The sequence below is a fragment of the Mycobacterium ulcerans subsp. shinshuense genome, from assembly GCF_002355775.1.
Classification (GTDB): domain Bacteria; phylum Actinomycetota; class Actinomycetes; order Mycobacteriales; family Mycobacteriaceae; genus Mycobacterium; species Mycobacterium marinum.
On the sequence record NZ_AP017624.1, the window covers coordinates 114,638 to 229,980 of the forward strand.

Annotated in this window: 98 protein-coding genes, 1 tRNA gene, 1 other RNA gene and 10 pseudogenes (2 of these 110 running past the window's edge); 54 read left to right on the plus strand and 56 right to left on the minus strand. The window is 65.5% G+C overall.

Features of this window, described 5'->3' with window-relative positions; genetic code table 11:
* On the plus strand, nucleotides 1–380 hold the 3' portion of the coding sequence (locus SHTP_RS00520) for a haloalkane dehalogenase (protein WP_036427044.1). It extends 502 nt beyond the left edge of the window; the window shows 380 of its 882 coding nt (coding positions 503–882); its start codon lies off the left edge, out of view; it ends in the stop codon at nucleotides 378–380.
* Nucleotides 381–1,219: 839 nt separating this feature from the next.
* Here SHTP_RS00520 and SHTP_RS30055 read toward each other — a convergent pair.
* The 4 genes and pseudogenes from SHTP_RS30055 to SHTP_RS00540 all read right to left on the minus strand — a co-directional run bounded on the left by SHTP_RS30055 (nucleotide 1,220) and on the right by SHTP_RS00540 (nucleotide 3,898).
* The gene (locus SHTP_RS30055; protein ID WP_012392117.1) at nucleotides 1,220–1,480 is read right to left on the minus strand and encodes a hypothetical protein; all 261 of its coding nucleotides are present in this window, start codon (nucleotides 1,478–1,480) and stop codon (nucleotides 1,220–1,222) included.
* A pseudogene (locus tag SHTP_RS00530) lies at nucleotides 1,477–2,506 on the minus strand (hypothetical protein). Before SHTP_RS00530 ends, SHTP_RS30055 begins: the two are co-directional and overlap by 4 nt.
* On the minus strand, nucleotides 2,507–2,806 hold the full coding sequence (locus SHTP_RS00535; RefSeq protein WP_020785386.1) for a hypothetical protein: 300 nt from the start codon (nucleotides 2,804–2,806) through the stop codon (nucleotides 2,507–2,509).
* A 516-nt stretch (nucleotides 2,807–3,322) separates the two neighbouring features.
* Nucleotides 3,323–3,898: a TetR/AcrR family transcriptional regulator gene (locus SHTP_RS00540; protein WP_012392120.1), complete on the minus strand. Its 576-nt coding sequence runs from the start codon at nucleotides 3,896–3,898 to the stop codon at nucleotides 3,323–3,325.
* Between the two features lie 185 nt (nucleotides 3,899–4,083).
* On the opposite strand from SHTP_RS00540, the gene SHTP_RS00545 reads away from it, so the two are divergent.
* Nucleotides 4,084–5,472 carry an ATP-binding protein gene (locus tag SHTP_RS00545; RefSeq protein ID WP_096369465.1) on the plus strand — a complete coding sequence of 463 codons (1,389 nt, stop codon included), beginning with the start codon at nucleotides 4,084–4,086 and terminating at the stop codon, nucleotides 5,470–5,472.
* A gap of 161 nt (nucleotides 5,473–5,633) precedes the next feature.
* Nucleotides 5,634–7,955: pseudogene (locus tag SHTP_RS00550) on the plus strand (FdhF/YdeP family oxidoreductase); the annotation flags it as partial.
* A 39-nt stretch (nucleotides 7,956–7,994) separates the two neighbouring features.
* Here the strand turns inward: SHTP_RS00550 and SHTP_RS00555 are convergent.
* Nucleotides 7,995–9,233, minus strand: a complete 1,239-nt coding sequence (locus SHTP_RS00555) for a cytochrome P450 (RefSeq protein ID WP_096369466.1) — start codon at nucleotides 9,231–9,233, stop codon at nucleotides 7,995–7,997.
* 162 nt (nucleotides 9,234–9,395) lie between these two features.
* Here SHTP_RS00555 and SHTP_RS00560 point away from each other — a divergent pair, with 162 nt between their 5' ends.
* Nucleotides 9,396–12,731: a LuxR family transcriptional regulator gene (locus SHTP_RS00560; protein WP_096369467.1), complete on the plus strand. Its 3,336-nt coding sequence runs from the start codon at nucleotides 9,396–9,398 to the stop codon at nucleotides 12,729–12,731.
* Nucleotides 12,732–12,786: 55 nt separating this feature from the next.
* On the opposite strand, the gene SHTP_RS00565 is transcribed toward SHTP_RS00560, so the two are convergent.
* On the minus strand, nucleotides 12,787–13,719 hold the full coding sequence (locus SHTP_RS00565; RefSeq protein WP_096372244.1) for a quinone oxidoreductase family protein: 933 nt from the start codon (nucleotides 13,717–13,719) through the stop codon (nucleotides 12,787–12,789).
* 133 nt (nucleotides 13,720–13,852) lie between these two features.
* On the opposite strand from SHTP_RS00565, the gene SHTP_RS00570 reads away from it, so the two are divergent.
* Nucleotides 13,853–14,287, plus strand: a complete 435-nt coding sequence (locus SHTP_RS00570) for a MarR family winged helix-turn-helix transcriptional regulator (RefSeq protein WP_096372245.1) — start codon at nucleotides 13,853–13,855, stop codon at nucleotides 14,285–14,287.
* Nucleotides 14,288–14,318: 31 nt separating this feature from the next.
* Here SHTP_RS00570 and SHTP_RS00575 read toward each other — a convergent pair whose 3' ends face one another.
* From SHTP_RS00575 to SHTP_RS00605, 6 genes are all read right to left on the minus strand, one after another.
* Nucleotides 14,319–15,077, minus strand: a complete 759-nt coding sequence (locus tag SHTP_RS00575; RefSeq protein WP_096369468.1) for an SCO6745 family protein — start codon at nucleotides 15,075–15,077, stop codon at nucleotides 14,319–14,321.
* 69 nt (nucleotides 15,078–15,146) lie between these two features.
* Entirely contained in the window at nucleotides 15,147–16,256 is a 1,110-nt protein-coding gene (locus tag SHTP_RS00580; protein WP_096369469.1) for an NDMA-dependent alcohol dehydrogenase, read from the minus strand.
* 134 nt (nucleotides 16,257–16,390) lie between these two features.
* Nucleotides 16,391–17,413 (minus strand): 2Fe-2S iron-sulfur cluster-binding protein, encoded by a 1,023-nt coding sequence (locus SHTP_RS00590; RefSeq protein WP_096369470.1) that lies wholly within the window; start codon nucleotides 17,411–17,413, stop codon nucleotides 16,391–16,393.
* Nucleotides 17,414–17,421: 8 nt separating this feature from the next.
* Nucleotides 17,422–17,739, minus strand: coding sequence for an MmoB/DmpM family protein (locus SHTP_RS00595; RefSeq protein WP_096369471.1), 318 nt, complete (start codon nucleotides 17,737–17,739; stop codon nucleotides 17,422–17,424).
* On the minus strand, nucleotides 17,736–18,827 hold the full coding sequence (locus SHTP_RS00600) for an aromatic/alkene monooxygenase hydroxylase subunit beta (protein ID WP_096369472.1): 1,092 nt from the start codon (nucleotides 18,825–18,827) through the stop codon (nucleotides 17,736–17,738). Before SHTP_RS00600 ends, SHTP_RS00595 begins: the two co-directional genes overlap by 4 nt.
* A complete protein-coding gene (locus tag SHTP_RS00605) occupies nucleotides 18,827–20,365 on the minus strand; it encodes an aromatic/alkene/methane monooxygenase hydroxylase/oxygenase subunit alpha (protein WP_096369473.1) in 1,539 nt (512 codons plus the stop codon). The genes SHTP_RS00600 and SHTP_RS00605 overlap by 1 nt, the downstream gene beginning before the upstream one ends.
* A gap of 240 nt (nucleotides 20,366–20,605) precedes the next feature.
* On the opposite strand from SHTP_RS00605, the gene SHTP_RS00610 reads away from it, so the two are divergent.
* Nucleotides 20,606–21,184 carry a response regulator transcription factor gene (locus SHTP_RS00610; RefSeq protein WP_020727637.1) on the plus strand — a complete coding sequence of 193 codons (579 nt, stop codon included), beginning with the start codon at nucleotides 20,606–20,608 and terminating at the stop codon, nucleotides 21,182–21,184.
* Here the strand turns inward: SHTP_RS00610 and SHTP_RS00615 are convergent.
* Entirely contained in the window at nucleotides 21,156–22,250 is a 1,095-nt protein-coding gene (locus SHTP_RS00615; RefSeq protein ID WP_096369474.1) for a GAF domain-containing sensor histidine kinase, read from the minus strand. The two genes, SHTP_RS00610 and SHTP_RS00615, sit on opposite strands and share 29 nt — an antisense overlap.
* Before the next feature lie 317 nt (nucleotides 22,251–22,567).
* Between SHTP_RS00615 and SHTP_RS00620 the strand changes: the two genes are divergently transcribed.
* The 4 genes and pseudogenes from SHTP_RS00620 to SHTP_RS00635 all read left to right on the plus strand — a co-directional run bounded on the left by SHTP_RS00620 (nucleotide 22,568) and on the right by SHTP_RS00635 (nucleotide 25,316).
* Nucleotides 22,568–22,927, plus strand: a complete 360-nt coding sequence (locus SHTP_RS00620; RefSeq protein WP_096369475.1) for a hypothetical protein — start codon at nucleotides 22,568–22,570, stop codon at nucleotides 22,925–22,927.
* Between the two features lie 9 nt (nucleotides 22,928–22,936).
* Nucleotides 22,937–23,655: pseudogene (locus SHTP_RS00625) on the plus strand (NUDIX hydrolase).
* A gap of 158 nt (nucleotides 23,656–23,813) precedes the next feature.
* Nucleotides 23,814–24,998 (plus strand): MFS transporter, encoded by a 1,185-nt coding sequence (locus tag SHTP_RS00630; protein WP_096369476.1) that lies wholly within the window; start codon nucleotides 23,814–23,816, stop codon nucleotides 24,996–24,998.
* A 51-nt stretch (nucleotides 24,999–25,049) separates the two neighbouring features.
* Nucleotides 25,050–25,316, plus strand: a complete 267-nt coding sequence (locus tag SHTP_RS00635; RefSeq protein ID WP_012392139.1) for a YdeI/OmpD-associated family protein — start codon at nucleotides 25,050–25,052, stop codon at nucleotides 25,314–25,316.
* Between the two features lie 39 nt (nucleotides 25,317–25,355).
* Here SHTP_RS00635 and SHTP_RS28245 read toward each other — a convergent pair whose 3' ends face one another.
* From SHTP_RS28245 to SHTP_RS00650, 4 genes and pseudogenes are all read right to left on the minus strand, one after another.
* Nucleotides 25,356–25,901, minus strand: coding sequence for an amidohydrolase family protein (locus SHTP_RS28245; protein WP_231991245.1), 546 nt, complete (start codon nucleotides 25,899–25,901; stop codon nucleotides 25,356–25,358).
* A 108-nt stretch (nucleotides 25,902–26,009) separates the two neighbouring features.
* Nucleotides 26,010–26,549, minus strand: a complete 540-nt coding sequence (locus tag SHTP_RS28250; RefSeq protein ID WP_231991246.1) for an amidohydrolase family protein — start codon at nucleotides 26,547–26,549, stop codon at nucleotides 26,010–26,012.
* A 155-nt stretch (nucleotides 26,550–26,704) separates the two neighbouring features.
* Nucleotides 26,705–28,930, minus strand: coding sequence for an acyl-CoA dehydrogenase family protein (locus SHTP_RS00645; protein ID WP_096369477.1), 2,226 nt, complete (start codon nucleotides 28,928–28,930; stop codon nucleotides 26,705–26,707).
* Nucleotides 28,931–28,937: 7 nt separating this feature from the next.
* A pseudogene (locus SHTP_RS00650) lies at nucleotides 28,938–29,803 on the minus strand (amidohydrolase family protein).
* Between the two features lie 314 nt (nucleotides 29,804–30,117).
* Between SHTP_RS00650 and SHTP_RS00655 the strand changes: the two are divergent.
* On the plus strand, nucleotides 30,118–30,693 hold the full coding sequence (locus SHTP_RS00655; protein ID WP_011742432.1) for a TetR family transcriptional regulator: 576 nt from the start codon (nucleotides 30,118–30,120) through the stop codon (nucleotides 30,691–30,693).
* Between the two features lie 8 nt (nucleotides 30,694–30,701).
* Here SHTP_RS00655 and SHTP_RS00660 read toward each other — a convergent pair whose 3' ends face one another.
* The 4 genes from SHTP_RS00660 to SHTP_RS00675 form a co-directional block, all read right to left on the minus strand.
* On the minus strand, nucleotides 30,702–31,913 hold the full coding sequence (locus tag SHTP_RS00660) for a thiolase family protein (RefSeq protein WP_096369478.1): 1,212 nt from the start codon (nucleotides 31,911–31,913) through the stop codon (nucleotides 30,702–30,704).
* Nucleotides 31,914–31,943: 30 nt separating this feature from the next.
* Nucleotides 31,944–32,342, minus strand: a complete 399-nt coding sequence (locus SHTP_RS00665; protein WP_096369479.1) for a Zn-ribbon domain-containing OB-fold protein — start codon at nucleotides 32,340–32,342, stop codon at nucleotides 31,944–31,946.
* Between the two features lie 95 nt (nucleotides 32,343–32,437).
* A complete protein-coding gene (locus SHTP_RS00670) occupies nucleotides 32,438–32,854 on the minus strand; it encodes a DUF5313 domain-containing protein (RefSeq protein WP_096369480.1) in 417 nt (138 codons plus the stop codon).
* Nucleotides 32,855–32,884: 30 nt separating this feature from the next.
* A complete protein-coding gene (locus SHTP_RS00675; protein ID WP_096369481.1) occupies nucleotides 32,885–33,376 on the minus strand; it encodes a MarR family winged helix-turn-helix transcriptional regulator in 492 nt (163 codons plus the stop codon).
* A 133-nt stretch (nucleotides 33,377–33,509) separates the two neighbouring features.
* Here SHTP_RS00675 and SHTP_RS00680 point away from each other — a divergent pair, with 133 nt between their 5' ends.
* The gene (locus SHTP_RS00680) at nucleotides 33,510–34,673 is read left to right on the plus strand and encodes an AAA family ATPase (RefSeq protein ID WP_096369482.1); all 1,164 of its coding nucleotides are present in this window, start codon (nucleotides 33,510–33,512) and stop codon (nucleotides 34,671–34,673) included.
* A gap of 21 nt (nucleotides 34,674–34,694) precedes the next feature.
* On the opposite strand, the gene SHTP_RS00685 is transcribed toward SHTP_RS00680, so the two are convergent.
* From SHTP_RS00685 to SHTP_RS00710, 6 genes are all read right to left on the minus strand, one after another.
* Nucleotides 34,695–35,438: a CPBP family intramembrane glutamic endopeptidase gene (locus SHTP_RS00685; RefSeq protein ID WP_172900610.1), complete on the minus strand. Its 744-nt coding sequence runs from the start codon at nucleotides 35,436–35,438 to the stop codon at nucleotides 34,695–34,697.
* A 54-nt stretch (nucleotides 35,439–35,492) separates the two neighbouring features.
* The gene (locus SHTP_RS00690; RefSeq protein ID WP_096369484.1) at nucleotides 35,493–36,701 is read right to left on the minus strand and encodes a glycosyltransferase; all 1,209 of its coding nucleotides are present in this window, start codon (nucleotides 36,699–36,701) and stop codon (nucleotides 35,493–35,495) included.
* Nucleotides 36,702–36,769: 68 nt separating this feature from the next.
* Nucleotides 36,770–37,981: an acyl-CoA dehydrogenase family protein gene (locus SHTP_RS00695; RefSeq protein ID WP_012392149.1), complete on the minus strand. Its 1,212-nt coding sequence runs from the start codon at nucleotides 37,979–37,981 to the stop codon at nucleotides 36,770–36,772.
* A gap of 28 nt (nucleotides 37,982–38,009) precedes the next feature.
* Nucleotides 38,010–38,630 (minus strand): TetR/AcrR family transcriptional regulator, encoded by a 621-nt coding sequence (locus tag SHTP_RS00700; protein ID WP_096369485.1) that lies wholly within the window; start codon nucleotides 38,628–38,630, stop codon nucleotides 38,010–38,012.
* A 77-nt stretch (nucleotides 38,631–38,707) separates the two neighbouring features.
* A complete protein-coding gene (locus SHTP_RS00705; RefSeq protein WP_096369486.1) occupies nucleotides 38,708–39,928 on the minus strand; it encodes a GNAT family N-acetyltransferase in 1,221 nt (406 codons plus the stop codon).
* 139 nt (nucleotides 39,929–40,067) lie between these two features.
* On the minus strand, nucleotides 40,068–40,634 hold the full coding sequence (locus SHTP_RS00710) for a PadR family transcriptional regulator (protein WP_012392152.1): 567 nt from the start codon (nucleotides 40,632–40,634) through the stop codon (nucleotides 40,068–40,070).
* Nucleotides 40,635–40,761: 127 nt separating this feature from the next.
* On the opposite strand from SHTP_RS00710, the gene SHTP_RS00715 reads away from it, so the two are divergent.
* Both SHTP_RS00715 and SHTP_RS00720 read left to right on the plus strand, forming a co-directional pair.
* Nucleotides 40,762–41,193, plus strand: a complete 432-nt coding sequence (locus SHTP_RS00715) for a nuclear transport factor 2 family protein (RefSeq protein ID WP_011742421.1) — start codon at nucleotides 40,762–40,764, stop codon at nucleotides 41,191–41,193.
* Between the two features lie 58 nt (nucleotides 41,194–41,251).
* A complete protein-coding gene (locus SHTP_RS00720) occupies nucleotides 41,252–42,292 on the plus strand; it encodes an LLM class F420-dependent oxidoreductase (RefSeq protein WP_096372246.1) in 1,041 nt (346 codons plus the stop codon).
* A 21-nt stretch (nucleotides 42,293–42,313) separates the two neighbouring features.
* On the opposite strand, the gene SHTP_RS00725 is transcribed toward SHTP_RS00720, so the two are convergent.
* From SHTP_RS00725 to SHTP_RS00755, 7 genes are all read right to left on the minus strand, one after another.
* Entirely contained in the window at nucleotides 42,314–43,369 is a 1,056-nt protein-coding gene (locus SHTP_RS00725; RefSeq protein ID WP_231991248.1) for a phosphotransferase family protein, read from the minus strand.
* Nucleotides 43,370–43,399: 30 nt separating this feature from the next.
* Entirely contained in the window at nucleotides 43,400–44,623 is a 1,224-nt protein-coding gene (locus tag SHTP_RS00730) for an acyl-CoA dehydrogenase family protein (RefSeq protein ID WP_096369488.1), read from the minus strand.
* A gap of 122 nt (nucleotides 44,624–44,745) precedes the next feature.
* A complete protein-coding gene (locus SHTP_RS00735) occupies nucleotides 44,746–45,870 on the minus strand; it encodes an adenylate/guanylate cyclase domain-containing protein (RefSeq protein ID WP_096369489.1) in 1,125 nt (374 codons plus the stop codon).
* 113 nt (nucleotides 45,871–45,983) lie between these two features.
* A complete protein-coding gene (locus SHTP_RS00740) occupies nucleotides 45,984–48,221 on the minus strand; it encodes an NADP-dependent isocitrate dehydrogenase (RefSeq protein WP_096369490.1) in 2,238 nt (745 codons plus the stop codon).
* Nucleotides 48,222–48,897: 676 nt separating this feature from the next.
* Complete coding sequence (locus SHTP_RS00745) at nucleotides 48,898–49,476, minus strand: Rv1363c family protein (RefSeq protein ID WP_020785348.1); 579 nt, start codon at nucleotides 49,474–49,476, stop codon at nucleotides 48,898–48,900.
* A 247-nt stretch (nucleotides 49,477–49,723) separates the two neighbouring features.
* A complete protein-coding gene (locus tag SHTP_RS00750) occupies nucleotides 49,724–50,515 on the minus strand; it encodes a mannan-binding lectin (protein ID WP_012392159.1) in 792 nt (263 codons plus the stop codon).
* Nucleotides 50,516–50,526: 11 nt separating this feature from the next.
* A complete protein-coding gene (locus SHTP_RS00755; protein WP_012392160.1) occupies nucleotides 50,527–51,252 on the minus strand; it encodes an Rv1363c family protein in 726 nt (241 codons plus the stop codon).
* A 374-nt stretch (nucleotides 51,253–51,626) separates the two neighbouring features.
* On the opposite strand from SHTP_RS00755, the gene SHTP_RS00760 reads away from it, so the two are divergent.
* The 25 genes and pseudogenes from SHTP_RS00760 to SHTP_RS27890 all read left to right on the plus strand — a co-directional run.
* On the plus strand, nucleotides 51,627–52,715 hold the full coding sequence (locus SHTP_RS00760; RefSeq protein ID WP_096369491.1) for a hypothetical protein: 1,089 nt from the start codon (nucleotides 51,627–51,629) through the stop codon (nucleotides 52,713–52,715).
* Nucleotides 52,708–53,889, plus strand: a complete 1,182-nt coding sequence (locus tag SHTP_RS00765) for a GNAT family N-acetyltransferase (protein WP_096369492.1) — start codon at nucleotides 52,708–52,710, stop codon at nucleotides 53,887–53,889. The genes SHTP_RS00760 and SHTP_RS00765 overlap by 8 nt, the downstream gene beginning before the upstream one ends.
* Nucleotides 53,889–54,869, plus strand: coding sequence for an SDR family oxidoreductase (locus tag SHTP_RS00770; protein WP_096369493.1), 981 nt, complete (start codon nucleotides 53,889–53,891; stop codon nucleotides 54,867–54,869). The genes SHTP_RS00765 and SHTP_RS00770 overlap by 1 nt, the downstream gene beginning before the upstream one ends.
* Nucleotides 54,866–55,963, plus strand: coding sequence for a fatty acid desaturase (locus tag SHTP_RS00775; protein WP_096369494.1), 1,098 nt, complete (start codon nucleotides 54,866–54,868; stop codon nucleotides 55,961–55,963). Before SHTP_RS00770 ends, SHTP_RS00775 begins: the two co-directional genes overlap by 4 nt.
* Nucleotides 55,963–57,312 carry an aminotransferase class III-fold pyridoxal phosphate-dependent enzyme gene (locus SHTP_RS00780; RefSeq protein WP_020785342.1) on the plus strand — a complete coding sequence of 450 codons (1,350 nt, stop codon included), beginning with the start codon at nucleotides 55,963–55,965 and terminating at the stop codon, nucleotides 57,310–57,312. Before SHTP_RS00775 ends, SHTP_RS00780 begins: the two co-directional genes overlap by 1 nt.
* Nucleotides 57,309–58,817, plus strand: a complete 1,509-nt coding sequence (locus SHTP_RS00785; protein ID WP_096369495.1) for a pyridoxal phosphate-dependent decarboxylase family protein — start codon at nucleotides 57,309–57,311, stop codon at nucleotides 58,815–58,817. Before SHTP_RS00780 ends, SHTP_RS00785 begins: the two co-directional genes overlap by 4 nt.
* Entirely contained in the window at nucleotides 58,814–59,557 is a 744-nt protein-coding gene (locus SHTP_RS00790) for a hypothetical protein (RefSeq protein ID WP_096369496.1), read from the plus strand. The genes SHTP_RS00785 and SHTP_RS00790 overlap by 4 nt, the downstream gene beginning before the upstream one ends.
* Nucleotides 59,554–60,060 carry an SRPBCC family protein gene (locus tag SHTP_RS00795; protein ID WP_011742406.1) on the plus strand — a complete coding sequence of 169 codons (507 nt, stop codon included), beginning with the start codon at nucleotides 59,554–59,556 and terminating at the stop codon, nucleotides 60,058–60,060. Before SHTP_RS00790 ends, SHTP_RS00795 begins: the two co-directional genes overlap by 4 nt.
* Complete coding sequence (locus SHTP_RS00800) at nucleotides 60,057–60,800, plus strand: hypothetical protein (RefSeq protein WP_171944484.1); 744 nt, start codon at nucleotides 60,057–60,059, stop codon at nucleotides 60,798–60,800. Before SHTP_RS00795 ends, SHTP_RS00800 begins: the two co-directional genes overlap by 4 nt.
* Nucleotides 60,775–61,749, plus strand: coding sequence for an ABC transporter ATP-binding protein (locus SHTP_RS00805; protein WP_012392169.1), 975 nt, complete (start codon nucleotides 60,775–60,777; stop codon nucleotides 61,747–61,749). The genes SHTP_RS00800 and SHTP_RS00805 overlap by 26 nt, the downstream gene beginning before the upstream one ends.
* Nucleotides 61,746–62,522, plus strand: a complete 777-nt coding sequence (locus SHTP_RS00810; RefSeq protein WP_012392170.1) for an ABC transporter permease — start codon at nucleotides 61,746–61,748, stop codon at nucleotides 62,520–62,522. Before SHTP_RS00805 ends, SHTP_RS00810 begins: the two co-directional genes overlap by 4 nt.
* A 15-nt stretch (nucleotides 62,523–62,537) precedes the next feature.
* Nucleotides 62,538–62,819, plus strand: coding sequence for an acyl carrier protein (locus SHTP_RS00815; protein WP_096369497.1), 282 nt, complete (start codon nucleotides 62,538–62,540; stop codon nucleotides 62,817–62,819).
* Between the two features lie 8 nt (nucleotides 62,820–62,827).
* On the plus strand, nucleotides 62,828–64,468 hold the full coding sequence (locus SHTP_RS00820) for a fatty acyl-AMP ligase (protein WP_096372247.1): 1,641 nt from the start codon (nucleotides 62,828–62,830) through the stop codon (nucleotides 64,466–64,468).
* 9 nt (nucleotides 64,469–64,477) lie between these two features.
* On the plus strand, nucleotides 64,478–65,323 hold the full coding sequence (locus tag SHTP_RS00825) for an MlaE family ABC transporter permease (protein ID WP_012392173.1): 846 nt from the start codon (nucleotides 64,478–64,480) through the stop codon (nucleotides 65,321–65,323).
* Between the two features lies 1 nt (nucleotide 65,324).
* Complete coding sequence (locus SHTP_RS00830) at nucleotides 65,325–66,191, plus strand: MlaE family ABC transporter permease (RefSeq protein WP_172900495.1); 867 nt, start codon at nucleotides 65,325–65,327, stop codon at nucleotides 66,189–66,191.
* Between the two features lie 2 nt (nucleotides 66,192–66,193).
* Complete coding sequence (locus tag SHTP_RS00835; protein ID WP_096369498.1) at nucleotides 66,194–67,684, plus strand: MlaD family protein; 1,491 nt, start codon at nucleotides 66,194–66,196, stop codon at nucleotides 67,682–67,684.
* Between the two features lie 18 nt (nucleotides 67,685–67,702).
* A complete protein-coding gene (locus SHTP_RS00840; protein WP_096369499.1) occupies nucleotides 67,703–68,776 on the plus strand; it encodes an MCE family protein in 1,074 nt (357 codons plus the stop codon).
* Nucleotides 68,769–69,815, plus strand: coding sequence for an MCE family protein (locus SHTP_RS00845; protein ID WP_096369500.1), 1,047 nt, complete (start codon nucleotides 68,769–68,771; stop codon nucleotides 69,813–69,815). The genes SHTP_RS00840 and SHTP_RS00845 overlap by 8 nt, the downstream gene beginning before the upstream one ends.
* On the plus strand, nucleotides 69,812–70,924 hold the full coding sequence (locus tag SHTP_RS00850; protein ID WP_096369501.1) for an MCE family protein: 1,113 nt from the start codon (nucleotides 69,812–69,814) through the stop codon (nucleotides 70,922–70,924). The genes SHTP_RS00845 and SHTP_RS00850 overlap by 4 nt, the downstream gene beginning before the upstream one ends.
* Nucleotides 70,921–72,048 (plus strand): MlaD family protein, encoded by a 1,128-nt coding sequence (locus tag SHTP_RS00855; RefSeq protein ID WP_096369502.1) that lies wholly within the window; start codon nucleotides 70,921–70,923, stop codon nucleotides 72,046–72,048. The genes SHTP_RS00850 and SHTP_RS00855 overlap by 4 nt, the downstream gene beginning before the upstream one ends.
* Nucleotides 72,045–73,283, plus strand: coding sequence for an MlaD family protein (locus SHTP_RS00860; RefSeq protein WP_011742393.1), 1,239 nt, complete (start codon nucleotides 72,045–72,047; stop codon nucleotides 73,281–73,283). Before SHTP_RS00855 ends, SHTP_RS00860 begins: the two co-directional genes overlap by 4 nt.
* Before the next feature lie 694 nt (nucleotides 73,284–73,977).
* Nucleotides 73,978–76,371, plus strand: a complete 2,394-nt coding sequence (locus SHTP_RS00865; RefSeq protein WP_096369503.1) for a PE family protein — start codon at nucleotides 73,978–73,980, stop codon at nucleotides 76,369–76,371.
* An 840-nt stretch (nucleotides 76,372–77,211) separates the two neighbouring features.
* The gene (gene eccB, locus SHTP_RS00870; RefSeq protein ID WP_096369504.1) at nucleotides 77,212–78,657 is read left to right on the plus strand and encodes a type VII secretion protein EccB; all 1,446 of its coding nucleotides are present in this window, start codon (nucleotides 77,212–77,214) and stop codon (nucleotides 78,655–78,657) included.
* An 83-nt stretch (nucleotides 78,658–78,740) separates the two neighbouring features.
* A complete protein-coding gene (locus tag SHTP_RS00875; RefSeq protein WP_012392183.1) occupies nucleotides 78,741–79,037 on the plus strand; it encodes a PE family protein in 297 nt (98 codons plus the stop codon).
* 56 nt (nucleotides 79,038–79,093) lie between these two features.
* Nucleotides 79,094–79,984 (plus strand): annotated as a pseudogene (locus SHTP_RS27890) (PPE family protein); the annotation flags it as partial.
* Between the two features lie 802 nt (nucleotides 79,985–80,786).
* Here SHTP_RS27890 and SHTP_RS00885 read toward each other — a convergent pair.
* Together SHTP_RS00885 and SHTP_RS00890 are read right to left on the minus strand one after the other, a co-directional pair.
* Entirely contained in the window at nucleotides 80,787–81,365 is a 579-nt protein-coding gene (locus tag SHTP_RS00885) for a carboxymuconolactone decarboxylase family protein (protein ID WP_096369506.1), read from the minus strand.
* Entirely contained in the window at nucleotides 81,362–81,673 is a 312-nt protein-coding gene (locus SHTP_RS00890) for a hypothetical protein (protein WP_011741941.1), read from the minus strand. Before SHTP_RS00890 ends, SHTP_RS00885 begins: the two co-directional genes overlap by 4 nt.
* A gap of 132 nt (nucleotides 81,674–81,805) precedes the next feature.
* Here SHTP_RS00890 and SHTP_RS00895 point away from each other — a divergent pair, with 132 nt between their 5' ends.
* A complete protein-coding gene (locus tag SHTP_RS00895) occupies nucleotides 81,806–84,976 on the plus strand; it encodes an ATP-binding protein (RefSeq protein ID WP_096369507.1) in 3,171 nt (1,056 codons plus the stop codon).
* Between the two features lie 100 nt (nucleotides 84,977–85,076).
* Nucleotides 85,077–85,460: a PPOX class F420-dependent oxidoreductase gene (locus SHTP_RS00900; protein WP_012396762.1), complete on the plus strand. Its 384-nt coding sequence runs from the start codon at nucleotides 85,077–85,079 to the stop codon at nucleotides 85,458–85,460.
* 197 nt (nucleotides 85,461–85,657) lie between these two features.
* Here the strand turns inward: SHTP_RS00900 and SHTP_RS00905 are convergent.
* From SHTP_RS00905 to SHTP_RS00925, 5 genes and pseudogenes are all read right to left on the minus strand, one after another.
* Nucleotides 85,658–86,632, minus strand: a pseudogene (locus tag SHTP_RS00905) (SDR family NAD(P)-dependent oxidoreductase); the annotation flags it as partial.
* A 55-nt stretch (nucleotides 86,633–86,687) separates the two neighbouring features.
* Complete coding sequence (locus tag SHTP_RS00910; RefSeq protein ID WP_096369508.1) at nucleotides 86,688–87,383, minus strand: cutinase family protein; 696 nt, start codon at nucleotides 87,381–87,383, stop codon at nucleotides 86,688–86,690.
* A gap of 112 nt (nucleotides 87,384–87,495) precedes the next feature.
* Entirely contained in the window at nucleotides 87,496–88,593 is a 1,098-nt protein-coding gene (locus tag SHTP_RS00915; protein ID WP_086085085.1) for an NAD(P)H-dependent amine dehydrogenase family protein, read from the minus strand.
* A gap of 40 nt (nucleotides 88,594–88,633) precedes the next feature.
* Nucleotides 88,634–89,787, minus strand: a pseudogene (locus SHTP_RS00920) (hypothetical protein).
* On the minus strand, nucleotides 89,784–91,115 hold the full coding sequence (locus tag SHTP_RS00925; protein WP_096369509.1) for a hypothetical protein: 1,332 nt from the start codon (nucleotides 91,113–91,115) through the stop codon (nucleotides 89,784–89,786). The pseudogene SHTP_RS00920 and the gene SHTP_RS00925 overlap by 4 nt, the downstream one beginning before the upstream one ends.
* An 84-nt stretch (nucleotides 91,116–91,199) precedes the next feature.
* Between SHTP_RS00925 and SHTP_RS28255 the strand changes: the two genes are divergently transcribed.
* On the plus strand, nucleotides 91,200–91,439 hold the full coding sequence (locus tag SHTP_RS28255; protein WP_231991250.1) for a hypothetical protein: 240 nt from the start codon (nucleotides 91,200–91,202) through the stop codon (nucleotides 91,437–91,439).
* Nucleotides 91,360–91,641, plus strand: coding sequence for a hypothetical protein (locus SHTP_RS28260; protein WP_231506906.1), 282 nt, complete (start codon nucleotides 91,360–91,362; stop codon nucleotides 91,639–91,641). The genes SHTP_RS28255 and SHTP_RS28260 overlap by 80 nt, the downstream gene beginning before the upstream one ends.
* A 3-nt stretch (nucleotides 91,642–91,644) precedes the next feature.
* Here the strand turns inward: SHTP_RS28260 and SHTP_RS00935 are convergent, their stop codons facing one another.
* From SHTP_RS00935 to SHTP_RS00945, 3 genes and pseudogenes are all read right to left on the minus strand, one after another.
* Nucleotides 91,645–93,018, minus strand: a complete 1,374-nt coding sequence (locus SHTP_RS00935) for a CHAT domain-containing protein (RefSeq protein ID WP_096369510.1) — start codon at nucleotides 93,016–93,018, stop codon at nucleotides 91,645–91,647.
* Nucleotides 93,015–94,748, minus strand: a pseudogene (locus SHTP_RS00940) (hypothetical protein). The gene SHTP_RS00935 and the pseudogene SHTP_RS00940 overlap by 4 nt, the downstream one beginning before the upstream one ends.
* An 83-nt stretch (nucleotides 94,749–94,831) precedes the next feature.
* Complete coding sequence (locus SHTP_RS00945) at nucleotides 94,832–95,269, minus strand: lipoprotein LpqH (RefSeq protein WP_096372250.1); 438 nt, start codon at nucleotides 95,267–95,269, stop codon at nucleotides 94,832–94,834.
* Between the two features lie 148 nt (nucleotides 95,270–95,417).
* Here SHTP_RS00945 and SHTP_RS00950 point away from each other — a divergent pair, with 148 nt between their 5' ends.
* The gene (locus SHTP_RS00950) at nucleotides 95,418–96,164 is read left to right on the plus strand and encodes an enoyl-CoA hydratase/isomerase family protein (RefSeq protein ID WP_231991686.1); all 747 of its coding nucleotides are present in this window, start codon (nucleotides 95,418–95,420) and stop codon (nucleotides 96,162–96,164) included.
* 31 nt (nucleotides 96,165–96,195) lie between these two features.
* Here the strand turns inward: SHTP_RS00950 and lucA are convergent, their stop codons facing one another.
* The gene (gene lucA / locus SHTP_RS00955; protein ID WP_096369511.1) at nucleotides 96,196–97,011 is read right to left on the minus strand and encodes a lipid uptake coordinator LucA; all 816 of its coding nucleotides are present in this window, start codon (nucleotides 97,009–97,011) and stop codon (nucleotides 96,196–96,198) included.
* Between the two features lie 85 nt (nucleotides 97,012–97,096).
* Nucleotides 97,097–97,182: transfer RNA gene (locus tag SHTP_RS00960), tRNA-Ser, on the minus strand.
* 78 nt (nucleotides 97,183–97,260) lie between these two features.
* Here SHTP_RS00960 and ffs point away from each other — a divergent pair.
* The 3 genes from ffs to SHTP_RS00975 all read left to right on the plus strand — a co-directional run bounded on the left by ffs (nucleotide 97,261) and on the right by SHTP_RS00975 (nucleotide 100,684).
* An RNA gene (gene ffs, locus SHTP_RS00965) (signal recognition particle sRNA small type) lies at nucleotides 97,261–97,357 on the plus strand.
* Between the two features lie 98 nt (nucleotides 97,358–97,455).
* Nucleotides 97,456–98,742, plus strand: a complete 1,287-nt coding sequence (locus SHTP_RS00970; RefSeq protein WP_020730963.1) for an aspartate aminotransferase type Ic — start codon at nucleotides 97,456–97,458, stop codon at nucleotides 98,740–98,742.
* Nucleotides 98,743–98,800: 58 nt separating this feature from the next.
* Nucleotides 98,801–100,684: a DNA polymerase III subunits gamma/tau gene (locus SHTP_RS00975; RefSeq protein WP_096369512.1), complete on the plus strand. Its 1,884-nt coding sequence runs from the start codon at nucleotides 98,801–98,803 to the stop codon at nucleotides 100,682–100,684.
* Between the two features lie 48 nt (nucleotides 100,685–100,732).
* On the opposite strand, the gene SHTP_RS00980 is transcribed toward SHTP_RS00975, so the two are convergent.
* Genes SHTP_RS00980 through SHTP_RS01000 form a run of 5 tightly spaced genes read right to left on the minus strand, consistent with a single transcriptional unit; the run spans nucleotide 100,733 to nucleotide 104,731 of the window.
* Entirely contained in the window at nucleotides 100,733–101,209 is a 477-nt protein-coding gene (locus tag SHTP_RS00980) for an RDD family protein (RefSeq protein WP_096369513.1), read from the minus strand.
* A complete protein-coding gene (locus tag SHTP_RS00985; RefSeq protein WP_172900612.1) occupies nucleotides 101,206–101,751 on the minus strand; it encodes a hypothetical protein in 546 nt (181 codons plus the stop codon). Before SHTP_RS00985 ends, SHTP_RS00980 begins: the two co-directional genes overlap by 4 nt.
* Nucleotides 101,748–101,990 carry a LapA family protein gene (locus SHTP_RS00990; protein WP_096369514.1) on the minus strand — a complete coding sequence of 81 codons (243 nt, stop codon included), beginning with the start codon at nucleotides 101,988–101,990 and terminating at the stop codon, nucleotides 101,748–101,750. The genes SHTP_RS00985 and SHTP_RS00990 overlap by 4 nt, the downstream gene beginning before the upstream one ends.
* Before the next feature lie 12 nt (nucleotides 101,991–102,002).
* The gene (locus tag SHTP_RS00995) at nucleotides 102,003–103,322 is read right to left on the minus strand and encodes a class I SAM-dependent methyltransferase (protein WP_015357554.1); all 1,320 of its coding nucleotides are present in this window, start codon (nucleotides 103,320–103,322) and stop codon (nucleotides 102,003–102,005) included.
* Nucleotides 103,319–104,731, minus strand: a complete 1,413-nt coding sequence (locus SHTP_RS01000) for an FAD-binding oxidoreductase (protein ID WP_096369515.1) — start codon at nucleotides 104,729–104,731, stop codon at nucleotides 103,319–103,321. The genes SHTP_RS00995 and SHTP_RS01000 overlap by 4 nt, the downstream gene beginning before the upstream one ends.
* 46 nt (nucleotides 104,732–104,777) lie before the next feature.
* Here SHTP_RS01000 and SHTP_RS01005 point away from each other — a divergent pair, with 46 nt between their 5' ends.
* Complete coding sequence (locus SHTP_RS01005; protein ID WP_012396744.1) at nucleotides 104,778–105,215, plus strand: SRPBCC family protein; 438 nt, start codon at nucleotides 104,778–104,780, stop codon at nucleotides 105,213–105,215.
* Here the strand turns inward: SHTP_RS01005 and SHTP_RS01010 are convergent.
* A complete protein-coding gene (locus SHTP_RS01010; protein WP_020785288.1) occupies nucleotides 105,212–105,973 on the minus strand; it encodes an Rv3717 family N-acetylmuramoyl-L-alanine amidase in 762 nt (253 codons plus the stop codon). The genes SHTP_RS01005 and SHTP_RS01010 overlap by 4 nt on opposite strands.
* A 98-nt stretch (nucleotides 105,974–106,071) precedes the next feature.
* On the opposite strand from SHTP_RS01010, the gene SHTP_RS01015 reads away from it, so the two are divergent.
* Together SHTP_RS01015 and recR are read left to right on the plus strand one after the other, a co-directional pair.
* The gene (locus tag SHTP_RS01015; RefSeq protein ID WP_096369516.1) at nucleotides 106,072–106,515 is read left to right on the plus strand and encodes a YbaB/EbfC family nucleoid-associated protein; all 444 of its coding nucleotides are present in this window, start codon (nucleotides 106,072–106,074) and stop codon (nucleotides 106,513–106,515) included.
* 11 nt (nucleotides 106,516–106,526) lie between these two features.
* Nucleotides 106,527–107,138, plus strand: a complete 612-nt coding sequence (recR, locus tag SHTP_RS01020) for a recombination mediator RecR (RefSeq protein ID WP_011741923.1) — start codon at nucleotides 106,527–106,529, stop codon at nucleotides 107,136–107,138.
* A 15-nt stretch (nucleotides 107,139–107,153) separates the two neighbouring features.
* Here the strand turns inward: recR and SHTP_RS01025 are convergent, their stop codons facing one another.
* Together SHTP_RS01025 and SHTP_RS01030 are read right to left on the minus strand one after the other, a co-directional pair.
* Entirely contained in the window at nucleotides 107,154–107,849 is a 696-nt protein-coding gene (locus tag SHTP_RS01025; protein WP_085981949.1) for a type 1 glutamine amidotransferase, read from the minus strand.
* A gap of 4 nt (nucleotides 107,850–107,853) precedes the next feature.
* Nucleotides 107,854–109,095, minus strand: coding sequence for a Mur ligase family protein (locus SHTP_RS01030; protein WP_096369517.1), 1,242 nt, complete (start codon nucleotides 109,093–109,095; stop codon nucleotides 107,854–107,856).
* A gap of 145 nt (nucleotides 109,096–109,240) precedes the next feature.
* On the opposite strand from SHTP_RS01030, the gene SHTP_RS01035 reads away from it, so the two are divergent.
* From SHTP_RS01035 to SHTP_RS01045, 3 genes are read left to right on the plus strand one after another with little or no spacing between them, the layout of a single operon-like run.
* The gene (locus tag SHTP_RS01035) at nucleotides 109,241–110,230 is read left to right on the plus strand and encodes a DEDDh family exonuclease (RefSeq protein ID WP_096369518.1); all 990 of its coding nucleotides are present in this window, start codon (nucleotides 109,241–109,243) and stop codon (nucleotides 110,228–110,230) included.
* 46 nt (nucleotides 110,231–110,276) lie between these two features.
* Complete coding sequence (locus SHTP_RS01040) at nucleotides 110,277–110,726, plus strand: hypothetical protein (RefSeq protein ID WP_015357546.1); 450 nt, start codon at nucleotides 110,277–110,279, stop codon at nucleotides 110,724–110,726.
* Nucleotides 110,726–111,289: a TetR/AcrR family transcriptional regulator gene (locus SHTP_RS01045; protein WP_011741918.1), complete on the plus strand. Its 564-nt coding sequence runs from the start codon at nucleotides 110,726–110,728 to the stop codon at nucleotides 111,287–111,289. Before SHTP_RS01040 ends, SHTP_RS01045 begins: the two co-directional genes overlap by 1 nt.
* On the opposite strand, the gene leuA is transcribed toward SHTP_RS01045, so the two are convergent.
* Nucleotides 111,286–113,106 carry a 2-isopropylmalate synthase gene (gene leuA, locus SHTP_RS01050; RefSeq protein ID WP_096369519.1) on the minus strand — a complete coding sequence of 607 codons (1,821 nt, stop codon included), beginning with the start codon at nucleotides 113,104–113,106 and terminating at the stop codon, nucleotides 111,286–111,288. The genes SHTP_RS01045 and leuA overlap by 4 nt on opposite strands.
* 622 nt (nucleotides 113,107–113,728) lie before the next feature.
* On the opposite strand from leuA, the pseudogene SHTP_RS01055 reads away from it, so the two are divergent.
* Nucleotides 113,729–115,282: pseudogene (locus SHTP_RS01055) on the plus strand (hypothetical protein).
* 6 nt (nucleotides 115,283–115,288) lie between these two features.
* On the opposite strand, the pseudogene SHTP_RS01060 reads toward SHTP_RS01055, so the two are convergent.
* Nucleotides 115,289–115,343 (minus strand): annotated as a pseudogene (locus SHTP_RS01060) (ABC transporter ATP-binding protein) (it continues 3,474 nt past the right edge of the window).

The window sequence follows — 115,343 nt, forward strand, 5'->3', positions numbered from 1 at the left end:
TGTTTGTGGAGGCGGTCCTGCCCGGTTCCGTCCTGCGCGGTCTCACCCCCGCCGAACACGACGAGTACCGGCGCCCGTTCGTCGAGCCGCGACACTGCCGGCCGACGCTGAGCTGGCCGCGTGAGATACCAATCGAGGGTGAGCCTGCCGACGTGCATCAGATCGTTTCCGACTACGCCCAGTGGCTGCCCACCGCGGATTTCCCAAAGCTGTTCATCAACGCCGAACCCGGTGCCATTCTCACCGGACCGCAACGCGAGTTCTGCCGAAGTTGGACCAACCTGACCGAAGTGACGGTGCCCGGTAGCCACTTCATCCAAGAGGACAGCCCGCATGAGATCGGCCAGGCGATCGCTGACTGGCTGTCGAGTCTCGGCTGAACGCGCAGCACCGCCGAGCAGTGCGCGCACTGCCTGCGCTAGCTAGCAGCTGAGGCACTGTGGTGCTATCAGAAGTGGACCCCAGGAGTTCCTGCCGGAAGACAGGGCCTGGGGTTTGGCGCTTTTCAGGCCCGGGTTTCTATCATCGTCACTTGGGATTCGATTAGGGCGTAGTCCTCGGAATCGCCACAACGATGGTGCGTGACGGCGCCGCAACAGGCGTCGGGAATCCACAGCATGGGCTTAGTGGGACCACCGACGTGATCAAGGTGCAGACGACCTCCGAAGCGCGTTTCCTGCGCAGATTGCCCACGGTTCGATGGTCTTTTTGGTCATCTTTGAGGCCGCGTGATTCCACGATCGCCTGGCCAACGTCCATCGTGACGAGTTCCGGCAATAGCCGGTCCATGCACAGTCGCCGTTGCCACTCGGGGTGCTTCGATGGTGGTTGGCTGGCGTGCATCAGCAACACGTGGGCGAGAAAGCGGTTGTACTACTTCCAGCCACTGCGCCGTCTCACCTACATCTTCGACTGGGCCTGCGTGGACAACGCCGAGATCAAGCCAGGCGGCACACCACGAGCAGCACGACTCCAGCGCATTTCACGAGCATTACGGCCCAGAACACTGACCGGAAGGCTTTCAGCAGATCCGTACATTTAGTAGCTACGTATGTGCTTCCACGGTGTACCAATCTCCCGGTCGCGAAAAGGATTTCAGGCATACAGTATGGGAGGCCGGGCGTGCTGCGCTTCTGCACGTCACGGCTCACGTGTTGAAAGTGTCCCAATATCAACCGATTCTGGAACACCGCGCGGCTGGCCTACGCAGCCGCAGGCATCAGCGGCGCTTACGCTCTGCTCGCCGTTCTCTGATGACAATCAAGGGAATGAACAGGGCCAGCGCGCCGGCCGAGACAATGACCCAGTCGGTCCGGCCGGTGGTCAGCAGGACCACGATCAGCGCAACGACCACACCACCGGCTGCGAGGTAGGACGCCAGAGGGTAGTGCGGGCGACGCGCCAGCCCGAACGCGCCAGCGCCCCACAGTGCCAGCCCAAACGCGCCAGCCAGGATCGCAGCAACGAGCAGGTCTGTCATTTGCTGCCTACCAGGCATCCGAGCAGATTCTTGCCCGCGACGAGGGTGCCGAAGCCGCTGGCCACGGCGGCGACGCCCCCCCCCCCCCCCCACCCCGGTCTCTGCGGTCAGCGTCAAGATGCCGGTGCTGACCAGACCGCTGGCGAACAGGGTGGTCCGGTCGAACCAGTCGCTCGTAGTGCAATGGGTGCGGGCGTAGTCGATGTCGCTCATGTGCGCCTGTAGATCCGCCACCTGGCCGCGCAACCAGGCGGTGCGGGGGTCGTTTTCGGGCAGTGACTGCATGAGCTGTTGCAGGTTGTCCAAAAGACCCTGGCCGGTGAGGTTGGCTGGGTCGCCACCGAGGATCATTTGCTGCAGCTCAGGGCTCAGGCCGGGCGCTCCCGGTAGGGGCGTTCCATCAGGGGTGTCCCACGGCGCAAACGGAGGTGGCTCGCCGCCGTTCTGTTTGAAGTCGACTAACTGGACCCCGTTGCGGTGGGTGGTTGGGGCTTGCGTCGCGGGGATCGGGTTTTGCGCAAAGCCGACACTGCTTAGGTCAGCGGTGGCGGCGGTGAGTTGACCCGCCACCTTGGCGTCGGCCCCGTCGAGCTGTCGGGCGTGTAGCCGGATGTCACCGGCGAATGCTTGCGCCTGGGCTTGTCGAGCGGCCTGCTCGGCGGGCGTGCCGCTCCTGTGGGTGTCGGTGACAGACAAGTCTTCTCCGACAGTGAATCCCGCGTTGTGGGCGTCCTCGACAGCATAGAGAACTCGTCTTTGGGCTGCGCTGATGTCGCTGGCACCATTGCGCGCGATCCCGGCTGCCTGGCGCAGCATGTCGGCTTTTGCGCCGACAATCGGCAGGTCGGCGCTGGTCCGTTCCCGTAGCGCGTCCCCGCCAGCGCCGCTCCAGCCCAGGGCATAGGACTGGTTTCGCATCTGGAAGAACGCGTTTTCCCACTGATCGGTGGTCTTGGTCCAGTAGCCGGCCGCATCGATGAGGTGCTCGGTGCTCCATGCCCGGACTTGGGACAGGGTGGCCGGCATCTACACCACCCTCACCTGCGTCACGGCGGCCATCTCGCCCGCTGCGGTCGCCTCTTGGTTGGCGTAGCCTGCGGCAGCTGCGGCCACCGCGGCAGCCGTAGCCTGAGTTCGGGTGGCCAAGGCCACCCCGGTACCGCCGATCGCTGCGCCGATACCACTGACCGCCGCCGCAGTGGCTTGAAACGGCTGGCCCGGTGCCGGCGGCGTTGCCCCGGCAGCGAGTTGGGCGCGAAGGTCCTGCCATTGACTAGCCGTAACTCCCAGCTGACCAAGTTTGACATGCAGTTCATCCGATCCCACCCGCGCGAGTCTAAAGCCAGGGCCGCGGGGACACCATTTAGCTTCATGCGCGCTCGTTGGATTCGTGACCAGTGACGTTATGCGCGTGTTGACCAGGTTTGGACGCACCTGCCGTGGCTTTTCTGTCGTCGTAGGTTTATGCCGCCGCGGCGGCCGGGGAGAGCGGTGCATCGGCCAGGCGGGCGGGCCGCAGTATCGCTGGCCCGGCCAACGGCGTTGGCGGTTGTCCTAGCTAGGTCGGCGATCAACTGCTTTTGGCGGCCGACCGGCGCGCTCTTCCGGCGGATGCTGGCCCTGATGGGTAGTGCATCGGTGCGCGAAATCGATGTGGTGACGCCCTTTTGCCGCGGATGACGGCACGGGCTTTGGCGTTGGCCGGCATGGGGGGCGTAGCGATCGTCGGTTGCTGACCATCTTCGGTGAACGTAACGACCCCTTGGGCTTTCAGCGACGATGGGCCGCGCTGTTTCCCGACACGGCACAACGGGGCCCTCGCGGGCGGCTAACCGGACTCGGCTACCGACGGTCTTCTGGTGCGCGGTGTCCATCAAGGAATGCCGCGACCAGGGCGCCGAAGTCTAGTTGCGATGCCAGTGCTTCGGCCCCGGTGCGCGACCACAGGCCGGCGGCCATCAGCGGTCCAAGCAGCATCACCAGCTTTTGGTAGGGGTCGCCGGGTGCCAGTTGGCCTTGGGTCTGGTGCGTTTCGATCACCTGCGCCGCGTTGTGCAGGTTGGGCATCAGCGCCGCCATGGCCGTACCGAGTTCGGGATTGCGGGGCACCTCGACCGCCAGGGTCACCACCGCGCCCCCATACTTCTGGACGGTCTCGGCATAGGCGGTCACCAGCGCAAGGAGGTCGCCCCGGATATCATCGGTGGCCACCACTCGCGCGAATGGGGAGTTCGCCAAAGCGTGGGTGAGCGCGCTGTTGATCAGCGTGGCCTTGTTGCCGTAGCGGCGAAACAGCGTCACCTCGTTGACGCCGGCCCGGCGGGCGATCTCCTGGGTGGTGGTAGCCCGGTACCCGCACTCGGCGAAAACCGTCACCGTAATGTCGAATAGGCCATCGACGTCGATATATCTGGGCATTTGCGGACGTGCCGCACTATGACGTGAGCTGGATCGCTGATCCCAAGAGCTGAACAGCATCTCGGGCGGGCCGAGGGCGCCGGGCCGCAACAAAATCGGTTGACCGTCTGCTGGCCGGGTGTGATCCTGGTCCGTTGACCATTGCCCGACCAGTATCCAACCCGGTACCCGACCAGCAGACAGCCATGACCCTGACCAACGATGAACTGACCGACCTGACCACCGGCCTAACCGGCGGTGATGAGGCGCGCCGCCAGCCCATCACGGACGTCAACGCGTGGCTGGACGGGCTGGAGTACGGCGTCCGGCCCGCGCTGCGCGCACTCGGCGAGTTGCTGATCGGCGCCGCCGAGCGCGAAGGTTGCGAGAACGCCGATCGCTTCATCGTACGCTGTCTGGGCGTGCCGGATTCCGGGCACCTTCTGGACGAAGAACGCGATCTCAATCCCGTTTCCCGGTTGACCACCGCGCTGGCGCTGGCCGAATGGATCGAGCAACACGCGCACGCCTGCGAAGTCGGCCCGGGCGAGCACGCTTACCCGCCGAAGTGGACCCAGACCGAGATCGGTGGCCGCCGCTACCGCCACCCACTGTGCTTGTGCGTGCACTTTCCGGCCGGGACGCTGCTGGCTGAGACGGGTTGCGTCATCCACATCGAGGCGCGCGAGACGGTCATGCATTCCGCCGAGGTCAGCGCGTACGTAACGCCGGACAACCAGGCCCATGCCCGCGCCGTGCTGGATCGGCTCGCCGAACGGGCCAACGAACTCAACCCATACCGGGGCGAAGCGGTGCGCGCGACCAACAACCACGGCCTGAACTTCAGTGTGATCGACCTGCCATCGACGGCGACCCGCGGCACCGTCATCGTCCCCGACGCGGTGTGGACCGAGGTAGATCTCGGTGTCGCCTCGGTGCGCGACCGCCACGACCTGCTCAACGCGCACGGCCTGGGAGCACGGCGCGGTGTGCTGTTGTGCGGCCCACCCGGCACCGGCAAGTCGGCGGTCAGCGCGGTGGTGGCGGCCGAGGTGGTCGGTGAATTCACCGTCATCTACGTCGAGGCCAAAGCGGGGGCGGACCTGCTGACCGCCGTTGTGGAAGAGGCCCAGCGCCTCGGCGGTCCGGTGCTCATCGTGTTGGAAGACGTCGACCTGTGGTGCCGGGACCGCCGGGCCGGTGATGGCGGCCTCTCGGAGCTGTTGGCGGCAATGGACATTCGGCCCGAGGCCCGCATCCTGACCCTGGCCTCCACCAACGACGCCGAGACCCTGGACAAGGCGGCGGCGCGCACCGGGCGGTTCGACTCCATCGTCGAGGTCGGCTACCCCAACCGCGCCGACGCCGCCCGCATTCTGGCGGCGCTGATCCGCGACATTCCCGGGGGAGCGGCCGTCGACACGGCGGCGGTAGTGGCCGCACTCCCCGAGCGGATCAGCGGTAGCGATATCCGCGAAATCGTCCGCCGCGCCGTGCTGGCCGGCGATCGCGGCTCCGTGAGCACGGCAGCGCTGCTGGCTGAACTGGGCAGCGGGCGCTACCGGGCGACGGTGCCGCACGGGATGTACCTGTAGAGCCGCGGGCGGGATTGGTGCCGGTTCGCCACCACCGCCTCGGCGAAAGCCATTGCTTCAGTGGACATTAGCCCGGTCTGGCGCGCGAAGGCCGCGGCGGCGAGTTTCGCCGCGGCCGGTTGGCCCGCCGATGGACGCGCCCGGCGATGTAGTTTGACGAGGTGGCCTTCCAGCGCTCGGCAGCATCTGGTGACGTTCCCGCCGAATACGACGAGGACTCGATAACGGTCACCTCGCCCAAACGCGAAGCCGCGGGTGTGCGCGCGGTGCTGGTGTCGCTACAGCGTGGCCTGGAACAGATGGGCGCATTTCGTACCGCGGCCGCGCTGGCCCGCCTGAATCAGCGCAACGGCTTCGATTGCCCGGGCTGCGCGTGGCCCGAAGAGCCCGGTGGCCGCAAACTGGCCGAGTTCTGCGAGAACGGCGCCAAGGCCGTTGCCGAGGAGGCCACCAGGCGCACCGTCACGCCGGAATTCTTCGCCCGGCATTCGGTCACGGAATTGTTGGCCAAGCCCGAATACTGGCTTTCCCAACAGGACCGCCTTTCCCATCCGATGGTCCTGCGGCCCGGCGACGACCATTACCGGCCGATCGGCTGGGACGAGGCCTACCGGCTGATCGCCGAGCACCTCAAGGCGCTGGGAAGCCCGGATGAGGCGCTGTTCTATACGTCGGGGCGTACCAGCAACGAGGCCGCCTTCTGCTACCAGCTTCTGGTCCGCAGCTTCGGCACCAACAACCTGCCCGATTGCTCGAACATGTGCCATGAATCCTCGGGGTCGGCCCTGAGCGAATCAATCGGGATCGGAAAAGGATCGGTCACCGTCGAGGACGTCGAGCATGCCGACCTGATCATCATCGCCGGGCAAAACCCGGGCACCAACCACCCGCGCATGCTGACGGTGCTGGAGAAGGCAAAGGCCAACGGCGCAAAGATCATTGCCATCAATCCGCTACCCGAGGCCGGGTTGATCCGGTTCAAAGACCCGCAGAAGATGAACGGGGTGGTCGGGCACGGTGTGCCCATCGCCGACGAGTTCGTGCAGATCCGCATCGGCGGCGACATGGCGTTGTTCGCCGGGCTGGGCAGGCTGCTGCTGGAAGCCGAGGAACGCGCCCCGGGCACCGTCGTCGACCAGGCCTTCGTCGACCAGCATTGCGCCGGGTTCGATGAATATCGGCGTCGTACCTTGCAGATCGAGATGGACACCGTGCTGGCCGCGACGGGCGTTGGCGCGCCGCAGCTCGAGCGCAACGCGGCAATGGTGATGGCCTCGCAGCGCACGATCATTTGCTGGGCAATGGGCTTGACGCAGCACAGCCACGCGGTGGCCACCATCGGCGAGGCCACCAACCTGCTGTTTCTGCGCGGCATGATCGGCAAGCCGGGCGCGGGTGTGTGCCCGGTGCGCGGACATTCCAACGTGCAAGGCGACCGCACGATGGGCATCTGGGAGCAGATGCCCGAACAATTCCTGGCGGCGCTGGATCGCGAATTCGGCATCGACAGTCCGCGCAAACACGGCTACGACACCGTGGCCGCGATCCGGGCCATGCGCGACGGGCAGGCGGCGGTGTTCATGGCGATGGGTGGCAACTTCGCATCGGCCACTCCAGATACCGCCGTCACCGAAGCGGCCTTGCGCAGTTGCGCACTGACCGTGCAGATTTCGACGAAACTCAACCGCAGCCACCTGGTGCACGGCAGCACGGCGCTGATCCTGCCGACCCTGGGCCGCACCGACCGCGACCTTCGCGACGGCCGTAAGCAGGTGGTGTCGGTGGAGGATTCGATGTCGATGGTGCACCTGTCCCGCGGCAACCTGCATCCGCCCAGCGACCAGGTGCGCAGCGAGGTTCAGATCGTCTGCCAGCTCGCACGCACCCTACTCGGAGCGCAGCATCCGGTTCCGTGGGAGCGATTCGCGAGCCTCTACGACACCATCCGCGACGCCATCGCCTCCGTGGTGCCCGGATGTGCGGACTACAACGTCAGGGTGCGTCAGCCCGATGGTTTCCAGCTGCCCCATCCGCCGCGCGATGCCCGCGAATTTCCCACCAGCACCGGAAAAGCGAACTTCTCGGTCAGCCCACTGCAGTGGGTTCCGGTGCCACCGGGACGACTGATCCTGCAAACGCTGCGCAGCCACGACCAGTACAACACCACGGTGTACGGGCTCGATGATCGCTATCGCGGGGTGAAGGGTGGCCGGCGGGTGGTGTTCATGCATCCCTCCGACATCGAAGCGCTGGGACTGACGGCGGGGGAGCGTGTCGATTTGGTGTCGGAATACCACGATGCGGGCGGTAATCTGCAGGAGCGGCGGGCAAAAGACTTTCTGGTGATTGGCTATTCGACTCCGGTCGGCAACGCGGCGGCCTACTATCCGGAGACCAATCCACTAGTGCCGCTGGACCACACCGTGGAAAAGTCGAACACCCCGGTCTCGAAGGCGATCGTCGTGCGGGTGGAGCCGGCCTCGGGTGGCGCGACGACCGCCGGTAGTGCGGCTCGGCGCGGCTCAATGCCCGGCGTCGAACTCGATCGGCAACGTTGTCGGTCCGCTCAGCCCGGTCAGCGACTTCCATGGGGCAGCGCCGGTGCGCCGGGCTCCGGGCATGCGCTGGGTGATGATCCGGAGGGCTTCGGTGAGTTCGCGGCGGGCGAGATTGGCGCCCAGGCAGTAGTGCATACCGGCACCGAAGGTTTGGATGGGCCCCGCGATCGGGCGGCTGATGTCTAGCCGGTCGGGATCACGGTAGAGCGCCGGATCGCGGTTGGCGGCGCCGGTGTTGGCGATCACCAGCGTGCCGGTCGGGATTATCACGCCGGCCAATTCGACGTCGTCCAGCGCGATTCGCAATGTGCTGAAGGTGATCGGCGAGTGGCGCATCGTCTCTTCGGCGGCGTTGGCCGCCAGGTCGGGATGTTGGGCCAGCAGTACCCATTGGTCAGGGTGATCGCATAGGGCTTGCACCGAGGCGGCGAGCTGGTTTCGCGTGGTGTCGGTGCCGCCGATGAGCAGCCCCGCGACGAGCATCCGCAACTCGTCGGAGCTGAGGCAATCACCGTCGTCTTCGGCGCGGATCAGCGCGGAGATCAGGTCCTCGGTCAAGCTGCCGCGCCGCGCGGCCACCATGTCGTCGATGTAGGCGTCGAGCCCGTCCCAGGCCGCCAGGATGGCTGGCTGCTGGGCGGCGGCATCCCAGCTGAAGGCCTTGAGGATGTCGTCGGTCCAGCCGGAGAACAGTTTCCAGTCACCCGCCGGTGCTCCCAGCAGCGCGCAGATGATCGGGATCGGGTACCGGCGAGCGATATCGGCGACCACATCACAACGTCCACGATCGGCACAGCGGTCGACCAAATCGGTGATGACCTCGGTGATCGTGGTGTTCAACCGCCCGGTCGCGCGGGGGGTGAAGGCCTGCGACACCAGCCGGCGCAGCCGATGATGCGCGGGGCCGTCAAGACTGATCAGGTTGGCGGCAAGACGATCCCACAGCGGTCCGGACGCGATGCCCTGGGCGGCAAGGAACATGCCCGGCGGCATCCGGAATCGAGGGTCGCGCAGCACGGTGTGCACCAAGTCGTAGGTCAAGAGTTCGGGCCCATGCGGGCCGAGGGCGATCGGCGACCGGCGCCGCGCTTCGGCGAGGATCTGGTGGGCCTCATCGGGGCTCTGCGCGTTCTGGTAGTCAATGTTCGGCAGACCGGCGGCAAAGACATTCGGGGCGACCTGGCGGTCAACGGTGCTGGTCATGATCTCCTCCTCGGGCGCGTCTCGGGCTCAACGATGAGGCTGTGCGGACCGCCGACCATCGGCCACGACGCGTAGATCTGCGCCAGCGGGGTCGTAGATTTGCGCAGTGCCGAGAGCGCACCTACGCGCTGACGCCGATGTTTCGCCACCTACACCCCAGCGATGCTGGCTAGCATGAGCGAGATCGACCCACGCGCGGAAGCACCGCTGGTGGACTGGAGTGATGTCGACATGGGCGAGCTGCTGCCGACCGGAACGGTCACCTTGCTGCTCGCCGATGTCGAAGGCTCTACCCGGCTGTGGCAGAACCAGCCCGAGCCGATGACGGCAGCCGTCGCGCACCTTGATTCCGTGCTGGCCACGACCGTCGCGACTCATCATGGGGTGCGGCCGGTCGAGCAGGGTGAGGGTGACAGCTTCGTGGTCGCCTTCGCTTCCGCTCGCGAGGCCATCGCATGCGCGTTGGACTTGCAGCGATCACCGCTGGGGCCGATCCGGCTGCGCATTGGCGTACACACCGGCGATATCCAGTTGCGCGACCCCAATGACCCGACCAACTACATCGGACCCACCATCAATCGCACCGCACGCATACGCGAACTGGCCCACGGCGGCCAAACCGTAATATCCGGTGCCACGCAACTGCTGGTTGTCGACCAGCTGCCGGATGGGGCCTGGCTGGCTGATCTAGGGCTGCACCCGCTGCGGGACCTGCCCCGGCCGGAGCGCGTGGTGCAGCTGTGTCATTCCGGCCTGCAAAATGACTTCCCACCGCTGCGGACTACCAAATCCAGTGCTGTGCACCGGATGCCGGCGCGACTGACCCGGTTCGTGGGGCGTATCGCGCAGATGGCGGACGTGCGGTCCCTGTTGGCGGACAACCGGCTCGTCACGTTGACCGGCGCTGGGGGTGCTGGCAAGACACGCCTCGCGGTGGAGATCGCGGCCAGCGCGGTGGACGAATTCGGTGATGGCCTCTGGTACGTCGACCTCGCGCCGGTCAGCCACGCCGAGGCCGTTCCGGTGACGGTGGCCCGCGGACTGGGCCTGTCCGATCAACCGGGGCGCTCAACGGTGGATGCGCTCGCTCGGTTCATCGGTGAGCACCAGGTGCTCGTCGTGCTCGACAACTGCGAGCACCTACTGGATGCGACGGCTGCCCTGCTGCTGGAATTGACCGGCCGCTGTCCGGCAGTGCGGCTACTCGCCACCAGCCGAGAACCCCTCGGTGTGCCGGGCGAGGTGGCGTTCCTGGTGCCGTCGCTGTCGGTGACCGAAGCCACTGAGCTATTCACCGACCGGGCGCGGCGCGTTCGCCCGGACTTCGCGGTGACCGACGACAACACGACCGCGGTCACCGAGATCTGCAATCGGCTGGACTGCATGCCGTTGGCGATCGAACTGGCCGCCGCGCGAGTCCGAGCCCTGTCCATCGAGGAGATCCGCACGGGCCTGCATGACCGGTTTCGGCTACTCACCGGTGGCGCACGAACCGTGGTGCGTCGCCAGCAGACCCTACGGGCGTCGGTGGACTGGTCCCATGCGCTGCTGACCGAGCCGGAGCGGGTGCTGTTCCGCCGAATCGCAGTCTTTCTCGGGGGCTTCGACCTCGACGCCGCCCAAGCCGTCGCGGGTGACTCGCAGGTGCAGCGCTACCAGGTCGTCGACGAACTCGCGCTGCTCGTCGATAAGTCGCTTGTGATCGCCGAAAGCGGCGGGGGCCCAACGCGCTACCGGGTTCTCGAGACCGTGCGTCAATACGCCCAAGAGAAGCTCGCGGAATCCAGCGAAGTCGAGGCGGTTCGCTCGCGCCACGTCACTTACTACAAGTCAGTGGCGAAGCTGTTGGACGCGCCCACAGGCACCGACCATGAACGCAGGCTCGCGCAGGCCGAGGAGGAGCTCGACAATCTACGAAGCGCGTTCGGATGGAGCCTGGAGACGCGCGACTTCGACAGCGCACTGGAGCTGGCCACTTCGCTTCACCCGGTGTGGATGACGCGCGGCCAGGGCCGAGAGGGACTGGCCTGGTTGGAAGCCGGGCTGGGTAATGAAGCTGGGCTGGGTAATGAGGATGTCCAGGTTTCTCCTTCAACCCTGGCGCGCGCGCTCGCCGACAAAGTGACGTTGTTGGCGTGGACGGGGTCGATGGCAGGGTTTGATGACGCCGAGCGTGCCCTGACGATTGCGCGAGAGCTGGCCGACCTCGCACTGTTGATCCGCGCGCTCGTCGCCCGCGGAGTGATCACGGCCTACGACGCCGACGTCGCGCGCCCCTACTTCGATGAGGCGGCCCAGCTCGCGCGTGAACTCGGGGCTTCCTGGCGATTGAGCCAGATCCTGAGCTTGCAGACCCGGGCGGCGATGGCCGCCGGAGACCCGATTGCGCTCGAGGCGGCGGGCGAGGAGGGGCTGCGGATCGCGGAGGCGATCGGCGATCGCACGACGTCTCGGGAGTGCCGCGGTGCGCTCGGTTGGGTGCGGGCCTGGCGGGGAGATCCAATCGGAGCACTGCACCAACTCGGCGAGGCAATCGCTGAATCCAGCGCGGCCCACGATCTGTTGCTGCTGATGATAAGTCAAGTGGTGCAGGGATTTACCTATGCCTACGTCGGTGACGCAGACGGTGCGTGCGCCTGCGCGGATGCCGTCTTCACCAGTTCGGCGGAGCTGGTGGGCGCCAACGAGGGGCTCGGCTATGCGACAGCCGCAATTGCGTGCCAGGCCGTAGGGGATGCGACGGCGGCCTGGCAGTCCTATCAGAAGGCCCGCGAACTCGTGGGTATGGACCCGCAGATGGCCGGCGTTTTTCCCTTTGGGGCGTTGGCGCCGTTGGTGAGTGGGGACCTGAGCGCGGCGCGCCGTTGGGCCGACGACGTCGTGTCGACCAGCTACGGCTGCTACCTATCGGTGGCGCTGACGGCCCGGGCGCGGGTCGCGCTGGCGCAGGGTGAACTGGGGCAGGCCGATCGGGATAGCCATGCCGCCCTGTCGTGCAGCGCGGCCAACGGGACGACTCTAGGAGTCGCCGACACCTTGGAATGTCTCGCCGAGCTGGCAGCCACTGAGGGCGATCGCCGACAGGCCGCCCGGTTGTTAGCTTCCGCTGAGGCGATTCGGCACCGCACCGGCGAAGTCCGCTTGAAAATCCTCGACGCGCACTGCGAAGTCGTTCTCGCCGAACTTCGCAACGAGTTGGGGAAGCAGGACTTTGCCGCGGTGTGGGGACAGGGCGCGATCATCTCGACGGACGAGGTGATCAGCTATGTGCGGCGTGGCCGGGGCACGCGCAGGCGGCCCAGCAGCGGATGGGGTTCGCTCACCCCCACCGAGCATGACGTCGTTCGACTGGTTCAGGAAGGGCTGTCCAATAAGGACATCGCCGCGCGGATGTTCATCTCACCGCGTACCGTGCAAACCCACCTCACCCACGTCTACACCAAACTCGGGCTGACCTCGCGGATCCAGCTCGTTCATGAGGTCCCCCGTCACGCCTGATCCGGGTCACGGCGGGCGACGCGGGCGCCGACGGAGGTATCGCGCTGTTGGCGGTCTAGGGAAGAAACACAACGCGCCGGTCCGCGCCCAGCGGGCGCGTCCAGGCCGAGGTTACGTCGCTTAGTGGCATTGCCTGGGTACGGACCTCGAATTCGCCCGCGGCGACGGCTTGGGCGATCCCGGGAATGTCGTTGCGGATGTCGCGTTCGGATACGGAGCCGATGCCGCTCCCGACGATCTGCAGGCGAGTGGAGCGCAGGGCCGCCGAGACGATATCGGCGCTGGGGCCACCCGTCGAGCCGATTTGGATCCAGATGAGCTCTTCGTGCGGGTCGCGACGATTGGTGACCAGGTCGACCATGCCTTTGGCGGTGGGCGGTCCCCACACGTAGTCGAGGACGACGTCGACATCGCCGGCCGCTCCGAGCTGGTCAAGGGTGAGTGTGCGGTCGGCGCCCAACGAGGTCAGTTCGTTGAGCCGCTGACGATTGCGTCCGGCGGCGATGACCTCCGCGGCTCCGAAACGTTTCGCGACCTGGATTGCCATGCCCCCGGAGCTGCCTGTCGCGCCGAGGATCAGGACTCGTGATCCGGGTTTGAAGTTGATCTGATTTCGTAGCGCCACCCACGACGAGAGCACGGGGTTGACCGCGGCGGCCACCGTGACCGGATCGGCGTCGTCGGGCAGCGCGACGGCCCACTGCTGGTCAATGATTGTCCGCTGCGCCATGGTGCCCAGCGTGGTGTCCGCGAGATGGGCGTAGTAGAGCGTGCCCTCGGCGTCGCGGACCACGGCATCGATACCGGGCACGAACGGAAGCTCGCCGGTGCTGGTGTAGTGCGAACCGTCGGCTTGGGCGCGAACGCGCGGATGCAGTGCCGTGGCGACGACGTCGACGATCAGTTCCCCCGGCTTGGTTGAGGTGGGATCGGGGAAGTCCCCGAAGTGGGGCGGCTCATCGAAGGTGCGGACGATCGCGGCTTTCATGGTGTCCATTTTCTCCCCGGTCTTGCGCGGCGCGGGCGACTCCGCGCGATTGCCAGGGGTGGATTCGAGTAAAAATATGGTACTACGAACTATTATAGTTCGCAATCCAATCTATTTGGATATGGTTGTCGCCATGAGTGGTGGCGGTTCGCCCGGCAAACAACTCGCGGATGATCTGCGAGATGCACTGGTGCAAACATCTTTTGCGCTGATGGCGGTGCTTACCGAAGTGGCCGCCGAACACGACCTGTCGCTGACGCAGTTGCGCGTGCTGGGCATCATGCGCGATCGCGAACCGACGATGGGCGAGCTGGCGAGCTACACGGGCTTGGAGCGCTCCACGGTCAGTGGGCTGATCGAGCGCGCGGCGGGGCGCGGCCTGGTCGTCAAGACCGCCGATGAGAACGACGGCCGCGCGGTGCGGGTGAACCTCACCACTGGGGCCCGCCGCCTGGAGCGGGAAACCACCAAGGCGATTGAGCAGCGGATCGCACCAATGCTGGGGCGGTTGAGCACCAGGGAACAGCAGCGCCTGGCGGCGTTGCTGAGTAAAACGCTGGAGCGCTGATGTTGCGGTCGCGCCGCGCAAACGCGCCCGTTCAGCTGGCTGCGCTGGCCTTCAGCGTCGCCAGGGCATCGGTGCTCAATCGGGCCAGCTCGTCGGCCTCGCCACCGTCGAGCGCGGCACCGAAAATCTCGGCCATCCGGCGGTTGGTCGCCTCCTCGACCGCGGCGTAGCGGTCCTTCTTGTCCGTGCCATCGGCGAACGGCTCGGGCCAGCCGAACATGGTCGTGTACTCATGTCCCTTGTTGAGCATGTGTGCTTCGACCGGGGTGATGCCGGAAATGGTGAGGGCGTTGAAATGAACACCGGCCCGCAGCTCCCGCAAGACAAACATCACCTGCAGCGCCCGCGCCGCGGCGTCGTCGGCCAACGCCATGGTGCGCCACCCGGCATACAGCGGCAGGCCCGCGTCCGGTGTCGCCGCGATGATCTTCTCGCCCAGCGCCGCGATGCGATCCAGCCCCGTGGCGGCGGCCAGATACTTGCGGGCGAAGCCGGCGACCTGGTCCCAGTAGAGCTCGGCCGCACCGATCGCGCCGCGAACCGCGATGCCCGTTTCCCACATCCCATGGATGAAATTGGGTTCGAATACCGCGAAGACCGAATGCACCGTGACGCCGGTGGTCTCGCCCAGTACACCGGCGCGGCCTGCCACATATCCCGCGAACGGGTGCTCGTATCCGGCCTCGATGCTTTCGGCGAAGGTGTCCGGGTGCAGCATGAACACCGCGACCGCTTGTTCGATGGGTGAGCCCGCGGCACGGGCGGCGTCGAACATGTCGCTATCGCTCATGAAAATTCTCCTTCGCGGGGGTTTCCAACCTACCAATGCGGTGCGCTGGCCCAGCATGAATGTTTGACCTCAGTCGTGGACGATCACGCCGCGAATGTTCTTGCCGTCGCGCAGATCTTGATAGCCTTGGTTGACATCTTCGAGTCGATATTGGGTGGTGATCAGCTCGTCGAGTTTGAGTTGGCCGGCGTCGTAGAGCCGGAGTAGGCGCACGATGTCGTATTGGGGATTGGCCGATCCGAACAGTGTGCCCTTGATCGTCTTCTCGCTGAGGGTCAGATTCAGGCCCGACAGTTGCACCGTGAGCTTCTCCGGATTCGCCAACCCGGCGATGACCACGGTGCCGCCCTTGCCGATCACCGCAGCCGCGGCACTGACCACTTCCGTGTCGACCGTGCCGACCAGAATGAGCGCTTGGTCCGCGCCTTGGCCCCAGGTGATTTCGTTGACCTTCGCGGCCGCGCTGGCCGCGTCGGGGAAGGCATGGGTAGCGCCGAATTTCAGCGCGGTGTCCCGCTTGAACGCAACCGGATCGACCACCACGACGTGTTTGGCTCCGGCGCTCACCGCTCCTTGTACGGCGTTGATGCCCAGCCCGCCCGCGCCGTAGATGACCGTCGTGTCGCCGGGCCGCACGCCCCCGGCATATACCGAGGTACCCCAGCCGGTCGGAACTCCGCAGCCCACCAGCACCGCGGTGGTCAGTGGCAGCCAGTCGTCGATCTTGACCACCGAGTGCTGCGAGATGGTGGCGCGCTCGGAGAAGGTGCCGAGCATGCACATCGCACCGAAGTCCACCCCCTTGCGGTGGAAGCGGAAGCTGCCATCGCTCATGCATCCTTCGAGGATGGTCGCGCCCATGTCGCAAAGGTTCTGCCGTCCGGTGGAACAGTATCGGCAGGTGCCGCAGTTGGGGATGAAGGAGCACACGACGTGGTCCCCGGGCTTGACCTTGCTGACCCCGGGACCGACTTCCTCGATGACGCCCGATCCTTCGTGGCCGCCGACAATCGGATACCGCGGTGGCAGGTCGCCGTCGGTCAGGTGCAGGTCTGAGTGGCACAAACCCGCGGCGGTGTATTTGATCAGTACTTCGCCGACGCGGGGGCCGTCGAGTTCGAGTTCCATGATCTCGAAGGGCTTGCCCGCTTCCAGCAACACGGCTGCTGTGGTCTTCATGATGCGCTCCTGATGGAATTGCGTTGTTGGAGAGCTTCTTAGAGGGCTATGTGGACGGCGTGGCCATGGTTGTCATCAGATACCCCCGGCACGTTGCTGGTCAAGGTGGTTCGCCGGTTTGGTGGTGCGCGGTGTCATACCGAGATCGATTCCACGGCCGGATAGAACCTGTCGGCGTGGATGCGCGCCTCGGGCAGGCCCTTCGCCTCTAGGAGCCGGCCGACGTCGTTGCACATCTCGGGCGCGCCGCACAGGTAGGCGGCATAGGGTGAGGCGTCCCTGATGTCGGTGGCGATGGCCCGGGTGACGCGCCCGGATCGACCGTTGGGCACCGGGTCGGGCGCCTGCTGCGACAGGCACGGAATGAACCGGAAATCCTTCAATCGCGTCGAGAGCGCCGCGATCTCATCCAGGTACACCAGATCGCGGACGAAGCGTGCTCCGTAATAGAAACGGAAGGGCACGTCCGGGTGCTGTTCGGCGGCATCGGTGAGCATGGACAGGATGGGCGCGATCCCGGAGCCGGTCGCGACGGCGATCATCGGATGCTCGGTGTCGCGCAGAAACATGGTGCCGAACGGCGCTTCCAGATGCAGCGTGGAGCCCGGTTCGATCCGGTCCAGCACCTTGTTGAACAAGCCATTCGGCACGCGTTTGATGCAGAAGGTCAGCTCGCGCGCCGAACTCGGCGGGTTGACCAGTGAGTAGGAGCGGCGTTCACCGCTATCCAGGGTGAACTCCGCATACTGACCGGCGCGAAAGCTCAGCGGATCGTCGAGTTCCACCCGCAGCTCGATCAGGTTCGAGGTCCGGGTCCGCAGCCCGAGGACCTTCGCCCGCCTTCGGCTGGGCGGGGTCATCGGTGGCAGCGCCTCGGCGCCGTCGTTCTGGTGAATCTCGATGACCAGATCACTGCGGGCAAACGTGCAGCAGAGCAGAATCGCCCCGTTCTCGCGTTCGTCCCGCGGGATCGCGTACACCGAGGCCGCCGAGTCATCGACGTCACCGTCGATGAGGCAGTGCTTACACGATGAGCAGTTGCCGTGCCGGCATCCGTATTGCAGATTGATGCCGCTACGCAGGGCCGCAGACAGAATGTCCTCGTCGGGGCCGACCAGGAATTCCTCGGCTCCGGGCTCGAGGGTTACCCGCGCCATGGTGCTGCTCAGCTGCTCGCCGGTTCGAGCTGGGACATCTCGGAGGTGATGACGAACGCGTCGTCCTCGACCCGGGCGCGCCCGTAGTAGCTCGACATGCCCACCAGAAAACGCGACATGGTCAGCGGCTTCCCGAGGAACTCTTCGACCTCGGCCAACGGGATGCGGATCATGCCCTCGGTCTCGCACAGGTAGAAGGTGTGTCTGTCCTGGATCCGGACCTGCGGGCATTCCGCGGTGAAGTAGGCGACGGTCGCGTCGGCCTCTTCGCTCTTCATCAAGACGATGCCGACGGTCGTGGACGCGTGCTGTTCGCTGGCGCTCATGACGTCACCTCCACCGGCGCGCGCAGGCCCGCCAGCTCGAGGATGTCTGCGGTCGCGCTGACGACGCGCCGTTTGGTCTGTTCACCACCACCGGAGCCGACCGGGGCGGCGTCGAAGACCGGCAAGAACGCATCGACGGCGGCCAACGCGTCCGGATACCAGGAATCCACCCAGCGCTGCATGAGGTCGCGGTTTTCTGCCGCCGGTACCGGCCGGCCCGCGCGGTCGGTGTCGGCGGTGAGCATCTTGACCAGCGCTTGCGTTGCGGCACGGTTGCGACGCCGGTCGGCCTCCACCGTCATCTCGATCACCGCGGTGACCGGGTCCCCGTGCAACGGGGCCAGCCGGCGGAAGAACTCGCTGCCGATCACCGTGGCAATCAGCGGCTCCACCACCAGATTGGTCATCGTCACCATCTCGCCCCAGTCCCGCAGCGAAAGGAGCCGTTCGACCAGGCGGCGGGCCCCCTGGCAGGCCGGGTCGTTGAGCCAGGCCTCCCGGCCGGCCCCTTCGGTGTAGCCGGGCGCCTGTTCGTAGAGGCCCAGGCTGTAGAGGGCGATGTCCTGCTGGTGCCGAAGCCGGTCCATCGCGCTGAAGGTGTATGTCGTCGACAGCGTGTCCGACAAGGCCTCCCTGGTGACGAACGCGTGCGCCTTGAACATCCCCCACTCGAAGGAGCCGTACGCCTCGTAGTAGCGCGCCACGAGGTGCAGCCAGTCCGGTGCGATCTCGCCCAATGCGCCGTTGGCCTTCGCCGACGAACTTGCCCCGGCGATGGACCGTTCCTGTTGGGCCGCCATGTTGATGTAGGACCGCTGCCACAGCCCGGATGGGTCGCGATAGTCGAACCAATTCGGGTGGACCAGTGCGGTGGTCCGGGTGTCCTGGCAGCCCAGCCCGTCCGGGCGCAGTAGATACCAACCGCCGGAGTCGAACTGGCCCATGTCGGGCTGGGCGTTGCAGATGACGGCCTCGTATTCGGACAGTCGGCGCTTCTGGGGCTGGATGTAGGTCAGCTCGCGCTCCGAGTAGAACCCCTCACCAATAGCCTCGGGAGTCGCGCCTTCGGAAATTGCTCCGGTTGTCATCAGATCTCCGTGAAGGCTTCGGCGGGAGCCGCTTTGAGCGGATCCTGGATGGCGACCCCGGTGCGCCGAATGTCGTCGATGGTCCACAGCCAGCGTTCGTCGGTGTGCACGTGCGGCTGCCCCATCAGCGTCTTGCCATCGGATCGAAGCAGATGATTGATCTCGATGTAGCGCCACAGCTCGATGCCGTCATTGACTTCCCACCAGGTCTTGCCGGTGTGCCGATGCGGGGCCTGGCGGAAGATGTGCTGGCAGGCCTGCGAGCAAAATGCGTGCCGCTGGCCGGCCTTGTCGACCGATAGCCGGATCTCGTTGACGTCAATCCTGGGGAAGACCGCAGGCATCTGGCATACCCGACAGATCGGGGGCATGGCCGGGAACAGTCCGAGCGCGAGTTGGCCGTTGCGGGGATCGGCCATCTGCCGGTACGCGCGCCAAAAGTCGCCGTAGTACTTCTCCCAGCCGGGGTACTTGTCTTCGAAGAAGGTGAAGTCCTCGTCGGTCATGTAGTCCGACCGCCAGGCATGCACCGGCCACAACGCTGCGGACACCATCGCCGCCGTGTGACCGCCCCATTCCACGTGCCGTTTGGCGCCGTCCATCCACCGGGGCACATGCAGGCCGAACGGCTCCAGCCGCTCGATGTAACTACCGGCCCAGTCCTCCCAGAGCCATTGCTGCCAGAACTCTTTGTAGGACTTCACCCGAGCCTTCGAGAAGTAGTCGTTGACGCCACCGAGGAAGTTGTCGATGAAGGCGTGCTGACGCCAGAACGCCGTGTCGAAGTCTTCCTGGAGCATCGGCAAGTTGTCGGGTTCGCTCAGTACCGCCGCCAGCGTCGCATAGCCGTTTGCCATGTCCCGCGCCTCGTCGGACTGGACCGACAGGAAGACCGACGGGGTCGCCTGATCCCCGTTCGCGGCCGCCACCTCGGTCAAATACACGAACAGCGGGTTGGTGTAGGCGGTCTCGGCAACGACCTGAAGATTGAGCGAATTGGTGATCGGGTCGTCGTTCATGAACGCTTCGAACACGGCCCGCGCCGGTCGTCCGATCGGGTCGTTGGCGCGCATCTCGAAGCCGGAATTGAACCCGGCGGGGTCGGGCGCGTGCTTGGCGAAGTAGCGCATCAAGTACGCCTCTTGATTGGTATGGCGCACTTCGTCGATCATCTGGGCCAGGTACCCCTGGCGCAGTTCGGGGTTTTCCACCGTGTCGATGAGCATGGCCGTGCATTTCATCGCGGCGTACTCACCGAAGTCGACGAAGGCCAGGACCGGCTTCAAGACCTCCATGAAACGCGGCTCGACCTGAGCCGAGTTGTTCATCCGGCTCAACGCATCTTCGAGCGCACCATATTGGCGGCTGTCTTTTTCCTCCTCCATGCCCACGTACTCGCGCACCAGGGTGCGGAACGGGTCTTTGGTCCTTGGCGGGATCTTGTACTTGGTCGGGTACAACGCGTCTCGATGGAAGTAGCTGGGCTCCCAGTCGAAAGACTTGATCTTCTCGTGCTGGGTTGTGATCGATGCCGTCATTGGCGTTCTCCTCTTGCCCCTATGTACAAGCCCGTGCGCAGTTCAGCACTGCTGAGACCAGGATCACACCACCCGCCGGTCTGCACTACCTCCGATCGGAGGTCGCGACGACGGCTTTTGCCCGGGAGCCAACCGGCATGGGGCTACAGTCGAATTGTGCATCCGCACGGAGGAAGCCAGGACGGCTCACTTGTGCATTCCGCTGCCGCGAACACAGCCCCTGAGGCGGTGCGCGTACTCGTGGTCGATGACCATCCGATCGTGCATCTGGGCGTGGAGCGGCTCGTGCAGGGCAACCCGAGGGTCCAGATGTGCACGGGCGCACGCAATGTGAAAACCGGCGTCGCGGTCGCCGCTGCCGAACGGCCGCACGTGGTGTTGTTGGATCTGCATCTGCCCGACATGGCGCTGCCGGAAGCCGCCGCCGCGCTGCGAGGGGCTTGCCTGGGCGTCAAGCTCATCTTGTTCACCGGGGACAGCAAGCCGACGGTTAGTCAGGTTGCGGGACTGGTCGGGATGGACGCGGTGGTGCACAAGGACAACGCGTGCGCCGTACTGGTCACCGCGATCGAAGAGGTCGCCGCCGGACGGCGATTCTGCGACCCGGTGATCAGCACCGGCAATCCGCTGGAGCTTTCCCGGCGCGAGTATCAGGTGCTAGAGCGGCTGGCGATCGGCGAGACCAACGCGCAGATCGCCCAAAAGCTGCAGCTGGCACCCAACACCGTGAAGTCCTACGTGCAGTCGCTGTTGGCGCACCTCGATGCCCGCAACCGATTGGACGCGGTGATCAAGGCCCAACAGGCCGGAATGCTCTAGCCGCGGGAACCCACGCCTGTACGGTGCCGCCGCCCTCCTCATTGGCCGTGCACGACAACCACCCGCCCACCCGTTCGATGCGCTCGACGGTGGCCCGCAGCCCCAACCCGCGCCGGTGCTCGGACGCGATGTCGGGGGCCGTACCGTCGTCGGCCACGGTCAGCCCGACACCGTCTTCTGCGCGGTAGAGGCTGGCCACCACCGAGTGAGCGCCGGCATGTTTTTCCACATTGAGCAGGGCTTCGCGGGCGGTGCGCCGCAGCGCATCGGTCCTGGCCGAATCCAGAAGCGGCAGGTCGCCCAAGACCACCAGTTCCGCCGCGGTACCGGTGCGCGTGGCGAAGTCCCGGCAATCACCTTCCAGCGTGACTGCCAGCGCCTTGTCCTCCGGCAGGTCATGCAACGACAAGGTCTGAGCCCGTAACTCCGACGTCGCGCGTTCGGTGAGCACCAGCGCATCCGACAGCAGCTCTTCGCGACGGCCGGGCTCGGTTTCCTCCTGCGCCGACATCAACGCCACCCGCAGGCTGAACAACGTCGCGCCGACGGAATCATGCAACCGGATCGCCAGGCGTTGGCGTTCGCCGAACGCGGCGACCTCGGCCATCTCCCGGGCGCTGTCGGCAACCTCCATGGCGACCGCCGCCTGCCGCGCCAGGGAAAGCAGCTCCGCCCGGTCACGGTCGGTCCAGGCCACCGGCGACCGCCGGGCCGCGTAGAGCAGCCCGTAGAGCCGGTGGGCACGCACGATCGGGGCAACCATCGCCGCCCGCAACCCCTCCGCGCGCACCGCGTGGTCGAAGTCGTGGGTGATGTCTCGGCTCATGCAGTAGTCGTGCACCGCGACAGTTCGGCGGAGCACCGCCGCCTGCCCGCCGAGCCCTTCCTGCGGCCCGATGACCAAGCCGTTGAGTTCTTCGGTGCGGCCGCCCACGACCGCGACCACTTCCATGGTGTCGTCCTCGGCGATCCGATTGGCTCCGGCCGCCAGGTCTGCACCCAAGCGCCGGTGCACGACATCGGCACCATGGCGCAGCGCCGCTGTTCTGTCGAGCAGCGCCAACACCGCGTTGAACTCAGGATTGGCGTCCAGGTGCGTGGACCTCCTCGGCCAGCTTCGCCGTCGTTGGCGCTGGTTGACTCGAAATTAATCTCCTGCGTCCCGTTTGGGCAATATGTCCTCCCCGATGCTGGGGCAGCGCCGTCTGGAATCCCGGAACCTAGCTGGGGTTGCCCCGGCTGTCGCCGCCCGCGGCGGCCTTCGCGGCCGACACCGACGAATCGGGTGAATGTCCGAGCGGGGGCCGAGACGCCGGTGGTCAAACCTCCGATCGGAGGTGTCGCGCATCGATGACTTCGTGCGATGTTTGGTCCGTGCACCGTATGCAAAGCCATGCCGAGATGCTCAGCATCGATACCGCCCAGCTTTGTGGCGTGCGGGAGGTTCGGATCACCAAGGCCGCCGCCTATCTCCACTTCGATGACGTGGACATCACCATCAAGGTGGTGGCGCCGCCGCGTGCCGGGGCGGCCGTGCTGGAGACGGTCTGGGATGTCACCGCCCGGGAATCCGGTCCCGGCCTGGGCACGTGGTGGGGCAGTTGGCGCCGATTCCTGCCCGCGGGTCAAGGCCAGCCCGAGCGTCGCGTCGCCGAGGAGATCCGCGACGCCGTCGATCGGATCCGCCAGATGTTGGACGCCCACGCGCAACGGGTAAGCCACCGGGGTGGTGGCCGGGCATAGGGTCGACCGGTGACGATCACCTATGACGAGGCGCTGCGTTTGCGGATTCGGGCCCGCCTGACGTCGCACGAGCGCCGCGCCGTCACCGATCCGACCAAGCGGCACGCGGCGGTTGCGGTGGTGCTGGTGAACTCCGAAGTCGGCGAGGACCGGGTGGATCCGGCGCCGGTCGACGAGTGGATCGGGGGCGCCCGATGCCGGAGCCCGGACTCGACGGCCGCATGGTCGACGTGTCAGGGGGTGCGGCGTTCTTCTTGTGTCGCAGAGCATCTCGGCTCCGTGCGCATGCCGCCCAGTGGGCACTGCCGGGCGGACGCGTGGACCCGGGAGAAAACGCGATCGAGGGCGCGCTGCGCGAATTGGACGAAGAGATCGGCATCAGGCTGCCGGACTCGGCGGTGCTGGGCCTGCTCGATGACTACCCGACCCGATCGGGATATGTCATCACCCCGGTGGTGATCTGGGGTGGGGGCCGCCTCGATCCGCACCCGGTGCCCGACGAGGTGGTGGCGGTCTACCGGGTGGGCCTGCACCAACTGCAGCGTCAGGATTCGCCGCGGTTTGTCGCCATCCCGGAGAGCCCCAGGCCGGTCGTTCAAGTCCCGTTGGGAAACGACCTCATTCATGCGCCGACGGGTGCCGTGCTGCTGCAGGTGCGCTGGCTGTGCCTGGAAGGGCGAGACGATCCGGTCGACGAACTTGAACAACCGGTCTTCGCCTGGAAATAGGTCGGTGGGTAATCAGGCCGCTGCGGTGTGGCGTCCGCACACCCGGCGCTGGCTTCGGATCGCCAGTAAGTTCATTCGAAATGCACACTCAACACACCGAAGCGCACCAGCTGCCCCCCTTGGGAATGCCTGCGGCGGGCGACTTCAGGTGACCGCCGATGACTTCCGGTAGCGCGCCGCAATGGCTCACCCGAAACCTGCGGGTGCTCTCGCTGGTGTCGCTGCTGCAAGATGCGGCCAGCGAGCTGCTCTACCCGCTGCTGCCGATTTATCTGACGATCGTATTGGGCGCGCCGCCATCGGTGGTTGGGGCGGTGGAAGGCGCGGCCGAGGGGGCCGCCTCACTCACCAAGATCGTGTCGGGCCCGCTGGGCGACCGGTTCGCCCGGCGCCCACTGATCGCGAGCGGCTACGGGATGGCGGCGCTGGGCAAGCTCATCGTCGCGGCCGCCGGCGCCTGGCCCGGTGTACTGGCCGGTCGGGTTGTGGACCGATTGGGCAAGGGACTGCGCGGTGCGCCTCGCGACGCGTTGCTGGTCGACGGCGTCGAGCCGGCGCAGCGCGGTCGCGCATTCGGGTTTCACCGCACCATGGATACGCTCGGCGCGGTCATCGGCCCGCTGCTCGGGCTGGCCGGATACGAACTGTCCGACCACCAGATCGGCCCGGTGCTCTACCTGGCTGTGATTCCCGCTGTGCTCAGCGTGCTGCTCATCGCCTGGGTTCGGGAACCACCGCGCAATCTTGCGAAAGCCAAGCCTGCATCGATACTCGACGGGACTCGGCGGCTGCCCCGTCGATACTGGGCGGTGGTCTCGTTTCTGGTCTTGTTCAGCATCGCCAATTTCCCGGACGCGTTGCTGCTGTTGCGGCTCAAGCCGATCGGCTTCTCGGTGGTGGGCGTCATCATGGCCTACGTCGGCTACAACGCGGTGTACGCACTGGCGAGTTTTCCGGTGGGGGCGCTTGCCGACCGCTTGGGCCGGCCGGTGGTGTACGCGTTTGGGCTGGTGTTTTTCGCGGCCGGCTATCTCGGGCTGGGCATCACCACCGACACCGCAACCGCATGGGCGCTGATCGCGGCCTACGGGCTGTTTACCGCTTGCTACGACGGTGTGGGGAAGGCCTGGATCTCGGCGATTGTCAGTGCGGAGCTACAGTCCAGCGCCCAAGGTGTGTTCCAGGGCCTGAGCGGATTTGCGGTGCTGGCGGCGGGACTGTGGGCCGGGTTCCTGTGGGGTGTGGAGGGGCGGCTGCCGCTGCTGATCTCGGGTGGGGCCGGAGCGGTGTTTGCGCTCGCGCTGCTGGCCGCCGCGGCCGGTACGCGGCGACGGGCGAGGTGATCGGGGTTCGAGTCCGGACCGGGGCAGCGCGCACCGGGTTACGCTGACCTGGTGAGCAGCAAGCAAGTGCCCGGTGGGGTGGTACACGCGCTGCCCCCAGACCTGCGTGAGGCGTTGGTGACCAACTCCACCGCGCTGGCCGCCTGGAACGACATTACGCCCTTGGCCCGCAACGAGTTCATCTGCTGGGTCGAGGATGCCAAGCAACAGAAGACGCGTGAGCGCCGTATTCGCCGGACACGCGAAGAGCTGGAAGAAGGCCAGCGCCGGCCCTGCTGCTGGCCGGGGTGCAAGCATCGCGAGCGCACCGGCAAGTGAGCCCCGCGCGCTGAATCTCCGGGCCGGACCGATCGGCTGTCATACCGGCCGGCGGAGAGCCAATTCGAGGCCGTTGTCACGCATGACGGCGCGACACTGGTCGGGCGCGTAGTCGAAGTTCTGCAGATCCTTGATGTAGGAGGCGGGTTCGGCCAGTCCTTCGACGTGGGGGTAGTCCGAACCCATGATGATGCGATCCGCACCCAGTAGTTTCAGCAGGTCCGCCAGCTCGTCCTCATAGAACGGGGACACCCAGACGTGACGTTTGAAGGTCTCCCGGGGGTCTTCCTGATAGATGAAGGGAATCTGGCCGTAGGACTTGGCCAGCTTCTCGAACAGGTGGAAGACCCAGGCCGAACCGCTCTCGATGCAGGCCATCCGCAGGTTGGGGAACCGGTGAAAGAGGCCCTTGTGCAAGTGGTTGGCGAAGGTGTCCTGCAACGGATCCCCGGAGAACAACGACCGAAAGCCCAGCAGCGCCTGAAAAGACATCATGTAGTCCGCTTCGCCCCAGGCCGGCATGAACTTCGAGTAGTAGGTCTCGCCCGAGTGGTAGCACACGGTGATGCCGGAGTCGTTGGCCAACTGTCAGAACGGGTCGAACAGTGGATCACCGGGCGCACGCATGCCGACCTCGGTGGTGACCGGTCCGGGAACCATGACGATGAAGCGCGCGTCGTGGCGCAGCGCCCACTAGAGCTCCCGCACAGCGTTATCCGGTATGCACAGCGTGATGTAGGGGGCGGCGAAAATCCTTTCCTGATAGGCGAATCCCCAGTCCTCCTGCATCCAGCGATTGAAGGCGCGGAAGGTCGCCGCCGTGGCCTCCAGGTCGGGCAGCAGCGCTTGCTCCATCCCGACCCCGAGGGTGGGCAGCATGATGCAGCCCTGCATGCCCTGTTCGTCCATGGCCGCCAGCCGAGCGTCGCGGTCACGGTACTCGGGACGAATCGGCTCCAAGTCGCCGAACAGTGCGTTGAGGTCGGCGCCTCTGGGATTGCGGCCGCGGAAGTACTCGTCGAGCGCGCCGGGCTTGCCGACCGGGCCGAAGGTCGGATTCGGGATGAACCTGTTTACCCTGCCCCCGACGATCAGCCGCGCTCTGCCGTCCAGCTGGGCCCACTGGATGGCACGCTTTTTGTATTCGCGCTCGATGTGGCGGGTGAACGCGTCCACCGCCTCGTAGTAGTGGTTGTCGCAGTCGAAGAACGTGAACCCGAGCTCGGTCTTCATCGCCGTCGTGTCCTTTCCGTGGCCGGACCCGATCCATCCGAGCCAGGCCGCATCATCGAAGGCTAGAACGATGTTTCACTTTGTACAAGCCAAATGCGCGTTATAGGGCCCATTTATCCGGGAAAAGGCAAGAACAGTGTTCTGTTTAGGTGAAGCTATTTGCGGGGAAGGCCGAGGATCATCGAAGCGATGACGGTGAGCTGGATCTCCGCGGTACCCCCGCCGATGAGCTCGGAAGGCATGTCGAAGTACGGCCCGAGTACGGCCGGATCCGAGTCCTCCAGCATTGCGACGCGCCCGGCCAGGCCCAGCGTTGCGGTCCAGACCCGCCGCAGCAGCAGCACCATCGCGTACTTGGCGATGCTGGAGGTCGGGCCGGCAACTTGTCCCTGGATCTGTCGCAGCGTCTCGCGCAACACCATTGCCTTGATGGCGGTGGTGTGGGACTCGACATCTCCGACTGCCCGCAGCGCCGCGTCCTGGTCGAGACCATCGGCCATCGCCACGTGTCGAAGTACCTGCGTGCGATCGATATTGACGCAATTACCTATCGCCGTGCGTTCGACGGCCATGGTTGCCACCGCCAGATCCCAACCGTCGCCCGGATTTCCGACCAGCATGTCGTCGGCAACGAACACATCGGTGAAAAAGACCTCGTTGAAGTCGAACCGGCCACTGGCCTGCTTGATCGGTGAGACCTCGATGCCCGGGGACGCCATGTCGACGAGGAAGTAGCTGATCCCTCGGTGTTTCGCCGCGTCGGGGTCGGTGCGCGCCAACAGCGCCCCGAACTGTGCCCGGTCGGCGTGGGAGGTCCAGATCTTGTGCCCGTTGACCAGCCATCCCCCGTCGACCTTGACGGCGCGGGTGCGCAGCGACGCCAGGTCTGAACCGGCTCCCGGTTCGCTGAACAGCTGGCACCATCTTTGGGTTCCGCCCGGGATGGGCCACCCGAACCGGTCGCGTTGCAGGTCGGATCCTCGGTCGAGAATCGTCGGGAAGATCCACTCCGCGATACCCAGGGACGGCTTGGTCACGCCGGGGCGCTTGCTGAACTCCTCGGCAATGATCACCTGCTGCACCGGCGTCGCGGCCAGGCCCCACGGCTTGGCTAGGTGTGGGGCGGCCAGACCCGCCTCGGCCAGCAGATCCCGTTGTGACCTGTGCGCCAGGCCGGGATTCCTGGAGTCATCGGTGGGGTGCTCGTTGGCTAGCGCTTGTGCCCGGTCCAGTGTGGCCGCTACTCGGGCCCGGAACTCGGATTCGACGTTGCCCAAATTGACTGCGGTAGAGCGACTCAGCGTGCGGGCCAGCTCGCCGGCCGCACGGCTGAAGCGCGTTGTCGGCCCCAGCGACGCGGCCAGGCTGATCGCGCGGCGCCAGTACAGGTGCATGTCGTGTTCCCAGGTGTAGCCGATCGCGCCAAACATCAGCAGGGCATCGAGAGTCAGGTCGGGGGCCGGACCCACCGCCACCAGGGCGGCCGACGCAGCGGCCAGGCGGTGCTGCTCGAGGGGCTCGTCGGCGGCGCGCACCGCGTCCCAGGCCGCTGCCGCGGCCAGTTCGGCGTTGACCAGCAGCACAGCGGCTTTGTGCTGCAGGGCCTGAAAGGCCCCAACGGGTTTGCCGAACTGCTCGCGGGTGCGGATATAGTCCACGGCGGCTTCGGCGCCGCGGCGTACCGTCCCCGCCGCGGCGCATGCCGCAAGGGCCACCACCAGGCAGCGAGCCCGCTCGGTCGCGATCCCAGACACCAGTGACTCGGCCGCGACGACATGGTCGGCGAGGGTCAGCACACCCACGTCGGTGCACAGATCGGTGCCGCGCTGCGGCTGGACTGAAAGGCCCGAACCCGGCGATCGCGGGTCCAGCACGAACCACAGCTGGGCGCCGTCTTCGGAGCGTGCGGCTAGCAGAACACGTTGCGCCGCACAGATTCCCAGCGTCATTTGAGACGAGCCATCAAGGCGCCAACCGGCCGCGACCCGGGCGGCGCGCACGTCGCAATGTTCGGGCAGCACGACGGCCGCGGTCGCGCCGCCAGCCAGCTCCGCTATCAGTGCTGCCGCGGATGTGTCCGCCAACCCCGCGACCGCGCTTGCCGTCGCGGTGCTCAACAACGGCCCCGGCAGCAACGCCGCGGCGGCTGCCTCGAGCACGCAGGCCATGTCCGCCAGCGTGCCGCCCTGGCCGCCGGCGTCCTCGCTCAAATGCACCGCATGAAAGCCGTGCGCGGTGAATTCCTCCCACCACGGCGGCAATTCGCCGGCCGCGAACGAGTCCCATGCGGCCCGGGTCTTGTCTATCGGCGCATGCCGGGCCGCGAACTGAGCGACGGCCTGGGCCAGTTGCTCTTGTCCGGCCGTGATCGCCAGCGCCACTGGATGGTCAGCCCGTCAAGCCCAGAATGCGAGCGGCATTGCCGTAGAGGAACTTTGGCCAGACTTCGTCTTTGAGGCCGACCTTGGGCAGCTCGCTGAATATCCGTCCAGTGACAACCCCATCGGGAAGTAGCCGGCGTAGAGAACCTTGTCCGCGCCGCGCGAATTCGCGTAGTCGATGATGGCCTTCGGGTAGTACTTGGGCGCGAAGGCAGAGGTGGAGTAATACAGGTTGGGCCACTTCAGCATCAGCTTGACGGCTAGCTCCTCCCAGGGTTCGCAGCCGTGGCGGGTGACGAAGACCAGATCGGGAAAGTCGAACATCACGATGTCGATCCGGGAAACCTCCTGGGGCCGGAAAGGAAGCCGCGGGCCGGGGATGCCGGCGCAGACGAAGATGGGTATGCCGAGTTCGACGCAGGTGGCATAGATGGGATACATCTTCGGATCATCGATGGGGACTTGGGGGAAGGTGCCGGCCGGAAACACTGAGGTCGCGCGGATGCCGAACTGCTCGTATTCCCGACGGATCGCGGCGACCGACCCCATCACATCGTTCGGATCGGCGATCGCTCCGGACGGGATGAACCGGTCGGGGAATGTCTTGAGTGCCAACTGCGCGGAGTCCTCCCGGACCCCGGTCATGGCCTTCTCGATGTTGAACCGGTCCATCTGCTGCAGCACCAGGGACACCGGATCATCGGTGGGCAGGCCCTTGGGCACGTCCTTGAACATGTACTCGACGGGGAACTCGAAGTTCTCCTTGGACTCACGGTCCTTGGTCTGCTTGCGAATGAAGTCATATTGGGCGGACCCCTCGTGCGGGAATCCGATCATGGTGTCGATCACCGGCAAACCGACAGGTCCGGCCATTGCGTCCTCCGATCAGGCGCGAGTCTTCGACACTAGCACCGCGCCTGACCCAATAGTGAAACCAGGTTCTACCCACGTCAAGGACGGTGGTGGGCAAAAGTTGGGATAATAGGCCGGATATGCCGTTTGTATGCCGTAGCATTTGGTCAACACAAAGAAGGGTGTTCTGGAAACGGGGCCCGTTCTTGCCGTCGGGTTGAATCGGAGGTCGCGCCATCGGTACATCAGCCCCCGGCCTGACACCGTCGCCCGAGGCGGCGCAGGGCCGCTCGCGGATCAATCGCGCCAACCCCGACGTCGTTCCGCTGGCGGAGATGACCGCCAGCCAGCTGTTTCGTCGCGCAAAAGTGATCGAAGAGGTGATCGATCTGATCGCCGATGTCGGCGCCGACGCGGTGCAGATGCGTGACGTGGCCCAGCGTTCGGGAGTGGCCCTGGCCACCGTCTATCGCTACTTCAGTTCCAAGGAGCACCTGTTGGCGGCGGCGCTTCAGGACTGGCAGATGCGGCTGACCCGCCGCATTCTGAGCGCCAGTGGCTCACCCGATCAAGACCCGCTGCCGGGCATCCTGGACTACCTGCGCCGCGCGTTGCGCGCCTTTCATCGCAATCCCGAGATGACGGCGTTGATGCTTCAGATGATGACCTCTACCGATCGGGACGCGAAAGCGACGATCGATCAGATGGATCGCACCAACGTCGAGATGTTCAATCGCCTGCTGCACGGTGTTGCCCCAGCAGACATTTCGAATGTCAGCTTCGCTCTCAACGCCGCACTTAGCGGTGCGCTGACCGGGTTGCTGACCAGCAGGCTGACCTTGGAGGAAGCGCTTGGCCATGTCGAGTGGGTCGCGCGTGCTCTGCTCGATGAAGGCCGGCCGCATCCGTGAAGCGGGCGTTAGGCCGCCGACCTTTCCAGGATGTGCACGCCGCACGCAGAGCCCAAACCGATCACGTGAGCCAGCCCGACTTTGGCGTTGTCGATCTGACGGTCGCCGGCCTCGCCGCGCAGGTGATGGCAGATCTCCCAGACGTTGGCGATGCCGGTGGCCGCGATGGGATGGCCCTTGGACTGCAGCCCGCCGGACACGTTGACCGGCGTGGAGCCGTCGCGCCACGGGGCGCCTGACTCGAAAAAGTCTGCGGCACCGCCCTGTTCGCACAGCATCAGGTTGTCGTAATGCACCAACTCGGCGGTGGCGAAGCAATCGTGCAGCTCGACTAGATCGAGATCGCTGGGTCCAACGCCGGCCTGCTCGTAGGCGGTCTTGGCGGCGTTGCGGGTCAACGTGTTGACGTTTGGCAGGACCTGGCAGCCCGGCTCGTAGGGATCGGTGGTCAGCACCGATGCCGAAACCTTCACCGCGCGTCGACGCTGCCGTGCGGACAGAGACTTCAGCGTCTCGCCATTGCACACGATCGCGGCGGCGGCGCCGTCACAGTTGGCCGAGCACATCGGCCGGGTGTTGGGGTAGGCGATCATGACGTCGTTCATGATCTGCTCGAGCGTGAACCTCTTCTGATAGGCGGCCAGCGGGTTCAGTGTCGAATGGGCGTGGTTTTTCTCGCTGATCTTGGCGAACAGCTCGAAGCTGGTGCCGCCGTACTTGTGTCCGTATTCGGTGCCCATCTGAGCGAATACGCCCGGCATGGTCTCGGTGCCGATCCGCCCATCCACCGGCGCGACCGCGCTGTAGCGACCGGCCGGGGTCCAGACGTCGGCGTCGCTCTTCTTCTTACCTCCCCCACCGAGCAGCCCGGCGCCGGACAACTTTTCGACCCCGACAGCCATGCCGTAGTCGACCTCGCCAGCCTTCACCGCCATGATGGCGGTCCGCAACGCGGTGGCCCCGGTGGCGCAGGCGTTGGCCACGTTGTACACCGGGATGCCGGTCTGGCCGATCTGTTTTTGCAGCTGCTGACCGATCCCGGCGTTGGCGGCCATCAGGTTGCCGGCCGCGAGTACGCCGATGTCGGCCATGCTCACGCCGGCGTCATCGAGCGCGCTCATCGCGGCCTGGGCCGCCAGGTCGACGGTGTCGAGGTCGGGGTGCTTGCCGAACTTGGTCATCCGGATCCCGAGGATCCAAATCTCGTCGCTGGCGCTCATCGTCGTTGCCCTTTCCGCGGTGCCGGATGGTCAAGTAGCGGGCTCGAAGCCGAAGCCGATCGCTTCGGTCCCCTGCGCGTCGGTGCCGATCGCGTAGGTGGCCAGGCGCACCTTCATCCCGTCGTGCACATGCTCGGGATCGGGGTCGATGTTGATGAGATTGGCGCGGACCTGGGTGCCGTCGCAGTCGACCACGGACGCGATGAACGGGGTGGGGATCCCGGGTGCGGCGAAAGTGACGATGGTGAACGTGCGCACCGTGCCCTCGGTTGGCACCGGCACGGTGGTGAACTCGGTGGCAAAGCAGTTGGCGCACGCGTTGCGGCGGTCGAAGAAGCGGGCGCCGCAGTGGGTGTATTCCCGGGCCATGAGGTGCGGATCGCCGTCGTCGAGCACCAGGTAGTCGACCAACGGGATCTGCTTGGTCATGTGAGCACCTCCGCCATGTCTATCCCCGGTCTATCCCGACCGTAGCGAGTGCGCGCCATCAGCGACAGATGCGGCGACGGCCGCGCTCGAGGCGGTTAGAACGGGCTGCTGTTGGACTGCCAGTGCGCCTCTTCGGGCCGCGGGCCGTAGCGGCGAGCGTAGTCCTCGTGCATCCGCGCCTGCTTCTTCTGTTTGAGCACGTCAACCAGGTTGGGATCCAGACCGTGCTGGGCCAGTCGGTGCCGGCGCCAGACCTTGTTCAGGGCCAGCGAGATCAACAGCGACCAGATGTAGAGCGGCACCGTCATCTCGGAATGCACATACAGCGAGGCCGGCAACAGCCACAACGGGGCGAGGATCAGAATCGCGGGAAGCGCCCACCTGATCATGTGCCGGCGGATGGCTCCCTTGCCGGCTAGGTCGTTGGCAACCCAGCTGCGCATCGAATCGGGTAGGCACTTCCCATACGAGTAGGCAATGTACTGCCAGAAATTCGGTTTGCCGGCGGCCATCAGGACTCCTATAGGGACAATTTCGAACTGTTAGGACTGCGGTGCGTCGGCCGCCAAGGCCGCCACATTGATACGGGTGAGCACACGGTGGAGTTGCTCGAGTTCGGTCGGGTCGACGCCCAGGCGCGCGATTACGGCAGCGGGTACCTCAGCCGCCCGTTCGCGTAGTGCGATACCGAACCTGGTGAGCTTGACGTCGGTGGAGCGTTCGTCGGTCGCGTTTCGGGTCCGCGTGACCAGGCCGAGTGCTTCGAGGCGCTTGAGCATCGGCGACAGCGTGGCCGAATCCAGCTGCAGGGTCACGGCGATCTGCTTGACCGCCAGCGCAGAATCCTGTCCCGATGATGTTCTCTGGTTATCCCACAAGGCCAGCATCACCAGATACTGTGGGTGGGTCAGGCCAAGCGGTTCCAGTAGCGGGCGATAGACGGCCAGGACGGCCCGATTGGTGATCGCGAGCGCGAAACACACCTGCTGTTCGAGGGCAAGTGGATCGGCCTGCGACGTCGTTGGCGCGGCCATATCTACATCGTGCCCTAATAGTTAGTGCACTAGCAATAGGGCCATTGGTCACTTTCTGGGCTTGAGCGGCCGCGATGGGGTGCGCCCGGGGGTGCTCGGGCGCGCCGTGCCGGTTTTGGATTAGCGTGGCCAGGTGCTGGTGACTGTCGCGGTGGAGAACTACCGGTCGCTGCGCCAGCTGGTGGTCCCGCTACACCAGCTCAATGTGGTCACCGGTGCCAACGGAAGCGGCAAATCCAATCTCTATCGCGCGTTGCGCCTGATGGCCGACTCGGCCCGCAACGGGGCGGTGGCCGCGTTGGCCCGCGAAGGCGGGTTGAGTTCGACCATGTGGGCCGGGCCGGCGGTGATCGGCAAATCGGTGCGTCAGGGCCGCCACCAGGTCCAGGGGACGGTTCGCACCGATTCGGTTAGTTTGAAACTCGGCTTCGCCGGATCCGATTTCGGCTATGCGATGGATCTTGGTCTGCCGCAGGCGTCGATCAGCAAGTTCAAACTCGATCCCGAAGTCAAAGTGGAGGCGCTCTGGGTCGGGCCGGTGTGGCGCAGCGCCACGGCGATTGCCGAACGGGGTGGCCCGGTCGCGCGGCTGCGCGACGGTGACGACAACTGGCACCTGATCACCGACGCGCTGCGGCCCTTCGATTCGATGCTCAGTGAGTTGGCAGATCCGGTGCGGGCCCCGGAACTCATCGAGATGCGTGAGCGCATCCGGAACTGGCGCTTTTATGATCACCTGCGCACCGATGCCGACGCACCCGCCCGGCAGGCCCGGATCGGCACCCGCACCACGGTGCTCGGACACGATGGGGCCGACCTGGCCGCCGCGCTGGAAACGATTCGCGAGATTGGCGACGAGGCGGCGCTCGATGAAGCCATCGATCGAGCATTTGAGGGCAGTCGGATAGACGTCGCCAGCGACAACGGCCGCTTTGAACTGGCGCTGAAACAGCCCGGAATGCTGCAGCCATTGGGTGCCGCGGAGCTCTCCGACGGAACACTGCGATATCTGCTGTGGAGCGCAGCCTTGCTGTCCCCTCGGCCGCCGCAGTTGCTGGTGCTCAACGAGCCCGAGACCAGCTTGCACCCCGAGCTGCTGCCGGCGTTGGCGTCGCTGATCGCCACGGCCGCCCAACGCAGCCAGATAATCGTCGTTACCCATTCCGAGCCCCTGGTGGCGGGTCTGCAGCAGGCCGCGGAGGTGCACACCATCCGCCTGACCAAAGAACTCGGTGAAACCCGGATCGTGGGTCAGGGCATGCTCGATCAGCCGTCCTGGCATTGGCCGCCCCGCTAACCGCTGATGGGCCGGACGCGCTCAGGATGCGGGCATGGTGCCGGTCAATATCAGCATCAGTACCAAGCCGGGCAATGAGTTGGTCACTTGGTGCGCAGCGATGCTTGCCCACAGGCCGCCGGAGTACAACCGGGCCAGCGCGATCGGGACGGCGATCACCAGCAATAGCGGTGCTCGGGTGAACTCGAAGTGGGCCAGTGCGAACACCGCGGTGGAGACCACCAGCGCGACCCACTGCCCCCAACGCCGCTCCAGCGCTCCCCAGAGCAGCCCGCGGTAGAGGATCTCTTCACACAGCGGCCCAACGAACACGACGACGATGAACACGGCCACCGCCCACGGCCACGAGGCCCGGACGTCACCAAACACCTTGTATAGGGCCGAATTCGCGTCGGGACCGGTGATCGAGGCGTAGAGCATGGACGCGGGCACACTGACCACCAGCCCGCCGAGACCGAAAACGAGTCCCAAGCGCACGTCGCGCCACGTCCCGCCCATGCGTAGGTCGGTGCGGGGACCATTGCCACGCCGTATCGTGATGAATACGGCCAGCCCCGCCGCGATGACCGTGGGAGCGGCCACCGCCAGTGAAATGAGCGCGGCGGACCGGGGACCCGCGCTCGCCACGACGAGCGCCAACAACGTGGAGCTGAGTAGGTAGACCAGCTCTACCAGGACGAAGGCGCCCAGCCCCCAGCGATGTGCGGGCGCCGCGGTTGGCCGAAGGGCCGGCGCATCCGGCGTGCTCGACGAGGGGGGCAGCAACGGGTCATCGCCGGGTTCTGCTTGCACTGCCGTGACGCTAGCGCACTAGCCGCCTCAGCTGCGCCGGTCGACGTGAGCGGTGTGCTCGAGCAGGTCGGCCGCCATGGCAATGCTGTGGGCGGGTGGGGTCATCTGGTCCGCCACCGTGCGGGCACGGGCGATGTACTGCGCGGCCAGGATGCTACCCAGGCCGGCGGCCAGCGACTCCGAAGTGGCTGCCGAAAAGGGCTGTCCGACACCGACTCCAAGCTCTTCGATGCCAGCGGCCCAGATCGGCTGATCGAGCCATAGCCAGCGAATCAGCATGGGGATGCCGGCGCGCAGGCCGGCTGCGGTGGTTCCGGCGCCCCCATGGTGAACTATCGCGCGACAGGCCGGAAAGACCGCCGCGTGGTTGACCGCCGGTGCGACCATGACCTGGTGGGAATGCGGCATCTGGCCAAAGTCGTTCGGCCCGGCGCAGATCAGCGCCCGCTCACCCAGCTGAGCACACGCGGCACTGATCATGGCGAACTGCTCCGCCGGCGAGGTCAACGGGGTGCTGCCAAAGCCGAAGTAGATCGGTGGGGCTCCTTCGGCAATCCAGGCGAGGATCGCGTCATCGTCATCGGTGGGTGACTGCAACGTCAGCGCGCCGACGAATGGGTGTCGGCCATCGGCTTGCACCCACCGGCCCGGTGGTCCGGGCAGGACGATCTGGTCATAGGCCTGGATTTCGAGCGATCCCTGTTCCGCGACCCGTTGCGGGACGGATTCCGATGCCGGCGGCAGTCCCAGGGCCTGGCGTTGGGCGTCGTCGGCGGCTTTCGTTGCCAGCGTCGAGAGCATGCCCGCCGGCAATGCCGGCGCAGGGAAGAAGTGCAGCCCGGCCAGCGGAATGCCGAAGTACTCGGCGACATTGGCGGCCACCGCCTGCTCGTTGAAGCCGACCACAAGCAGGTCGGCACCGTCCGCCAGCGCGGTCAGCGTCTCACTCTTGGCCGCGTTCACCCGGGTTAGGTGTTCAATGAGTTTGGGCACCATGGTGATTGGGTGCTGGGCCGTGGCCGCTAAGTCGCCAACCAGGTTCGGGGCGGGGCCCATCTGCTGGTGTGAATCGGGGCCATAGGCGACCGTGGTCAGCCCGGCCGACTCGAGGAAGCCGACCAGGTTGGGTGGGGCCGCCACCCGCACCTCATGGCCACGTCGCAGCAGCTCACGCGCGGCGGCGGCGCACGGCTCAACGTCGCCGCGGCTTCCGTAGCTTGCGACCACAGCTTTCATCGGCGGAAATTTCGGCTGCGAACGGCTACCGGATCATCAACGGCCGTCGGCGCTACCGCACCGAATGCTCATCGGATGGGCAGCCCGGTCAGCGCTCGCGATATCACCAGGCGCTGGATCTCGCTGGTGCCCTCGAAGATGGTGAAGATCTTCGCATCGCGGTGCATCCGCTCAACGGGGTAGTCGCGGGTGTAGCCGTTGCCCCCGAGGATCTGAATGGCCTCGTCGGTGACGTAAACGGCGGTCTCACTTGCCACCAGCTTGGCCATCGATCCCTCCGCCGAATCGAAGTTGTGATTGTTGCGGGCCATCCATCCGGCTCGCCATACCAACAGACGCGCCGCATCGATGCGCGCTTTCATGTCGGCTAGTTTGAACGCCACCGCCTGGAACTCGCCGATCTTGCGCCCGAATTGTTCGCGTTGGCAGGCGTATTCCAGGGCGTACTCATAGGCCGCTCGGGCCACGCCGACCGCCATTGCCCCTACGGTGGGCCGGGTGCGCTCAAAGGTCTTCATCGCGGCCTGCCCGCGCGCAGAGGCGCCGGACTTGACCCGAGCGATGCGCGCCTCGAACTTCTCTCGCCCGCCGAGGATCGCGTCCTCGGGCAGACGCACGTTGTCGAGCACCACCTCAGCGGTGTGGGAAGCGCGGATGCCGTGCTTCTTGAACTTCTGCCCTTGGGTCAGGCCCTTGGTGCCGGGCGGGATCACGAACGTGGCCTGCCCGCGGGTGCCCAGTTCGGGGTGTACCGATACCACCACGATGTGCACGTTGGCGATGCCGCCATTGGTCGCCCAGGTCTTGGTTCCGTTGAGAACCCACTCCCCGGCCGCCTCGTCGAAGTGCGCACGGGTGCGGATGGCGCCGACGTCGGAGCCTGCGTCGGGTTCTGAGGAACAGAACGCTCCGAGCTTGGGATCGCCGGGGGTGCCAAACATCTCCGGCAGCCAGCGGCCCAGTTGTTCGGGAGTTCCGTTGGCGGCCAGGGCCGCGGCGGCCAGCCCGGTGCCCATGATGGAAATCGCGATACCGGCATCGCCCCAGAACATCTCCTCGAACGCGGCGAGAATGCCCACCCCGGACGGCTCGACGGACTGCTGGGCGAAGAAGTCGGGCGAGTAGAGCCCCACCTTCGCGGCCTCCTGGATTACCGGCCAGGGAGTCTCTTCACGTTCATCCCATTCTGCGGCGGCCGGACGGATGACCTCGGCCGAAAACTTGTGCACCCAGTCGCGTACTTCGATCACGTCGTCGCTGAGTTCTAGTGAGAAGGTCACAGTCTTACTCCTGGAATTTGTTGTCGGCCTAGGGTTTTCTGGAGGGCGCGGGGTTGGTGTATTGAGAGAGCATGCTGACGGTCTGATTGACCCACGCCTCGAAGTAGCGGCTGTCATCGATGTTTCCGGGCGAGCGACCGGTCAGTGCCTGCAGCGTCGCGGCGTAGGACAGCGAGGCGATGGCGACACTGGCCGCCGCTTCGGGATCGGGTATTCGGGTGCGGCCCGACCGGTTGGACGCCGCCAGTTCGTCGGCGAATCGCTGGTAGGCGTTGTCGGTGATGATCTGCCAGGTTTTCTCGTCGAGGTCACCGAGTGCACCGGGCTCGCGCAGCATCACCTTGAGCAAATCCTCGCTCTGTTTCAGGTTGGTCCAGATGAGGTGTCCGGCGGTTCGCACCGCCTGCTCCACACCGCCCGGCTCGCCGGCGTCGTACTGCTCGCGCGCTGCCACGATGCTGTCGATGCGGTGCTCAACCGCGGCCTCGAGCAGCTCGTGTTTGGAGCCGAAGTGCTTGTACAACGCGCCAGATCCCGGCGCGAGGCCCGAGCAGCGCTGGATGTCGGCGACCGACGTCGCCGCGTAGCCCTTGACGGCAAAGAGCTTCAGTGCCGCCGAGAGCAGGCGATCTCGTCCGGACGTGGACATGGTGAGAGAGTACTCACTCACCAAGTCGGGCGCAAGTGGCTCGGTGCCACCAGTACCTGGTAGAACGCCAGTACGCCCTAGAAGAAGAACCCGGCGTGGGGCGCTTCCGGCGCCGCGAACAGCTGATCGGCAACGGCAAGTGCGGTCGGGTCCTCGCACCGGGCTAAACCTGTCATGGCGAGGTCGCGCCAACGCGCGCCACCGAGCAAAACGGCGGCAAGGCCCGCAACGTCGAGGTGCAACGCGGGACGCCGACTCGTCGGTTCGGCCCCGTCGCCCGAGATGGTGAAGTGACCCGAGTTGCCGGCCAGCAAGGGATCATCGATCGCGATGGTGACGGTGCCATCGCCGTAATAACGCCGGGCGGCCAAGGCGGCCCGGACATCGATCACGCGCAGCCACGTCTCGTCATGCACCGCCGTCACCTTCATGGCCCGTCGATCAACAAGCAGCCAGGGCAGCGGATCGTCCAAAGGCAGCATCCAGAAGACCACGCGGTCAATCAGATCGAGTCCGAACAGGAAACGCAGCAATCCAAGATAGGCGGCGCCGGTCGGCGCGAAGAAGTCCTCGACCACGATGGTGCGTTGGTCGGCGACGAACCACTTCTCGGTGTCGATGGGGCGGTAGCGGACGAATCCCGTCTCCCGCCCCGGCTCGCCGTGGACTGCGATATACGAAGGCCCCGGCGATGTTTCGGCGCGCAGTCGCTGGAACTGCCACCAAACCCCCGGGCGGTCAATGGTTCCCGGTCGCGACGGCCGATTCCTCGCGTAGATCCCGGCAAGGACGTCCCAGCTATCGACGGTGTCGAGTAGCCGCACCGGTCCGCCGGTTCCGACACCCGGGCGCAACGTCGCCCGTGCCGTCTGGATTTCAACGCTCTGCGCTGAACTGGCCACGCCGTAGCCATACCGTTCATAGATGGTTGCCTCCGAGGCTCGCAGCGTCGCCACCGTCTCGCCCCGTGCGGCGAAGTCGCGTAGCTGATGGTTCATCAGCTCGGTAGCGATGCCTTGGCGGCGGCGAAACGTCGGCAGCACACCGATGCGCGTCACGGCGGCATGGCGCACGATCGCTCCGCCGGGCAGGGTCAGGTCGCTGGTGGCGGCGTCGGCGGTACCGACCAGTTGCTCATCGATGAATGTGCCCACGGTTCGCCCGGGCTCGAGAAGTGTGGTGATCTGGCCCGGCGACAGGTTCGGCATGGGGGGTAGGCCGACCATGGCGACGCGGAACACTTTGCCCGCCGCCATCAGGTCTTGCTCGGTGTCGAGAACGCGGATGTTGGTGCTCACCCGGCCATCATGTCGCGTCCGTGCGAGGCTGGTCTGCAGCGCGTCAGGATCGGGTCATGCGCGCCGACGGCATGGACTCGAGTGTCCGGCCGAAATTTCCGCCTGGGGCAATTTTTCCCCAGGGTCGTGCAGTCGTTTTCTATCCCGTTTGCGTAGCGAGACGGAAGTCCAGGATTTTCAACGTCTGCTCGGCCCACTGAATATTTGCCTGCTCGAAGGAAATTCCGCGCAGCAGCGTCAGGTAAGGGCCTATCCGTTCGGCCTGGGTCAAGTATTCCTGCTCGGTGCGGCCGTCCAGCATGCGCCTGCGTGCCCGCTCGTAGCGCTCCAGTTTTGCCGTGGCCCATTGCAGTAGCTCGACAACGAATTCCCGAACGGCGTCGATGTTTCCGGCATCGCAGGCCTGAATCTTGATGAGCAGTTCGTCGCGAATCACCGCGGGCTTGGGCGGCTTGCTGGTGAACTGCAGGATCGCCGCACGACCTGACTCGGTCAACGAGTGCATGCGCTTGTTGGGCCGGCGCTCTTGGTGGACTACACGGGCCTGAATGAGCCCTTGCTCGGTCAGGCGTTCGAGCTCGCGGTACAGCTGCTGTGGTGTGGCCATCCAGAAGTTCGCCATCGAGGCGTCGAACTCTTTCGCGAGGTCATATCCGGACGACTCGCCTTCCAAGAGGGCAGCCAAAACCGCGTCACGGAGTGACATCTGGCCAATGATACATGGCAAGAAAGATCTGGCGAACTGGGTTCGTGAGTGGTTCGCTCGCTATGGGCGCGACGGCGGCTACCCGAAAATATGAATATTCGATAAATCCACTAGGTGGAGGTGGTTGATGCATCCGTTCCGTAAAGCGGTTGAAGAACGTGATGTGACAGCCGTTGAGGCGATGCTGGCCGACACGGTGGTCTTTACCAGCCCGGTAGTGTTCAAACCGTACGTGGGCAAAGCGATCACCGCAGCGCTGCTGCGCGGTGTTCTGCGGGTGTTCGAAGACTTTCGCTACATCCGCGAGATCGCCGACGGCAACGGACGTGACCACGCCTTCGTGTTCGAGGCGACGATTGCCGGGGCTTCCGGGGCGTCGGGTAAGAAAGTCATGGGTTGTGACTTCCTGCATTTCAACGAGGACGGACTGATCGATGACTTCATGGTGATGGTGCGGCCAATGTCGGGCGCCATGGCGTTGTCGGAGGCGATGGGCGCCCAGTTCGACCGGATCCAACAAGAGGCGCTGGAACTGGCCCAGCAGTTCGCCGGGGCATAGAACTTTCATCGCTTGGCTCCGCGCCGAGCGTGAACAAATTTGAGGAAGGGTGTTGGTCATGCGAATCGGATTGGCCATCAATTACGCGGGCGGCTTCAAGGAGGTGGCCGCCGAAGTGGCCGACCTCGAACGTGCCGGACTGGACATCGTCTTTGTCCCCGAGGCGTATTCGTTCGACGCCGTCAGTGCTCTTGGATACCTGGCGGCCTGCACGGACCGCGTTCAGCTCGCCTCGGGCATCCTGCAGCTGTACACGCGGACGCCCACCTTGACGGCGATGACCGCGGCCGGGCTGGACTATGTATCCGACGGTAGGTTCACCCTTGGGCTCGGTGCCTCAGGTCCGCAAGTGATCGAAGGCTTTCACGGGGTGCCCTATGACGCCCCGATTGCGCGTACCCGCGAAATCATCGAGATTTGTCGTCAGGTGTGGCGCCGTGAGCGCCTGGAATATCAGGGTAAGCACTACACGATCCCACTACCGGCCGGCCAGGGTACCGGGCTGGGCAAGCCACTCAAGATCATCAATCATCCTGTGCGGGAGCGTATCCCGATCTTGTTAGCCGCGTTGGGGCCCAAGAACGTCGAGTTGGCGGCCGAAGCGGCCGAAGGCTGGCAGCCCATCTTCTACCTGCCGGAGAAGGCCCACGATGTCTGGGGCCAGGCGCTGGCGGCCGGCCGGGCCAAACGGGACCCGGCGTTGGGCGAACTCGACGTGTATGCCGGCCCGGTGCTGGCGATCGGTGACAACGTGGAACCCCTTCGCGAATTCGTGAAGCCGCATCTGGCGCTCTACATCGGGGGGATGGGTGCCAAGGGCAAGAACTTCTACCACATGCTGGCGACCAGATATGGCTACGGAGCCGAGGCGGACCGAATCCAGCAGCTGTACCTGGCCGGGGACAAGGACGGCGCCGCCAAGGTTGTCCCAGACGAGCTGGTGCGAGACGTCAACCTGATCGGCACGCCAGGGTTCGTCAGGGACCGGCTGGCGGCGTTCCGCGAGTCCGGGGTCACGACATTGAATGTGGCGCCGATCGCGGAAACGGCTGCCGAGCGGGTGAAGCTCATCGACACGCTTCGCCAACTGGTCGACTAGGCGCTCGGGGCCTTTCCGGGGTCAGAAAGCTGAGTCGGAGACTTGGTTCATGCCTGCGGCATCGGCGATTTCGCGAGCCATGTGTACCCGCGCATCGATCCATGCGACGGTCGGAGTCCCCTCAGACGCCTTGTTCTGCGGCTCGTCCATCGCCCGTCGCATGACGCCCTCGGCGATGATCGCCAATTTCCACAGCCCGAGAACATGCCAGTACTGTAGCGCGGCCGGATCGCGGCCGGTCTCGTCTAGATAAAGGCGGGTCATTTCGGCGCGGTCGGGGAATCCGTCGAGGGTCGAGGGTGCGAAGTCACCGACGCCAGATTCACCGGGCTCCATCCAGTAGGTGAGCAGGCTTCCCATGTCAGCGAGCGGATCGCCCAGCGTCGACAGTTCCCAGTCCAGGGTCGCCACCACCGCGCCGGTCTCCGGCGAGGTGATCAGGTTGCGCAGATGAAAGTCCCCATGCACCAAGCTGATTTCCCGTTGCTCGGGAGCGGCGGCGACCAGCCGGCGGGTCAGGTCGTCAAGTTCGGGAAGCTCGCGCGTCTTGGACAGCTCCCATTGTCCCGCCCAGCGTTTGAGCTGGCGCTGGGCGTAGGGCTTGTGGCTGGCCAGATCGTCGAGCCCCACCTTCGCCAGGTCGACGGCGTGGATTTTGGCCAGGGTGCGGGGCAACGACAAGGCGATCTGGCGGCGCTGCCGTGGCGTCAGCGCCTCGGCAACCTCCATGGTGTCGACGACCAATCCATCAACGAACTCCATCAACACCAATGGCGCCTCGGAAAACTCCGAATCCGTTGTAACTCCGAGGATCCGGGGAACCGGCACGTCGGTCTCGGCCAGCGCGGCCATGATGCGGGCCTCGCGCACCACATCGTGGGCCGAGGCCAGCAGATGCCCCAGCGGCGGGCGGCGCAACACCCAGGCGCGGCCAGCGGCATCGGTGACCCGATAGGTCAGATTCGACTGACCGAGACCGATGCGTTGAAAACGCAGTGGCGCGGCGACTTGGTGCCCCAGCGTGACCAGCCACCGTGACACCGCGTCGGCGTGGACACCGGGAATGTCCTCACTCATGGGTCCGGGCATCGGTGCGGTTGACCGGGTTCACGATCCGTGGGCGCCGTTGCGGTACTTGCGCAACTCTTGGGTGGAAATCGCTCGTTTGTGCACCTCGTCTGGGCCGTCGGCCAGCCGCAATGTGCGCAGGTGGGCCCAGGCCATCGCCAGCGGAAAGTCGTCGGTGACCCCGCCACCGCCGTGCACCTGAATGGCCCGGTCGACGATTTTGAGCGCGATGTTGGGGGCCGCCACCTTGATCGCCGCAATCTCGGTACGGGCGTGCTTGTTTCCGACCGTATCCATCAGGTAGGCGGCCTTGAGGGTCAGCAATCGGATCATCTCGATCTCGATCCGGGCCTCGGCGATCCAGTCGCGCACGTTCGCGTTCTCGCTGATGGGCTTGCCGAAGGTGACCCGGGATTGGGCTCGTTTGCACATCAACTCCAGCGCCCGCTCCGCCATGCCGATCGCGCGCATGCAGTGATGAATGCGGCCGGGGCCCAGCCGGGCCTGGCTGATGGCAAATCCCTCGCCTTCGCCCTTGAGCACGTCTTTGACCGGCACCCGTACGTCGACGAAGTCGATTTCGGCATGTCCTTCGCGGTCCTGGTAGCCAAAGACGGGCAGGTTGCGCTGCACGGTGAGGCCCGGCGCATCGATCGGCACCACCAACATCGATTGCTGGCGGTGCACCGGCGCGGTGGGGTCGGTCTTACCCATCACGATCAAGACTTTGCAATTACGGTGCATGCCGTTGGACGCAAACCATTTTCGTCCGTTGAGGATGTAGCTGTCACCGTCGCGCACCATCGACATCTCGACGTTCGTCGCATCGGAGCTGGCCACCGCGGGCTCGGTCATGGCGAAGGCAGAGCGGATTTTGCCCTCTAGCAGCGGCTTGAGGTAGCGCTGCTGGTGCTCATCGGTGCCGAAGAGGGTCAGCACCTCCATGTTGCCGGTGTCCGGGGCGCTACAGTTGCAGGCCTCCGAGGCGATGTGGCTGCGGCCCAGGATCTCCGCCAATGGCGCGTACTCGAGGTTGGTCAATCCCGGCCCCCACTCGGGGTGCGGGTGAAACAGGTTCCACAGCCCGCGATTTCGGGCCGCGGCCTTGAGTTCCTCCAAGATCGGAGGATGGAAATGCGGGTCGCCGGCGACGCGCATCTGTTCGTCGTAGATGGCCTCAGCCGGGTACACCTGGGAATCCATGAACTCGAGCAGGTCTGATTGGTACTGCTTGGCGCGATCGGAAATATCGAACAGTGACATGAGAACCTCTGGCATCTGTTGACACGGGGTCGGCCACCCGCCATGTGAGGGTGGCGTGATCTCTTCCTACACCCTTGCGATGATCCCGCCGCGGGGTGTGCCGCCGACCGCCCCAGCCGGTGTCAGCCGCGCCCAGCGGGGCGGGCCGGCTCTACCCGGAAGAGCTTGACCTCGGCGCGCATCCCCCTGATCCGTTGGGCACCGATCGAAAACCACTCGAAGTCACCAGCGTTGCCGACGGCATCACGGGTCGATTCGGCAACCACGACCGTGCCCGGGTATGCGATCGAGGTGACCCGGCTGGCCAGGTTGACCGGACTGCCGAACCAGTCACCCGCCCGAGTGACCGCAGCCCCAGATGCAACACCAATCCTCAAGGGTGGCAGGTTGTTTGCCGCGGCGGCGGCCAAGTCCAGCGCCGCCCGCAGCAGCGGTGCGGGTTCTGGACAGACCAGCATCACCGCGTCGCCGATCGACTTCACGAACCGGACCGGCATGGTTGCGGCGTCGTGGGCGGGGTCGGCAAGCCGGGCGGCCACCCGTTCCAGGTCCTCGGCCGGCATCACTTCGCCGAGCCGGGTGAAGCCCGCCATATCGGCGAAAGCAACGGTGACGGGTCGGGCGCCCGGTAGCGTGCCCGCGGCCCGTTCCGCCGCGTTGACGGCTTCCGTCTCCACCGAATGGCGCAGCTCCAGGCGCATCAGATCGTCCATCATCGGAGGCAGCAACGGAATCGCTGCCTGGGCCAACTGCTCGGACGCCTCGGCCAGCTCGATCTCGGAGAACCCCGGCCGCAACAGCGTCTTCAGCGCCGCCTCCCGCATCATGGCGGCGGCATGCCCCAGGCTTTCCACCAGTACCCGCATGACGGCAACCGCATCTTCGAGGTCGTAGCCGATATCCAGAAAGACCTTCGCGTGTCTGACCGCCACGGCGTCGGCCCGCGGCAAGACGGCCTCGTCCGGATCGTCGATCCGGGGCAGGCTAACGGCACGTTGCAGGCGCTGCAGCACATCGAGTTCGATGCCGGTTGCCGCGCAGATCTCGCGCGCGGACACCAGCGTTCCATCATCACCGAGCACCCGGTAGGCGGGCAGCATCACCGGTGCGGCCGCCGACGCCTGGATGTGCTCGAGACTGAACCCACGCTCGAGTAGCCAAGCGATCAGCTCCGCGCGGTCTTGGCGTGCGGTCCCCTCAAGCCCGTCGAGCAGGCCTGACGCCTCGATATCGACGTCTGCGGCCATAGCTGCTCACTCTATTGGAAACCCGCGGCCGTGAGCGGGACCAGCGCCGCGCAGCTGGGCCCGCCCGGCCCCGGATTTCCAGCGGACACAGGCTATTCAGAGGGTGGCGGGCCTCAGCCCTGTGCGGCCTCCAGCGCGGCGTTGAGCGTCTTGCTGGGCCGCATGACCGCGGTTGTCTTCTCGTTGTCCGGCGCGTAGTAGCCGCCGATGTCAACCGCCTCGCCCTGCGCTTCGGCGAGTTCGGCCACGATGGCCTCCTCGCCATCGGCCAGCGCCTTGGCGAGCTTGGCGAAGTGTTCGGCAAGTTCCGCGTCGTCGGTCTGCTCGGCAAGTTCTTGGGCCCAGTACAGGGCGAGATAGAACTGGCTGCCCCGGTTGTCGAGCTCACCGGTCTTGCGTGAGGGGCTCTTGTTGTTGCCCAGCAGCTTGCCGATTGCGTCATCAAGAGTCCTGGCCAGAATCTTGGCCCGGTCATTGCCGATCTTGACGCCCATGTCTTCCAGGCTGGCTCCCAGGGCGAGGAACTCGCCAAGCGAATCCCAGCGCAGGTGATTCTCCTCGACCAGTTGCTTGACGTGCTTGGGCGCTGAGCCGCCGGCGCCGGTTTCATACATCCCGCCGCCGGCCATCAGGGGCACGATGGACAACATCTTGGCGCTGGTGCCCAGCTCCAGGATCGGGAACAGGTCGGTCAGATAGTCACGCAGAATGTTGCCGGTCGCGGCAATGGTGTCCAGCCCGCGAATCAGGCGTTCCAGGGTGTACCGCATGGAACGCACCTGAGACATGATCTGGATGTCCAGACCTTCGGTGTGGTGATCCTTCAGGTACGTCTTGACCTTCTTGATGAGTTCGTTCTCGTGCGGACGGTACGGGTCCAGCCAGAACAGCACCGGCATGCCCGAATTGCGGGCGCGGGTGACGGCCAGTTTGACCCAGTCGCGGATCGGCGCGTCCTTGACCACACACATGCGCCAGATATCGCCGGCTTTGACATCCTGGGTGAGCAGCACCTCGCCGGTGTCAAGGTCGACGATGTTGGCGACGCCGTCCTCGGGAACCTCGAAGGTCTTGTCGTGTGAGCCGTATTCCTCGGCCTGTTGCGCCATGAGGCCGACGTTGGGGACCGTGCCCATCGTTGTCGGATCGAACTGTCCGTTGGTCTTGCAGAAGTTGATGATTTCTTGGTAGATCCGCGAGAACGTGGACTCCGGGTTGACCGCCTTGGTGTCTTTGAGCTTTCCGTCGGCGCCGTACATCTTGCCGCCGGCCCGGATCATCGCCGGCATCGAGGCGTCGACGATGACGTCGCTGGGGGAATGGAAATTGGTGATTCCGCGGGCGGAATCCACCATCGCCAGCTCGGGGCGGTGCTCGTGGCAACGATGCAGGTCGTCGATGATCTCATCGTGCTGGGAGGCCGGCAGGGTCTCGATCTTGCTGTAGAGATCTGACAACCCGTTGTTGACGTTGACACCCAATTCGTCGAACAGCTTCTGGTGCTTGGCGAAGGCGTCCCGGTAGAAGGTCTTGACGGCGTGGCCGAAGACGATGGGATGGCTGACCTTCATCATCGTCGCCTTGACGTGCAGGGAGAACATCACGCCGGTCTTGTAGGCATCCTCGATCTGCTCTTCATAGAACTCGCACAAGGCCTTCTTGCTCATGAACATGCTGTCGATGATGTCGCCGTCATCCAGCGAGACCTCGGGCTTGAGCACCAGCGTCTGGCCGCCCTTGGTCACCAGTTCCATCTTCACCTTGTGCGCGCGGTCCAGCGTTATCGACTTCTCACCGGCATAGAAGTCGCCGTGTCGCATGTGGGCGACGTGGGTACGCGAAGCCATCGACCATTCACCCATGCTGTGCGGGTGTTTGCGGGCGTACTCTTTGACCGCATTGGGCGCCCGACGGTCCGAGTTGCCTTGGCGCAGAACCGGGTTCACCGCACTGCCCAAGCACCTGGCGTAGCGCTCCTTGAGCGACTTTTCCTCGTCGGTCTTCGGGTCGGCCGGATAGTCCGGAATCGCGTACCCCTTGTCTTGCAACTCCTTGATCGCCGCCTTGAGCTGGGGCACCGATGCGCTGATGTTGGGCAGCTTGATGATGTTGGTGTCCGGGTCCTGCGTCAGCTCGCCCAGCTCGGCCAGATTGTCCGGGACCCGCTGCTCGTCGGTGAGGTAGTCGGGAAATTCGGCCAGGATGCGTGCGGCCACCGAGATGTCACTGGTCTTGATCTGAATGCCAGCGGGCTCGGCAAAAGCCCGCACTATGGGCAGGAAAGCGTAGGTCGCCAGCAGTGGCGCCTCGTCGGTCAGCGTGTAGATGATGGTCGGCTGCTCGGCGCTCATGTGTATCTCCCGGCGTCACTGTCGGTTCGGTTTCGAGGTTCTCTGCGTTGTAGGTGCGGCTACCAGTATCGCGGATCGGCGTCCTCGGCAGACAGCCCGCTGCGGCTCGGCGGCATACAGCTTGTCGCCTGCACTGATATCTGCGACTTCTCCTCAAGCCTAGTGTGGGCCGCGTTCGGGCCCGGGCGGCACGGGTGGGCAAGGTGGGCAAGGTGGGCCACGCGCCGATCATGGCGGTTCTCGGCGGAGGCGGCAATAGCGGCCGGCAAGGCGCACGTAGTAGTTTTGCTAGTGGGTTATCAGATTTACGCGCATGCGACGGTCGGATTTCTGCTCGAATTGTGTTCAGCGCATCATGTGGAAAGTGTGTCGGAGTGAACTATTTTGGGGCTGAATTTGGCCACTAACCAGGTGACTAGTCGGTTTGCCGGAGTGTTCGCAGCTTCACCAGTTGGGCGGTCGTGTCATGAAAGGGAATTTGATCTCGGCGCCAAGCGCGCATTCCAGCTGTCATTTCACGCAGCGGTGGAATAGCCTAAAGGAGGGCTTCGATCTGATGCTGCCCAACGATTTGGCGCGCTTCTGATACCTCGCAGTCGACTCGGGCCCGATCAAGCTGTCAGAGGCCGAGCGGCTCGTCCTGATCGGAACGCCGACTGCTCACCGGTGATTCGTGTCAGGGCAACTCGACCTTCGCGGCCAGCCAGCGGCCGTCGACTTTTTTCATGGTGACTTCGACGCGACTTCGGTCCAGCCTAGGTTCGGGTGCTCGCGCATTACTCACCGACTGATCGACGAACAGCACCACTACAACCGTGTCTGGTGATGTCGACTTGATGGCCGACTCGACGACCACTCCGTGCGCTGATGCCTTGTTCTCCCTCAGTGCCTGCTGCAACGCGGCGCTGGACTTGAGGTACATCTCTTTGAACTCTCCGGTCGACCCGTCGATGGTTTCGCGGAAGTTCTCATCAATATTGGCGCTGTCGATCGTGGTCAAGTTCTCAGTGAACCGCAGCGCTGCGCTGAGCGCCTGTCGGCCAGCAATCTCGTTGTCACGCTGCTCTTTCCATAACCACCCCAACGCCGCGGTGCCGGCGAGAACGGCGGCCGCCGCAAGTGCGGCAGCGACCTTTGTCCGTGATCGCGCCCGACGTTGTGGCGTTACGTCATGTCCTGGCTCGAGGGCAGGATCGGGACCATCGCCAGCGGCGGCACAGGCTTGGATGCCGGGATCGAGATCGTCGTGATCCACCTCCAATTCCGTTTCTTGGCTACTTGGTTCGGCAGCACCCGGCGCGCGACCGATCGTATTGCCGCCGTGGTCTCCTCCGCATGTCTCGGGTGAGTCGGAGACCGGATCTCGGGTCGGATCGGGCCCCGGTTGGGCGGCGGCATCTGTCGTAGCTGAAGTGCGCCCCGCCTTGGCCTTGGCGTCAGGACCGACTCTTCGAGGCTTGCGGGTGGTTCCTCCCTCCTGCGGGGAGATGCACCCGTCGTCTTTACCCTCCATAGCCCGACCTCAACACCGGGGCCAGCACATCAATCGGGATGTGGGCCTCAACCGCACCCCCGTCCATCGACCACACCGGCATGCCGGGCTCATAGTTGATCGGGTTGTCGTGCGCGACAGGGTAGTCCGGCAAATAGAGGATCAATTCGCTTGGCGTCAATGCCCACGCTTTGTACCCACCCGAGTAAACCTTGTCAGGAGTCCACCGATCGACGGTGAAGGGATAGGTTCCCGGCTGGTGCGGTGGGGCGGCACGATCGAGTGCTGCCGCGACGAACGGTTCAGCCAGCGGCGGAATGACGGCCAAAGGATCCAGTCCCGCTTTCACAATGTCGGTCAGCTGCAGTTGCCGGCCGAGGGCCGTGTCAAAGGTGAAGGTCCGGTAGGCGTTGTTGATCTTGGGACCGTCGGCATGGTAATCCTCATGGAACACCACGGATACGGCGCTCTGGTGGCCGAACTGCTGGTAGTTTTCTTCGCCCCAGCTGTCCTGAACCATGTCTGCGCCTTTTTCTCTCCAATTGTTGTAGAGGGTCCGCAGGTAGTCCCGGACCACCGGACCGCTGACGGCGTTGTCTACCAGGTCGCCCGGAATTGCCATCCTGATGTCTCGGTCCGCCTTGCGGACCGAGGTCACGGTGGTATGGCAATAGCGGCCGTCAAAGTCGCCGCCGAGCTCACCGCAGAACGACTGGGCAGACCCCCATGCCGAGGGGGCGGTCGAGACAGCGCAGCCGGCCACCAGCACCCCTGCCGCTAACGCGGCTTTCCACCCAGACATAGCGGAGCCGGTCATGAGAGCTCGACTTTGCTGGCGAGCCAACGCCCGTCGGTCTTCTCCATGGTGATCTTCATCCTGCTCCGGTCGACTCGGGGATCCGGACGAGCGGCATTGGTTACCGTCTGATCGATCATCAGCAGCACAACGACCCTGCTCTTGGACTTCGACTGGATGGCGGAATCAACCACGACTCCGTGTGCTGTGGCCTTATTGTCGATCAGCAGCTGGCGGAGCTGAACACTCGAGCGCGTATACATATCCTTGAATTCGCCTGTCGCGCCGTCGAGGACTTGGTTGAAGTTTGCATCGACATTGTTGCTGTCGATACTCGTTAATGTCTGGGCGTATCCAATCGCTGTTTGCTGAGCCAGCTCGGCCGCCACGTTGGCGTGATGCGCCGCAAACAGGTGCCACCCCAGCACGGCGGAAACGCTCAGGGACGCGAGAATCACGGCCAGGATTGCCTGGTTGAATCCGACGCGGACCCGCTTGACTCGCATCCGCGACCACCGGGAACGCCAACGCCGGGGTGCACGCGGGGCATGGGCGTCGGTGTCCGTGCAGTCGACATCGTCAGCGTTACCCGATTCCACATCGGCGCAGGGCCCCGCGGCCGTGCTGGGTGACTCGAGCTCATCAGTGGCGATAGCAGGTTGGCCACGTTCGGTCGTATCCGTCGTATCCGTGAGTTGTGTGATGTTGCTGTTCTCGACGTCGTCTCCGGTGATGGCGACCAAGGCAACGGCTCCTTTCCAACGGCTAGCCTGATCAACCTCTTGCCTGTGGGACAACGAGGCCGTGGCGGGTGGTGAAGATCCGCCACCTGCCAGACGCGCCTAAGGCCGACCTTCGAGTCCGAGATGGCCCCCGCAGCTCGGCCAACGGTTGAGCCGTCGATCGGGCCATCGCGCGCTGCACTGAGCGCCGCCGAACCTGCTCGGCCCGGTCACGCGCAGCGCCCGCCGGTCCAGCGTGCGCTGTTAGCGGCTGGGGCCGGAGGCGAAGCGGGAAGACGTGCGGCCTGCGTTTGACATGCGGACTGCGGAGTCCATATCGTGTGCCAGGCTAAATGCAAATTATTGTCATTACCAATCGGTTGAGGTGAGTGTACATGGAGGGGCTCGCGAGTGGTCGTACCGAAGCGGCCAAACCGCTGTCGCGCGATGGGGCGCAGCAGCCAGGGTGGTTCGTCGGACAACGGGTAGACATCCTCCTGGTATTCGGGTTGGGTGCCTTCCTGTCGGCAGTCCTCTTTGCCGCCGGTAGCCACAAGGGGTTGTTCCTGGTCGGCGCGGCCGGTTTTTCCCTGTTGTCCGACCTTCCGCACGTCTTCACCACCTCGGTCCGGATCTGGCTGGACCCGCGGGAGCGGTCGCGCTACCGGGCGCATTACCTGATGAGCCTCGCCGTGATCGGCACACTGGTCGCGATGCTATGGTTTGGGGGATGGCTCATCCCGCTGCTCGCGATTTGGGCGTACTGGCAAGTTTTCCACGTGCTGAAACAGCATTTCGGCATGATCAACATCTACGCCGCAAAGAATGGCTACAAGGGCCCCAGGAAAAAGATCCAGTACGCCCTCTACTCGACGTGTCTGGCGCCCGTAGTCTTTCGAGCGGCTCACGGGCTGCATTTCTCCGAGTATGAAGTCTTCGGCAAGCGACTTCCATTCTCTAATTTGAGCGTTCCAGTGCCCCCGGTGCCCAAGCTCATAGTCATCGCCGGATTTATCGTCGCCGCGGTTTGTCTGGCCCTTGCCGTCATTGAGCAGCTCCAGCTCAAACGCGACGGACAGCGCACCCTGCCAGCGATGGCGGTGGCGACCTTCGTCGTGGCCGCCTTGTCCTACAACCTTTCCTACCTCCTCGTATCAGATCTGTTCGCGCTCATCCTGATCGCCACCACCACGCACAGCCTGCAATATCACCTGATCAACTGGACCAGGAATAACACGCGGTTTGCGCATAGCAAGAACTCCGAAGAGAAGAAGCTTCTGCTGGCACGGCTGTCTACCAGAAAGGCGTTGCCGCTCTACATCGCATTTCTTGCCGGACTCGGCGTGCTTGCCGGGCAACTCGATACCATTATTTTTGCCGTACCACTGACCTTCGTCCTGCATCACTTCTACATGGATGGCGCACTCTGGAAGAGCAAGAAAAATCCCGAGTTGGCATACGACCTGGGAATCATTCGTGCTTGATGAAGAAGTCGGCGCACATCGATGGACCGAGGCGTTAGCGCATCCGCCGGCGCCGACCGTCCGTCCGGTACGCACCAATGCGGAGATCAAGGACTTCATCGGCGTTCCGTGGCAGATCTATCGCGGTGACGACGCGTGGCGGCCCACACTGCGCCGAGTCATGCGCGCCAAGATGGATCCCCGCAAGAACCCGTTGCACTCCGAGGTTCAGATCGCCAACTTCGTCGCCTACCGGCAAGGACGGCCGGTGGGGCGGATATCGGCCTGCATCGATTCCCACTACGTGCAACGCTATGGCGACTACGCGTTCTTCGGATTTTTCGAGAGCGAGCCGGATCAGGCCATCGCATCGACGCTGTTGACCACCGCCGAGAACTGGGCGCGAGGGCGCGGCATGAACGCCATCATCGGCCCATTCAGCTACACGTCACGCGAGGACGTCGGGCTACTCATTTCCGGATATGACACTCCACCAACGATCATGCAGCCGCACAACCCACCGTATTACCTGAGGTTGGTTGAGGCGGCCGGATACTCAAAGAAGTTCGACACCGCCTGTTTTCGCTGGAGCGTGGATGAAAACCCGTCAGTCCAGCAGCGCCTGCTGAGTCGAGCCGATGCGGTACTGGGCGCGCAAGGTGCCAGCGTTCGGCCGGTACGACTGTCGGATTACGAGCAGGAAGTCGAACTCTTGCGCAAGCTCTACAACGACTCGTTCGCAAAGCATCCAGAAAACGTGCCGCTAAGCAGGCCCGTGTTTGCCAGCATGGCCGCCGAGATGCGGCCGCTGATCGATCCGAACATCGTCAGGATCGTAGAAGCGAACAACACACCCGTGGGCTTCTTGTTCATGCTGCCCGACGTCAATGAAATCACTGGTCAATCGGGCAGACTCACGCCCTCGGCCCTGCTCCGGATCGCGGCCAAACGAGGCGGTCGAATCCGCGGGGTGCGCACTGCCGTCGTGGTGCTCATCGGCGCGGTCCAAACCCAGTTCGGCGCGGGCCTAGGCCGGATCCTGGCTGGCGAGATCGTGCGAACGATAACCGGCGCTGGGTACTCCGCTGTCGCCACCACGTGGATGCACGAGGACAACATGTGGTCCAATTCGCTTGCGGCGCAGATGAAGAAGGCGCCCGAGAAGCGTCATCGAGTTTATCAAAAGGAGCTCTGATGGCACCGCGAATTCTGGTCACGGGCGCCACGGGGTATCTCGGCTCGACGATCCTGGAAGCGCTGGTGCGCGCTGGCGAGCGGGCAACCATATTGGTGCAGCCCGGCGATCCGCACGTCATGAGCCCGGAGTTGCGCTCCAACGTCGATGTTGTTCGGGGTGACATCACCGATGCTCAAAGCGTGGGCGAGGCGATGCGCGGAATTGCGCGCGTTTACCATCTCGCCGGCATCGCATCGCCGAATTCCCGTTTAGCCAACCAGATCTGGCGCACAAACGTGCTCGGCGCATACCATGTTGCGCAGTCGGCGTGGCGGCACGGGGTGCAACGCCTCGTGCACGTGTCCTCCACGGCGGCCATCGGATATCCCCCCAATGGTGTGATCGCGGACGAAGATTTCGACCCGCGAGATTCGGTGCTCGACAACGTCTACTCGGCTACCAAGCGGGCTGGCGAACAGCTGGTGCTCGACTTCGTCGACCGCGGGCTCGATGTCGTGGTGGTGAACCCGGCGGCCGTCTTCGCGCCTGGGTTCGGGCCGCCCCGGTCTTGGCAGGGCCTGCTGGTCTCGGCGCGCAAAGGTCTGTTGCGGGTCGTTCCGCCGGGAGGAACCGCCGTTTGTTCGGCCCGCGACTTCGCGGCCGGTGTCACAGCGGCGATGAACAAGGGTCAACCGGGGCGGCGATACATACTCAGCACCGACAACCTTTCGTACCGGCAGATCGCTGAGCTGCTCGTGCGCGCCGTGGGGCGATCCCACCAGGTACGGGTCGCGCCCATGCGGCCATTCCGCGCCCTCGGGAGGGGAAAACGTATCGCATCCGATTTCTCGAGTCGGGCGCATTTCGATGACCCGTTGGTTCCCGAGAACATCGACCTGATGGCCCGCAAGGTCTACTACGACCCCACTCGGGCGGTGCGTGAGCTGGGCATTCCCAAAGTGTCAGTGGCGGAATTGATTACGGAGTTTGTTGGATGAGTCCTCAGGCGCGGCAGGCGCTGGCCGAGGGGGCCGGCTCCAAGGACGTGCTCGGGATCTCGATGGCGCAGGCGCGATCCTTGGTAGCCGACCTCGCTGTAAGACGGCAGTGGATTTACTGGGTCGACCTGACGGTGTGTGTAGCGGTGGGCTACACGGCATTCCTGTTGTGCCCGGCCAGGCAACCCCTTTCGCCCGCCGCTGTGGGTTGCGTGGTGGTCGCTGCGTTGGCGCTATACCGTGCCGTCCTTTTCGTCCACGAGATCGTGCACGCCGGTGCCGAACTACGTTCATTCGCGCTGTACTGGCATGCGGTCTGCGGGATCCCGCTGATGGTTCCGCAATTCACCTACGAGTTTCATCAAGAACATCACGCGTCGCGCACCTACGGCACCGCCGCCGACGGCGAGTATGTGGCCTATGCCACCGAACCGCGCTGGCGGGTGGTCGCCCTACCCTTCACCGCCTTGCTGGGGCCGGTGTTCTTCGTGGTGCGGTTCCTGGTGCTGGCGCCGCTGAGTTGGCTTGTCCCACCATTGCGTCGGTACGTACTGACTCGGGCGTCGGCACTGATGATCGACGCAGACTTCTGCCGCACACTTCCGCCCGGTGGCGTCCCTCGCTCCTGGCTGATCCAGGAATTCGCCTGTTTCGCCTACCTGGTCGGGGTGGCCGTGCTCTTCGGGCTTGGTGTATTCGCGCCGTACCGACTGCTGGAGGCCTACGCGGTCGTGAGCCTGATCCTGTTCGTCAACTGGATTCGGGTGCTCGTTGCTCATCGGTACGAGAGCGAAAACCAGCGGATGACATTCCCCGAGCAAGTGCTCGACTCTATCGACCATCCGTCGCTGCCGGTCCTGGGTGAGCTCTGGGCCCCGTTGGGTCTGCGACTGCACGCTGTTCACCACCTATTCCCCAAGCTGCCCTACCACCAGCTCGCCGAGGCTCGACGACGGCTCGCGGAGGCAGTTCCCCGCGACCGCGGCTATTGGGTGACCGAGGACCCATCGGTGGTCAGCTCATTCCGTCGCCTGCTCAGCCGCCGGGCAGAGTCGTCGAAGCCGATCCGGCAACTCACCGATGAGGCTGTGTGATGCTGGCCAAAAACCCACCCCCCATGCGGGAATCCAATGCGGCGACCTACTCGCGACGCCTCCCGATACGACTGGTCGAGGCCCGCGGTACCCGGGTACGTGACAGCAGCGGGCGTTGGTATATCGACTGCCTAGCGGCCGCTGGGGCGATGTCGCTGGGTTGGAACCATCCGGTGGTCAGTGAGGCGGTCATCAAAACCGTTGACTCCGGTGAGCCCTGGCTGTCGTTGGACTTTCATACCCCCGCGAGGGAGCAGTTCGTCGAAGACCTGCTCTCCATCCTGCCGCCGGGATTGGCCGCCGACGGCCGGGTCCACTTGTGTTCGCCCAGCGGTGCCAGCGCTGTCGAGGCGGCCCTCACGCTTGCCGAAATCGCCACCGGTGGGCGTGAACATGTTGGCGTGCAGGGAGGTTTCCACGGCTGCACCAGGGCTGCGCGCGCGGCAAGCTCCGGCGGCGGACTTCGGCAACAGCCCGTAGTGATGGCACCGCGGACGACGTTTCTGCCCTTCCCCCAGAACTATCGGTGTCCCTTCGGCGTCGGGGGCGAACGTGGCGTAGACCTGGCAGTGACGGCCGTCGAGCAGCTCGCCGCACCCCACGCCGGCATCAGCGCCCCCGCGTCGATCATCTCCGAATTCGTCCTCGGTGAGGGCGGCGTGCTGCCGGCCCACCCGCGTTGGGCCAAGGCGTTGCGCAACCTGGCAAACCGTTTCGAAGTCCCCCTGATCGCCGATGAGGTACAGGCAGGGATGTTTCGGACCGGACGGGCTTGGGGGTTCGAGCATTGCGACATCGAGCCCGACATGGTCGTGATGTCCAAGGGCCTCGGCTCGGGTGTGCCGATTGCCGTGATCGTGGTTCGCGAAGGCTATGACGTCTGGGAACCCGGTGCGTTTACCGGAACGTTCCGGGGCAACGCGATGGCCTTCGCCGCGGCGAGCGCGGTCATTCGATACGCCCGAGAAGCGGCGTTGGCCGAGCATGTAACCCGGATGGGGGAGTACTTCCGCACCGGACTGCAACGCATTCTCGAAGAGTGCGAGATCGTTGGCGACGTTCGCGGCCGCGGGTTGATGCTGGCCGCCGAGATTGTGGACCCGCAGCTGCCGTGGCCGTCGGGTGTGGCACCGGCACCCGAACTGGCTAGGCAGATTCAGCGTGCGAGCCTCAGTAACGGGCTCATCATCGAATCTGGCGGACAGTATGGAAACGTCATCCGATTTCTGCCACCGTTGACCATCGAGGAAGCCGACATCAGCGCGGCTTTGACTGCCTTCGAAGCTGCCGTCAAGCAGGTAGAACGGCACCGCACCAAGGCAGTTGACCTCCGGGCGGACCAGCGATGAGCCGCGACGTGAGTGACTTCGCCGGCGAATTCGTCTCGGGCAGCGGCACGGCCGCCTACCGCGACGCAATTACGTTGGCTAGCGGCTTGGTTGCGAATGCATTGGAAGCGGCCGACGCGCCCGGCCTGGTGGACGGATACTCGTTGCTGAAGGAGCTGGCGGATAAGCCCAGGCTCGATACCGTTGCCGGTGTCGGCCTGCCGGCGGCCCTGGAGGAGGCCGTCGGCCTCATGGCGGGGCACTCCGCTGTGGTCACCCACCCCGCGTACCTGGCGCACCTGCACTGCCCGCCCACCGTTGCTTCCCTGTCCGCTGAGGTTCTCATCAGCGCGTTCAATCAGTCCCTCGATTCGTTTGACCAAGCTCCCGCAGCCACGGCCATCGAGCAACGAGTTGTCGAACATCTCTGTGCCCGAATCGGATACGGGACAGATGCGGACGGTACCTTCACCAGTGGCGGCACCCAATCCAATCTGCACGCGTTGCTGATGGCACGTGATGTTTTCGCGCAGCGAACGCTGGGTTTGGATGTCGGCACCGCCGGGTTGCCGGCGGCGGCGCGCTCATGGCGACTGCTTTGCACTCGGCAGGCGCACTTCTCGGCGCGCCAGGCACTGCGCATCCTCGGCCTTGGCGCCGACGCCGTGATCGAAGTGCCTACCGACGATGCAGGACGTTTGTGCGTCGAGGCATTGGCGGGGTGCATCGCTGAGAGCCAAGCCCGCGGCACACCGGTGTTCGGACTGTTCCTCACCGCGGGAACCACCGACTACGGGGCCATCGATCCGCTCGAGCCCGCGATCAAGATCGCCCGGCAGCACGGTGTCTGGGCGCATGTGGATGCGTGTGTCGGGGGCTGTCTGGCCTTCAGTGCCCAACACCGACATCTGTTGCGGGGTATCGAGTTAGCCGACTCCGTGGCCGTCGACTTTCACAAGCTGCTGTTTCAGGCGATCAGCTGCAGTGTCCTTCTGGTCCGAGACGCCGAGTCCTTTCGCGTCTCGGCCGGCCACGCCGACTACCTCAATCCCGCCGATGATGTCGAACACGATGTCGTCAATTTGGTCGGCAAGTCTCTGCAGACCACCCGTCGATTCGACGCGCTGAAAATATTCCTCACCCTGCGTGCGCTCGGTGAGCGGCGTATCGGGGCGATGATCGACGCCACCTGCGCCGCCGCGGCAGCCGCAGGCCGGGCCGTATCGGACCACCCCCACCTCACGTTGTGTGCGCCCGTGGCCGTCAACACGGTAGTGCTGCGGTGGCGCCATCCGGAGCTGACCGAGCAGAAGTGCGACGCGGTCAACAGTGCGATCCGCAGCAGCCTCGCTCGTTGTGGCCTCGCACTCGTTGGTCGATCGCGCGCGGCCGGACACCAGGCGATCAAGCTGACTTTCGTCAATCCGCTTATCACCGCAGACCTGGCCACCGGGGTCATCGCTGACGTGTCCCGCCGGGGCAACGAAATCGCTGGTCTACCCGACGACCTGGCGGCACAGGCATGACCGAACAGCTGTGTCGTATCGAGCGAGTGGCGGCGTCCGATCCGCGTTTTGGATGGGCCAAACAGGTCGAGTACACCGTCTTCGGTCTGGAGAACAACTTCGCGAGCGATGCCGATATCGCCGCTGCGGAAATGGTGCACTACCGAGACTGGGAGCGCTCGTCGGAGATTTTCGTCAGCCTCGACACCGCGGCACCGCACCAGCCCGTGGGAGTTCTCCGCGCGCTGCGCCATGACCCAGAGCTCGGGCTGGACAGCTTCAGCACGCTACGTGACGCGCGCAACTACCCCGTGGACGAACGCACTCGCCGCAATTTTCTCTACCCGCGCTGGAGTGACTTTTTCGACGGCATCGATCCGCGGCGAATCGCAGAACTCGCTACCCAGGGGGTGCTGCGAAGCGCGCGCCGCTCCGGGATGATCGAACAGATCTGGCGAGCGTTTTTCAGCAGTCTCGCCGCCGACGGCGTCGATCTCGTCACGGTGGCGCTGGTCGTGCCGTTGTTCGAGTGGTATCGCCAACTGCTGCCCGATCGCCTGCACCAGATCGGAGAAATTCTGCCGAACTACATCGGCGCCGACAGTGTGCCCGCCGTAGTCGATATCGGCGGGTCATTCATCTCGGATTCCATTCGCGACATGGATGCGGATTCGGCATCACTGCTGGCGCTGACAGTCCAAGCACCACATCCAGTCTCAGCTGTACCAGGACCTTCCGGGGAAGAAGAGAGAGAGCAATGAGATCAATCCACACCGACGAGCACGTTTTCCGCAAAGTCAGTGAGATCGACTGCCCCGTCGAACGGGTATGGCAGACGGTCACCACCCAAGAGGGGATCAATCATGAGATGGGCCCCTACATGAAAATGACCATGCCTAAACAGTTCATCGGCAGATCCATTGCCGACGTGGAACCGGGTACCCGGATCGGCAAGAGCTTCCTTCTACTATTCGGGTTCCTTCCCTTCGGGTTTGACGACATCACCATCACCAGGATTGAACCCGGCCGGATGTTCCGCGAAGAGTCCACGATGACGGGGATGCGGGTGTGGGTACACCACCGCACCCTGGAACCAAAAGGCGATAAAACGGTGGTCAGCGACGAGATCACGCTGGCTCCTCAGGCACCCATGGGCCTTATCCCCGGGTGGGGCAAGCTGATGAGCAAGATCTTGTCGGCGTTTTTTGCTCACCGTCACCGACGTCTTCGCAAAAGTCTGGCCAAAACCGGTGTAGCGCAATGAGATCATCTTCGATGGCCGCGTCGGTGTTGGTCGCCGCGGCAGCGCTGACCGGCGGATGTACGGCGGTGAACAAGGCCGCCGGCGAACCCGTCGGCCATGCGTTCCAGCTGCTCGAGTACCCGCAGCCGGTTTCGCAGCCGGTTGCCGAGCCCGCTGAGGGATCGCCCTATGGCGGCTACTCGGTTGAGGTAGCTGGCTCGGTTACATATCTCAAGGAAACGACCGTCCTGCCCAAGAGCGGTCTGCTGACTATCGGCCCAGGGCCACGCGCTGGTGAGCTGCAGGTGCAGCACTACTACCAGGGTGACCGGTTCCCCTACGAGACCGGCGTCCTTTCCAAGGACGGGACGGCGAGCACCCTCAACGCCATCACCATCGTCAACCCACTGGATTCCCGGGTGTCGTTGCAGTGCGCCGTGGCAGGCGGCATCGCGCTCGAGAACCTCAACGAGCCACGAGACCTGCACGGCGAGTGCGGCGGGGGCGCGAAGTTGTCGGGCACCGTGCGGGCCGACGGGACGCGCCAGGCTACGTGGCGCGGCAAGCCGGTTGAGCTGGCCCGCACCGTTGTCGACTTGACCATTACGGGGATGACGAGCGGAAAAGTCCACCAAATCAACGATGTACCGAAGGGCGGCAGCTTTCCGCTGTATACGGCCATCGACGTGAACATGACCGCCCAAGGCATCAACCTAACGGAAGAGCTGGAACGCTATGTCCTCCCCAGAGTCCAAGACTGACAACGAAACCGGAGATTCGCAGCCAGGAACCTCCGCTCTCGAAGCGGTCGACCTGGTCAAGTCCTATCCCGGTTCGGACGCCAACGCCGTCGACGGTCTCAACCTCGTGATTCCGCGCGGGGTGGTCTATTGCCTGTTGGGCCGCAACGGGGCGGGTAAAACCACGACCATCAGGATGGCCACCACATTGCTGACCCCGACTAGCGGCCAGCTGGAGGTGCTGGGGGTTCCGGTTGACAACACGACGCAGCTGCGGCCACTCATCGGCGTGGCGCTGCAAGAGGTCGCCCTCGATCTGTGGATGTCACCCGTCGAGCAGATACGCATGAGCCTGGCGATGGCGGGCTGGCCGAAATCCGACAGGAAGCGTCGCGAGGGCGAACTCGTCGAGCAGTTCGGCCTCGGAAAGTACCTGAATCGCAAAGTCGGAGCACTTTCCGGTGGTATGCGCCGGCGCGTCGACGTGGCCCTCGCGGTCGCGCACAACCCACAGATGCTGTTTCTCGACGAGCCTTCCAGCGGGCTGGACATCGAAGGCAAGCAGGAGGTGTGGAACGCAATCCGGCTGCTGCGTTCTGAGGGCCGTACCGTCGTCCTGACCACACACGATATGGACGAAGCCGTCTCGCTGGCCGATGAAGTCGGAATCATCAAGGACGGGGTGCTCGTCGCTGCGGGTTCGACACAGGAGTTCACCCGAAGCCACGGCTTCGCCGTGGACATTTCGGCACCCCAGGAGATAACCGACGACGCCGTGCGGCAACTGGCCGGCGCCGGCTACCCGATGCAGCGCAAGGGCAGCAGCGCGGTAACCGGATCACTGGACTCTGCGTCTGCCTCCGAGATCGGTTCGCTCGCCACGGTTTTGGATCGGCTCGGACTGGCCGGCGCGAACATCGAAATTCGATCGACGTCGCTGCGCGACGCGTTCCTGGAGGCTACCCAATGACCCGCTCCGCGCTGGCGAACACCGCCCGCCTCTTTCGCCGCTATGTCGTTGTGGGGCTGCGACAGCCGGTCTTCGGTTTCATCTTTCCCATCGTGTTTCCGGTCGTGTTGGTGGTCTTCGTGCGGTCGATGTTCCAACGCGTCGCGGACTTGCCCGGATTTCCGCTGACTTCCTATACCGCCTACATCGCCCCGGGTCTCATCATGCTGATTCCGATGCTTGGCGCGGGATACGGCGCGGGAACGTTGATCGAAGAGATCAGTTCGGGCTTCACCGACCGGCTGCGGCTTTATGGTGTCTCGACTGGTCAGATCATGGCCGCCAAGATCGGCTTCGAGATGTTCAGGATCCTGCCCGCCGCGGTGATCGTCATCGGCCTGCTGGCTTTGCTCGATGCCCCTTTGCGCGCCGGGATCCTCACCGCAGCGCTACTCATCCTGCTGATGTTTCTGTGGTCGGCCGCATATAGCTCACTGTTCTATCTGGTGGCACTCCGCACGCTCAACCCGCAGGCGCCGGTCGCGATGCTGCCTTTGGCACTGCCGGTGCTGTTCGTCAGCCAGGCGCTCATGCCTTCGGTATTCCTGTCGGACTGGCTGCGCATCAGCATCAATGTGAATCCGTTCTCACACATCGTCTCTGCAGCGTCGACGATCATGTACGGCGATTTCGACACCATGACGGTCCTCCGGGGTTGTCTGGTGGGCCTCGGCATGTTCTTGATCCTGCAAATTCCCATCCACTTCGTTATTCGTCGCAAAATCGGAAAGTAAGGGCATAAAGCTGTCATGTCAGAGGTGCGTGTTTTCCTTGTTGAGTTCATCGCTGACGAACTCGAGATCGCCACAACTGAGGTGCGGGACTCTTCCGAACTCATCAGGGACCTCGGGTTCGACTCACTTGCGTTCGCTTCGGCGGTGTCGGAAATTGCCAGCCGGTTCGGTGTGCGACTGAGCAAAGACGACGTCTTCGAATCCAAGACGGTGGGCGCGTTGGTTGAGCTGGTGGAGAGCCGGAAGAGCGCGCCGGATGCGGTGAATGCTGCCGTCAACGCGTCGGGTAACCCGTGAACACGATCATGCGGAGGCTGTGTGACAGCCAGGGGGCGACACAGCACGGTCTGACCACGGCTCCGGTCGGCGCCGACGGGCGATCCCATCTCGACCAGCTGACGAACACGCCGTGGTCCGATATCCACCACTTGGGCCGCCGCGCGGCGGGTGCGCTACAACGTGACGGCGTCACCCCCGGCGACGTGGTGGCGGTGTTGGCTGGCGCGCCCGGTGAGATCGCTCCTCTGGTGCAGGGCGCCTGGATGTGCGGTGCCGCGGTGACGATGTTGCATCAACCCACTCATCGGTCCGACCTACAAGCGTGGGCCGCCGACACCAAGAAGACCTTGTCGATGGTCGGCGCATCGACCGTCGTGGTCGGCAGCCCATTTCAGTCCGCCGCGCAGGAGTTCGCGAAGGTGGGCCTACGCGGCTTGGAACTTTCCGAGCTGCTTACCGCAGATGAAGGGCGCATCGTTGTCGCAGAGGAGGATTCACCCGCATTCCTGCAACTGACGTCCGGTTCGACCGGGCATCCCAAGGCCGTCAGCATCACCTACCGCAACATCGAGGCAAACGGGCGCGCACTGATGGCCGCCGCGAGCGCCGATGTCGCCTCCGATGTCGTAGTCAGCTGGCTGCCACTCTTCCACGACATGGGCATGATGGGTCTGCTGATCATTCCCATGTATGAGGGTATGGATGCTGTCCACATAACGCCGGCGGACTTCCTCAACGATCCCCTGCTATGGACTGAACTGATCACCAAGCACCGCGGCAGCATCACTGCTGCACCGAATTTCGCGTATTCACTGCTGGCTCGGCGCCTACGCAGAGCGCAGGACCACGCGTTCGATCTCTCCTCCCTGCGCTTTGCGCTCAATGGGGCCGAAGGCATCGACGTCGCCACGCTGGAGCGGCTTGTCACCGAGGGTGCGCGCTTTGGACTGCGGCGGGATGCCATCGTGCCGGCCTACGGTATGGCCGAAGCGACCCTGGCGATATCCGTCGTACGACCCGGTGAAGGATTCCGGGTCTGCCCGCCGCATCCCGACCTGGTCGCGGCACAGGGCGAAGCGGCGGCACCGCGAGTCATGCTGGGACCGCCCGTGCCCGGATGCGATGTGCGAGTGGTGTCCGAAGACCGAACCGTCCTCGCGCCGTCGGAAATCGGCGAACTCGAGATCCGCGGCGACAACGTGACGGCCGGATACCGCACTGAGGCGGGTTTCGAGCCGGCGGTTGACGCCGGCGGTTGGTTGGCCACAGGTGACGTCGGCTACCTGACCGAGAACGGGCAACCGGTGATCTGCGGCCGCAAGAAAGACATTCTCATCATCTCGGGCCGCAATGTGCACCCTGAGGACATCGAGCGGTCCGTTGTCGGTATCGCGGGCATTCGTTCCGGCGGCGTCGCCGCCGTGCGCCTGGCCACCGCCTCCGCTAGCGAGGGATTCGTAATGGTCGCCGAATCTGCGCTGCATGCCGACGATGCCGAAAGCAACCGTATCCGAACCGAGGTCGCCGACCGCGTGTTCGTCAATCTCGGGGTGAGTCCGCGAGCAGTCCATGTGGTCCCGGCGGGTTGGCTCCCCAAGACGTCGTCGGGAAAGCTGCGTCGGCGGCAGACCTCCGAGCGGTTGCGACTCTTCGACGACGCATTGTGAGGCCGTGTGATGGCGACGACCTTTGTTAACGACCGACTGATCGGGCTGCGCCGCCTCAGCGTCACGTACCTGCGTCAGCACCCAGCGGCATCGCTCGCCACGGCTGGCGAACAGATCGTGCTGGGCGTCGCCGCGTTGCGCTACTTGGCGATAGATCTGGTGACCGGCCGGTTCCCATGGACCGAGTGCATCCGGCAGGCGAGCTTCATGGCCGCCACCGCCATCATGCCGACGATTCTGGTGGCATTGCCCATCGGCGCTACCCTGTCCATCCAGTTCGCGATGCTCGCTGGCCAGGTCGGGGCGACCTCGCTGGCTGGAGCGGCGAGCGGGTTGACCGTCGTCCGGCAGGCCGCCTCGCTGGTGGCGGCCATTCTGCTGGCTGCGGCGGTCGGCTCCGCAATCACCGCGGACCTGGGCGTTCGCACCATGCGCGAGGAAACAGACGCGATGGAGGTGATGGGCGTCTCCGTGGTCCGCAATCTGGTCGTCCCTCGATTGCTGGCAGCCATGGTCATCGGGGTCGCGTTGTGCGGCGTGGTGTGCTTTGTCGGATTCCTGGCCAGCTACCTGTTCAACGTGTACGTCCAGGGCGGCTCTGCGGGCAGCTTCCTGGCCACATTTTCGGCGTTTGCCACCACCGGCGACATGATCCTAGCCCTATTGAAGGCCGCTGTCTATGGCTTCATCGTGACGGTGGTGGCATGTCAGAAAGGGCTATCAACTCGGGGCGGTCCAGCCGGTGTCGCCAATTCGGTCAACGCCGCGGTTGTGGAGGCCGTCTTGCTGCTAATGATCGTCAACGTCGTGGTCAGTGAGCTCTATACCGTTCTCTTCCCGAGAACGGGTTTGTGACATGACCTCGTTTGTCGCGATGCGCCGCATGTCGATACGTCAAATAGTGTTTGCCGGCGCCGGCGCCGGTGCCGGCCAGCCGCTCGCCAGGTTCGGCCACATGATTGCGTTCTACCTCCACACGGTCCTTGCCATTCCGGTCGCGCTGCGACGCTACCGCCGGGAGTTCATGCGGCTACTCTCCGACATCACCTGGGGTAACGGCTCCATCGTGGTCGGCGGCGGGACGGTGGGAGTGGTTCTGGTGCTGGGCATTACGGCTGGCGCGCTAGTCGCGATCGAGGGGTACAACTTCCTGAACATGATGGGCATCGGCCCGGCCACCGGTGTCGTCTCGTCCCTGGTGACCACACGCGAACTCGCCCCCATCATGGCTGCGCTCGGCTTCGCGGTCCAGGCGGGATGCCGCTTCACCACGCAGATCGGTGCAATGCGGGTGGCCGAGGAAATCGATGCTCTCAACGCGATGGCTATCCGGCCGATCCCGTACCTGGTCACCACCCGATTGCTGGCTTCTGCCGTCGCGATCATCCCGTTGTACATCGCATGTCTGACGATCAGTTACCTGTCGTGCCAACTGATGGTTACCTTCACGACCCATGGGTCGGTGGGACCATATCTGCACTACTTCACGATGCTCATCGACGCCAGAGACGTTGGCTACTCGGTGATCAAGGCCGTGGTTTTCGTGGCGCTGGCGTCGGTGGTCCAGTGCTACTACGGCTTTTGCGCCGAAGGCGGGCCAGAGGGCGTCGGTGTTGCCGCCGGACACGCCATGCGTGCCAGTATCACCGTCGTCATCATCGTCAACATGGTGCTGACCATGGCGCTGTGGGGCGTTGACGCCGGCGTCAGGTTCGGCGGCTGACGATGACCAATCACATTGACCTCGACGGGATTTACTTCTCGAAGCGACAGTTGCTCGCGCGTGGGGGCATCGCGCTGGTCGTTGTCTTGCTGGTGACGTCGTGGCTGCTGGCCAAGTCCATGGGCTATCTCGATCGCGGTGTCCAAGTGGTCGCCGACCTGCGCAACATCGGCGACGGTCTACCGGCCGGGTCCGACGTCAAATACCGGGGGATCCAGGTTGGCACCGTCGAGAGCCTCGATCCGTCGATCGGCAACCAACCGAACCAGGTGCGGATTCGCCTCAAACCGGAGTACGCGGCGTCGATACCGGTGACCGTCACCGCGCGCGTCGTACCGAGCAATGTCTTTGCGGTGTCGTCGATCCAACTCGTCGAGCACGGGCCCGGCACACCCATCAGCGACGGCGAGCGGATCAGCGAAGACACCGACCTACCTACCGTGTTGTTCCAGACAGCGCTGACCAAGCTGCGCGACATTCTTGCCGCTGCCGGCCGTAATCGCGATGATCACACCCTCGGAGTGCTTGCGGCCGTCGGAGCCGCGACGAACAATCGCAACGGCGCACTGCAGCTGAGTACGCACCAGCTGATTCGGATCATCGACGAGCTCAACGGTGTCGTTGCGACTGACGAAGGTCCGTCGACTGTCGCCGCGCTGGTGGATGCGGCGCGTGGGCTGTCGCAGAGCGCACCGGAGTTACTGGATGCGTTTCACGATGCCGTCGCGCCGATGCGGACACTTGTCGACAAGCAGCAGGCGCTGCACGACTTCCTCGGGGCCGGGCAATACACGACCGGGCTGACCGTCAATTCCTTGCAGAACCACTCCGACCAGCTCGTTCAGATAACGACGGATCTCACCCCGGTCGTCGGTGTATTCGCCGACAACGCACAGCACTTCGTGCCGATCACCGAGCGGATCACCAGATTCTCGGACAAGTTTTTCGAGGAGGTTTGGGACCCGGCCTCGACCGTTGCCCACGGTCGTGTGAACGTCTCGTTCACACCGTCCTATACCTATACCCGGGCCGACTGCCCGAGGTACGGGGAGCTGCGGGCCCCGAGCTGCTTTACCGCACCCCTGGTTCAGGCTCGGCCCGACGTTCCTGAGGTGTTACTCCCGCAGAATTACCAGCCTCCACCGAATCTGGCTCCCCCCCCTGGGACGGTCGTGGGTCCTGACGGAAACCTCGTCGCGGTTGGCCCGCCGCTGATCAATCCCACCCCGAACCTCGAGGATCCCAATCCGCCACTGCCTGCCGGGGTGACGCCTGCGCCTCCAGTTCCGGGCACCGCTAACCCGGATCTGCTTCCCGCGGCTCCGTCATCTTTCGGGGGCAACGTCGGGCCGGTCGGCAGTGTGCAAGAACGCGCAGCCCTGAGTCTGATCACCGGGGAGCAAGTGACCGTCGCGACCCAGCTGCTGCTGGGGCCGGTGGCCCGCGGCGCCATCGCCAGCCGAACTCAGCAAACACCGACGGAGAGCAAATGATGCGAAGGCGGCCGGCCAATGACTAGTCCCCGGACACGAACACGACGCGGCGCGCTGCTGTGGGTGGCTTTCTTCTTGGTGGTCGCTACGGCGTTGACGTGGATGGTCTATGTCACGCTGCGCCGCGACGTCAAAGGCCCCACGGCCCGCTATGGCGCCCTGTTTACCGATGTTTTCGGGCTTCGTGAGGGTGACGATGTCCGGGTCGCGGGGGTGCGAGTTGGACGGGTACAGAAGGTCGAACTCGACCAAACGCTGGCGCGCGTGTCGTTCATCGTGCAGCAGGGCCAGCCGATTCTCACCGACACCATCGCATCGATCACATACCAGAACATTGTCGGTCAGCGCTATCTGGCGCTTGCCCCCGGCCGCACAGGCCGCGGCATCCCGATACCGCCGGGCAGTGTCATTCCGGTAGAACGGACTGAGCCGTCCTTCGATATCGGCACGCTACTCAACGGCTACGAGCCGCTGTTCGCGGTGCTCGATCCGGATCAGGTCAACAACTTCACCAAAGCGGTCATTGCGTCACTTCAGGGCGACACTTCGGCTCTTGCCACCCTTGTCGACCAGACATCAACGCTGACAGCGACTTTCGCCGGTAACGACGACGCCCTGGCCAACGTGATCGGCAGCCTCGACAGGGTGGCCGGCAGCCTGGCCAGCCAAAGCGCTGAATTCGAGCACACGATCGCGCAGACGCGCCAGATGGTCTCCCAATTCAACAGCAGGCGTTCGGAATTGGTCGAGTCGACCGGCAACATGGCGGCGGTGGTCCGTCAGTTGGGCGGCATCCTCGCAGATGTCAACCCGCAAATCCGTCAAATCCTGGACCGCCAGCCCGGTTACACCAAGCACCTGCTGGACATCGAACCTCAGGCGGCCTTCGTGGGAATGAATACTCCGCTGTTACTCAAGGGCCTGGCCCGCGTGTTCGGTCAGGGCACCTACATGAATGTGTATGGCTGCGATGTCAACTTCTACGGGTACTTCCCTGGCCTCAACGACATGGTCCCGATCATCGTGGCCGCGGCGACGCCCGGTGGAAAGCCCATGTACACCCCGAAATGCAGGAATGTCACCGATGGCTGAACGAATAAAGCACCTTCGCCCGCGACTGCGCCCGCTGGCCTCGTACAACAAGACCTGGCTCGGATTCGTTGGGCTGTCACTGGCAGTAGTCCTGATCGGGGCGCTGCTGCTGGTCAAGCAAGCAGGCATCGGCTATCGGCGCTACACAGCGGAGTTTCTGCAAGCGGCGTCCTTGCAGCCGGACAACGTGGTCTCGGTGGCAGGTGTACCGGTGGGCAACGTCATCAGCGTTCGTCTGGCAGGCAACCATGTTGAAGCCCGATTGCGGGTCAAGGACAATATTGCGCTCGGCCGCGACACTCGGGCCGCAATCAAGATCACAACAATTTTCGGTTCCCGCTACATCGACCTGCATCCGACGGGTGCTGGTGTACCACCGGGCCAGACAATCGATTTGGCCCACACCGAGGTGCCCTACGATCTGCAGGCGGCGCTGGCCGACTCGACCAGAACCTTCGAGCAGGTTGACGGTGATCGAATTGCATCATCGCTGACCGTCCTCGGCCAAGCGCTGAACGGTCTGCCAGACGTCTTTCCGCAAGCGCTAGAGAATGTCCGCGCGTTGTCTTCGGTGATTTCCCAGCGTCGCGACCAACTTGGGACACTGCTCAAGAGCACGCAGAACGTCACCGACATATTGCGTCGCCAGCAATCCGACCTCGGCAGCATGATTCGGCAGGGCCAAGACCTGATCGGAGAGTTCGTCGCACATTCAGCGGCCTTCCACGCAATGATGCAGGCCTTGACGCAGGTCGTCGGCTCGCTGCGCACAATCGTGGTCGATGACCGGGCCGCGCTTGAAGATGTCGTCCAAACGATGGAGCAGCTCAGCGCAAAACTCGCCGAACAGGATGCGCTCTTCAGGAACTTGTTGGAAATCGCCCCAGTGCCGGTCAGGGAGCTGGCCAATGCGTCCGGCTATGGCAATGCGTTGGAACTCAACGCGGCCGCCGGACCGCTGGTCGACTCGTGGATGTGTGCGATTAGCGGCCGCGCCAAGCAGTTCGGTTTGATCCAATACTTCAAGGACTGCGCATGACACACCGGCACAACCTAATTCGGGTTGGTGTAGGCCTCGTGGTCGTCGCCGCCCTCGCGTGCGCTGGCTGGTACGGGTTGGCCCGCGACCGCGGACCGATCGTGGTGACGGCCCAGTTCGACAGTGCCGCTGGCCTCTACGAGGGCAATGCAGTGGCAGTGCTCGGAATACCGGTGGGGCATATCACCAAAATCGTCGCGAAATCCGGCTACGCCGAGGTGGAATTCACTGTCGACCGCGCGGTGCAGGTCCCGGCGGATGTGCAGGCGGTGACCATCTCGACATCAATCCTCACCGACCGCCAGATCGAGCTGACTCCTGCCTACCGCGGTGGGCCCACGCTGCGAAATCACGACACCATCGGGCTGACCCGTACCAGGGCACCCGTTGAGTTCGACCGGGTCCTCGGGATGCTGGACAGACTAGCCAGCTCTCTACAAGGGGACGGCCGGGGTGGCGGTCCGGTGGCTGGCGTTCTCGATGCCGGGTACGACGTTGTGAACGGCAATGGGCAGCACCTCAAGGAGGCGTTCGACGAGCTGTCGAAAGCGTTGCGGCTCAGCGCCGATCGCGGAGTGCATACCCGTGAACAGATGACCGCGATTATCGAGAATCTCAGTTCACTGCTGGATGCGGCGGCGAAGAATGACTCGACGTTGCGGCAGTTCGGATCGACCGTACGCCAACTCAGTCAGATCATGGCCAACGAGGGCTTCGGTTCTGGAACCAACGGCCAGCAACTCAACGCGTTGATTCAACGCACTGGAGACATTCTCAATGCCAACCGCGAAGCCATCGCACGCGGAATTGCCAACGGCAACACCACCATACAGTCGGTGGTTGATCGGCAACGGGAGGTCACCGAGTTCTTCGATGTGCTGCCGTTGATGGCCGACAACCTGTACAACGCGGTCGATCAACGTAACGGTTCGATTAGAGCCCACCAACTGACCGACCGCATGATCTTCGACTCGCAGTTTGGCAAGGAGGTATGCAACCTGATGGGCTTGCGGCAGCTTGGCTGCAGTACCGGCACCTTGCAGGACTATGGGCCCGACTTCGGTCTGACCTATGTGCTCGACGGTCTCGCCGCGATGGGGCAGAAATGATCAGGCGGCTATCCGGCGGGCCGCGTTGGCGGTTGGGGATTCTGGCGACCGTGCTCGCCACCACTGCGTGTTCCACGAATGGGTTGGCTGATCTGCCACTTCCGGCCCCGGGCCTGGGTTCGGGCGGCTATCGGATAACCGCCATCTTCGCAAATGCGCTCAATCTGAACGAACACGCCAAGGTGAAGCTCGGCGGCGCAGACATAGGCCTCGTCGAGTCGATGACGGCTCGCGACTTCAACGCGGTGACCACGTTGCGCATCAGGAGCGACGTGCGGGTGCCGGTGGGCAGTGGCGCCGAACTGCGCACCGCAACACCGTTGGGGGACGTCTTTGTGTCGATCGTCCCGCCGAGCCAGCGTGCTGCGGATACCCCCACGCTCCAAGATGGCGACACCATCGCGCTGAACAAGACCGCGACGGCGGCCACCGTCGAATCGGTACTGAGTTCGGCGGCCATTCTGATCAACGGTGGTGTGGCTCATAATTTGACCAACGTCATCAATGGGCTGGGCAAGGCCGCCGGCAATGACGGCGAGGTGTATGGCGAACTGATCCGCAAGTCCAATGAATTGCTGGGAAAACTTGACGCCCGAACCGGGCAGCTCGAAGACGCGATGTCGCAAACCGAGCATTTGGCCGCCGAACTCGACCGCAAACGAGAAGTGATCGCCGAGTTGCTACAAGCCACCGATCCGGCCACGAGCGTACTGGCAGCAGATGCCAGCCAGATCTCCGACTTGCTGTTATTGATGGGGGGCGCGGCCACCGAGCTGAAGAAGTTCCCGTCGATTGCCGGCACTGACAGCAGCGGCAGGAGCGTCATCAAGGACGCCAATGCTGTTGCCGCCGCGTGGAACGATGTGGCGCTGGACCCCGACGCACGGTTGTCGGCCTTGTCGAATTTGTACGCGCCATTCGTCAAACTCACTGCGGGCACCTCAATCTCGGGCAGCGCCGGGATCGACAGACTGGTCCTTGGTTCCATTCCGGACATCGGGTTCGGCGGGGACCCAGGCCTACATGGCCCCAAGCGGTACGACTGGCGCAAGTTCATCGGTTCGTTGAAGTTCACGCTGTGGCGACTTCAGGAGCGCGTTGTCGGTCAGGGGCCGCCGCAATGACCGACGTCGCACCCTCCTTGACCAACATGCGTGGCGGACGACACACCTGGCTGTCATGCGTTGGTTTGTTGCTGACCCTGGTGGTGTCGGTCGCCTACCTGCTAATCGGTGTGCTGCACGTCAGGCCGTTGGCTTCCAACTACGCCCTTACCGTCGAACTGGGCCAGTCGGGCGGGTTGCTGCCCAACCAGGACGTTGCCCTGCACGGCGTGCAAATCGGTAAAGTCGAGTCACTCGAGATCTCTCGGACCGGTGTCACGGCCATACTGCGAATCAATGCCGGCGTGCGCATTCCGGTCGCCAGTACGGTCCGGGTATCGGCGTTGTCACCGGCGGGCGAACAATACGTTGACTTCAACGCCACCTCTGGTGAGGGCCCCTTCCTCAAGAACGGCGACGCGATCTCACAAGATCGCACCACCACACCGGTGACGCCTGCCGAACTCTTGCAGCATGCCGATGGCGTACTGGCCCAGATCGATCCAGCCAAGTTGGCGGGGATCAGGCGTGAGTTGAACCTGAGCAAAGCAGCGCCGGAAAAGTTGACCGCGATTGTCGACGGCGGGGTCTTCCTCATCTCCACCCTGGATTCGGTGCTACCGCAAACGGTCAGCCTGCTCAGGAACAGCCGCGTGGTGCTATCTGCTGCTATCGATGTGAATGACGGTATCGACGCTACCGCTCGCAACGTTCATCAACTGCTAACCGGCGTTTCGTCCATGGATGACGGGTACCGCCGCATGGTCGACCAGACACCGGGGGTGCTAGAGGCCGCGGACAACCTGTTCAGCGATAACTCCGACACGATGGTCCAGTTGCTGGGCAACCTGACGACCGTCGCAAAATTGTCGTATCTTCGAGTACCCGCGCTCAAAGCGTTGTTTCCGGACTACCGCGGTTCGGCGTTGGAAGCATTCATGAGCACCATGCACGATGGCGGACTCTGGGCCACGGCGGACTTGTATCCGCGATACACCTGCGATTACGGCACGCCGAGCCATCCGCCTTCGGCAGCGGATTACCCGGAGCCGTTCCTGTACACGTACTGCCGCGACGACGATCCGGCGGTGCTGATCCGGGGGGCTCGAAACGCGCCGCGACCGCCTGGCGACGACACCGCCGGGCCGCCACCGGGGGCAGACCTGGGAGCGACCACCGGCCCCACACCGCAAGGCCGCTTTACCATCCCGACCCCCTACGGCGGACCAAGGCTGCCGATCGAACCGCCGCACTAGCGATCAGGGTTCGGCCACACCGTGAACAAACAGACCCCATGCCCACCGCGTAACCACATCGCCCCAGGTGTGGGGCTAGACAGCGGCCGCCGGCCTACCGAGACATGGCTCGGAAACAAAATGCGCATGGACATCGGCCGAAACGGAGCAGTCCCACCCCGACCGACCGGCCCAGTTCGCCTTGGAGTCATCCAACCCGGCGCATCGTGGGTTACCGGCTACTGCGAATCCTGGAATGCACGCTCCCACGACGGATTCCCGGGATTCCCGGGATTCCCGGGATTCCCGATGACCGAAACCTTCGGCCTACCTCTCATGGATTTTGGCCGGCGGATGGGTCCGCCACGCCTTGTGGAAGCCCATTCACCGAGCGATGCTCCTTGCGGAATACGCGCGACCGTTTGGCGCAAACGTCGGTCACTCCAACAATTTCCGCTGCTCCGTCAGGGGCGAACCCACGCCAAAGTCGCGGCCACCACCGGAGATGCGGCTGCTGCTGCGTCTCCCGCGTGAGACCTGGAACGAGGCCTGCCGGGTTGTTAGTGCTGGTCTCGGGCTTGTGTTGAGACAGCGTTCGTATCGTGCTGCGAGAGAGCGTATTTCGTGTTGTCGGAATTTGCTGAAAGCAGCGTCGCGGTACTGGCTGCCCTGGCTAGCCTGACGCCACGAATGGCAGGGCGGATGGAGGCGCGGCATGACATTTCTCAATGTGCTCCCCGAGATGGTGGCCGCCGCGGCCGCAGACTTGACGAACATTGGTTCGTCGATGACTGCGGCTAACGCGATGGCGGCCGCGTCGACCACGACAGTGCTGGCGCCCGGGGCTGACGAAGTGTCGGTGGCGATTGCGGGGTTATTGCGCTTACACGGGCAGCAGTACCAGCAGTTCGGTGCGCACCTGTCTGAGTTCCATGCCCGGTTCACACAAATGTTGAGCGCTGGGGCCAACGAGTATTCGCAAGCCGAGGCGGCCAATGCCACGTTCACGGCCAGTTCCCTGCAGACTTTGCCGCTAGATGTGCTGAACGCAGTCAACGCCCCCTTCCAGGCGTTCACCGACCGCCCGCTGATCGGCAATGGTGTCGCCGGTGCGCCCGGCACCGGACAAAACGGCGGAGCGGGTGGATGGCTGATCGGCAACGGCGGGGCAGGAGGCTCGGGAACACCCCCGGGCCTGGGCACTGCCGGCGGTACTGGCGGGACCGGGGGAGCCGCCGGACTGATCGGCAATGGCGGCGCCGGTGGCGCTGGCGGTGCCAGCACTAGCGGAGTCGGCGGAGCCGGCGGCGCCGGCGGGGCGGGCGGATGGCTCTTCGGGGCCGGCGGCACCGGTGGTGCCGGCGGGCTGACGGTCGGCACCACCGGGGGACAGGGCGGCGCCGGTGGCGCCGGTGGGTTGTTCGGGCCCGGCGGTACCGGTGGTGCTGGTGGTACCAGCTTCGTGGACGCGGGCGGGGCTGGTGGTGCCGGTGGGGACAGCGGGTTGCTCAGCGGTCTGTTCGGGACCGGCGGTGGTCACGGAGGGCTCGGTGGAGCTGGTGTTACCGCCGGAGGCGACGGGGGTGCCGGGGGTGACGGTGGTCCGTTGATCGGTCGCGGCGGTGACGGTGGCGCCGGTGGACTCAGCAATAGCGTCGACGCCGTCGGCGGGGCCGGCGGGGCCGGAGGCGATGGCGGCCGGCTGGTCGGCAGTGGTGGCGCCGGCGGAACCGGGGGTACTTCGTTGGCCGGGGACGGCGGGGCTGGCGGGGCCGGCGGTACCAGCGGGTTCCTCGGGACCGGATCCGGCGGGGCCGGCGGAGACGGCGGAAATGCCAGTTTGTTCGGCTCCGGCGGGGCCGGTGGTGTTGGCGGGATCAGCGGCAACGACACCGGTGGGGTCGGCGGCATGGGCGGTACGGCTGGTCTGCTCGCCGGCAACGGCGGTATGGGCGGCGCCGGCGGAGAGGGCTTTCTCGCCGGCGGTAAGGGCGGTAACGCCATGTTCTTCGGGACCGCCGGCAATGGCGGCAATGGCGGCTACGGTCCGACCTTCGGAATCGGGGGCGCCGACGGCGCCACCGGGCCGCTGCAGGGTGTGTTCGACCTAGGCAACGCTCCGGTCCAAGCACTTAGCGGGCGTCCGCTCATCGCAAACGAAGCTAATGCGGCAACGGGATCGGGGCAGGATGGCGGCGCAGGCGGATGGTTGCTCGGTGACGGTGGAGCGGGCGGATCGGGCGAAGCCGGCCAAGCGGGCGGGGCCGGCGGAGCAGCTGGGCTGCTGTTTGGCGTCGGCGGTGCCGGCGGGGTCGGCGGCAGCGCCGGCCTAGTCGGCGACGCCAGGGCCGGCGGGTCCGGCGGCAGCGCGGGGCTGTTGTGGGGCAATGGCGGCGGCGGCGGGGCAGGTGGTCTCAGCATCGCCAACACCAACGGGACCGGCGGCGCCGGCGGGATACTCGGCGGGACCGGGGGTCAGGGCGGCATAGGTGGATTCGGTGAAACCGGCGCGGGAGACGGGGGAAGCGGCGGCATCGCGGGCCTGTTCGGTAGCGGTAATGCCGGCGGTGCCGGTGGTTACGCCAACACCAGCGATGGCGGGCAAGGTGGCCAGGGTGGCGATGGCGGCGTGATCTTCGGTTACGGCGGCGCCGGTGGGACCGGAGGCGTCACCCCCGGCGGTACCGGTGGAATCGGCGGGGCCGGCGGCAATGGGGGGCTGCTGTTTTCCGGTGGAGGAGTCGGCGGAGCGGGCGGACTGGGCCCAAGCGGTGGATCCGGCGGCACCGGAGGCCACGGAGGTTGGTTCGGGGCCGCCGGGACCGGTGGCAGCGGCGGATTCGGCTTTTCGATCGCCGGCGGAGCGGGCGGGGCGGGTGGCGACAGCACCAGCGGAGTCGGCGGTGCTGGTGGCGCCGGCGGGGATAGCACGGTCACGGGCGGCGCAGGCGGGGATGGTGGCGGCGCGCTGCTGTTGGGCAACGGCGGCAACGGCGGTAACGGTGGCGCCGTTGTTACCGGCGGCACGCCAGGCGGCGGCGGCAACGGTGGCACCGGCGGTCTGCTACTCGGTGCAGACGGGTTGAATGGGTTGACCCAGACGATGTGAATTGCGCGCGCCGCCAGGGCGTTCCGGAAGGCGGTAGTCCCCATCCGCGGGGCCCGCTAGCCCGCACTGGGCCGCCGATTTTGCTGACTTCGTGCTTGCGTGCCAGATCGGCGCCGTCGCTTGGACACCTGAGTCTGGGACAGCCCGAAGTGGTTAGGCTTGCCGGGCCACCGGCCAATGCAACATTTCTTCGCGGCGCTGCCATATTCTCTAGCGGATGGTTTTCGCAATATCGTCAGGCACCGTAATCACGTCTAAGGCTGATGAATTATCGGGTGTCGCATTGGAGAATTCTGAGCCTGGACGTGATGAATTTCCACGCCCGTCCCGCGCCGGCCCCAATCCAAAGAACGCCTTTAAGCGGCAATTATAGCGTTGATATTGGATGTCGGCCGACGTGGGGCTGGTGAATTGCGTGAACTGAATTGGTGAATTAAAAGGCGGCGTCGGTGAATCTCTCCGAGTGTCATTGATAACCTTCAGAGATTTCACGGCAAAAGTGGTTGAGTGAATACTCGGATTAATGATATTCGTATTCCTAACCGGCGCAGAGGCCTGGGCAGTGCAACCGCGAACCCTGATCAACCGCGCGAGTACCTGACCCGAGTGTCTGCGCGAGCCCGCTTGACCGCGCTAGCGGAATGCGGGCGCCAGAAGAGATCCGCGGCATCACCAACGTCGTTGCAGCCGGAAATGAGTCGACGGTGAGGAGGACAGGTGAGTCATCGGATTGCCACCGCAACCGAATGCGCCCAGCCCGGCGTCCTCGGCGACCAGGCCACCGGCCCGCGACGCCACGACACCGGTCCGGCCAGCGCCCCCAGCATTGCCGAGTGACACATGGCGAGTTTGCGGCTTACCACCAAAGTCCAGGTCGGCGGGCGACGTTTCCTGGTGCGACGACTCGAGCACGCGATCGTGCGTCGAGACACCCAGATGTTCGACGATCCGCTCCAGTTCTACAGCCGTTCGGCAAGTCTGGGCATCGTTGTCGCGGTGTTGATTTTGGCGGGTGCCGTGATGCTGGCCTATGTCAAACCGCAGGGCCAACTCGGTGACACGAATCTGGTTGCCGACCGGGCCAGCGACCAGCTGTATGTGACGGTGTCGGGACAACTGCACCCCGTCTACAACCTGACTTCGGCGCGGCTGGTGTTGGGCAACCCAGCCGCGCCGACATCAATGAGGTCTTCGGAGCTCAACAAGCTGCCCAAAGGCCAGACGATCGGAATCCCCGGCGCTCCCTATGCCACGCCCGTTTCGGCGGACAGCGCCTCGACCTGGAGCCTGTGCGACACAGTCGCGTATGCCGGTACCGCCAACCCGGTGACGCGGACAGCGGTAATAGCGATGCCGTTACAGATCGACGCCGCGATCGCACCGCTGCGGGCGAAAGAGGTGTTGCTGGTCTCCTACCGGCATTCGACCTGGATCGTCACGGCACAGGGGCGCCACGCCATCGATCTGAGCGACCGCGCCCTCACCACGGCCATGGGAATTGGCGAAACCGCCACGCCGACGCCCATCTCAGAGGGCATGTTCAACGCCTTGCCCGACAGCGGACCCTGGCGGCTCCCGTCGATTGACGCTGCCGGCGCGCCCAATACCCTCGGGTTGCCGGCAGCTCTGGTGATTGGCTCGGTGTTCCGAGTCGAAACCACCGCGGGCACCAAACATTTCGTTGTGCTGCGTGACGGCGTTGCCCCCGTCAACGATGACACCGCCGGGGCCCTACGCGACATGGAATCCTATGGCCTGATCGATCCACCGCCGGTACCGCCGGATCTGGTCGTCGACCTGCCGCAGCGGGTGTATCAGTCACCGCTGCCCGATGAGCCGCTCAAAATCATCTCGCGGGTGCAAGATCCCACCCTGTGCTGGTCGTGGCAGCGGAGCGCCGGCGATCAGGCGCCGACCACAAGCGTGTTGTCCGGTCGACATCTGCCGCTGCCGCTGTCGGTGGTTAGCGCAGGCATCAGTCAAATCCGCGGAACCGCAACCATTTACATCGGCGGCGGCAAATTCCTGGTGTTGCAATCGCCGGATCCACGCTATGCCGAATCGATGTACTACGTCGACCCTCAAGGCGTGCGTTATGGAGTGCCGAATGCGGCGGTCGGCAACGCGCTGGGCCTGGGTTCGCCCCAAGACGCACCCTGGCAGGTGGTTCGCCTCCTGGTCGACGGGCCGGTGCTGTCCAAAGATGCCGCTCTGCTCGAGCACGAGACGCTACCGCCGGACCCGAACCCCGCAAAGATCGACGCAGTTGCCGCAGGAGCCCCGTGATCCCCGGCGAAGCGAGTGGTGCAAGCCCGCGCCGGGCAGCAGAACCGGTACGTGAAACCAGCTAGTGCAGAGGAGTTGTGCAGATGCGATCCATGTCTTTTGACCCCGCCGCGGCCAGCGTCGCCGCGGCAATATCGGCCCATGCCAGCCGCGGGCTGGATGCAGGCACCGCCGCCGCGTCATCGGTGACCGGTCTAGCGCCGGCGGGCGCCGATGAAATCTCGGCGCAGTTTGCCGCCGCATTCGCCGCGGAGGGCGCCCAGGTGCTGGCGCTAAACACCGCGGCCCAAGATGAGCTCGCTCGGGCTGGTCAGGCGCTGCGGCAGATCGCGGGGATGTATTCCGCCGTCGACAACAGCTGGTCGGACACCTTGGCCTAGTCGGCCTGCCAACGAAAAGACCTCCAACACAACGTGACTAAAAGGCCTCAGTAAACATGCTGTGGAACGCGCTGCCCCCGGAGCTGAACACCGCGCGGCTGATGGCCGGTGCGGGCGCGGCACCGGCGCTACAGGCGGCGTTGGGCTGGGAGGCGTTGGGCGCGGCGTTGGAGGCCCAGGCCGACGGAGTGGCCGCCAGTCTGGTCTCGCTTGGGGAGATGTGGTCAGGGGCCGGTAGCGATCGGGCGCTGGCGGCCGCTGCGCCGATGGTGATTTGGCTGCGCGGCGCGGCGCAGGTGGCCCACACGCGTGCGGCTCAGGCAACCGCTCAGGCCGGGGCATATCTGCAGGCCTTGGCGATGACGCCGTCGCTGCCCGAGATCGCCGCCAACCACGTCACCCATGCGGTCCTGGCGGCGACCAATTTCCTTGGCATCAACACGGTCCCGATCGGCGCCAACGAGGCCGACTATTTCATCCGAAAGTGGAACCAGGCCGCCAGCGCGATGGACCTCTATCAGGCCGAGACCATGCTCAACACGGCGTTCGAGAAGCTCGAACCGATGACGGCAATCCTCGATCAAAACGTCGGGCAACTTGCCAATGACGTTGCGGAGGAGGTTGCGCAGGCCTCGTCGCAAGTCCCGTTGTTCCCGGTCGCGGATTTGCCGATCCAACCGGCGATGAGCGGGTCGGTGCTGCAGTTGCTGCAACCGCTGCAAGCGGTGACCTCGCTGTTCAGCCTGGGGTCGAGTATGGGGGGCGCGGTTAGCCCCCTTGGTGCGGCCGCGGGAGCCGAGTCGGCAGCCCAGGTGGGATTGGTGGGGGCGAGTCCACTGTCCAGTCACCCGTTGGCCGGTGGGTCGGGGCCCGGTACCGGTGCTGGGTTCTTGCGTGCGGTATCGATGCCGGGGGCTGGCGGGACATTGGTGCGCACGCCGCTGATCGGCTGCCCCCTGGCGGTGGCCTTCGCCACCCGCGCCAACGCGCGCTATTGCCTGGGGCGTCCGGGGTGGGCAGAAGATCTCCAGCATGGTCTGGCGATGGCCCGCAGCGCCGATCCCATGTCCTATGCCACCGTCGTCGCCTACGTCTACAGCGCGGGCATCTCGACCGGTGTCTTGGCGTCCGACGATTGCGCGCTCGGCGAGATCGAGGACGCTCTGCAAATCGCCGAGCGTTCCGGTGACGATGTCGCGCTGGCCATCGCCCGGATGACATTGGGCATCGCGCTGGTCCACCGCCGGGAAGACCCGATGCGCGACCGTGGGCAGGCGGTGCTCGCCGATGTCAGTGACATGTTCCAGCGTCGGGTGTACTTCCTGGCCGACTTGCCCTTCGTCGAGGTCTACCTGGCCCGCGAGTGGGCTCGGGGCGGGGACCTCGACGGCGCCATCGCGCACATGCGCGCCTCCGTCGAGCACCTGTTTCGGGAGGGACGGCTGTTGGGGTGGAGCACTCCGGCGGCCGGGGTGTTGGTGCAGACCCTGCTGGACCGGGGGACTGAGGGCGATCTGGTCGAGGCCGCGGCGGCCATCGAACGGTTGGCGGCCGCACCCGCCGACGACGGGCTGGCTGTGCGCGAGATCCTGCTGTTGCGGCTGCGCGCGCTGCTGGCGCGGGCGCACGGCGACGACACGACGTATGCGCGGTTGCGGGATCGCTACCGCGACACGGCGAGCGCGATGGGTTTCGCCGGACATCTTGCGCAGGCCGAGTCGATGCCGTGACCGGTGTGCGCCGCGGCGTTCACCGATAGCCCAGCCGCAGCAGTACCCGAGTATTGAGGGTGCGCTCGGTGCCGGTGGGAAGCGCGAAGTCCAGGCCATCGGCCACCCGATTGATGGTGTTGAACAAGGCGCAGATCTCGATCGCATCCCGGATCGCCTCGGCGCTGACACCGGCGTCGAGAACGGCCCGCACATCGACCGGTCGCACCTGGGCGGGCGTCAGGGTCAGTTTGTCCAGCAGGCCCAAGGTGGCTCGCAGCGGTTCGTCGACCGGCGCGGTGCGCCAATCGCTGACGACCGCCGCGGCCAGGCCCGGATCCAGGGTCGCCGCCGCGACGGCCTCGTGAGTGGTGGCGCAGAACTGGCAGCGGTTGCGCGCCGACACGAACGCCGCGAAGAGCTCTCGCTCACCGATCATCCACGGGGAAGGGCCGCGCAGCAGCGCCTGCGCGAGTTGGAAGAACGGCTTGCCGAAAAACCTCGAACGGTAGTAGCGGACCTTGATGATGTCGGGGATTTCGCGGCCGCTGACAAATCGCGCCAGCGCGAAAACCGGGCGGCGGCCGGGGCGCCCGCGGGTGATGCTGGGCAGCCTCACCGCAAGGCCCGCTCGAGGGCGGACAAACCCGCATGCCGGCGCTCGTCACCGGCGCCGAGTGCGGCCGCGATGGTTATCTCGAAGATGTCGTCGTCGCAGTAGCCGGCGCCACGCAACTGTTCGATGTCGCTGTCTTGGACCCGGTAGGCGTACCGGCGCAGCTTTTGCACATATCCGCTCAGCGGCTCGGGCACGTCCTGCCCGTGGTAGACGGCCCTGCGCAGCGCCGCATCGGTGACGGCCGGAGCCCACAGGACGGCGTGGCGCAGCCGGTCCTGCAATCGTTGATGGCGACCATGCTCGGACATCCGGAACACCTCGCAGACCTCGCAACGATCGGCCCGCCGCGCGACCGGCGCGCCTGAATCACCAGCATCCCACGATGTCGCCCTATGCTGGGAGCCTGACCAAACCGGGGAGCCGGACTGGCGGAGGGTCGGATGACGCCCGTAACAGTGTGCCGCGCTTGCGGTGTCGAACCCCTGGAGAATGTGCGGTTCTGTCACGAATGCGGCGCACCGGTCGGTGCCGCCGATACCCGTGCCGAATACAAACAAGTCACGGTGCTGTTCGCCGGCGTGGCGCATTCGATGGACATCGCGGCGGCCGTCGGTCCGGAGCGACTGCGCGAGATCATGGCCGAGCTCGTCACTCGTGCGTCGACGGTTGTGCAGCGCTACGCCGGCCGGGTGGACAAGTTCACCGGCGACGGCGTCATGGCAGTGTTCGGCGCACCGGCGGCCCTGGAGGACCACGCCCTGCGCGCGTGTCTGGCCGCGCTCGACATCCAGGATGAGGTCGCGCGCCTGGCGGCGGACATCAGTCGCACCGACGGCGTCGAGCTGCGGCTGCGGATCGGCCTCAATTCCGGCGAGGTGATCACCGGCGGGATAGGTCCGACAGCGTTGGGATACACCGCGGTTGGCGAGCAGGTCGGCATGGCGCAACGGATGGAGTCGATCGCTCCGGTGGGCGGGGTGATGGTCAGCGACACCACCGCGCGGCTGGTCGAGGGTGTGGTGCTGCTCGGGGCGCCCCAGCGGGTGCAGGTCAAGGGGATGGGCACGGCCTCGGCGCGGGAGCTGCGCAGCGCGACCGCCCAACACCAAAGAACCGATACCGCCGAGTCGACACTGGTGGGGCGCGGGTGGGAAGTGGCCGCCGTGTCGACCATGCTGGATCGCGCCATCCACGGACGTGGTTCGGTGGTCGGGGTGACCGGTCCGGTAGGGATCGGAAAATCACGACTCGTCCGCGAGGCCATCGGCCTGGCGAAAAGTCGTGGGGTCACCGTGGTGCACACCTACTGTGAGTCGCACGCCGCCGACGTCCCGTTCCGGGTGATGATGCGTCTGCTGCGGGCCGTCGGCCAGGCCAGTGGGCTCGACGATGAGGCGGCGCGGGCGCGGGTTCGAGACCGAGTGCCCGACGCCCAGCTGGCGGATCTGCTGCTGCTCGACGATCTGCTGGGCATCGCCGCTCCGGGTGCCGAGCTGCCCAGGATCGACCCGGACGCGCGCCGGCGCCGGTTGACCGGGCTGATCAACGCATCCCAGTTGGCGAGCACCGAACCGGTGGTTTTCGTCCTCGAGGATGTGCATTGGATCGACGAAGCCAGCGAGTCGATGCTCGCGGACTTTCTGACGGTGATGCTGCAGACCCCGTCGCTGGTCTTGTTCACCTATCGCCCCGAGTATCGCGGCGCCCTGCAGCTGGTGCCGGGTGCCCAGACGATTGCGCTGGCGCCGCTCACCGACGCGGACGTGTCGACGCTGGTCGCCGAGCTGCTCGGCCAGGACCCGTCGGTCGCAACCATCGGCCGGGTCATCTCCGAGCGGGCCGCGGGCAACCCGCTGTTCGCCGAGGAGATGACCCGCGAACTCGCCGAACGCGGCGTGCTCACCGGCGAGCGCGGCAGCTACCAATGCCGCACGGATGTGGCCGAGATCCGGGTGCCCGCAACCGTCCAAGCGGCCATCGGTGCCCGCATCGATCGGCTCAGTCCGGCCGCCAAACAGACGCTCAGTGCCGCCGCGGTAGTCGGATCCCGGTTCAGCTCCGATCTGCTGATCGGCCTGGGAATCGAACCCTGCATCGACGAGTTGCTCGATGCCGACCTCATCGACCAGGTCCGGTTCACCACACGCGCCGAGTACGCGTTTCGGCATCCCGTGGTTCGCACCGTGGCCTACGAGGCGCAGCTCAGGGCCGACCGGGCCCAGCTACACCGCCGGCTGGCCCAAGCGCTCGAAAACACGGAAGCCGTTCCGGGCGACCACCATGCCGCGATGATTGCCGAGCACTTCGAGGCCGCAGGAGATTTGGTGGCCGCCTACCGCTGGCACATGCGCGCCGGCAAGTGGGCACTGAACCGCGACATCGCCGCGGCGCGCCTGAGCTGGGAGCGAGCCACCAGGATCTCCGATGCCTTACCCGCCGACACCCCGGACCGATCGGTCAAGCGCATCGCGCCCTGCACCATGTTGTGCGGTTACGCGTGGCGCGTCCACGTCAACATTTCCGATGCGCACTTCGCTGAACTGCGTGAGCTGTGCCTGGCAGCCGGGGACAAGACCTCGCTCGCCATCGCGACGGCCGGGCTGGTGATGGATCGCATCTACCAGGCCCGCATCCACGAGGGATCCCGACTGGCGTCGGAGGCAATGGGCCTCATCGAGTCGATTGGCAATCCAACCCTGACGGCGGGGCTGTCGCTGACGGCCATTGTGGCCAAGGCCGAACAGGCCCAGTGGCTCGATGTCCTGCACTGGTCGCAGCTGGTGATCCAGCTGGCCGACGGAGATCCCACCAAGGGCAACTTCATGATCGGGTCGCCGCTGGCGCTGGCGTTGACGACGCGGGCCATTGCCCGCTACTGCCTGGGCCGTCCCGGTTGGCGCGACGATGTTCACCAAGCGGTGCAGACCGCCGGCGCCACCGACCCGGTGGCCTACGCCACCGTTGTCGCGTTCGTCCACAATCCGGGAATAGCGTTCGGAGTGCTCAGCCCCGACGAAGCCGCGATACGCGAGATCGAGCAGGCGGTGCAGATTGCTCAGCAGGCCGGCGATGACCTCGCGCTGAGCTCGGCCCAAATCTCGCTGGGCATCGCGCTGTTGGAGCGGGGCACCGAGCCCGGGCGCGACCGCGGATACGGGTACCTCGCCGATACCGGGGACACGCTGATGCGCCGCGGCTACTCGCTGGGGGATCTGCCCATCGTCGAGGCCTACCTGGCGCGCGAGCGTGGTCGTCGGGGAGATCGTGACGACGCCCTACCGACGCTGCGCACGGCCGTTGACACCCTGTACCGGCAGGGACAGCTACTCAGCTGGGGGCTGCCGGCAACACATGCTCTGGTGGAGACGCTGCTCGACCGGGACACCGAGGCTGACTGGTCCGAAGCCCAGGCCGCGATCGAGCGGGTAGCCGACGAGCCGCCGGATGGGCCCCAACCGTTGCGCGACATCTGGCTGCTGCGGATGCGGACGGCGCTGGCGGGCGCGCGCGGTGGCGGCGGCGACTATCAGCGCTTGCGTGAGAGCTACCGCGACATGGCGCGCACGCTGGACTTCGGCGGACATCTGGGGTGGGCAGATGCGATGCGGTGACGAGCCGGGGCGGGCGCCTTGTAGTGGTGCGCGCCACGATTAATGGACGCATCGACTGGATACTGTCCTTAGACACCCACTCAGAGAGCGGAAGAAGCGCGTGGCTCCAAGTTTTCAAGACGTCATCAAGTCCAAATATCTGTTGCTGACCACGTTCACCAAGGACGGCCGCCCGAAACCTACGCCGATCTGGGGGGTGCCCGACGGAAACCGGCTGCTGGTGATCACCGACGACGAGTCGTGGAAAGTCAAGCGGATCCGCAATACACCGCGGGTGACGCTCGCCCGCAGCGGTTCGCTGGGCAAGCCCAAGAGCGAGCCGGTCGAGGCGGTCGGGCGGGTGTTGCCCAAGTCGGAAACGAGGCGGGTCTACAACGCCGTGCTGAAGCGGTACTGGTACCACGCGTGGTGGTTTTACCCACATTCGATCGTGCGTGGTGGCATCGACAAGGTGCACATCGGTCTGGAGATCGAGGCCGCCTAGTCGGCCGGCCAGCCGAGCCTGCCACCATAGAAGGCGTGACCACCGTAATTGTGGTGACGTTGATCCTGCTGGGACTCGGCATCGTGACCAACGAACTGCTTCGGCTGCGCAGGTGGCTGAAAAATGCCCCACCCGAAGCAGATGGCGTCCAACCCCCGGACGGGGATGACTGAACTCGCCCCAGCGCTTCGCGGGCTAGCGGTGAGGGCGGCGACCGTGTCCGCCAGCGTGGTGCGCGGATCCCGATAGGTCACGCCCAGCTCCAGTTCGCTCGGCGAATCATCGGAGTCCGGCATCTGCGTGTAGTACTGCATTCCCGCGGCAGTGAACGGGTTGTCGAAGGGCAGATACGGGCCGGCCAGATCGAGCAATGAACCCGCGACGCGCAGCACGCTGTCGGGAATCGGAACGCTCACTATCGGCGTCTCGGCCACCTGGCCAAGCATCTTCGCCAGCTCCGGCACCGGAATTCGATGCCCGCCCACCATGTACCGGCGAGGACCGCGCCCCGGCTCCAGCAGCGCCGCGTGCACCGCGGCCACGTCGCGGACGTCGATGATCAGCCAAGCCGCGTTGCGCCCGGGAATCGTGCGGATCTCCAGCGCGGCCTTGACCCCCTCGCCGGCCTCCCCGAATTGGTTGCCGACCGGCGGGCCCAGCACCATGCCCGGATAGGTGATGTTCACCGGTGCGCCGGCATCCTGCAATCCGCGCGCATAGATTTCGACCTGCGCTTTGGACGTTCCGTAGCCGTCGGATCCCCCCACCACCGGCAGGTCCGCCGAGAGGGTTTGCAGGCCGGGGTGGAAAAGGGCGGTAAAACTCGAGACGTGCACGATCGGATCGAGTCCGAGTGCGACGGCCTGTCCAAGCACGTTGCGAGCACCCTCCATGTTGGTGCTCAGCATGTCTTGAGTCTGGCGCTGGTCGGTCGCCACCAGTGCGGCACTGTGGACGACGGCGTCACATCCGGTGAGTGCCTCGCGCACCAGATCGCGGTCTTTGATGTCGCCGATGATGAAGTCGGACACATCGACGCCCAGCTTGGCGACCGACGACTCCAGTTTCGCGGGATTTCGGACCAGAAAGCGGACCGAATGCCCCGCATCGGCGATGGCCTTGGCGGTCCAGCCGCCAACAAACCCCGTACCACCGGTTACCAGAACGTGCATGCAGCGATTGTGCACGGCGAGTCGCCCCATCTGGCGGCGGGGGGCAATGGCCCGGCTACAGGTGGTGCGCCGCGAAGTCCGCGCCTTGGCCGGTCATCCCGTTCACGGCGTACAGCGCGTGCGCTGCCGCGTCGTTGCCGCCACTGCAAACCGGGTCACCGCTGGCACACAACTCGATGGTGCGGGGTTGATACAGCGGGCCGATAGTGATCGGCGGGGCTCCGTAGTGCTGCAGGAACTGCTCGGAGGGAGTGCCGAAAAGGGTCACTGCCGCAACATGATCAGCGATGTCCGGCGCCATGGGTTTGGGCACCGCCGCCGCGGGAATTCCCGGCGGTACCGACGCGGAAGTGACGTAGCCGGCCACCGCAGCGCCCTGCGAATACCCGCCGAGCACCTCTCGGGTCGCGGGGCACTTGGCCGCCATCGACTCGATATGTGAGCTGGCGTCGCGGATGCCGTCGATCACTGTCCGCGGGAAATCGCTGCTGGAGAAGTCGCTGCTGGCGGGGTAGTCGACCGCATAGACGGCCAAGGACTTGGCGCCGATATCCGACCGCAACGCGGCCACGAAAGATCCCCCGATGCCGCCGATACCCGGAGGTTCGCCGGTGCCGCGGGCGAACAACACCTCGACATCCGGACACGGTTCGGCGGCCGCGAACGGCACCCGGATTCCCCCTCCCACCAGCGCGGTTACCGCCGTTGCCGCACCGACGGCAAGCCGACGCGTCCATGCTGCGTTTCTCATGCTTATTCCAGAGTTAGGAGTTGGTGCGCTTGGCAACCGGATACCCGAGGGTGGCCAAGCGTGAAACCTGTGCCGCGGCGCGGCCCCGCAATGCTATCGAGGCTGCCCGACATCAGGGTGTTCGTGAAGCGCCCAGTTTCGGATCCGAATTTCGATCGGTGGGCACCATCCCGCGCGGCAGCGTCAGGGCCAGATCGCTATAGGTGACGATGCCGGGGGCCGCGGCAACGACAGCCGGAATCGCGTTGATGGTGGGCATCGCGGTCATGATGTGCCCGAGCACCATGAAGTCGGCGATCGTTTCGGCCTGGAAGTAGGGCGGCGGCAGAAAGCTGACTTTGGTTGTAACCGTGGGAGTTCCGTCGACCTGGATGACCCAGCCATCCTGGTCCATCTGCCAGTCCGGATCGAGGGTCTGTCCCTTGCGCCACCGGACATTGAGCTCGACGATGGTCCGGCCGCCCGCCATTCCCTGCCAGCTGGCGTGGACGCCCGCGACACATCCCGCTGCAATGGTCCAAGAACCCAGGTCGAGGTCCGCGGTGGTCTGCGCGTGTTCGGCCACACAGCGGACCTCGTCGAGTTCGACCCCCAGCGCGTCGGCGACCAACCGGACCGCCTCGCCGAAGATGGCCGTTCCCTGGGCGGTCATCGCCTGCAGCTGCGGATGGTCGATCGGCTGGCCGAAGCCGACCGGCCGCTCGGTTGCGGGGGAGTCATAGAACGTGGTGTCGGCGGCCTCGTTGACGGTCACCTTGTCGATCCGGTTGCACACCATCGCCGACACAATGGCCAACAGTTCGGCAAACCCCGGACTGACGCCGGATCCGAAGATCGTCGAGCCGCCGTGGCGGCAGGCCGCCAGAATCCGGTCACGGCCGGCGCCCAGGTTGTGCCCGGTGATGAACGCCGCCGTGGTCACCACATTCACTCCGGCCGACAAGATGCGCACCAGTTCGTCCACGTCAATCCACATCGGGTTGTAGACCACGCAGTCCGGTTTGAGGGCCAGCAGCGCCTCGACGTCATTGCTGGCGGTGATGCCCAGCGGTGCCATGCCGCACAGTTCGCCGGCGTCGCGCCCGGCCTTCTCCTGCGACCAGGCGTAGCACCCCACCAGTTCCAGCGCGGGGTGAGTCGCGATCGCCTGCAGCGAACTCTTGCCGACGTTTCCGGTGGTCCATTGCACGACCCGATAACTGTTTGGCACTCGCTCAGCATAGGAATCGGGGCGGATCTTCGAGGAGGAATCAGTAGGCGGACTCACTGGCCAGGATCTCGGCCAAAAAAGCGTCCGGTGGCGGCCGGTCCAGCCGGTCGCGCACCCAGCGGCGAACCCGGTCGCGGGTCTGGCGTGATTCCGCGATGTCGGCCCCGATCACTACCGACGTGGCGGCCCAGTTGTGGTCCCATGCCGAGGTCTGGGTCATGGCGCGCCGTTGCGCGTCGACGAGTGCGACCGTGGCCCGGCCGCCGGCATCCAGCGCGCCGGTGCCGCTGGCCTCACCGGAGCGCACTCGGACCGGCACGCCGGTGGCCGGCTATGCTCCGATGAGGGCGGCCCGCACGACGGCGACAACGGCGGACCCGGCCGGTCCGCCGGGCTCGATCGTCCAGTCGACGGTGTCTTCGGCCGCATCGAATATCGCCGGCGGTACTCCGCCCCAGTTGATCGACGCCACGCCACGGCCGATCGACGCCGCGCCGCGCGGGCCTTGCCCGGCGCCGGCGGCCAGCGCATAGTCGTCGCGCCGTCCCGTCGGCATCGTCACCGCGACCGATGAATCATCAATTGCGGCAGAAAGTTCCGTCCAGCCGGCGCCGTCCGTGCCCACCTCGTCGGCAAGATGAGCCCCGGCCCGCACCAGTGCGCGAATACGTGCATCATCGGTCCGGACATGTGCGGTCAGGGCGCCGGCGTGCGGCGCCAGCAGTTCGGCGACGTCCGAATCCAGGGTGTCGTCGGTGAAGAAGCCCTGTGCCCCGACCGTCAGCAGTGCGACCTCGACGTCGAGCAGCGCCCGGTCCAGCCCGGCGATGTCGTCGCGTTGACTGGCCGGCCACCAGCGCCGCAGCCAATGGCCGACGGCCAGGCGTCGCAGGCCGGCGGCGGAGCCCGGGATGAGGTCGACGCCGCGGAGGTCGACGTCACCCGCCGGGTGCCCGGCCACCGCCAGAGCGCCGCGACGTGTCCGGATTCGCCGACCACACGCCAAAGCCAGTCGGCGCGCGCCGCGTCGGTGAAGGTGATGCGGGTGGCCGCCTCCCCGCGCGGGTCATCAATGACCCAGGACAGCACCGCCCCACTGACTTCCAGCAACGCAATCAGTGGAGACGCCGGGAGTTGCTCGTCGGGGCCAGTGGCACCGGTGCTCCACAATCCTGACTCGGCCACCAGTTTCATCCGGCCACCTGCAATTCCAGCATCGACTTGATCCGCTGCCGATGGTCGAGACTCACCGAACGCGCGACACCGTCGAGTAGCGACCGCACGTCGTCGACGTCCGCGCAGGGCTCCTGCCAGACATCGCGCCCGTGCAGTCGTGCCCAAAGTCGGCTCAGGTAGGGCTGGGCGTAGGCGGCCAAGTCGTCGACCACCTGACGTTGTCGTGGATGAATCGGCCCGCCGTCGGCAAGGTAGCGGCGGGCGTGCAGCGCGTAGGCCTCTTTGCGCAGCCGCGACTGAATCTGCGCGGCCAATGCGTAGCGGTTGGTCATGGTTCGGTCCAAGGGGGCCAGTTCGACGGCGACTTCGATCCCGGCCACCAGGGTCGCCTGCTTGTCCTCGCCGAGCAGACCCCATGGGGCGCAGGCCCGGTCGACTTCCTCCTCGCACAGTAAGGGGATGTCTGGCAACGCATCTCGGTCCAGGGCGCGGCGGAGGGTGGCACGCACCCGATCCACCACGGTCCGGTCCAGGGGACGGTCGCTGGCGGAGCCGGCATTGACGGTGGGGGGTTGTTGTGGCGCAACCGAACTCAAGCCCAGTGCGACTATCGACCAGGGCAGCTCGCCAGATTCGACGCGCGCCAGTGCGCCGAGGTCGTATGCGGTGGTGGAGCCGGCCAGCATCGACCAGGCGCGCTGGCGTGCGATGACGGCACCGTGGTTGGGAGCGGGGCCCAGCGCCGTGCCCAGTGCGGTCCGGAACGCATCGATCGCCGCGCGGCAGGTCGAATCCGGTGCCCGCACGTCGCGCCAGCTTCGACTGAGTTGATCGGTAAGCGCGGCCACCACTTCCGGACTTGCCAGATATTCATGCAACACCTCGATCGCGGTGCGGTCGCGCCCCTGATGGATCTCGTGCAGCACCGTCGCCGGGGTTTCACGATCACCGGCCGCGGGCGGGCGCTTGGTGATCGCCAGCTCGAAGCACACCGGGAAGTACGACTCCTGGGCGTTTCCGCTGCGGATCCGCAGGTTGCGCCGCTCGGCTTTGAGCACATCGAACCACGATGCCGCAGAGCATAATTGGACAGCGCTGCCAAGGATCGCGTCGTGCATCAACGTCGCGGTGGCCGGGTCGACGACGGGCGCTGAATACTGGGGATCCGACCGCAACCGCAGCACCAGTGGATCGATGATGCGCTTGACGGTGCGACTCAACGGACCGCCGTCATCGCTGCTGAGCAGTTCGACCCCGGGGCCGATCGCGCGCCACGCCTGATCGATCACCGCGCGGCGGGGACTGCCCACCGCTACGGTCGTCGTCAACTGTGGATCCGCGCACATGTCAACAGGATAGGGGCATTGACGCGGATACTGATATTCCCAAAGTTGGGTTCGGTAGCCGATTGTCCCCGCGAGGCTGGCGCTATGAGCAAACCCGAGATGCTGGCCATCGGCGCCGAAGTTGCGCTGATCGCAACCACCCTGTGGTACCTGGTGATGCGCGACTTCCGGATCGCACTGGCCGGGATCGGGTTTGCTCTGGCCACGGTGAGTCTCATCGGCCACGCCAGCTACGCGGCACGGGATGCCGGGGGTCGCTCGGACGGTCGGAGTGGGTACGGTGCGCACGGTCGAAGGCGGCGAGGCCGAACCTGGCGACGGTGAGCGCCAGATCTGGATCGAAGTGGCCAGCGTGCACGGCGACACCTTCATCGGCCGACTAGTGCAGGACGACACGGAAACAGACACGGCGACATTGCGCCCCGGACTGGTGGTGTTGGTGGCGTTTGATCCCGCCGACCGCCAACAGCTTTCGCTGCCCGATGACGTGTTGGCCGTTCGCGCCAGGGGTCTGGCCATCGGTTGACCATCAGCGTGCCCCGTCGACGGCGAAACTGACCACCGCACCCCAATACAACGGACTGGCGCTGGCCTCGCCGTCACGCCAGCGTCGCATTTGGGCGCGCTGCCAGCGATTTACGGCGCACCCGGCTTCGTCGGCCTCGTGGGCCGAATCGATCGCGGCGACGATCTCGGTCATCGGGTCGGTCATCGGGTCTGCCGGATCGCCGTCCTCGGCGACGAACTGCCGATAAGCCGCGGTGGTGGGAAGCGACCACAGGGTGGCGGTCACCAGCTGCGCCCCGCCCAGGATGGTCGCCGCCACCAGTCCGGTTGCCTCATCGAATTGGTAGTCGCCGCCGGAGGCACAGGCCAGCAGCGCCACCCGCGGTGGCATCGACATCCGCAGCGCCATCAGATCCGAGGCGGTCAGCGGCCGGTGGTCGCCGATCGCGGGGGCATCCCCGGGTATTGCGGCACCACACGCCAGATGCAGCGCCGCATGGTCGGCATGCCCACCCTCGCTATCGGCCGAACTGGCATGCCCGACGTACAAGAGCCGACTTGGTTGTTGCACCAGCAATTTCGACAGCCAGTCCCGGTCGGTATCCCTGCGGCGGAACAGCTCACTGGGCGAGTCGACCGCCGGCAACACGGGGCGACGTCGCATCAGTTCGGCAAAATGCCTGGCGAGCGGGGTTTCCTCCGACGGCCTGCCCAGCACCGATCCCAGTGCCGAGTCGGGCCGCTGGCCGGGCACGCGCGGGTCGAGTATGAGTATCGGCGGGCCGTCTTTGCGGGCGGCCCATCGGGCCGGCACGCGCGCGGAGTGCACGATGTTCTGGGGCACCGCCAGAAGGATGTCGACCAACTCCATCAGCCGGTAGCCATCGGTGTACTCGGTGATGTCGGCAAGCTGCCAAGGGATCCGGGCGGCCGCTCGGCCGCTGGCGGTGATCGCCTCCTGGCGAGCCCGCACCAACTCTTCCCGGGTGGGCCCCGCGGTCGGCGGCGCCAGCAGCCCCCAGGGCACCCGCGCCAGCCGGGCGCTGGGCGAGATGAACAGCACCGGCCGCGGCGATGCCGCGCACTCGGTCAGCAGTTGCCATCCGGGCGTGCCGATCAGCAGTACCCCCAGGATGAACGCGACCGTCAGTTCGCTGTCCCGCGTTGCGAATGGGCCCCGGCAAAGTGCGCGTTCGATGGCCTCGCGCCGGTCCTCGTTGCCGTGGGGCTCGGGTAGTGCGTCGGTCAGTTCGGCCAAGGCCGCCAGCAGGATCGGCTCGTCCACCACCCAGTTGACGGTTCTGGATGGTTGGCCGACCACGCGCAGACTCGCGTAGGTGGTGATCCCGACGTCGGCGTAACGCAGCACCAGAGTGGAGCGGTCCGAGTCGTTCATGGCCAGGTGGACCAGACGGGCTCGGCGGACGTGACGGCGCGACCGTAGCGTTGCAGCGCCAGCGCGCGATAGTGGCTCAGGATCGGTGGGGCGTCCGGTTGCATCTGCAAGGGCGGCAAGGGGCCCAGGCGTGTCAACGAGTTCGCCCCCTGCCGTGACGTCCCCGCTGCGGCGGCGGCCGGTTCGTCGGTGTCGACGAACGCCGGCGCGGTGGCGGTCGATGCCCACTCGCCCATGGCTTCGCGTGGCGGAGCGGGGCTAAACGTTCCTCGGGCGCTGTGGTATTCGACCAGTTCACTGATCAGCTCGGTATTTTCCCACTCCCAGGCGACGGCGAACGCGCCGGCCAGAATCGGGGCCGAGACATGGCTTGCCCAGCGTGATCTCGCGTCAGCGTCAGCGATCGAATAGCGAACCGAGTCGACGGCGAGCGCCGCGGGAACCTTGAGTTCGACGGCCTGTTCCAGCTTGCTCATCGCACGCCAGTACCCCTCGGTGCCGATCTCACCGTGCAGCAGGCCGATTGACTCGGCTTGGTGGGCTTCGGTCTGCTGCAGTGTCTCCTCCGGATCGCCTGAGCCGTCGAACCCCAAGTCCACCAGCGCGTCTGCCCGCCACACCGCGCCCAGATGACTGTCGAGTTGGGCGTACTGAAGCTAGCTGCTGCGAGGCGATGAGTCGAGCAGTTCCCGCGCCTGCGCGATCATCTCCACGGCTTGCGCGAAGCGGCCCCAAAAGATGGCTATCCAGCTGCGCTGCAGCAGAATGCGGTGCAGGTACAGGGGCCTTCCCAGGTCACGCCGGTGCTTTTCGGCGTTCGCCCAGCATTGGTCGGCGACCTCGAGCGCACCGCTGGCCAGTCGGGTAAGGCCAAGGTAGAGCCAGCAGCGGGCGACATCGTGTGCGCGCGCGTAGCGGGAGATGATCGGCTCCGCTTCGGAGACCAGCTGCTCGGTGGCCGCGTGGTCGCCGACCACCCAGCGCGCCGCCGCTCGTTCTAATTGTGTTCTGGCGAAGGCAAATTCCCATCCCCTGGCCTGAGCGCGGGCCCCGGCGCGTCGCAGCCACGGTTCGGCCTCCGACAATCGTCCTGTCTCGACGCAGAACCTGCCGTATGCGGTGGCCCCGTACACCCAAAGGTGATCGGAGTATTCGGCGTCGGAACCGGTGTCCGGCCGGTTCAGCGTTTCGAGCACGGATTCCCAATTCGGCACCGCGTGGGTGTGTAGATCGTCGTCGCACAACGCGCTTGCGCACAGAATCCGGGCGTGGGTGAGCAGGAGCCGGTGCTCACCGGCAAGGTCGGGGAACTCCGCGCCGGCTGAGTCGGCCAGCGCGGTGAGTTGCCGCGCGGCGCCTTCGTGATCGCCCTCGGCCGCGCACAGGCCAATCTGCAGCAGGGCGGCGCGCTGGGAATAGCGGCAGATGAGGTGCCTGACTTCGGTGTCCGACAGCTGTATCTGGGCGGCCGCCTCCGGCAGGGTACCGTCGAGAATCTTCGAGTAGCTGGCCAAGCAGTCACGAATGCGCCGGACGCACTCGCGCACGCCCTCGGTCGTGCCGCGGACCAGGTAGATCTCGCCCAGCTGCGCGAATACCTGCAGTGCGAGGTCATCGCGATCGGCTTGTTCGATTTGCGGCAGCAGCGCGATCAGCAGCTCCCGGGCCGCGTCCTCGTCCGCGGCCAACGCCAGGTGCCGGGCGTGTTCGAGATCGCCGGAGATCGACACGGCTGCGTCATAAGTCCGTTTTGACCGCGACAGACCGGACCGGTGGACAAGCGATGCTTGCCCACCGGCCGGCGCCCCCTGCATCAGCCGCACGTCACCTTGATGCTGAAGTCCTTGGTGATCATTCCGGCCATCGGGTTCTTCATGTCGGCACCTTGCGCCTGGCCGGTGATGGTGTAGGTCTTGCCCTCCACCGCAACCTTGGCCGAGCCGACCTTGGCACCCATGTTGTCGGTGACAGACAATGCGTTGCCGTCCACCACAAGCGCCAGCGACTCGACTCGCGGAGTGGCCTCATCGGTCATCACCACCGCCAGTGCCTGCTGGCCGCCGGCGGAGCCACTACCGATGTCGATCTTGCCGCCCTGCTTGACGCAGGTCACCGAGGCCGGGTGCAGGCCAGGAAGATTCGTGCCGCCCACCTGGACCTGCGTTCCGCCACCGCCGGTGGAGACACTTGATGCCGGGCTGGCTGAGTGGCCGCCGCTGGAGCAGCCCACCAGCGCCGATGCGCAGCCAATGGTTCCAATCGCAGCCGCGATAACACGTTTCACTGGATTTCCTTTCATCATGCGCCGCCCTGGTGGCGCCGTCATGGGAGTAAGTACAGAACGCCCGGGTTGCTACCGATCCCAACTATTTGGCTCGACCGCCGTGGTGGTGGAGTGTGTGACTGTGATTGAGATTCAGGCCGTAGACGCCGTGCAAGTGCTCACCCTCTCGTCCGGGCGGGTCAACGCCCTCGATGTTGAGCTGCTGACCGAGTTGACCGATGCGCTGCGCGAACTGGGCTCCTCACACGGTGGCGCGCTGGTGCTCACCGGCGCCGGACGAGTGTTCTCTGCCGGGGTCGACCTGAACCGGGTGGTGCAGGGCGGGACCAGCTATACGGATCGGCTGATTCCAGCGTTATCGGACGCGTTTGACGCGATGTTCGGCTACCCGGGCCCTACCGTGGCCGCGATCAACGGTGCCGCCATCGCGGGCGGGTGTGTGCTGGCATGCGCCTGCGACCGTCGACTGATCGGCGCCGAAGCCGCGATCGGTGCCTCTGAGGCGCTTGTCGGGGTGGCGTTTCCGGTGGTCGCACTGGAGGTCATGCGCTACGCGTGCGGCGATCGCGCCGAGGCGGTGCTGCTCGGTGGTCGCAGCTATCGGGGAATCGAGGCCGTCTCCCGCGGACTTGCCCATGAGGTGGTCGCCGAGGATCTTCTGGGTGTCGCCACGGCGCAGGCGTCGGAGCTTGGCGATATCCCGGCCGACGCCTACCGCCACACCAAGGCACAGCTGCGGGCTCCGGCTCGGGCACGGATGCGCGACGGTGGCGATATCGACCGTGAAGTCCGTCAGATCTGGGGTTCGGCGCAGACCCAGCAGCGCATCGCCGGCTATCTGGAGCGGCTGCGGCGGCGCTGACCGATAGCGCGGATGCGGCAGGGGTGAGGAGCTATTCCTCGACCGTCACCCCACGCCGGACGCGCCGGCGCCGGTGTGAGGTCTTGCCGGTCGGGCGACGGTTTCGCAGCCCACCGTGAGCGGTCGCATCCTCGCCCTGCGCCTCGGGTTCTGCGGTCTCTTCGGCCGCTTCGGCTACTTCAGCTTCTTCGGTCGGTTCGGCCTCTTCGGACTCAACCGACTCTTCGCCGTCGGACGCCTCGTCGGCTTCCTCAGCCTCGTCGGTCTCCTCAGCCTCGTCAGCCTCGTCAGCCTCGTCGACGTCTTCGGCGTCTTCGGCGTCTTCAGTCTCGTCAGTCTCGTCGACGTCATCGCCTTCGCCGCCTTTCTTGCGGCGGCGGCGCTGCTTGGGTTCTTTCACCTTGATCGGTTTGGGCGGTGGCGGTGGCAATTCCGCGACAAACGACAGGTAGAACGCGAAGAAGCCGAGTACCGCAATGGCGGCAGCGGCCCCGTAGATCCCGAACAGCCATTGCCCCACCGAGTCCAGGCTGAGCCAGATCTCGCTGATGGCGGTCCCGATGATCAGCACCCCGGCCAGCACGTGCGCCACGATCGACCATGTCCGAATCGATAGCGCCAGGGCAGGGGTGCCAAGTTCCGGCTTGCGGGTACGCAGCAGGGTGAACACCACCGGCAGCGCGGCCAGGCCGAACAGGGCGCCCGCGGTGATCCGGAGCCCGGTCCCCAGCGAGTGGGCGGTATCGCCCATCAATTCGGGCCAACGGGGCAGAACGAAGAAGAAGTAGAGGACGCCTGCGCCGATCGAAAACGACGCGTGCCACAGCATGGCAACCTTGCGCCCCATACCCCTCCTCGTACTGTGAGCCGGAGCCAGTCAAGCTGACCAGCCCACACTGTCCGCCCGCGCCTCGGCGCGGGCGCGACCATTGCGGAGGATGCGGGATTTGAACCCGCGAGGGCTATTAACCCAACCCGCGTTCCAGGCGAGCGCCATAGGCCACTAGGCGAATCCTCCGCCGATATGGTAGCCGCTGTCTCGGCGCCCGTGTTCCGCGGCCGCCGACGAATGTCTCCGCGGAGGTATTAGACTCGCGGCAGGACCCCGCGCGGCGTCTATCCTGTGAACTCCCCCAGGGCCGGAAGGCAGCAAGGGTCAATGGGCTCTGTCGGGTGCGCGGGGTCCCCCTTTGTCCGGGGCGGCCCACCAGGTGCCAACCAGCAAGAACTGGCCTGCAACCGCTCAAGACCTGCATGTTTGATCCACGGTTTTCGACGGTGAAAGGGCCGCATGGTCTCGTTCGATTCGCTCAGCCCTGAAGAGCTAGCCGCTTTGCATGTCCGCCACGAGCAGGACTACGCAAACCTGCGCGGTAAAGGCCTGTCCCTGGATCTCACCCGAGGCAAGCCGTCTTCTGAGCAGCTGGACCTGTCTAATCAACTGCTGAGCCTGCCCGGTGGCCAGGATTACCGCGACCCCGAGGGCCTCGACACCCGCAACTATGGCGGCCTGCATGGCCTGCCGGCGCTGCGCGCCATCTTCGGTGAGTTGCTCGGCATCCCGGTCCAGAACTTGATCGCGGGAAACAACTCCAGCCTGGAGCTGATGCACGACGTGACCGCGTTCTCCATGCTCTATGGCGGGGTCGACTCGCCCCGGCCTTGGGTAAAGGAGCCGGACGGCATCAAGTTCCTGTGCCCCGTTCCCGGCTATGACCGCCATTTCGCCATCACCGAAACGATGGGTGTGGAGATGATCCCCGTCCCGATGCTCGAGGACGGCCCCGACGTCGATCTGATCGAGGAACTGGTCGCCGTCGACCCCACGATCAAGGGCATGTGGACCGTACCGGTGTTCGGCAACCCCACCGGTGTCACGTATTCCTGGGAAACGGTGCGCCGGCTGGTGCAGATGCAGACGGCGGCACCGGACTTCCGCTTGTTCTGGGACAACGCCTACATGGTGCACACCCTCACGCCGGACTTCATCCGGCAGGTTGACGTGCTGGGGCTGGCGGCCAAGGCCGGCAATCCGCACCGGCCCTACGTTTTTGCATCCACGTCGAAGATCACCTTCGCCGGCGGCGGCGTCAGCTTCTTCGGCGGGTCGTTGGGCAACATCGCGTGGTATCTGCAGTACGCCGGAAAGAAGTCGATCGGTCCGGACAAGGTCAACCAGCTGCGGCACCTGCGGTTTTTCGGAGACGCCGACGGCGTACGCCTGCATATGCGCCGCCACCAGCAGATATTGGCGCCCAAGTTTGCGGTGGCGCTTGAGATCCTCGATCAGCGGCTCAGCGATTCCAAGATCGCGTCGTGGACCGAGCCCAAGGGCGGGTATTTCATCAGCCTCGATGTGATGCCGGGGACCGCGCGCCGCACCGTGGCGTTGGCCAAGGACGCCGGGATTGCCGTCACCGAGGCGGGCGCGTCGTTCCCGTATCGCAAGGATCCCGAGGACAAGAACATCCGGATCGCGCCGTCTTTCCCGTCGCTGCCCGATCTGAGCGACGCGGTCGATGGTCTGGCGACCTGTGCCTTGCTCGCCGGCACCGAGGCCTTGCTGGCCCGCCCGTAGTTCCCGCTCGGACCAGTGGATTCCGCAATAGTCCGCCAGCCTGAGTAGCCTGCTGGCCGTGGCTCTCTACCGCAAATATCGTCCGGCGACCTTCGCGGAGGTGGTGGGGCAGGAGCATGTCACCGAACCGCTGTCGATCGCCCTGGAGGCCGGCCGGATCAACCATGCGTACCTGTTCTCCGGACCGCGCGGCTGCGGCAAGACGTCGTCGGCGCGCATCCTGGCGCGGTCCTTGAACTGCGCGCAGGGCCCCACGGCCACGCCGTGTGGAACCTGCGAGTCCTGCCAGGCCTTGGCGCCCAGCGCGCCCGGCAGCATCGACGTGGTCGAGCTCGACGCGGCCAGTCACGGCGGTGTGGACGACACCCGGGAATTGCGGGATCGCGCGTTCTACGCGCCCGCGCAGTCGCGCTACCGCGTGTTCATCATCGACGAGGCGCACATGGTGACCACCGCCGGTTTCAACGCGCTGCTCAAGATCGTCGAAGAGCCCCCCGAACACCTCATCTTCATCTTCGCCACCACGGAACCGGAGAAGGTGCTGCCCACCATCCGGTCGCGCACCCACCACTACCCGTTCCGCCTGCTGCCGCCGCGCACCATGCGAGGTCTGATCGGGCGGATTTGTGAGCAGGAGGGCGTGGTCGTCGACGAGGCGGTGTATCCGCTGGTGACTCGCGCCGGCGGTGGTTCCCCGCGTGACACGCTTTCGGTGCTGGACCAGCTGGTGGCCGGGGCGCAGAGCAACCATGTGACCTACCAGCGAGCGCTGGGACTGCTGGGTGCCACCGACGTCGCGCTGATCGACGACGCCGTGGACGCGCTTGGCGTCGGGGATGCCGCGGCGCTGTTCGGGGCGGTCGAATCGGTGATCGACGCCGGGCACGATCCTCGTCGCTTCGCCACCGACCTGCTGGAGCGATTCCGCGATCTCATCGTGCTGCAAGCGGTTCCCGACGTCGTGTCTCGCGGGGTCGTGGACGGCCCCGAAGATGTGCTGGATCGGATGCGGGAGCAGGCGGCGCACCTCGGGTCGGCGACGCTGACTCGCTACGCCGAGGTCGTACAGGCCGGGCTGGGCGAGATGCGTGGCGCGACGGCACCCCGGCTGTTGCTGGAGGTGGTGTGTGCCCGGCTGCTGCTGCCCTCGGCCAGCGACGCCGAATCGGCGCTGTTGCAGCGCATCGAGCGGATCGAGACCCGGCTGGCCATGTCGATACCGGCCGGTGCGGGAGCCACCTCGGCCCCAGCGCCGGAAGCGCCGGCCGTGCCGGAAGCGCCGGCCGCGCCGCGGGCGACGACCTCCGCCCGGGCGGAGGCCAAAGAGATGGTCAGGCAAAGCATGCGCCGGCCGGCACCACCAGAGCCCAAGTCCGCGCCAGAGCCGCCGCCGGCTCCCGAACCCCGGCCGGCGCCCGAACCCCGGCGGGCGCCCGAACCCCGGCCGGCTCCGGTTCCCGAACCGGTCTCGGCTCCCGGGGAGCTCAATGCCGCCGCGGTTCGCAGCATGTGGCCGACCGTGCGCGAGAAGGTGCGCCAGCGCAGCCGCACCACCGAGGTGATGCTCGCCGCCGCCACCGTTCGTGCGCTCGAAGACAACACGCTGGTACTGACCCACGACTCGGCGCCGCTGGCCCGGCGGCTGTCCGAGCAGCGCAACGCCGACGTCATCGCCGAGGCGCTCAGAGATGCGTTGGGAGTCAACTGGCGGGTGCGCTGCGAGGTGGGCGCCGCGGAACCCGCCGCAACCCCGACGCCGGCCAAGGCCGCGGCCCCGGCGGCGGATCCCGTTGCCGTCGATTCCGCCCGGCGTGAGGAAGAGGAAAGCCTGCTGGCCGAAGCCGGTCGCAGCGACCCGTCCGAGCCGCGCCGCGACCCCGAGGAAGTGGCGCTCGAACTGCTGCGCAATGAGCTGGGTGCCCGCCGCATCGACAACGCCTGACCTCGCGCGTGCCGTTGTGCCGCGCGACATCCGGGTGCTTGCGCGGCGTCAGACCGGTTCGTCCGGGCCGGTCGCGGCATGGGGTCGTGAATAAACGACCCGACTACGGAACACGATGTCCTGCAACGATCTTCGCTGCCGGTCGATCGCAACCCAGATCAACCCGACCGGGAACAGAACGCAGCCGATCGCCCGTAGCGTCGCGACCAGTGGGCGTAGGCGATGTGAGTGTCGTCCGGCGACTCGAAGCCCCATCATCACCGCGCCGGCGGTGCACCCCGAAACCGCCCAACAGCCGGTGAGGTATCCGACGGCGACCACAAAGGTGACCAGGGTGGAAAACACAACGTTGAGCGCCGGCAGGCTGAAGGACACCGGGGAGTAGACCAGCTTGACCAGGATCAGGCCGAGATAGAGCGCACCCATGATCAGCAGAACGACCACCAGATCGATGACGGCTGCCAGCCCCCGGGTGACGATGCCGGCCGCACGCCCATCGGTGGGCGCCGGATCGGAGGAGATCACTGATCGTCCCGGTCACGCCCCAGAACCCGGTCAACGATCCTGGCGACGCGGTCATCGGCCCGTTCGCCTTGGCTGCGAACGTCGGTCATCACCTCGGCCGTTACCGAACTTGTCGACTCACGGATGATCCCGGGCAGGTCGACACCGTCGATCACCTTGTCCGCCAGGGTGATCAGATCGATCCGGTTGATCACTGCATCGATGTCGACCTCGGCGACCAGGGCGTCCAGATCAAGCCGTTCGCGAACCAGAGCGGTCAGGTCGATCTGGTCGAGTACCAGATCCACCAAATCGCCGGCCATCGGCAGCACCCGCGCCCTGAGCGGGTCCACATTCTGCGCGAGCCACCGGTCGCCTCGCTGCGACAGTTCGTCGATGCCTTGCCGCACCCATGACCCGACCAGCGGTAGTCGTTGCACGTTTCGGAATAGGCTCTGCCCCCATCCCAGCGCGATCGCCGTGGCGCCGACGCTGACGGAAACCACCGGGTTTCTGATCACGTCTACGCCTTTTTCGGCCGCCCGGGGCAAGCCATGGCTCATTTCCGGCGGCGTCGACGCAGCAGCAGGCCCACCAGGATGCGCAGCACAAACATGGCGCTCAGCAGCAGCCACATGGGCGACTCGACGGTGACCCACAGCAAGTGCATCTGCGGGCGCTCGCGGTTCTGTGCGATGAAGATCGCCACCAGCACGACGAGGATCAGCGCGACCCAGTGCCGTACCGCGAACCTGCGGGCCCGGCGCCCTGTCGAAGTTGCGGCGGCATCGTCTGGCGACATAGCGATCTCCTCCTAGGCCGTCCACCACGGCCGTAGCGGCAGGTCATCTTCGCCCCAGGTGTCGACGTTGGCGGCGAGCACGTGATGCAGCTGCAGGTTGTTGCGCTCAAACGCCACTCGCGAGGCCGCCATGTACAGGCCCCATACCTTGGCGATGGGCAGTCCGACTTCGGCGACCGCCACGTCCCAGTGCTTGACGAGGTTGTGGCACCAGTCGCGAAGCGTCAGCGCGTAGTGCTGCCGCAGGTTCTCCTCGTGCAGCACCTCGAAGCCGACTTCCTGGATCTCGGTGATGATGCGGCCGGAGCCGGTCAGCTCCCCGTCCGGGAAGACGTAGCGGTCGGTGAACCCGCCGGCGAAGGATGTCGACTTGTTGTCGTGGCGGGTGATGCAGTGGTTGAGTAGCAGGCCGCCGGTGCGCAGCTTGGATTTGAGCAAGCCGAAATAGGCGGGATAGTTGCGGACGCCGATGTGCTCGGTCATTCCGATCGACGAGACGGCATCGAACCCGGTCTCCACCACGTCCCGGTAGTCGCAGTGGCGCACCTCGGCCAGCTGCGCCAACCCCTCGTCGGAGATCTTCTGTTGGGCCCACGTGGCCTGCTCGGCCGACAGCGTGGCGCCGATGACCCGGACCCCGTGGCGCGCGGCGTAGCGCACCATCCCGCCCCAGCCGCAGCCGACGTCGAGTAGGCGATCGCCCGGCCGCAGCCGCAGCTTCTCGAAGACCAGCCGGTACTTGTTCTCCTGAGCCTCTTCCAGGGTTGCCCGTTCGTTCGGATAGACCGCGCAGGTATAGGTCATCGACGGCCCGAGCACCCACTCGTAGAAGGTGTTCGAGACGTCGTAGTGGTGGTGGATGGCCTCGGCGTCGCGGGTCTTGCTGTGCAGGACGCCCTCGGCCATCCGGCGCCACCGCGGCGGCGTCTCCTGCGGCGGCGGCGCGATCGGCAACAGATGCTCCACCCCGATCGAGCGCACCACGTTGGCCAGCACCCGCGCTGACGGGCGTTTGAACTCGACCCGGTCGGTCAACGCTTTGAGCAGCTCATACGGATCGCCGGGATGCACACCGTGGGGCTGTAGGTCCCCCGATACGTAGGCCCGGGCGAGGCCGAGTTCCCCCGGCGCCGTCGCCAGGTAGGTGGTGCCGCGGGGGGAGGTGAGTTCCAACCCCATTTCCGCGTCGTTGCAACCGGCGGTGCTGCCGTCATACGCACTGAACTTCAGTGGCTGGCCGCCGGTCGCGGTGAAGATCGCCAGGACCTCGGCAATACTGAGTCTGCCGCCGTTGGCATTCGGGGGCTGGTTGGCTTCTTTCGTTGCAGTCATCGTCGTTGCACCGCCTTTGCGTAGAGATCGAGCAGACGCGAATCTGGATCGTAGGTTTTCTTCACCGTTTTGTACGACTCCCCGCCGTACGACTCATCGAACTCTTCTCGGGTGTAGTAGCTGTCGGAGTAGAGCGACTTGTGTCCGTTGAGCTCGCTCACCTTCGTCTCTATCTCCCGGTTGGTTGCCCCCTCGGTGGCGCCGGCCGGCACCGAGGACCAGAAGCCGATATTGACGTAGCTGTGGTCCGGCCGGATCGGATACAGCGGCCAGCCGTCATTGTCACGAAGCCGTAAGGGGCACAGCCAGATCGGTGCGATGGGTACCGTTTCCAAAAACCATGTCATGAAGTCCTGGGTGCGCTCGATGGGAACCTCGACATCCTGCACCACTCGCTCTCGCGGGGGGCGCCCGTGGCGCTTCTCGATCCGGTCGGCGATTCCGAAGCGCTGGTCGAGTTCCACCAGCTTCCAGTAGGCGCTGCTGCGCCGGTACCGCCGCGGCCACCAGCGCCGCAGCGTCGGGTTCTGCGCGCCGAACGCGCGTGAGCACCAGAACCAGTCGGTGTCCCAGCGCCAGAAGTAGTCGTGGGTGGTCAGGCGGTCCGCTTTGACGCCGCTCTCGTGCTGGATCGACCGGTAGTAGATGTCTTTTCCGGTGTAATCGCTGACCGGGCCCGGCGTTGCGGTCCGCACACCGACGCACAGGTAGCTTTCGTCGGCGCTGAAGACCACGCCGTCCAGGTAGTCCACCGCCATCCCGTCCAGGCCCCCGGTATCGACAATGCGCTCCATCGCCGCGACCAGTGCCCGCAACGAGTCGAATCGGATGTGCTGCAACGCCACAAAGGGCTTGACCGGCTCCAGCAGGATCTTGAGCCGAGTCGAATAGCCCAGCGTGCCATAGGAATTAGGGAAGGCTCGATACAGATCGGCGTGCCGGTCGGCCGATACCGTCAGCAATTCGCCCGCGCCGGTGAGGACGTCCATTTCGAGCACCGACTCGTGCGGCAGGCCATTGCGAAACGATGCCGACTCGATGCCCAAGCCGGTGACCGCGCCGCCGAGCGTAATGGTCTTCAATTGCGGAACCACCAGCGGCGACAGACCGTGCGGCAGCGTGGCTGCGACCAGGTCCTCATATGTGCACATGCCGGCCACGTCGGCGGTGCGGGCGTCGGGATCGATGCTGATCACACCGGTCAACCCGGAGGTGTCCAGACCCCGAACATCGCGTTTGGCGCGGGCGCGGAACAGGTTTGAAGTGGGTTTGGCCAACCGGACCGTTGCGGTCGTGGGAATGGATCGATAGCTAGCCAGCAATCGCTCTACGCCCGATGTGTGGGCGGACAGTCCAGATCCAGTACCAGGCACCACATATATCGTAGTCACCGACCACAGCCCCTGCATCCGTGTGTGGGCTGCACCGCGATTCATGACAGAGGAGTTGCGCCTGATGGGACAGGTGAGCGCAGCCAGCACGATCTTGATCAATGCTGAGCCTGCGGCCGCTCTTGCCGGAGTGGCCGATTATCAGAACGTTCGTCCGAAAATTCTTTCCCCGCAATACAGCGAGTACCAGGTGCTCGAAGGGGGTCAGGGACAGGGCACCGTCGCAAAGTGGCGACTGCAGGCGACCAAGTCGCGCGTCCGTGACGTGCAGGTCGGCGTGGATGTCGCAGGCCACACGGTGATCGAAAAGGATGCGAACTCATCCATGATCATCAACTGGACGGTGGCTCCGGCGGGGCCGGGCTGCAGCGTGACCGTCAAGACCACCTGGAACGGCGCCGGCGGGGTCAAGGGCTTCTTCGAGAAGACGTTTGCCCCGCTGGGTTTGAAGAAGATCCAGGGTGAAGTGCTGGCCAACCTCAAGTCCGAGCTGGAAAGCTAGCGCGCCTGGCCCTGGCTGGCCAGAAAGCCCGCGACCCCGCGGACCAGCGCGTTGGCATACTTCTGCCGCCCTTCGGGGGACTCCATCAGCGCCGAGTCCGCGGGGTTCTTCATGTTGCCCAGCTCGACCAGGATCGACGGGTACTGGGCCAGGTTCAGCCCCGCTAGATCCGAACGCCCGTACAAGCCGTCCTGCCCGATGTAGTTGGCCGGCGGAATACCCGAGGCCCGCAACTGGTCGCGCATGACCCGCGCGAACTGCACCGAGGGACCGGCCTGGGCCGCGTTCAGCGGCGGGGACGAGTAGTTGACGTGAAAGCCGCGGCCGGTGGCCGGGCCGCCGTCGCCGTGCAGGCTGACGACCGCGTTGGGATGTAACGCGTTGGCCGTGTTGGCGCGTTCGTCGATGCACGGACCCAGCGCGTTGTCGTTGCCGCGGGAGAGCGCCGTTCGTACGCCCAGCGCGTTCAGCGCGGCGCGCAGTCGCAGGGCGGTGTCCCAGGTGAACGTGTGCTCCGGGTAACCGCTGTTGCTCGATGTCCCGCTGGCCTGGCAGTCCTTGGTGCCGCCCCGGCCGGTGGGGACCTGACGCCCGATCGATGCGTCGTTAGCGCCGTTGTGCCCAGGGTCGATGAAAACGACCATGCCGGCGATGTTGGAAGGGGCTGCGGCCGCCGTTGGGAGCAGGGGTGTCAACGCCGCTACGAGCATCCCGATGACCATGGCGATCCCGACACGCGGGCTGACTCCTACGTCCACTGCGCAATGGTAACGCCGTGCCGTCTAGGCTGGTTGTTTCAAATCGCCATACAACCGCAGGCGAAACCAACTCGAGACCAAGATGCTAGGGGACTGTCATGCAACCCGGCGGCGACATGTCGGCACTGCTCGCTCAAGCACAGCAGATGCAGCAGAAGCTACTGGAAGCCCAGCAACAGCTGGCCAATTCCGAGGTACACGGTCAAGCCGGTGGCGGCTTGGTCCAGGTCGCTGTCAGGGGCAGCGGCGAACTGGTCGGGGTCACGATCGACCCCAAGGTGGTCGACCGTGACGACATAGAGACGCTGCAGGACCTGATCGTTGGTGCCATGCGCGATGCGTCTCAGCAGGTGACCAAGATGGCGCAGGAGCGCCTGGGTGCGCTGGCCGGCGCGATGCGCCCGCCCGGCGCGCCCGGTGCCCCAGGAGCGCCGGGAGCGCCGGGAATGCCGCCACGGCCGGGTGCGCCGGGAATGCCAGGTATGCCGGGTGCCCTGGGCGCACCGGGTATGCCAGGCATGCCGGGTGCCCCGGGGGTCTGACCGGCCCCGGCATGTTCGAGGGACCCGTTCAGGATCTGATCGACGAGCTCGGCAAGCTGCCGGGCATCGGCCCCAAGAGTGCCCAGCGCATCGCGTTTCACCTCTTGTCGGTTGAGCCGCCGGACATCGACCGGCTGACCGCCGTGCTGGCCAAGGTCCGGGACGGGGTGCGCTTCTGCGCTGTGTGCGGGAACGTCTCCGATGACGAGCGTTGCCGCATTTGCGCGGACCCGCGCCGGGACGGGGCCCTGGTCTGCGTCGTCGAAGAGCCCAAAGACATCCAGGCCGTCGAGCGAACCCGCGAATACCGCGGTCGCTATCACGTGCTGGGCGGGGCGTTCGATCCCCTTTCCGGGATCGGTCCCGAGCAGCTGCGAATCCGCGAGTTGCTGACTCGCATCGGTGATCGGGTCGACGGCGTCGATATCACCGAGGTGATCATCGCCACCGACCCCAATACCGAGGGCGAGGCGACGGCCACCTACCTGGTGCGGATGCTGCGCGACATCCCCGGCCTGACCGTCACCCGGATCGCGTCGGGGCTGCCGATGGGTGGTGACCTGGAGTTCGCCGACGAACTCACCCTGGGCCGCGCGTTGACCGGCCGCCGCGCGATGGTCTGAGTTCGGCGGGCGGCGCTAGCGCGCCGACAACCGCTCTCGGCGCAACAATTCCACTTCCGGTAGCTCCAGCGGCGCCAGCGCTCCGACCACCTTGCTCAGCAGCAGGTCGGCCAGCTCGGGGTTGCGGGCCAGACACGGCCCGTGCATGTAGGTCGCGACCACGCTGCCCTGGACGACGCCGTCAAAGCCATCGCCCGCCCGGTTGCCCGCACCCTTGACCACCGCACCCAACGGCGATGCCGCTGGGCCCAGAACGGTACCTCCGCGGTGATTTTCGAAACCCGTGAGCCGCTGGGTCAACCCGGGCAGCAATGGCTTGCTGATCAGCTCACCGATGGTGCGGGTCTGTTGCGGAGAGGTGGTCGCATCGAGCAGGCCGACACCGTCGACACGTTCGCCCGATGAGGTTTCATACCAATGCCCGAGTACCTGGACGGCCGCACAGATCGCCAGCACGGGTGCGCCCCGGCCGGCCGCGCGCTGCAGTCCCGGGTGCTGCAGCAGGTGCCGGGTGGCCAATCGCTGCGCGTAATCTTCCGCGCCGCCCAGCGTGTACAGGTCCAAGGAATCCGGTACCGGGTCGGAAAGGGTGATCTCGACGATCTCGGCGGGGATGGCCCGCAGGCGTAGCCGTTGGCGCAGCACGACGGCGTTGCCGCCGTCACCGTAGGTACCCATCACGTCGGGCAACACCAGGCCGATCCGGACCACAGAGTCAGCCATTGCGCGTCAACCTCCGCTGCAGCTGGAGGAACGCGGTGTAGTTGGCGACCACCTCCACCGGTCCCGGCGGGCAAGACTCGATGGCCGCCACGGTGTCGTGCACCAGGGTGTGCTGCACGCCCGCGTAACCCAGGCGCACCGCCAGGTCGGTGCCGCGCTCACCGGCGGCCACCACCGGGGTCGTTTTGAACGCCTCGGCGAAATGTTCGAAGCGCACATCCCACAGCCAGGACAGATCCTCGCCGTCGGGCACTTGTCCGTTGACGGAGATGACCACTCCGGCGGCACGTTCGTCCACCATCGACAGCGCTTCCTGCCAGCCGGCCGGGTTCTTGGCCAACAGGATCCGTGCTTGGTGGCGGCCGAGAGCGAAGCTGCGGTAACGGCCGGCGACCTCGTCGACCTCGGCGACCGCGGCGACGGCCAACGCCGGATCCGCGCCCAACGCGACGGCGGCCGCGACCGCTTGGGTGGCGTTTCCCCGATTGACCGCGCCGGGCAGCGCCAGCCGCATCGGCAGCGCCAGTCCGTCCGGCCCGTACACGGCTTCGTCATCGAACCACCACTGTGGTCTGGGCCGTTTGAAGTCGGCGCCGGTGGAGTACCAGTGCCCGGGTTCGCGAACGATGACCTCGCCGCTGCGCGGGCAGCTCACCGAGTCGTTCGACCAGGAACCGCCGGCGGCCACCCACACCACGTTGGGGCTGTCGTAGGCCGCTGAGGCCATCAGGACGTCGTCACAGTTGGCCACCACCACCGCGTTCGGGTGGCGGGCCAGGCCGGCCCGCAGGGTGCGTTCGATCACGTTGATCTCGCCGACGCGGTCCAGCTGATCCCGGGACAAGTTCAGGAGCACCAGGACCGCCGGCTCGACGGCGTCCGACACGTGCGGGACGTGCATCTCGTCGACTTCCAGCGCCGCGAGTCCGGCACGACGGTCGGCGGCCAGCGCGGCCACCAGGCCGGCGTCCATGTTGGCACCCTCGGCGTTGGTGGCGACGGCGCCAAGGGTGCTCAGGGCGGCCGCGGTCATCCGGGTGGTCGTCGATTTGCCGTTGGTGCCGGTGATGACGACGGTGCGCCGACCGCTCGCGAGCTGGCGCAACACCGAGCGGTCCAGGGTCATTGCGACCAGGCCGCCGATCATCGCACCGGCTCCGCGACCGGTGACTCGAGACGCCCAACGCGCGCTCGAACCTGCGGCGAGGGCTAGCCGGGCACGGGCGGTTATCACCCGGGCAGTTTAAGGGCGATCGCAACCTTGGCGCTGGGGGCCGAGTGCAGCGGGTCGTGGCCAAGTAACGGGCCGTCCCCAAGTTGAGGCCGACACGAGGCGCAACGACGCCGGTGATGTCGGCCCGACGTGCCATTCTCATCGTGTGAGCCAGAACTGGGGACGGCCGGCCAGCCACCCGGGTGAGGGTTGGGCCGTCGTCGATGTCGAGACCTCGGGATTTCGGCCGGGGCACGCCCGGGTCATCAGCGTCGCCGCGCTTGGGCTGGACGCAGCCGGCAATGTCGAGCATTCCGTGGTCAGCCTGCTCAATCCCGGGGTGGATCCGGGCCCAACCCACGTGCACGGTCTGACCGCGGCGATGCTCGAAGACCAGCCTCAGTTCGCCGACATTGTCGGTGATCTGACCGAGCTACTGCGCGGCCGCACGCTGGTGGCCCACAATGTCGCGTTCGACTACTCGTTTTTGGCCGCTGAGGCTGAACTGACAGATGCCGAGCTGCCGGTGTATTCCGTCATGTGCACGGTCGAGCTGGCCCGGCGGCTGGAACTCGGAAACGACAACCTCAGGCTGGAGACGCTGGCCGCACATTGGGGCGTGACCCAGGAACGGCCGCACGACGCTTTCGACGACGCACTGGTCTTGAGCGGGATCCTGGCACCGGCGCTGCAACGGGCCCGCGAACGCGACGTTTGGCTGCCGATTCATCCGGTCACCCGGCGCCGGTGGCCCAACGGCCGGGTGACCCACGACGAACTGCGCCCGCTCAAGGCGCTGGCCTCCCGGATGCCCTGCCCCTACCTCAACCCGGGCCGCTACGTCTGTGACCGGCCGCTGGTCCAGGGCATGCGGGTAGCGCTGGCCGCCGAGGTGGGCCGAACCCATGAGGAGCTCGTCGAACGGATCCTGCATGCCGGACTGGCCTACAGCGATGGCGTCGACCGGGAGACATCGCTGGCGGTGTGCAACGAAGACGCCCCTGATCAGGGCAAGGGCTACCACGCCCGGCAGCTGGGTGTGCCCGTGCTTACCGACACGCAGTTCATGGACCGGGTTGGCTGTGTGCTCGGCGGCACCAGTGCCGAGAAATTCACCGACCACACTCTGGTCGAAGAACAGTTCGCGCTCTTCTGAGGCCAACACTCTTGTACCACTACGGACGTAGTGCTATGGTCGCGCCATGAGTACCACTGCATCCGTAGTAGACAAGTCGTCCCGGCAGAGCGCCTACCGCCGGCACGGCTATTTCTTCCGCCAGGCGGCCATGCTGACCATCTCGCTCGGGTTCGCATTGCACGTCTACCGGGTGATCTTCGGAGACGAACTCACCCTGAAGTACGTGGCGACCGTGGCCACGGACCGAATCCTGCTGATCCCGATGACGTATGCGGCCATCACCGGCATCCTGGTGTGGCCCCGGGTGCGGTTCGCCAATGGTCGGCATCGGGCCTTCTTCACCGCATCGATCGTCTACATCGCCGGTAGCGTGCCGCTGCACATCTACATGTCCTATGTGGTCCGGGATCTGTCGATCGTCAGCTGGTTTCCCATGTGGTTCAGCTACCTGCTGTTGATCGCGGTGTACCCGGCATTCCTGACGATGTTCTGGCGGTTGCGCTACAAAGACTGATGCCGCCGAATCCGCAACGCCGTGCCCAGATCCTCGACGCCGCGATCGACATCCTTGCCGACGTCGGTGTCGGGGGTCTTACGCATCGGCAGGTGGACGATCGCGCGGGTCTGCCCGCCGGCACCACATCGAACTACTTCCGCACGCGTCAGGCCTTGCTCGAAGCCACGGCATCGCGCACCGTCGATTTGCATTGGCAGCGAGTGCAGGTGCTGCGGTCCGCGGTCGGGTCGTTGTCCCGAGACGGCGTCAAAGCGTTGATGACGAAGATGCTCACCGACCCCGATGAACAGTTCCGCCGCAACACCCTGGCGAGGTTCGAGCTGTTCATGGAGGGCACGAGACGGCCAGAGCTGCAGCCGTTCCTGGTGGAGTTGCAGCGTGCCGCGGTGAAGTCGGCAACCCTGATCTTCGAGGCCGCGGGCTTTGCCCCGACGCCCGAGCAGATGGATCAGTTGATCCGATTGCTCAACGGCTACGTCTTCAGCCACCTCACCCTGCCCGGCGACGACGACCCGGCCGCACTGGTCGACCGGCTGCTACCCGCGTACTTTGACGCCTAGCGCGACGCCCGGTTGATCGCCGACACGACGGCCCGCAGTGACGCGGTGGTGATCGACGGCGCGATGCCCACGCCCCACACCGTCTTGCCGGCCACGGAGGCCTCCACGTACGCCGCCGCCTGAGCGTCGTCGCCGGCGCTCATCGCGTGCTCGGAGTAGTCCAACACGGCCACGTCGAACCCGACGGTGCCCAGCGCGTGAACGAACGCGGCCAGCGGACCGTTGCCCGAGCCACTGATCTCGGTCTCTTTGCCGTCGACCTTGACGGTGGCGTCGATGCTGGTGGTGCCGCCATCTTCCTCGGCGGCAATGACGCGCTGTTTGATCCGCTCCAGCGGGCGCACCGGCGCCAGGTACTCCTCGGCGAACGCGTCCCACATCTCTTTGGGCGAGACCTCGCCCCCTTCGCCCGCGCTGCCCTCGGCGATCTCTTGGATCGCGCGCGAGAACTCGATCTGCAGCCGTCGTGGCAGGGCCAGGCCGTGGTCGGCCTCCATGATGTAGGCCACCCCACCCTTGCCGGACTGCGAGTTGACTCGGATCACCGCTTCGTAGGTGCGTCCGACGTCCTTGGGGTCGATGGGCAGGTAGGGCACCTGCCACAGCATGTCGTCCATGTCGGAATCGGCAGCGTCGGCATCGAACTTCATCGCGTCCAGGCCCTTGTTGATGGCGTCCTGGTGGCTGCCGGAGAACGCGGTGTAGACCAGGTCCCCGCCGTAGGGGTGACGTTCGGGCACCGGCAGCTGGTTGCAGTACTCCACGGTGCGCCGGATCTCGTCGATGTTGGAGAAATCGATCTGCGGGTCCACGCCGCGGGAGAACAGGTTCAGCCCCAGGGTCACCAGACACACGTTGCCGGTGCGCTCGCCGTTGCCGAACAGGCAGCCCTCGATCCGGTCGGCGCCTGCGGCGAAGCCCAATTCGGCTGCGGCGACGGCGGTTCCGCGATCGTTGTGGGGATGCAGGCTCAGAATGACCGACTCCCGGTTGGCCAGGTTGCGGCTCATCCACTCGATCGAGTCGGCGTAGACGTTCGGGGTGGCCATCTCCACGGTGGCGGGGAGATTGAAGATGATCGGGTTTTCCGGGGTGGGCTGGATGACTTCGGCCACCGCGTCGCACACCTGTTTGGCGTATTCCAGCTCGGTGCCCGTGTAGGACTCCGGTGAGTACTCGAAGCGCCACTGGGTGTCGGGGTATTTGGCCGCTTCCTCGACGCATCTGCGGGCGCCCTCGGTCGCGATCGCTTCTACCGCGGCCCGGTCGGCGCGGAACACCACGCGGCGCTGCAGGATCGACGTCGAGTTGTAGAAGTGCACGATCACCTTCGACGCCCCAGCGCACGCCTCGAACGTGCGCTCGATCAGCTCGGGGCGGCACTGAGTCAGCACCTGGATGGTGACGTCGTCGGGAATGGCGCCTTCGGTGATGATCTCGCGGACGAAGTCGAAGTCGGTCTGGCTGGCCGAGGGAAAGCCGACCTCGATCTCCTTGTAACCCATCCGAACTAGCAGGTCGAACATGCGCCGCTTGCGGGCCGGGCTCATCGGATCGATCAGTGCCTGGTTGCCGTCACGCAGGTCCACCGCGCACCACAGGGGGGCGCGGTCGATGACGCGGTCGGGCCAGGTGCGGTCGGTAACCCGGATGTGTTCGACTTCCTCGGCGAACGGCCGGTAACGGTTGACCGGCATCGAGGAGGCTCGCTGGGGGTTCCAGACGGGTTGGCCCGGCGACGGTGGGCCAGCGGGTTTGACGATGGTGCGCGCCGAGGTGAAGGCGTCGGGACCAGGGGCTTGCGAAGAGTTTGTCACGGTAGTTGCTCCAGGGGTGGCGAGAAGGAACTTCAGACCGGCGCATCGCGAACACCCGCGACGGGAAGCCGGTCTGGATCAGGCCCCGTCGCGGCGTCCGAGGAGGAGCACCCGCTGCACGCAAAGAACTCTACCGCGATCGGTGCCTCGGACAAAAAGGCCCAAGGGCAAACCACCGTTGGGCCGTCCGGGTCCGGCGCAAAGCGGCGATCGGCAACCCGGACCGCGACCCGGACGGTGAACCGGACCGCAAACCGGACGGCAAACCGGACGGGAATGTCGTCGCTGTCGATCGCGGACCTTGGCTCCCGCCGTCGACTGAATGCGTTTCCGCGCTGAGGATTCCGAAGGCTAATGGAGCCCGGGTGTGCTCGGTGAAAACATCAATACCGTTGTGGCTTAACGGAAAACTTGTCGGGGTGGCCTAGCTCCGCGGCGGTCGCCGCCATAAATGAGAAAGGCTTTTCTGTCAATTCCCTGGCATTAATACTCAGCAACTTTCAAGCATTCGAGAGTAGAGTGCGCTGCCGCACAGCAGTGCCCTGCATGAGAGTGGAATCACACCAGGTTAGGTGGGTTATTTGACGTACGCTTAACACGATCGGCCGCCAGAGAAGCGGACATGGGCTTCTCGGACTTGATCATCCGCTATCGCACCTTCACGTCTCAGCTAGGGGTATCGCTCATGCAGCTTGGCGCGACATTATCGTCGACCGATAATGCCAATGGAATTCAGCTAGCCAAATTCAACTCCGATGATGTGCTGCCAATGAATTTCGCGCCTCCGATCGGTCCGGAACTGGTATCGCCTGAAGAACTTCCCGCCGCCTGGGCGTACAAGCGCTTCCGTGATCTGGAGGAGAAAGAGTCCTACCGCAGCACGCTATTGGCGGAGCTCACCAAAGCCTTCGAGATTCTGAGCCCGCAGGACGCCGCCACCGCAACCGCAGGGCTGCAGGACCTCTTGGGGCAAATGGCAGAGCAGGGCGCGGTAGTCCTCGCCGACATCGTCGAATCGGACGCCTTCCTGGAATTGGTTGCGCGCTACGACGAAATCATGGCGCAGGAGGGCAGCGGTAGCTTCATCCACCGCTTCGTGGACCTGCGGCGAACCGTAGGGCTTCTGACCGATCCTGAGGTCAACAACCCTAGCGTCAATCCCTGCGCTCCGACCGGCGTCGCGTAGCCGGGCGGCGCATATCGACGAGTTCGTGAACACGTTGCCGGACGCGGTTCCCTGGTGCACCACCGGTTCCGCACCGCCTCCGGAAATGCGCGCAGCTGCATCATCATGGCCTTCCACCGCGTGGCCGATAACCCCGGCCGTCTGGTCAGCGACGTCGAGGACACGCCCAGTGCCTCGCTGAGCGAACTGTTGACCAGCGGTGTCCCCGATGAGTCCTACCAGCAGCGCTTCATTACCACCCTGTGCGCTGCAGCCGGCCAAATCGCCGAACTGCTCGCCAAGTGGAAGAGCACGCCAGAGCGTCCGCTGCCGCTGCCGCTGCAGGAAAGGCAGATCGATGGTCGGCGGTTCGAGGAGTGGATTTCCGCATCCACCGAGGCTCCGCCTGTCCAGGAGATCCGCAACCGCGAACAGCCCATCCCCTACGGTGAGGTGTTGTCATCGGAGGAATTCTTCGATCTGGTGTGGCGACTGATGCGCTTTGACAAGCATGGTCCGCTGGATCTGGTTCTGTACCACGACAACCGCGAGGAACCGCGCAAGTGGGCGCGAAACCTGATTCGTGAGATGTCGGCGGACCGGTTGCGCGAGCGGTTGTCGGGCTGGAGTGCCGATCTCGGACACCACCGTCCGGCCGACTGCCTGCGCCCGCTCCAGGTGCACGCCTTGGTCTCCGAGGTGCTGCGGACGCTACCGCTGGATGGAAACCAGACCCCTCCGGCCGACTGGGACAACGACATGCTGGGAATGAGCCCGGCCGCCGCCGCGCGCTCGGTGCGACAGCTCCTCGAGGACATTGCCGAGGCCGTGCTGCGGTGCGAGGACATGCCGGCCTACCTTTCGACCAGCCTGTTCGCGTTCTGGATCGTGGACTCCGCCTACAGTTTGGACGGTCGGCGCAACCTGGTGGTCCAGGACTGCACTCGTCGTCTGCTGCGGCACTACGTCATGCTGGCGCTGACCGCGATGCTCGAGGCTCCGGTTGCCTGATCCCCGCTAGAGGACATCCGTGTCGGGGGAATGGACCATCAGTTCGGTTGGGATCGGCCGA

Coding starts and splice junctions, on each gene's coding strand:
- SHTP_RS00730 (WP_096369488.1), bottom strand. CDS start 44,623: ATGTCACTGTTCGATATTTCCGATCGCGCCAAGCAGTACCAATCAGAC.
- SHTP_RS00735 (WP_096369489.1), bottom strand. CDS start 45,870: ATGGCCGCAGACGTCGATATCGAGGCGTCAGGCCTGCTCGACGGGCTT.
- SHTP_RS00815 (WP_096369497.1), top strand. CDS start 62,538: ATGTCAGAGGTGCGTGTTTTCCTTGTTGAGTTCATCGCTGACGAACTC.
- SHTP_RS00800 (WP_171944484.1), top strand. CDS start 60,057: ATGAGATCATCTTCGATGGCCGCGTCGGTGTTGGTCGCCGCGGCAGCG.
- SHTP_RS01005 (WP_012396744.1), top strand. CDS start 104,778: ATGGGACAGGTGAGCGCAGCCAGCACGATCTTGATCAATGCTGAGCCT.
- SHTP_RS00865 (WP_096369503.1), top strand. CDS start 73,978: ATGACATTTCTCAATGTGCTCCCCGAGATGGTGGCCGCCGCGGCCGCA.
- SHTP_RS00780 (WP_020785342.1), top strand. CDS start 55,963: ATGCTGGCCAAAAACCCACCCCCCATGCGGGAATCCAATGCGGCGACC.
- SHTP_RS30055 (WP_012392117.1), bottom strand. CDS start 1,480: ATGACAGACCTGCTCGTTGCTGCGATCCTGGCTGGCGCGTTTGGGCTG.
- SHTP_RS00710 (WP_012392152.1), bottom strand. CDS start 40,634: ATGTCACTCCGTGACGCGGTTTTGGCTGCCCTCTTGGAAGGCGAGTCG.
- SHTP_RS00910 (WP_096369508.1), bottom strand. CDS start 87,383: ATGAGAAACGCAGCATGGACGCGTCGGCTTGCCGTCGGTGCGGCAACG.
- SHTP_RS00890 (WP_011741941.1), bottom strand. CDS start 81,673: ATGTCCGAGCATGGTCGCCATCAACGATTGCAGGACCGGCTGCGCCAC.
- eccB (WP_096369504.1), top strand. CDS start 77,212: ATGGCGAGTTTGCGGCTTACCACCAAAGTCCAGGTCGGCGGGCGACGT.
- SHTP_RS00820 (WP_096372247.1), top strand. CDS start 62,828: ATGCGGAGGCTGTGTGACAGCCAGGGGGCGACACAGCACGGTCTGACC.
- SHTP_RS28260 (WP_231506906.1), top strand. CDS start 91,360: ATGCCGGGGGTCGCTCGGACGGTCGGAGTGGGTACGGTGCGCACGGTC.
- SHTP_RS00700 (WP_096369485.1), bottom strand. CDS start 38,630: ATGTCCACGTCCGGACGAGATCGCCTGCTCTCGGCGGCACTGAAGCTC.
- SHTP_RS01015 (WP_096369516.1), top strand. CDS start 106,072: ATGCAACCCGGCGGCGACATGTCGGCACTGCTCGCTCAAGCACAGCAG.
- SHTP_RS00750 (WP_012392159.1), bottom strand. CDS start 50,515: ATGTCTGGGTGGAAAGCCGCGTTAGCGGCAGGGGTGCTGGTGGCCGGC.
- SHTP_RS01040 (WP_015357546.1), top strand. CDS start 110,277: ATGAGTACCACTGCATCCGTAGTAGACAAGTCGTCCCGGCAGAGCGCC.
- SHTP_RS00850 (WP_096369501.1), top strand. CDS start 69,812: ATGACACACCGGCACAACCTAATTCGGGTTGGTGTAGGCCTCGTGGTC.
- SHTP_RS00935 (WP_096369510.1), bottom strand. CDS start 93,018: ATGAACGACTCGGACCGCTCCACTCTGGTGCTGCGTTACGCCGACGTC.
- SHTP_RS00720 (WP_096372246.1), top strand. CDS start 41,252: ATGCGAATCGGATTGGCCATCAATTACGCGGGCGGCTTCAAGGAGGTG.
- SHTP_RS00655 (WP_011742432.1), top strand. CDS start 30,118: ATGACCGCCAGCCAGCTGTTTCGTCGCGCAAAAGTGATCGAAGAGGTG.
- SHTP_RS00620 (WP_096369475.1), top strand. CDS start 22,568: ATGCAAAGCCATGCCGAGATGCTCAGCATCGATACCGCCCAGCTTTGT.
- SHTP_RS00575 (WP_096369468.1), bottom strand. CDS start 15,077: ATGAGCGATAGCGACATGTTCGACGCCGCCCGTGCCGCGGGCTCACCC.
- SHTP_RS00835 (WP_096369498.1), top strand. CDS start 66,194: ATGACCAATCACATTGACCTCGACGGGATTTACTTCTCGAAGCGACAG.
- SHTP_RS00580 (WP_096369469.1), bottom strand. CDS start 16,256: ATGAAGACCACAGCAGCCGTGTTGCTGGAAGCGGGCAAGCCCTTCGAG.
- SHTP_RS00990 (WP_096369514.1), bottom strand. CDS start 101,990: ATGTCGCCAGACGATGCCGCCGCAACTTCGACAGGGCGCCGGGCCCGC.
- SHTP_RS00560 (WP_096369467.1), top strand. CDS start 9,396: ATGCTGGCTAGCATGAGCGAGATCGACCCACGCGCGGAAGCACCGCTG.
- SHTP_RS28255 (WP_231991250.1), top strand. CDS start 91,200: ATGAGCAAACCCGAGATGCTGGCCATCGGCGCCGAAGTTGCGCTGATC.
- SHTP_RS00895 (WP_096369507.1), top strand. CDS start 81,806: ATGACGCCCGTAACAGTGTGCCGCGCTTGCGGTGTCGAACCCCTGGAG.
- SHTP_RS00670 (WP_096369480.1), bottom strand. CDS start 32,854: ATGGCCGCCGGCAAACCGAATTTCTGGCAGTACATTGCCTACTCGTAT.
- SHTP_RS00805 (WP_012392169.1), top strand. CDS start 60,775: ATGTCCTCCCCAGAGTCCAAGACTGACAACGAAACCGGAGATTCGCAG.
- SHTP_RS01045 (WP_011741918.1), top strand. CDS start 110,726: ATGCCGCCGAATCCGCAACGCCGTGCCCAGATCCTCGACGCCGCGATC.
- SHTP_RS00770 (WP_096369493.1), top strand. CDS start 53,889: ATGGCACCGCGAATTCTGGTCACGGGCGCCACGGGGTATCTCGGCTCG.
- SHTP_RS00630 (WP_096369476.1), top strand. CDS start 23,814: ATGACTTCCGGTAGCGCGCCGCAATGGCTCACCCGAAACCTGCGGGTG.
- SHTP_RS00570 (WP_096372245.1), top strand. CDS start 13,853: ATGAGTGGTGGCGGTTCGCCCGGCAAACAACTCGCGGATGATCTGCGA.
- SHTP_RS00545 (WP_096369465.1), top strand. CDS start 4,084: ATGACCCTGACCAACGATGAACTGACCGACCTGACCACCGGCCTAACC.
- SHTP_RS00565 (WP_096372244.1), bottom strand. CDS start 13,719: ATGAAAGCCGCGATCGTCCGCACCTTCGATGAGCCGCCCCACTTCGGG.
- SHTP_RS00690 (WP_096369484.1), bottom strand. CDS start 36,701: ATGAAAGCTGTGGTCGCAAGCTACGGAAGCCGCGGCGACGTTGAGCCG.
- SHTP_RS00665 (WP_096369479.1), bottom strand. CDS start 32,342: ATGACCAAGCAGATCCCGTTGGTCGACTACCTGGTGCTCGACGACGGC.
- SHTP_RS00855 (WP_096369502.1), top strand. CDS start 70,921: ATGATCAGGCGGCTATCCGGCGGGCCGCGTTGGCGGTTGGGGATTCTG.
- SHTP_RS00970 (WP_020730963.1), top strand. CDS start 97,456: ATGGTCTCGTTCGATTCGCTCAGCCCTGAAGAGCTAGCCGCTTTGCAT.
- SHTP_RS00860 (WP_011742393.1), top strand. CDS start 72,045: ATGACCGACGTCGCACCCTCCTTGACCAACATGCGTGGCGGACGACAC.
- SHTP_RS00600 (WP_096369472.1), bottom strand. CDS start 18,827: ATGACAACCGGAGCAATTTCCGAAGGCGCGACTCCCGAGGCTATTGGT.
- SHTP_RS00790 (WP_096369496.1), top strand. CDS start 58,814: ATGACCGAACAGCTGTGTCGTATCGAGCGAGTGGCGGCGTCCGATCCG.
- SHTP_RS00825 (WP_012392173.1), top strand. CDS start 64,478: ATGGCGACGACCTTTGTTAACGACCGACTGATCGGGCTGCGCCGCCTC.
- SHTP_RS00845 (WP_096369500.1), top strand. CDS start 68,769: ATGGCTGAACGAATAAAGCACCTTCGCCCGCGACTGCGCCCGCTGGCC.
- SHTP_RS00775 (WP_096369494.1), top strand. CDS start 54,866: ATGAGTCCTCAGGCGCGGCAGGCGCTGGCCGAGGGGGCCGGCTCCAAG.
- SHTP_RS00925 (WP_096369509.1), bottom strand. CDS start 91,115: ATGTGCGCGGATCCACAGTTGACGACGACCGTAGCGGTGGGCAGTCCC.
- SHTP_RS00995 (WP_015357554.1), bottom strand. CDS start 103,322: ATGACTGCAACGAAAGAAGCCAACCAGCCCCCGAATGCCAACGGCGGC.
- SHTP_RS00605 (WP_096369473.1), bottom strand. CDS start 20,365: ATGACGGCATCGATCACAACCCAGCACGAGAAGATCAAGTCTTTCGAC.
- SHTP_RS00760 (WP_096369491.1), top strand. CDS start 51,627: ATGGAGGGGCTCGCGAGTGGTCGTACCGAAGCGGCCAAACCGCTGTCG.
- recR (WP_011741923.1), top strand. CDS start 106,527: ATGTTCGAGGGACCCGTTCAGGATCTGATCGACGAGCTCGGCAAGCTG.
- SHTP_RS00810 (WP_012392170.1), top strand. CDS start 61,746: ATGACCCGCTCCGCGCTGGCGAACACCGCCCGCCTCTTTCGCCGCTAT.
- lucA (WP_096369511.1), bottom strand. CDS start 97,011: ATGGGGCGCAAGGTTGCCATGCTGTGGCACGCGTCGTTTTCGATCGGC.
- SHTP_RS00540 (WP_012392120.1), bottom strand. CDS start 3,898: ATGCCCAGATATATCGACGTCGATGGCCTATTCGACATTACGGTGACG.
- SHTP_RS00595 (WP_096369471.1), bottom strand. CDS start 17,739: ATGAGCGCCAGCGAACAGCACGCGTCCACGACCGTCGGCATCGTCTTG.
- SHTP_RS00985 (WP_172900612.1), bottom strand. CDS start 101,751: ATGAGCCATGGCTTGCCCCGGGCGGCCGAAAAAGGCGTAGACGTGATC.
- SHTP_RS00840 (WP_096369499.1), top strand. CDS start 67,703: ATGACTAGTCCCCGGACACGAACACGACGCGGCGCGCTGCTGTGGGTG.
- SHTP_RS00830 (WP_172900495.1), top strand. CDS start 65,325: ATGACCTCGTTTGTCGCGATGCGCCGCATGTCGATACGTCAAATAGTG.
- SHTP_RS00590 (WP_096369470.1), bottom strand. CDS start 17,413: ATGGCGCGGGTAACCCTCGAGCCCGGAGCCGAGGAATTCCTGGTCGGC.
- SHTP_RS28250 (WP_231991246.1), bottom strand. CDS start 26,549: ATGAAGACCGAGCTCGGGTTCACGTTCTTCGACTGCGACAACCACTAC.
- SHTP_RS00740 (WP_096369490.1), bottom strand. CDS start 48,221: ATGAGCGCCGAGCAGCCGACCATCATCTACACGCTGACCGACGAGGCG.
- SHTP_RS00725 (WP_231991248.1), bottom strand. CDS start 43,369: ATGAGTGAGGACATTCCCGGTGTCCACGCCGACGCGGTGTCACGGTGG.
- SHTP_RS00715 (WP_011742421.1), top strand. CDS start 40,762: ATGCATCCGTTCCGTAAAGCGGTTGAAGAACGTGATGTGACAGCCGTT.
- SHTP_RS01000 (WP_096369515.1), bottom strand. CDS start 104,731: ATGCAGGGGCTGTGGTCGGTGACTACGATATATGTGGTGCCTGGTACT.
- SHTP_RS00785 (WP_096369495.1), top strand. CDS start 57,309: ATGAGCCGCGACGTGAGTGACTTCGCCGGCGAATTCGTCTCGGGCAGC.
- SHTP_RS00555 (WP_096369466.1), bottom strand. CDS start 9,233: ATGACCAGCACCGTTGACCGCCAGGTCGCCCCGAATGTCTTTGCCGCC.
- SHTP_RS00675 (WP_096369481.1), bottom strand. CDS start 33,376: ATGGCCGCGCCAACGACGTCGCAGGCCGATCCACTTGCCCTCGAACAG.
- SHTP_RS00875 (WP_012392183.1), top strand. CDS start 78,741: ATGCGATCCATGTCTTTTGACCCCGCCGCGGCCAGCGTCGCCGCGGCA.
- SHTP_RS00660 (WP_096369478.1), bottom strand. CDS start 31,913: ATGAGCGCCAGCGACGAGATTTGGATCCTCGGGATCCGGATGACCAAG.
- SHTP_RS00795 (WP_011742406.1), top strand. CDS start 59,554: ATGAGATCAATCCACACCGACGAGCACGTTTTCCGCAAAGTCAGTGAG.